The 115343-nt window shown below is 46.1% G+C and carries 89 protein-coding genes, 3 tRNA genes and 1 pseudogene (2 of these 93 running past the window's edge); 40 read left to right on the top strand and 53 right to left on the bottom strand.

The window, feature by feature from the left end; translation table 11 throughout:
- The 6 genes from ACTJJS_RS00925 to ACTJJS_RS00900 form a co-directional block, all read right to left on the bottom strand.
- On the bottom strand, positions 1–100 hold the start of the coding sequence (locus ACTJJS_RS00925) for a hypothetical protein (RefSeq protein ID WP_440662066.1). Its footprint begins 755 nt before the window's first position; the window shows 100 of its 855 coding nt (coding positions 1–100); the start codon lies at positions 98–100; its stop codon lies beyond the left edge, outside the window.
- Between the two features lie 18 nt (positions 101–118).
- Positions 119–664, bottom strand: a complete 546-nt coding sequence (locus tag ACTJJS_RS00920; RefSeq protein ID WP_168869742.1) for a heavy-metal-associated domain-containing protein — start codon at positions 662–664, stop codon at positions 119–121.
- A gap of 80 nt (positions 665–744) precedes the next feature.
- Positions 745–1140: an HYC_CC_PP family protein gene (locus ACTJJS_RS00915; protein WP_168869743.1), complete on the bottom strand. Its 396-nt coding sequence runs from the start codon at positions 1138–1140 to the stop codon at positions 745–747.
- Between the two features lie 84 nt (positions 1141–1224).
- Entirely contained in the window at positions 1225–2241 is a 1017-nt protein-coding gene (locus ACTJJS_RS00910; RefSeq protein WP_440662065.1) for a hypothetical protein, read from the bottom strand.
- A gap of 173 nt (positions 2242–2414) precedes the next feature.
- A complete protein-coding gene (locus ACTJJS_RS00905; RefSeq protein ID WP_440662064.1) occupies positions 2415–4373 on the bottom strand; it encodes a putative porin in 1959 nt (652 codons plus the stop codon).
- A gap of 39 nt (positions 4374–4412) precedes the next feature.
- On the bottom strand, positions 4413–5234 hold the full coding sequence (locus ACTJJS_RS00900; protein ID WP_168869746.1) for a purine-nucleoside phosphorylase: 822 nt from the start codon (positions 5232–5234) through the stop codon (positions 4413–4415).
- Positions 5235–5362: 128 nt separating this feature from the next.
- On the opposite strand from ACTJJS_RS00900, the gene sucC reads away from it, so the two are divergent.
- Entirely contained in the window at positions 5363–6574 is a 1212-nt protein-coding gene (gene sucC / locus ACTJJS_RS00895) for an ADP-forming succinate--CoA ligase subunit beta (protein WP_168869747.1), read from the top strand.
- Positions 6575–6644: 70 nt separating this feature from the next.
- Here sucC and ACTJJS_RS00890 read toward each other — a convergent pair whose 3' ends face one another.
- The 3 genes from ACTJJS_RS00890 to ACTJJS_RS00880 form a co-directional block, all read right to left on the bottom strand.
- On the bottom strand, positions 6645–7802 hold the full coding sequence (locus tag ACTJJS_RS00890) for a thioredoxin family protein (RefSeq protein WP_440662063.1): 1158 nt from the start codon (positions 7800–7802) through the stop codon (positions 6645–6647).
- 162 nt (positions 7803–7964) lie between these two features.
- The gene (locus ACTJJS_RS00885; RefSeq protein WP_440662062.1) at positions 7965–10367 is read right to left on the bottom strand and encodes a transglycosylase domain-containing protein; all 2403 of its coding nucleotides are present in this window, start codon (positions 10365–10367) and stop codon (positions 7965–7967) included.
- A 241-nt stretch (positions 10368–10608) separates the two neighbouring features.
- Positions 10609–13659 (bottom strand): tetratricopeptide repeat protein, encoded by a 3051-nt coding sequence (locus ACTJJS_RS00880; RefSeq protein ID WP_440662061.1) that lies wholly within the window; start codon positions 13657–13659, stop codon positions 10609–10611.
- A 270-nt stretch (positions 13660–13929) separates the two neighbouring features.
- Here ACTJJS_RS00880 and ACTJJS_RS00875 point away from each other — a divergent pair, with 270 nt between their 5' ends.
- From ACTJJS_RS00875 to ACTJJS_RS00855, 5 genes are all read left to right on the top strand, one after another.
- Positions 13930–14262: a hypothetical protein gene (locus tag ACTJJS_RS00875; protein WP_246496591.1), complete on the top strand. Its 333-nt coding sequence runs from the start codon at positions 13930–13932 to the stop codon at positions 14260–14262.
- Positions 14263–14419: 157 nt separating this feature from the next.
- Positions 14420–14839: a bactofilin family protein gene (locus ACTJJS_RS00870; protein WP_168869752.1), complete on the top strand. Its 420-nt coding sequence runs from the start codon at positions 14420–14422 to the stop codon at positions 14837–14839.
- A 16-nt stretch (positions 14840–14855) separates the two neighbouring features.
- Positions 14856–15029: an AtpZ/AtpI family protein gene (locus ACTJJS_RS00865; protein ID WP_168869753.1), complete on the top strand. Its 174-nt coding sequence runs from the start codon at positions 14856–14858 to the stop codon at positions 15027–15029.
- 77 nt (positions 15030–15106) lie between these two features.
- Complete coding sequence (locus tag ACTJJS_RS00860) at positions 15107–15415, top strand: hypothetical protein (protein ID WP_440662060.1); 309 nt, start codon at positions 15107–15109, stop codon at positions 15413–15415.
- 6 nt (positions 15416–15421) lie between these two features.
- Entirely contained in the window at positions 15422–16042 is a 621-nt protein-coding gene (locus tag ACTJJS_RS00855; RefSeq protein ID WP_440662059.1) for a SprT-like domain-containing protein, read from the top strand.
- Between the two features lie 3 nt (positions 16043–16045).
- Here ACTJJS_RS00855 and ACTJJS_RS00850 read toward each other — a convergent pair whose 3' ends face one another.
- The 3 genes from ACTJJS_RS00850 to ACTJJS_RS00840 all read right to left on the bottom strand — a co-directional run bounded on the left by ACTJJS_RS00850 (position 16046) and on the right by ACTJJS_RS00840 (position 20777).
- Positions 16046–16975, bottom strand: a complete 930-nt coding sequence (locus ACTJJS_RS00850) for a M20/M25/M40 family metallo-hydrolase (RefSeq protein ID WP_440662058.1) — start codon at positions 16973–16975, stop codon at positions 16046–16048.
- Positions 16976–17048: 73 nt separating this feature from the next.
- A complete protein-coding gene (gene yidC / locus ACTJJS_RS00845) occupies positions 17049–18893 on the bottom strand; it encodes a membrane protein insertase YidC (protein ID WP_440662057.1) in 1845 nt (614 codons plus the stop codon).
- Positions 18894–19124: 231 nt separating this feature from the next.
- Positions 19125–20777: a CTP synthase gene (locus ACTJJS_RS00840; protein WP_168869758.1), complete on the bottom strand. Its 1653-nt coding sequence runs from the start codon at positions 20775–20777 to the stop codon at positions 19125–19127.
- 338 nt (positions 20778–21115) lie between these two features.
- Between ACTJJS_RS00840 and ACTJJS_RS00835 the strand changes: the two genes are divergently transcribed.
- The gene (locus tag ACTJJS_RS00835) at positions 21116–21637 is read left to right on the top strand and encodes an acyl-CoA thioesterase (protein WP_168869759.1); all 522 of its coding nucleotides are present in this window, start codon (positions 21116–21118) and stop codon (positions 21635–21637) included.
- A gap of 112 nt (positions 21638–21749) precedes the next feature.
- Here the strand turns inward: ACTJJS_RS00835 and ACTJJS_RS00830 are convergent, their stop codons facing one another.
- On the bottom strand, positions 21750–22400 hold the full coding sequence (locus tag ACTJJS_RS00830) for an HD domain-containing protein (protein WP_440662056.1): 651 nt from the start codon (positions 22398–22400) through the stop codon (positions 21750–21752).
- Positions 22401–22453: 53 nt separating this feature from the next.
- Here ACTJJS_RS00830 and ACTJJS_RS00825 point away from each other — a divergent pair, with 53 nt between their 5' ends.
- Positions 22454–22795, top strand: coding sequence for a DUF488 domain-containing protein (locus ACTJJS_RS00825; RefSeq protein WP_440662055.1), 342 nt, complete (start codon positions 22454–22456; stop codon positions 22793–22795).
- Here the strand turns inward: ACTJJS_RS00825 and ACTJJS_RS00820 are convergent, their stop codons facing one another.
- The 3 genes from ACTJJS_RS00820 to ACTJJS_RS00810 are packed head-to-tail and all read right to left on the bottom strand — an operon-like array spanning position 22796 to position 26303.
- Entirely contained in the window at positions 22796–23386 is a 591-nt protein-coding gene (locus ACTJJS_RS00820; RefSeq protein WP_440662053.1) for a precorrin-2 dehydrogenase/sirohydrochlorin ferrochelatase family protein, read from the bottom strand. It abuts the gene before it with no gap.
- Positions 23387–24163 carry a uroporphyrinogen-III C-methyltransferase gene (gene cobA, locus ACTJJS_RS00815; RefSeq protein WP_168869763.1) on the bottom strand — a complete coding sequence of 259 codons (777 nt, stop codon included), beginning with the start codon at positions 24161–24163 and terminating at the stop codon, positions 23387–23389.
- A 28-nt stretch (positions 24164–24191) separates the two neighbouring features.
- Positions 24192–26303, bottom strand: a complete 2112-nt coding sequence (locus ACTJJS_RS00810; protein ID WP_440662051.1) for a nitrite reductase — start codon at positions 26301–26303, stop codon at positions 24192–24194.
- A 538-nt stretch (positions 26304–26841) separates the two neighbouring features.
- Here ACTJJS_RS00810 and ACTJJS_RS00805 point away from each other — a divergent pair.
- From ACTJJS_RS00805 to ACTJJS_RS00790, 4 genes are all read left to right on the top strand, one after another.
- Positions 26842–27042: a hypothetical protein gene (locus ACTJJS_RS00805; RefSeq protein WP_440662050.1), complete on the top strand. Its 201-nt coding sequence runs from the start codon at positions 26842–26844 to the stop codon at positions 27040–27042.
- Positions 27043–27167: 125 nt separating this feature from the next.
- Positions 27168–27830: a hexitol phosphatase HxpB gene (gene hxpB / locus ACTJJS_RS00800; protein ID WP_168869766.1), complete on the top strand. Its 663-nt coding sequence runs from the start codon at positions 27168–27170 to the stop codon at positions 27828–27830.
- A 26-nt stretch (positions 27831–27856) separates the two neighbouring features.
- A complete protein-coding gene (locus ACTJJS_RS00795; RefSeq protein WP_440662049.1) occupies positions 27857–28618 on the top strand; it encodes a cyclase family protein in 762 nt (253 codons plus the stop codon).
- 139 nt (positions 28619–28757) lie between these two features.
- A complete protein-coding gene (locus ACTJJS_RS00790) occupies positions 28758–30212 on the top strand; it encodes a T9SS type A sorting domain-containing protein (RefSeq protein WP_440662048.1) in 1455 nt (484 codons plus the stop codon).
- Positions 30213–30271: 59 nt separating this feature from the next.
- Here the strand turns inward: ACTJJS_RS00790 and rpsA are convergent, their stop codons facing one another.
- Positions 30272–32167, bottom strand: coding sequence for a 30S ribosomal protein S1 (gene rpsA, locus ACTJJS_RS00785; protein WP_168869769.1), 1896 nt, complete (start codon positions 32165–32167; stop codon positions 30272–30274).
- Positions 32168–32514: 347 nt separating this feature from the next.
- Here rpsA and ACTJJS_RS00780 point away from each other — a divergent pair, with 347 nt between their 5' ends.
- Together ACTJJS_RS00780 and ACTJJS_RS00775 are read left to right on the top strand one after the other, a co-directional pair.
- Positions 32515–33381, top strand: coding sequence for a rhomboid family intramembrane serine protease (locus ACTJJS_RS00780; protein ID WP_343745271.1), 867 nt, complete (start codon positions 32515–32517; stop codon positions 33379–33381).
- Between the two features lie 34 nt (positions 33382–33415).
- Positions 33416–34639: a 4-hydroxy-3-methylbut-2-enyl diphosphate reductase gene (locus ACTJJS_RS00775; RefSeq protein WP_440662047.1), complete on the top strand. Its 1224-nt coding sequence runs from the start codon at positions 33416–33418 to the stop codon at positions 34637–34639.
- Positions 34640–34950: 311 nt separating this feature from the next.
- On the opposite strand, the gene ACTJJS_RS00770 is transcribed toward ACTJJS_RS00775, so the two are convergent.
- From ACTJJS_RS00770 to ACTJJS_RS00740, 7 genes are all read right to left on the bottom strand, one after another.
- Positions 34951–35718, bottom strand: coding sequence for a LytR/AlgR family response regulator transcription factor (locus tag ACTJJS_RS00770; protein ID WP_168869772.1), 768 nt, complete (start codon positions 35716–35718; stop codon positions 34951–34953).
- Between the two features lie 50 nt (positions 35719–35768).
- The gene (locus ACTJJS_RS00765; protein ID WP_440662045.1) at positions 35769–37718 is read right to left on the bottom strand and encodes a tetratricopeptide repeat-containing sensor histidine kinase; all 1950 of its coding nucleotides are present in this window, start codon (positions 37716–37718) and stop codon (positions 35769–35771) included.
- Positions 37719–38355: 637 nt separating this feature from the next.
- Positions 38356–39045, bottom strand: coding sequence for a (d)CMP kinase (gene cmk / locus ACTJJS_RS00760; RefSeq protein WP_440662044.1), 690 nt, complete (start codon positions 39043–39045; stop codon positions 38356–38358).
- A gap of 75 nt (positions 39046–39120) precedes the next feature.
- The gene (locus ACTJJS_RS00755) at positions 39121–40704 is read right to left on the bottom strand and encodes a T9SS type A sorting domain-containing protein (protein ID WP_440662043.1); all 1584 of its coding nucleotides are present in this window, start codon (positions 40702–40704) and stop codon (positions 39121–39123) included.
- 8 nt (positions 40705–40712) lie between these two features.
- Positions 40713–42725, bottom strand: coding sequence for a hypothetical protein (locus ACTJJS_RS00750; RefSeq protein WP_440662042.1), 2013 nt, complete (start codon positions 42723–42725; stop codon positions 40713–40715).
- Between the two features lie 98 nt (positions 42726–42823).
- Entirely contained in the window at positions 42824–44491 is a 1668-nt protein-coding gene (locus ACTJJS_RS00745) for a hypothetical protein (protein WP_440662041.1), read from the bottom strand.
- A gap of 858 nt (positions 44492–45349) precedes the next feature.
- Positions 45350–47884 (bottom strand): ATP-dependent Clp protease ATP-binding subunit, encoded by a 2535-nt coding sequence (locus ACTJJS_RS00740; RefSeq protein WP_343745276.1) that lies wholly within the window; start codon positions 47882–47884, stop codon positions 45350–45352.
- Between the two features lie 305 nt (positions 47885–48189).
- Between ACTJJS_RS00740 and ACTJJS_RS00735 the strand changes: the two genes are divergently transcribed.
- Together ACTJJS_RS00735 and ACTJJS_RS00730 are read left to right on the top strand one after the other, a co-directional pair.
- Positions 48190–48564 carry an STAS domain-containing protein gene (locus ACTJJS_RS00735; RefSeq protein WP_168869778.1) on the top strand — a complete coding sequence of 125 codons (375 nt, stop codon included), beginning with the start codon at positions 48190–48192 and terminating at the stop codon, positions 48562–48564.
- 77 nt (positions 48565–48641) lie between these two features.
- Positions 48642–49550 carry a ribonuclease Z gene (locus ACTJJS_RS00730; protein WP_168869779.1) on the top strand — a complete coding sequence of 303 codons (909 nt, stop codon included), beginning with the start codon at positions 48642–48644 and terminating at the stop codon, positions 49548–49550.
- A gap of 106 nt (positions 49551–49656) precedes the next feature.
- Here ACTJJS_RS00730 and dapA read toward each other — a convergent pair whose 3' ends face one another.
- Positions 49657–50532, bottom strand: a complete 876-nt coding sequence (gene dapA / locus ACTJJS_RS00725; RefSeq protein ID WP_440662038.1) for a 4-hydroxy-tetrahydrodipicolinate synthase — start codon at positions 50530–50532, stop codon at positions 49657–49659.
- A gap of 81 nt (positions 50533–50613) precedes the next feature.
- Positions 50614–51567, bottom strand: coding sequence for an acetyl-CoA carboxylase carboxyltransferase subunit alpha (locus ACTJJS_RS00720; RefSeq protein WP_168869781.1), 954 nt, complete (start codon positions 51565–51567; stop codon positions 50614–50616).
- Positions 51568–51739: 172 nt separating this feature from the next.
- On the opposite strand from ACTJJS_RS00720, the gene ACTJJS_RS00715 reads away from it, so the two are divergent.
- The 8 genes from ACTJJS_RS00715 to ACTJJS_RS00680 all read left to right on the top strand — a co-directional run bounded on the left by ACTJJS_RS00715 (position 51740) and on the right by ACTJJS_RS00680 (position 62957).
- A tRNA-Asp gene (locus ACTJJS_RS00715) sits at positions 51740–51813 on the top strand.
- A gap of 58 nt (positions 51814–51871) precedes the next feature.
- Positions 51872–51954 (top strand) — tRNA-Tyr (locus ACTJJS_RS00710).
- A 767-nt stretch (positions 51955–52721) separates the two neighbouring features.
- Positions 52722–56006, top strand: coding sequence for an RHS repeat domain-containing protein (locus tag ACTJJS_RS00705; protein ID WP_440662036.1), 3285 nt, complete (start codon positions 52722–52724; stop codon positions 56004–56006).
- A gap of 108 nt (positions 56007–56114) precedes the next feature.
- On the top strand, positions 56115–56669 hold the full coding sequence (locus tag ACTJJS_RS00700) for an RNA polymerase sigma-70 factor (protein ID WP_440662035.1): 555 nt from the start codon (positions 56115–56117) through the stop codon (positions 56667–56669).
- 83 nt (positions 56670–56752) lie between these two features.
- Positions 56753–57760 (top strand): FecR family protein, encoded by a 1008-nt coding sequence (locus ACTJJS_RS00695; protein ID WP_440662033.1) that lies wholly within the window; start codon positions 56753–56755, stop codon positions 57758–57760.
- A gap of 108 nt (positions 57761–57868) precedes the next feature.
- Positions 57869–61333, top strand: a complete 3465-nt coding sequence (locus tag ACTJJS_RS00690; RefSeq protein WP_440662032.1) for a carboxypeptidase regulatory-like domain-containing protein — start codon at positions 57869–57871, stop codon at positions 61331–61333.
- A gap of 22 nt (positions 61334–61355) precedes the next feature.
- A complete protein-coding gene (locus ACTJJS_RS00685; protein ID WP_440662031.1) occupies positions 61356–62141 on the top strand; it encodes a hypothetical protein in 786 nt (261 codons plus the stop codon).
- Between the two features lie 12 nt (positions 62142–62153).
- Positions 62154–62957 (top strand): hypothetical protein, encoded by an 804-nt coding sequence (locus tag ACTJJS_RS00680; protein WP_440662029.1) that lies wholly within the window; start codon positions 62154–62156, stop codon positions 62955–62957.
- A 78-nt stretch (positions 62958–63035) separates the two neighbouring features.
- On the opposite strand, the gene ACTJJS_RS00675 is transcribed toward ACTJJS_RS00680, so the two are convergent.
- The 4 genes from ACTJJS_RS00675 to ACTJJS_RS00660 all read right to left on the bottom strand — a co-directional run bounded on the left by ACTJJS_RS00675 (position 63036) and on the right by ACTJJS_RS00660 (position 66161).
- Positions 63036–63863: a hypothetical protein gene (locus tag ACTJJS_RS00675; RefSeq protein ID WP_168869788.1), complete on the bottom strand. Its 828-nt coding sequence runs from the start codon at positions 63861–63863 to the stop codon at positions 63036–63038.
- Between the two features lie 163 nt (positions 63864–64026).
- A complete protein-coding gene (locus tag ACTJJS_RS00670; protein WP_440662028.1) occupies positions 64027–64620 on the bottom strand; it encodes a hypothetical protein in 594 nt (197 codons plus the stop codon).
- Entirely contained in the window at positions 64613–65059 is a 447-nt protein-coding gene (locus ACTJJS_RS00665; RefSeq protein ID WP_440662026.1) for a DMP19 family protein, read from the bottom strand. Before ACTJJS_RS00665 ends, ACTJJS_RS00670 begins: the two co-directional genes overlap by 8 nt.
- Positions 65052–66161: a hypothetical protein gene (locus ACTJJS_RS00660; RefSeq protein WP_440662025.1), complete on the bottom strand. Its 1110-nt coding sequence runs from the start codon at positions 66159–66161 to the stop codon at positions 65052–65054. Before ACTJJS_RS00660 ends, ACTJJS_RS00665 begins: the two co-directional genes overlap by 8 nt.
- 196 nt (positions 66162–66357) lie before the next feature.
- On the opposite strand from ACTJJS_RS00660, the gene ACTJJS_RS00655 reads away from it, so the two are divergent.
- Positions 66358–66915, top strand: coding sequence for a carboxymuconolactone decarboxylase family protein (locus tag ACTJJS_RS00655; RefSeq protein WP_440662024.1), 558 nt, complete (start codon positions 66358–66360; stop codon positions 66913–66915).
- A gap of 90 nt (positions 66916–67005) precedes the next feature.
- Here the strand turns inward: ACTJJS_RS00655 and ACTJJS_RS00650 are convergent, their stop codons facing one another.
- Positions 67006–67356, bottom strand: a complete 351-nt coding sequence (locus tag ACTJJS_RS00650) for a hypothetical protein (RefSeq protein WP_168869793.1) — start codon at positions 67354–67356, stop codon at positions 67006–67008.
- Positions 67357–67535: 179 nt separating this feature from the next.
- On the opposite strand from ACTJJS_RS00650, the gene ACTJJS_RS00645 reads away from it, so the two are divergent.
- Positions 67536–68126 carry a hypothetical protein gene (locus tag ACTJJS_RS00645; protein ID WP_440662022.1) on the top strand — a complete coding sequence of 197 codons (591 nt, stop codon included), beginning with the start codon at positions 67536–67538 and terminating at the stop codon, positions 68124–68126.
- Positions 68127–68278: 152 nt separating this feature from the next.
- On the opposite strand, the gene ACTJJS_RS00640 is transcribed toward ACTJJS_RS00645, so the two are convergent.
- The 7 genes from ACTJJS_RS00640 to ACTJJS_RS00610 all read right to left on the bottom strand — a co-directional run bounded on the left by ACTJJS_RS00640 (position 68279) and on the right by ACTJJS_RS00610 (position 77337).
- Complete coding sequence (locus tag ACTJJS_RS00640; protein ID WP_440662021.1) at positions 68279–69112, bottom strand: endonuclease/exonuclease/phosphatase family protein; 834 nt, start codon at positions 69110–69112, stop codon at positions 68279–68281.
- A 9-nt stretch (positions 69113–69121) separates the two neighbouring features.
- Complete coding sequence (locus ACTJJS_RS00635; protein ID WP_440662020.1) at positions 69122–70087, bottom strand: BT_3987 domain-containing protein; 966 nt, start codon at positions 70085–70087, stop codon at positions 69122–69124.
- 32 nt (positions 70088–70119) lie between these two features.
- Positions 70120–71925 (bottom strand): RagB/SusD family nutrient uptake outer membrane protein, encoded by a 1806-nt coding sequence (locus ACTJJS_RS00630; RefSeq protein ID WP_440662018.1) that lies wholly within the window; start codon positions 71923–71925, stop codon positions 70120–70122.
- Between the two features lie 30 nt (positions 71926–71955).
- Positions 71956–75303, bottom strand: coding sequence for a SusC/RagA family TonB-linked outer membrane protein (locus tag ACTJJS_RS00625; protein ID WP_440662017.1), 3348 nt, complete (start codon positions 75301–75303; stop codon positions 71956–71958).
- A gap of 49 nt (positions 75304–75352) precedes the next feature.
- Positions 75353–76306: a FecR family protein gene (locus ACTJJS_RS00620; RefSeq protein WP_440662016.1), complete on the bottom strand. Its 954-nt coding sequence runs from the start codon at positions 76304–76306 to the stop codon at positions 75353–75355.
- Between the two features lie 67 nt (positions 76307–76373).
- On the bottom strand, positions 76374–76955 hold the full coding sequence (locus tag ACTJJS_RS00615; protein ID WP_440662015.1) for an RNA polymerase sigma-70 factor: 582 nt from the start codon (positions 76953–76955) through the stop codon (positions 76374–76376).
- Between the two features lie 118 nt (positions 76956–77073).
- Positions 77074–77337: a UBP-type zinc finger domain-containing protein gene (locus ACTJJS_RS00610; RefSeq protein ID WP_168869801.1), complete on the bottom strand. Its 264-nt coding sequence runs from the start codon at positions 77335–77337 to the stop codon at positions 77074–77076.
- 98 nt (positions 77338–77435) lie between these two features.
- Between ACTJJS_RS00610 and nfi the strand changes: the two genes are divergently transcribed.
- Both nfi and ACTJJS_RS00600 read left to right on the top strand, forming a co-directional pair.
- The gene (gene nfi / locus ACTJJS_RS00605) at positions 77436–78125 is read left to right on the top strand and encodes a deoxyribonuclease V (RefSeq protein WP_440662014.1); all 690 of its coding nucleotides are present in this window, start codon (positions 77436–77438) and stop codon (positions 78123–78125) included.
- A 111-nt stretch (positions 78126–78236) separates the two neighbouring features.
- Positions 78237–78310: transfer RNA gene (locus ACTJJS_RS00600), tRNA-Asp, on the top strand.
- A 748-nt stretch (positions 78311–79058) separates the two neighbouring features.
- On the opposite strand, the pseudogene ACTJJS_RS00595 reads toward ACTJJS_RS00600, so the two are convergent.
- The 3 genes and pseudogenes from ACTJJS_RS00595 to ACTJJS_RS00585 all read right to left on the bottom strand — a co-directional run.
- Positions 79059–79883: pseudogene (locus ACTJJS_RS00595) on the bottom strand (recombinase family protein); the annotation flags it as partial.
- A gap of 783 nt (positions 79884–80666) precedes the next feature.
- Entirely contained in the window at positions 80667–81791 is a 1125-nt protein-coding gene (locus tag ACTJJS_RS00590) for a HEPN domain-containing protein (RefSeq protein ID WP_440662013.1), read from the bottom strand.
- Positions 81792–81811: 20 nt separating this feature from the next.
- Positions 81812–82177, bottom strand: a complete 366-nt coding sequence (locus ACTJJS_RS00585; protein WP_440662011.1) for a hypothetical protein — start codon at positions 82175–82177, stop codon at positions 81812–81814.
- Positions 82178–82606: 429 nt separating this feature from the next.
- On the opposite strand from ACTJJS_RS00585, the gene ACTJJS_RS00580 reads away from it, so the two are divergent.
- The 6 genes from ACTJJS_RS00580 to ACTJJS_RS00555 all read left to right on the top strand — a co-directional run bounded on the left by ACTJJS_RS00580 (position 82607) and on the right by ACTJJS_RS00555 (position 91848).
- Positions 82607–82816: a helix-turn-helix domain-containing protein gene (locus ACTJJS_RS00580; protein ID WP_440662010.1), complete on the top strand. Its 210-nt coding sequence runs from the start codon at positions 82607–82609 to the stop codon at positions 82814–82816.
- Between the two features lie 78 nt (positions 82817–82894).
- Positions 82895–84697: a type I restriction-modification system subunit M gene (locus ACTJJS_RS00575; RefSeq protein ID WP_440662009.1), complete on the top strand. Its 1803-nt coding sequence runs from the start codon at positions 82895–82897 to the stop codon at positions 84695–84697.
- On the top strand, positions 84694–86010 hold the full coding sequence (locus ACTJJS_RS00570; RefSeq protein ID WP_440662007.1) for a restriction endonuclease subunit S: 1317 nt from the start codon (positions 84694–84696) through the stop codon (positions 86008–86010). Before ACTJJS_RS00575 ends, ACTJJS_RS00570 begins: the two co-directional genes overlap by 4 nt.
- 21 nt (positions 86011–86031) lie before the next feature.
- The gene (locus ACTJJS_RS00565) at positions 86032–87057 is read left to right on the top strand and encodes a hypothetical protein (RefSeq protein WP_440662006.1); all 1026 of its coding nucleotides are present in this window, start codon (positions 86032–86034) and stop codon (positions 87055–87057) included.
- Positions 87054–90029 (top strand): type I restriction endonuclease subunit R, encoded by a 2976-nt coding sequence (locus ACTJJS_RS00560; protein ID WP_440662005.1) that lies wholly within the window; start codon positions 87054–87056, stop codon positions 90027–90029. The genes ACTJJS_RS00565 and ACTJJS_RS00560 overlap by 4 nt, the downstream gene beginning before the upstream one ends.
- A 148-nt stretch (positions 90030–90177) precedes the next feature.
- Complete coding sequence (locus ACTJJS_RS00555; protein WP_440662004.1) at positions 90178–91848, top strand: GmrSD restriction endonuclease domain-containing protein; 1671 nt, start codon at positions 90178–90180, stop codon at positions 91846–91848.
- Positions 91849–92382: 534 nt separating this feature from the next.
- Here ACTJJS_RS00555 and ACTJJS_RS00550 read toward each other — a convergent pair.
- Positions 92383–93903 (bottom strand): Fic family protein, encoded by a 1521-nt coding sequence (locus ACTJJS_RS00550; protein WP_440662003.1) that lies wholly within the window; start codon positions 93901–93903, stop codon positions 92383–92385.
- Positions 93904–95164: 1261 nt separating this feature from the next.
- A complete protein-coding gene (locus ACTJJS_RS00545) occupies positions 95165–95566 on the bottom strand; it encodes a hypothetical protein (protein ID WP_440662002.1) in 402 nt (133 codons plus the stop codon).
- 375 nt (positions 95567–95941) lie between these two features.
- On the opposite strand from ACTJJS_RS00545, the gene ACTJJS_RS00540 reads away from it, so the two are divergent.
- Positions 95942–97711: an ATP-binding response regulator gene (locus ACTJJS_RS00540; protein WP_440662000.1), complete on the top strand. Its 1770-nt coding sequence runs from the start codon at positions 95942–95944 to the stop codon at positions 97709–97711.
- Positions 97712–97736: 25 nt separating this feature from the next.
- Here the strand turns inward: ACTJJS_RS00540 and ACTJJS_RS00535 are convergent, their stop codons facing one another.
- A complete protein-coding gene (locus ACTJJS_RS00535; RefSeq protein ID WP_440661999.1) occupies positions 97737–98864 on the bottom strand; it encodes a terpene synthase family protein in 1128 nt (375 codons plus the stop codon).
- A gap of 556 nt (positions 98865–99420) precedes the next feature.
- Between ACTJJS_RS00535 and ACTJJS_RS00530 the strand changes: the two genes are divergently transcribed.
- Complete coding sequence (locus ACTJJS_RS00530; protein ID WP_440661998.1) at positions 99421–101040, top strand: T9SS type A sorting domain-containing protein; 1620 nt, start codon at positions 99421–99423, stop codon at positions 101038–101040.
- A gap of 102 nt (positions 101041–101142) precedes the next feature.
- Here the strand turns inward: ACTJJS_RS00530 and ACTJJS_RS00525 are convergent, their stop codons facing one another.
- The 6 genes from ACTJJS_RS00525 to ACTJJS_RS00500 form a co-directional block, all read right to left on the bottom strand.
- On the bottom strand, positions 101143–101889 hold the full coding sequence (locus tag ACTJJS_RS00525; protein WP_440661997.1) for a hypothetical protein: 747 nt from the start codon (positions 101887–101889) through the stop codon (positions 101143–101145).
- A 154-nt stretch (positions 101890–102043) separates the two neighbouring features.
- Positions 102044–103036 carry a DUF4407 domain-containing protein gene (locus ACTJJS_RS00520; protein WP_440661996.1) on the bottom strand — a complete coding sequence of 331 codons (993 nt, stop codon included), beginning with the start codon at positions 103034–103036 and terminating at the stop codon, positions 102044–102046.
- A gap of 11 nt (positions 103037–103047) precedes the next feature.
- The gene (locus ACTJJS_RS00515) at positions 103048–103611 is read right to left on the bottom strand and encodes a hypothetical protein (protein ID WP_440661994.1); all 564 of its coding nucleotides are present in this window, start codon (positions 103609–103611) and stop codon (positions 103048–103050) included.
- A 793-nt stretch (positions 103612–104404) separates the two neighbouring features.
- Positions 104405–105070: a response regulator gene (locus ACTJJS_RS00510; protein ID WP_168869810.1), complete on the bottom strand. Its 666-nt coding sequence runs from the start codon at positions 105068–105070 to the stop codon at positions 104405–104407.
- Between the two features lie 5 nt (positions 105071–105075).
- Complete coding sequence (locus ACTJJS_RS00505) at positions 105076–106722, bottom strand: tetratricopeptide repeat protein (RefSeq protein WP_440661993.1); 1647 nt, start codon at positions 106720–106722, stop codon at positions 105076–105078.
- Positions 106723–106824: 102 nt separating this feature from the next.
- Entirely contained in the window at positions 106825–106977 is a 153-nt protein-coding gene (locus ACTJJS_RS00500) for a hypothetical protein (RefSeq protein WP_168869812.1), read from the bottom strand.
- A gap of 362 nt (positions 106978–107339) precedes the next feature.
- On the opposite strand from ACTJJS_RS00500, the gene ACTJJS_RS00495 reads away from it, so the two are divergent.
- Both ACTJJS_RS00495 and ACTJJS_RS00490 read left to right on the top strand, forming a co-directional pair.
- Positions 107340–108338, top strand: coding sequence for a hypothetical protein (locus ACTJJS_RS00495; protein WP_440661992.1), 999 nt, complete (start codon positions 107340–107342; stop codon positions 108336–108338).
- A 194-nt stretch (positions 108339–108532) separates the two neighbouring features.
- Positions 108533–109348, top strand: coding sequence for an alpha/beta fold hydrolase (locus ACTJJS_RS00490; protein ID WP_440661991.1), 816 nt, complete (start codon positions 108533–108535; stop codon positions 109346–109348).
- A gap of 18 nt (positions 109349–109366) precedes the next feature.
- Here the strand turns inward: ACTJJS_RS00490 and ACTJJS_RS00485 are convergent, their stop codons facing one another.
- Entirely contained in the window at positions 109367–110317 is a 951-nt protein-coding gene (locus ACTJJS_RS00485; protein ID WP_440661990.1) for a helix-turn-helix domain-containing protein, read from the bottom strand.
- Between the two features lie 87 nt (positions 110318–110404).
- Here ACTJJS_RS00485 and ACTJJS_RS00480 point away from each other — a divergent pair, with 87 nt between their 5' ends.
- Both ACTJJS_RS00480 and ACTJJS_RS00475 read left to right on the top strand, forming a co-directional pair.
- Positions 110405–111331 (top strand): NADP-dependent oxidoreductase, encoded by a 927-nt coding sequence (locus ACTJJS_RS00480; RefSeq protein ID WP_440661988.1) that lies wholly within the window; start codon positions 110405–110407, stop codon positions 111329–111331.
- Positions 111332–111342: 11 nt separating this feature from the next.
- On the top strand, positions 111343–112545 hold the full coding sequence (locus ACTJJS_RS00475; protein WP_440661987.1) for an MFS transporter: 1203 nt from the start codon (positions 111343–111345) through the stop codon (positions 112543–112545).
- A 16-nt stretch (positions 112546–112561) separates the two neighbouring features.
- Here ACTJJS_RS00475 and ACTJJS_RS00470 read toward each other — a convergent pair whose 3' ends face one another.
- The gene (locus tag ACTJJS_RS00470; RefSeq protein ID WP_440661986.1) at positions 112562–113926 is read right to left on the bottom strand and encodes a DUF4236 domain-containing protein; all 1365 of its coding nucleotides are present in this window, start codon (positions 113924–113926) and stop codon (positions 112562–112564) included.
- Positions 113927–114409: 483 nt separating this feature from the next.
- Positions 114410–115343 carry the 3' portion of an endo alpha-1,4 polygalactosaminidase gene (locus ACTJJS_RS00465; protein WP_440661985.1) on the bottom strand. 95 nt of this gene lie beyond the right edge of the window, so the window shows 934 of its 1029 coding nt (coding positions 96–1029); its start codon lies beyond the right edge, outside the window — the gene reads right to left on this strand; its stop codon occupies positions 114410–114412.

The raw sequence follows: 115343 nt of genomic DNA, 5'->3' as shown, positions 1-115343 counted from the left end.
CCATATTGCTGGCCGGCTCTGTGTTAACGTATAATTCCTGTGCTGTTGTTACCTGGCTGAAAGCAAAGAACGCCACAGCCATCATTAAAAATTTGCGCATATACTGAAGCCGTAAGGATTAAATAGTGACGTGATAAATCCTTTTGGAAGCTTTGGCATCGTGCGGTGTACAGCAGTCGGCCATCACTCCTGTCTTATAGCAGGACATGCTGGTTTCAGTGGCGTATTTTTTAAACTGTTTGGCAGAAACAAAATCTTTATCGATGACAGTAATGTCTTTATCACCGTTCAGCACCTGGTCCTTCACATGCATAAAGTGCAGCGTGCTGCCTGCAAAAGGCACGTGGGTGTCGTTTTGCACCTTTACGTCGCTGAAGCTGGCAGTCACGACCAGTTTACCTACGGAAAAACCGGCATCTTCCACTTTCTGTTTGATGGCGTCGATATTGACCGCTGCGTCCGGTTTGAAATGCAGGATAAAAGTCGTGTTGTCAAGGTCTGTATCTATTTTGTCCACAAACGGTAATGTCTGGAGCGATTCCAGGGTAGCGCGTGAACACATGGCACAGGTGAGGCCGGAAGCCTGCAGACTGGCTTTTTTATATTGCGCCTGGGCGCCAAAGGAGATACCAAATGCGAGTAAAAGAATGGATAATATTTTCATGATCTGATGTTTATAAATTAAAGAATACAGCAATACATACAGCCTTCCGCGCAGCGGAAAGCAGTAACAGGAAGCTGTTATCAGATCAGAAAAACACAGTTACGGAGGAAAACGGGCGTAGCAGCGCCTATATCAGGCGGATCGTGCGGATAGCTGCTTTGTGCCAGCTGTAGGGACAACAAGGAAGGAGTGTCCAGGATTTTTACCGGCAGTTGTAAGTCAACCGTTACCGGCGCATCCTGCTGCAGTGCTTTGGCCGCCTGATGGGAGGTGGTCACCTTGCAGAATTTCACCTCGTTTTTACAGCAGTCCATACTTTTTACCGGCCGGCCGCATTTCTTGCACTGGTCCTCATCAGGGACGTTCTGCAATTTTACGGACGCCAGTTTGCCCATGCAATAATGCACGTTTACCGTGAACCCGCTGGTTAACAGCGTGTACAGGACAGCAAAAAATATGGCAAAAAAACGTTTCATGTCAAGTACAAAAGTACTACAATAAATTGTTTTTTATGACAGACAAGGTGAGTTTCCGGATGCGCCGGTTATTTTAACATTCAGTTAGCGTTTTTTGCTTTTTTGTTTTCCGGGAGATGCCTGCCCTTTTTCCAGCTGCTCCACCCTTGCTTTTAAGGCTTTGTTCTCTGCCCGCGCCTCAATCATATGCAAGGTGAGCTCCTCTATTTTTTGCAGCAGTAACCGGTTCATTTCCCCTAAATCCTGCCCGTTTTGCGCTACCTGTTGCGCAGAAGGTATGCCCGGCAGGTGGCGGTTGGCGTTGATAAAAGCAGCGGTACTGTCAAGTGAAGGGAGTTTATAATCAGGATGGAACACGTAATCCGGCCAGTCGGCAGCGTTTTGGGTTACTTTTACTCTTTTAGCATATACATCACCAGCGACAGACAACAGTGCAGTAGGATTAAAAGTACCAATGCCGACTTTTCCTTCTTTTACGCCAATAGTTCCCCAGGTCCCGCCTAATACATATTTTGTGGACACTCCATTTTCACCGTCAGTATTCAGCGTTACGGCAGCTGTACTTCCCTGATAAACATCTACAGCTCTCAGATAGATGCCGGATATTTTTGCAACAGCAGACCCAACGCCGTCACAACCGACAATTCGGCCATCAATTCTCCAATATAAATTCGCGCCCTGCGCATTTGTTCCTGCCGCTACTGCCTGGGCAATAGTAGTCGGTATCTGCACGGCATAAAAGGTACCTTCGTAGATAGCCCCCCAGGACCTGCCAATATCAAACTGATGGCCAGGCCTATGCGCCCAGGGAAACCAAAAACGGAATTGCATATTGCCACAGCTCATATTATCCGCCATTCTAACTAATACATAGTACTGTCTTACATATCCGGCCTTCACCGGGTTGGAAAATATATGATCTATCGGCATGTAATACCCTTTGGTAATATTTTGCCAGGAATCACCACCGTTCAGCCAGGCGGCGCCTTCTTCATTTCCAAAAATCTGCACCATTCCCTGTTCTACAGGTTCGTTTTGCGCGTAAATAGTGCTTGCAAAGGCGCATTGCAGCAGCAGGGCGACAAGGATAAAACGTTTCATAGTATAAGATGTTAATATTTATTTGGACGATTAGGCTAACCGCGGAACGCAATTACCGACAGGGCACATTCCATAAATATAGGTTACGGGTTAAAACAGCTATCAATATAGGGTATTTATCTGCATCTTGTATCTTAAAAGAGACACAAGATGCAGCATGATGAATTGCCTGATTAGTTAATAAACCACCAACGCAGTCCCAGTCTGAAATCAAAGTTATTGTAAGGGTACAGCGGGGCGGAATGGTTGTTCTGTGTGAAGAACACGTTCAGGTTTTCTGCACGCACAAACGCGGAGAAAGACTTGATACGGAAATGCGCAAACGCAGCAATGTCCGGCGCATTGTATTTCACGCTGGTCGTGTTTTGGTAAACAAACTGTCCGAGCAACGGCGAGTAGTCGTCAGCGTTATAGGAGGTATTGTAGCGGAATTCCAGCCCTGTCATCAGGTTGAGGTTCCGGTACAACAATTTCTCGAAAGCAAAGCGGTGACGTGTCCAGACAGCTGGCACGTTGAGTGGACCTTCGCCATGGCGCTGCTGGAAAGCCACTTCCGCATACCAGGAGAACGGGCGGATGGTGAATTTCTTGCTAAACACCACCTGTAACAGGTTGAACAGGTTGGGTGACTGCGCGCTGTGGAAATAATCCTTGAAGTATGTGTAGTTGGTAAACAGGAAATAGTTCACTGCCAGGCCGTACTTCAGTTTGGGGTTTTCGGCCGCAAACTGTAGCTGTGTGGTATTTTCCTTGGCAGTAGTACTGTTGTACCACGTATCCCTGTTACTGTTGAAAAACTTGTATACGTAAGATGGTTCCCGGTTCACGTTGCTGACAGACAACTTCACGTCGCCCAGCAGGTCATTGATATGTCGTCGCAAACTACCGTAAATACTGTAATCCCCGATATTCTGTCCCACTACGTAAAACTCGCCACGGGCAGAGAAGTCCCATTGCTTATTGCGGGTTTTGTTGCGGTATTCCCCGTGCAGCGCAAGATTGGTGAAATTGATGTCTGCATCGAGAAAGGTGCCGGTAATGCTTTCAAAGCGGGCGCCGAGATTAATAAAGTGGCCCAGGTTGCCCAGTACCGGGAACTGTATCAGCGACAGGTCATTGGAGATTGTTTTCCACTGGTGTTTGGCCTGGATGGTATCACCGGCCCTGATGAAGTCAAACCCATAATGCCGGGTGTAGAAAAAAGTATCCTGACTATTGTCGATGAACTGGTAGTTGTTGTTCTGGAAGTTAAACGTGTACTGCACCCGGAAAATAGGCCGGTAGCGGTAATAGTCTGTTGAGTCGTTGATGTGAAGGGTATCTCCGCGGCCCCAGTCGTACTGTTGCTGGATCAGCAGCCCGGTTTCCTGGTACTGCGATTTTACGGGAATTTTGGTACCGAAGAAGGCATATTGGGTCACTTCCTGGTTACCAAGGTTTACATCAATGCTCTGGCGGTTTCTGTAGTCTTTATTCGCCAGGAAGGTATCGCTTTTGATGCCGCCGTTTTCACCCCCATTGAGTTTGTTGTAGTAAAAGCTGAGATAAGTATTGGCCCGCTTGTTCTTACTCTGGTAACGGGCGGTGAGCCGGTAGGTATCGTGGTTGGTGGTTTGCGTGCGGTAGTAGCCGGGCGCGTTCACCTTGCGGTAGTCGAAGGCGAAGTTAAAACGGTCCGTACGGTTCTGGGTGTGGGTTACGCCAATCACCTGTTCCTGCTTGCTGCCTACGAGGTAGTTCAGTTCGGAATAAGGGCGGTTGGTATTATAAAACCTGGCATTGGCGTGGTTGAAGCCATAGATATCGTACGCATGAAAACCGGCGTCAAATCCGGGTTTCATCAGCGGTGTAAAGATGATATTACGGGCAGCCGAACCACTGTTGCCCAGCGTCATATAGTTGGCCGGCACTTTCAGGAAGTCGATATTGAAATCCGCCACAGACGAGTCGATGGTAAAATCCGTCGGCTCACCGAGGTAACGGTAAGTCAATGTAAGCGTGTCCGGCTCTTCGTGGTGGTGCATCGTGTCTCGCTGCATTTTACTGGAGCCGCTGCCACCGCCCGTATTGCCGAACCGGCTGGTATTGAACTGTGCCATTAAGGAATGACTACCTGCCAACAGCAGGACCATGATAATAAGAAATTGCCTCATCCGAAAATGACAAAACGTTTATAGTTGCCGGATTAATTCACTAAAGATAAGCGTTAGCTTGGGTTCTGCCGCATGGGCCGCTTCCAGTACTTCCTCATGGGTGATCACATTTTCTTCCTCACGGATGCCGATATCGGTGATAACGCTCATGGCAAAGACTTTCAGGCCGGCATGTGCCGCTACGATCACTTCCGGTACTGTACTCATACCTACGGCATCTCCGCCGATGATGTGCATATATTTATATTCCGCCCTGGTTTCGAAAGTAGGGCCCTGTACGCCTACATATACGCCGGTATGCAGGTCAATATTGTTGGCTGCAGCTATCTGAAACGCTGACAGGATCAGTTCTTTGGAATAGGGTTCGCTCATGTCAGGGAAACGGGGGCCCAGTGTATTCTCATTACGGCCACGCAGCGGGTGCTCCGGCTGCAGGTTGATATGGTCCCTGATGATCATCAGGTCACCCACCTTAAAGTCTGCGTTCATACCGCCGGCAGCGTTGGAAATGAACAGGGTATGAATGCCCAGTTCCTTCATCACCCTTACCGGAAAAGTGACCTGTTTCATGGAAAACCCTTCATAATAGTGGAATCTGCCGGCCATTGCCACAATAGGCCTGCCCTGCATATATCCCAGTATCAGCTTCCCGGAATGCCCTTCCACCGTAGATTCGGGGAAATGGGGAATATCACGATAAGATATTTCGATGCTTTGTTCTATTTCACCGGTCAGGTTACCCAGCCCGCTTCCCAATATCACCCCGGCCACAGGCGTCTCCTGCCAGTGTTTTCTGATATAATCCCCAGCTTCTTTAATCTGGTCCGTTAATTCACTCATCTGTTTATGCATTAATTAAAAGTCGGATTTAAAAAACAAACCCGCGCAAAGTTATTTTTTAATTCACAAATGAATGCGGTTTTATATTTAAATCATAATGACCTATTTTAGCGGCAAATTTTATTGCGATGAATTTACACGAGTACCAGGCTAAAGAACTGTTGAAAAAATATAATGTACCGGTTCAGGAAGGCATTCCGGTAGAAACACCGGAAGCAGCGGCCGAAGCTTACAAGCAACTGAAGGTGCAGTATGGTAATGAGTTTGCAGTGGTTAAAGCGCAAATTCACGCTGGTGGACGCGGTAAAGGTAAAATCCGTGGAACTGAGCAGAGAGGTGTGGCTGTAGGAAAAAATGCGGAAGATGTGAAAACCATTGCGGGCAACATCCTGGGTGGCACACTGGTAACCATACAGACCGGCGAAGCAGGCAAACTGGTAAACAAAGTACTGGTAGCACAGGACGTTTATTACCCTGGCCCTAATCCGGTAAAGGAATTTTACCTGTCTATCCTCCTGGACCGCGCTAAAGGCCAGAATGTGATCATGTATTCTACTGAAGGCGGTATGGATATCGAAGAAGTAGCGCACAGTACTCCTGAAAAAATATACAAAGAATGGGTAAAGCCCAACATGGCCCTGCAACCATTCCAGGCCCGTAATATCGCTTTCAACTTCGGTTTGAGCGGCGAAGCGTTCAAAAACATGGTGAAATTTGTTACCAACCTGTACAACGCTTACGTAGGACTGGATTGCAGCATGCTGGAAATCAACCCGTTATTTAAAACCAGCGACGAGAAAATCATTGCCGTTGACGCCAAAGTAAACCTGGACGACAACGCCCTGATGCGTCACCCTGACCTGGAAGCCCTCCGCGACATCACCGAAGAAGATCCAACCGAAGTGGAAGCTGGTAAATACAACCTGAACTTCGTGAAACTGGACGGTAACGTAGGTTGCATGGTTAACGGCGCCGGTCTGGCCATGGCTACCATGGACATGATTAAACTGAGCGGCGGTGATCCGGCCAACTTCCTGGACGTAGGTGGTACTGCCAACGCGCAAACTGTTGAAGCAGGCTTCCGCATCATCCTGAAAGACCCTAAAGTAAAAGCTATCCTGATCAACATCTTCGGTGGTATCGTTCGTTGCGACAGGGTTGCCCAGGGTGTTATCGACGCCTACAAATCCATCGGCAACATCAACGTCCCGATCATTGTACGCTTACAGGGTACCAACGCCAAAGAAGCAAAAGAACTGATCGAAGCCAGCGGCCTGAAAGTACAGTCTGCGACCCTCCTCAGTGAAGCTGCTGACCTGGTGAACAAAGCACTGAACTAATCATTGGATTATCAAATATTGAAAAAGCGGAGATCAGCTGATCTCCGCTTTTTTTTCGATTTTTCGGGCCTTAACTGCCCAAATTCTTCAATTCGGCTTCCTCTTTCGCCGTATCATCCCCCCAGGATTTCTTTTTATCAATCACCCAGCCCAGGAACTTCCTGGCCTGCGCCTGGTCTACTCCCCTGCTCATCCGCACAAGTCCTTGCAGGTTTTCCAGACTGGCATCGGCAGTCACCACCGCATCTGCCCATTTCAGGTACTGCGCTTTTAGGGCAGCATCTTTGGCTAACTCCGCTCCCAGATAAAATTGCATATACCGCACCCTGTTTTCGTTGCGGTCCGGATGCGCTGTGGCAAATTCGAGAAATGCCCTGACATCTTTGCATTTTTTATAGAGGTAGTTTTCTGCGTAATACATCTGCACATAGTTCCAATCCTCCGGGCGGTATACGGCCTGCTGCTTTTGCAGGAAGGCGTCAAATGCGGCTTTGTCCAGGGTGGCTGGCAGCGCAGCTATGTCCTGCTTCAGCAGTTTGTCCATGATATTGATGTTCAGATCTTCACCGAAACGGTCCAGGTAAGCGCCCCGGTTCTTCAGGTAAAATGTGCGGTAATCATCCGGCAGTACAGCAGCCATCTGCATTACCTTAAAGGTGGATTCGGCCAGCTTGTCTTTTTGTTTGGCCAGATACCCCGCAATCTCGTCTTTATCTCCGCCTTTGTAATTCTTGTCCCACATGGCCCTGTAGAAAGCGGGGTCTTTGGAGGAGAAGCTGTTGCCAAAACCGGCCAGTGTTTTACCGGCTTTGTAACGGACAATATTGTTTTTCAGAAAGGCCATGAACCTGTCAGGCTCCTGGTAACCGGAGCTTCTGTCCAGCAACTGGCCGTCACCGGAAATAACCAGGTAAGTGGGAAAGCCGCGCATAAAATACTTGCGGCACATCTCCATCCCAAATTCTTCCTTGAACACGTCATAACCGGTACAGATAAAATTTTCTTCCATGTACTTTTTTACTTCCGGCCGTGGAAAAACTTTTACTTCCATGTCTTTACAGGCATGGCAACCTTCAAAATAGGTGTCGATAAAAATAGGTTTGTGTTCTTTTCTGGCCCTGTTGGTGAGCTCTTTCCAGGTGCCTTTAATGAATTGGGTACTGTCCTGTGCTACGGCCATAACAGGCAATAACGCAGCTACCAGCAATGCTTTGGTTAGCTTTTGCATACGCTTTTTTAATGGTTTGGTTGTTGGTTGGTTGGTTTGGTTTTCTAAGACCGCAATAGTAAGTAATATCCCTGTAATCCTATAGGATATTGGATAGACGGCAATTCAGGGCGATGATATAAAAAACGAAGGGCTGACCTTTATGGTCAGCCCCTGTTATGATTAACTATCTTTTTTAGGAGGATATACTGCTTTGGGTGTGACAGGTGTTCCCTTGTCTTTATTATCTTCTTTAGGCTTTGGCGTTACCGGTTTCTCCTCTTTGGGCCTGGTGGTTTCCTGCGCCGGCTTATCAGCCCCTGGTGAGTACATGTCTTCCTCATTGGTCTGGTAGTCGGATTCGGAACCGTTGCCGATATCTTCCGCTTCTGCACCGGGTTTCACGTTGGTGTCAAAGTTGGAGTAGGTTTCATCCGTCATATTGGCCGGTACCGGGAATTTATCACTGCTGGTAACTTTCAGTGTATTATCGGCAAATACTTTCTGCATGAAATAGGCCCAGATAGGCAGACCTGTATTGGCGCCCTGACCTATACCGGTGGTGGCAAAGTGGATAAAGTTGTTTTCGCAACCTACCCAGGCGCCTGCCAGCAGTTTAGGGGTGTAACCAATAAACCAGCCGTCGGTGTTATCGTTAGTGGTACCGGTTTTACCGGCCATTTCACCCTGCATTTTATAAGTGCCGCGCATACGGGCGCCGGTGCCGCCGGGCTGCAATACGCCCTCCATCATCTTCACCATGGTGTATGCTTCCTTCTCGCTGATCACCTCACGTTTCACCGGGGCAAAAGTTTCAAGGATATTACCGTAACGGTCTTCTATACGGGTGATATAGATCGGTTTGGTATTGATACCTCTGGCCGGGAACATGGTGTAGGCCTGCAACATCTCGTACAGGGATATTTCAGATACCCCGAGCGCGATGGATGGATAAGGTTCTATTTTGCTGGTGAAACCAATTTTGTTCTGTGCAAAGTCTGCAAAGGCTTTGGCGCCAATCTGTTTAATCAGATAGGCAGACACCAGGTTGAGAGATCTGGCCAATGCACCTGCCATAGAGATACTGCCGCCTACGCTGCCTTCAGAGTTGCGGGTCAGTGTCCAGTTGCCGATAGTGATCGGTTCGTTGGGCAGCATGGTATTGGGCGACATACCGTTCATGATCGCAAAGCAATACAGGAACGGCTTAAAGGTAGAGCCAACCTGACGGCGGGTTTTAGCTACGTGGTCATTTTTAAAGTAGCGGAAATCCGGACCGCCTACCCAGGCTTTTACCTCACCGCTTTCAGGGTCCATGGCCATGAAGCCGGCCTGTAACACCGCACGCATGTATTTAATGGAATCCAGCGGCGTCATCACGGTATCAATCTCGTTCAGGTCCGGTTCTGTAAAGCTTTTCCAGGCAAACACCTTCATTTTGGTCGGGGTGTTGAAGGACTTGGTAATATCTTCATCAGAAGCCTCCGCTTCTTTCATGTTACGGTAGCGGTCAGATTCTTTCGTGTATTTATCGAGGTACTGCGGCCATTTTTTCCACACGTTGCCTGTTTTCACGTCGTTTTGGTTAGACAGGTATTTCTGCAGGGTTTGCAGGTGACGGGACACCGCCTCTTCGGCATACAACTGCATACGTGGGTTGATGGTAGTATAGATCTTGAGGCCGTCACGGTAAAGGTTATACGGCGTGCCGTCTGCTTTTTTATGGTCTTTACACCAAGCTTTCACCTCATCACGCAGCACTTCACGGAAATAAGGCGCCAGTCCTTTGTTGTGATCTATTTTATTATAGTGTAATACAATAGGCTTGCTTTTAGCAGCGGCAGCTTCTGCTGGGGTGATAAAATTGGCATCCACCATGTTGTCTATCACCGTATTACGGCGGGCCAGGGCCAGCTGCGGGTTACGACGGGGATTGTAGAGGGTGTTGCCTTTCAGCATGCCCACCAGTATCGCCGCTTCCTCGATGGAAAGGTGACCGGCATCTTTACTGAAGAAAGTACGGGCGCCGTTTTCAATACCATATACGTTATCACCGAAAGCGACCGTGTTCAGGTACAGTGTCAGGATTTCCTGTTTGGTGAAGTTTCTTTCCAGTTTCACGGCGATGATCCACTCCTGCAGTTTCTGGAACGCCCTGCTAACGGGATTGGTGGCACGCTGTTTACCCAGGTTATCTGTTTGCAGGTTGAGTGCCAGCTGCTGGGTGATGGTGCTGGAACCGCGCTTTTTACCGATCAGCAGGTAAAAAGGGATGGCCATAGTGCCTTTGGCATCGATACCGGAGTTCTGATAAAAGCGGGTTTCTTCCGTAGCGATCAGGGCATTGATCACATTTTTGGAGATCTCATTGAAGTCGCTGCTGGAGCGGTCAACCTGATAATATTTGCCCAATATGGTCCCGTCATCAGCTATTACTTCGGAAGCCAGCGCGGCGCGCGGGTTTTCCAGTTCCTCCATGGAGGGCATATTGCCGATGACCCTGAAGTTGATCAGTAAGATTAAAAGAACGAACAGTGCTAAAATACCAAACGCTACACGCCACAATATTTTCACCGATTTTTTCATGCGCTATATTAATTTGTTTTGCGGCGTACGCCGAGTTTTTTGGACAGTTGCTATCGTTGGCTGTTAAAATAAATATTTAATAAACAGCCTCTAACAGCAATAAACAGGCCTGTTTACTAACAGTTTGACCCACAAATCTATTAAATATTTGCAGATTTAATGATGCCGGCCGGTATTGCTGCCGGATTTAACATTCCCTTATCCGGCGCAAGCCCCTGAGTTTGCTGTAAAAGACTTGCTATTATTGTGTTACATAATTGTCCGAAAAAAACTTCCTGTAACCGATGAGGTCTTTCGTGCTGTTAAGCAATATGAAATTATCTCTTGATATGACAAAAAAGGAATAATCGGCAGGCCTTATCCGCGGGATAATGCTGACAGCGGCTTCTTCCCGGATTTCATCGAAATAGTTCAGGGCTTTGTCTTCATTCGCGAATATTCTGAATATCAGCATGGTTTCGGAAGGAGACAACACAAAACTGCCCACTTCGATTTTATCGGTAGCATGTTTGGAGGCATTGTAACGGGTGAACTGGTTCAGCCCTTCGTCCATCAATTCTTTGGAGACACGCTGAAACGCCAGCACGACGAAGTGCGGGTTGTCTGCCGACAGTTTGTAAGGTGTTATCGGCTTGGGCGGCGGCGGCGGCGCTACCGTAGCGATAGGCGCAGTAGGCACATTACCGGCTATCTGATTAGAGACGTGGGCAGAATCTGCCAGGGCTGCCGGTGTTTTGGCGCCATTGATCCTGTCTACCAGCACCGGTTGCGGGTTCTGCCAGGGATATTTCATGGAAATATTTTCATCCAGCAGCGGGCCGCCATTATTATCTTTCCTTATTTCCAGTTTAGCGAGATAGTTTACCAGTTCGTTCCGATGATCGAGCGCGTCCAGCAGGGCTTGTGTTTGCTGATGGATACCTTCGTCGCCGGGGTATTTGTTCATCACCGCCAGCACGGCTTTACGGGAAGCCTGGGTGCTGTCCACGCCAATGAGGGTGTCCTGCTTAACGATAGCCATAGCTTCCAGCAGGTCAAACTTGCCCTGCATGAAGTTAACGCCATAGGTGCTGTCAGCGCGGTGTTTGATAGCCAGCGCACCGGCCACGTCTCCGCTGCGGAAAGCCGTATAGGCGGAATCGTAAGTGGCGCTGATAGTCTTTTTCCGGGCCAGGTCCGTATCGCGGTTGCCGCCGGAGCGGATGATATCCGCATAGTTGGTATTACCGTACTGCTTCAGGATGATATCTTTTAAGCGGGCCACATCAGCAGCGTGGTTCAGTTTACCATGCCATACGTATAGGGAGTAGAGTATCTCCGGTTTACGCGGGTGGTCCGGATATTTGAGCAGCAGCGAGTCGTAGGTTTCTATCGCCAGCGGATAGTTTTCCAGTTTATCGTAATACAGTTTGCCTAGTTCAAAACGGGCGTCCTGGTCCAGTTTATGGGAGTTGGCCAGTTTCTCCGGCGTCAGCGGCAGCCCTTGTGCCAGGCGTTCGCCGGTAATGCTGTCTGGTGGCAGGTTTTCCGGTGTGGCAGCGGCAGTGGCGCCGTCGGTGCTCATTTGTACCGGAGCATCGTTGTTATTGGCCACATGGAGATTGCCGGCCTGGCTGCGGCGCCAGTTATCGGCCACCTGACGGCTGCCCCAGCGGCGTTTGAACTCGGAGTAACCGGTCGATTTGCTGGCAGGATTATAGAAATACCAGTCCCCTTTTTCTTCTTTGGGGCTGTAGGCGCCGTTGTTGTTCATCCCGAAGGCCGGGTTGTCATACGAATTGGCGCCCTGCATGGCATCGTTCTTTTTCTTTTCCGCAGCGGCTGTTTTAAGGGTGGCCGCCATTTTAGCAAGGAAAATATTACGGTCGGATTCCGGCATGGCAGCAATTCGTTGCAGGCTGTCTTCCCGCTGAATTACAGCACGTTTGGCAGCTACGTCGGCAAGGACTGTTTTGCGTACATTGACAGTGGCCGCATCCACGAAGTCGGGCGTCATGGTGCCGGCGGTGCTGTCGTAATATTTTTTGGCGTCCAGGTACTGGCGCTGATCATAGTAGATATCGGCGATGGCCTTGTAGGTGAGCGTGCGCTGCACCATATTGTCACCACCGGCTTTGAGTGATTTCTGCAGGTAACCGAGGGCAGCTTCCGCATCTGCGGGATATGCGAGGGTGCCCATGGTGTAGAGGATGGCGTCCCGGAAGCGGCTAAAGCGCTCTTTCTTCAGCATGTGGCGCAGACCTTCCTGGCTGCGCGCCAGCCCGCCTTCTTTTTTTGCGTTGATTTTAGCGATCTGGAGACGGGCCTGAAAGTCCATCATAGGGTCCGGCCTGGACGCGATCACATCGCGGAACTTGTCCATGGCCGAATCGGCGTGGTGCTGTTGCAGGTACAGTTGACCGAGGATAAAATGCATCCTGGCCCTGGCCACCCTGTCGTGGCTTTTATCGATGGCTACTTTCAGCGGTTCAATCGTTTCGGGGTAACGGCCCTGGATATAGTTGCTGTAGGCCCTCACTTCCGCCAGGCCGCCATCGAGGCGGGCCGGAAAGTAAGGATCGGTGCTCAGGATGTTGAGCAGCGCCTGTACTTCATCATATTCTTTCTGTTCCAGCAGGGTTTTGGCACGCCAGAGGAAGGCATCGTTACGGGCGGACACGTGTTTGAAGCGGCCGAGGATACCTTTCCGTTTTTCGCGGGTGGCAATGGAAATATGATCATTTTCACTGGCGCCCACAACGGTTTTGTATTCGTCTTTTTTCTTGGGCGCGAAAGTGAGGTTGATATATTGAAAGGTTTTATTGGCATTTTCCAGATCGCCTTCATAGAAGTAGGCGCGCCCCATTAGCAGGAAACAGTCATCGATCCATTTTCCGCGGGGGTCGTGCAACTGGATGGCCATATTGGTTTTTTCGATCACGGAGTCCAGTTCGGTTTTGCTGAATCCCTGACTTTGCAGGCTGGTAGGGTAAAATGGCAGCAGTACATTATAATTGTCCTGCCCGTCACGGCTGACGGTTTTCACCACCTTGTCCAGCTTTACCCGGGCATGGAAGTAATAGTTATAGCGGGTCGCCAGGTTCTGAAAGAACCTGCGTTTGAGAGTCCAGTGTTTTTTTTCCAGCATCACTTCGGAAGGTGGCCGCCTGTCCTGTATGCGTGGCTCTTTTGGTTTGAAGAGCGGCTTGTTGAGTAGCGGCTTTTGGGACTGACTTTGAGGGTCCTGTTGTCGTGGCTGCTGCTGCTGCGCCTGGTTGCGGGGCTTGATTTGAGCCAAAACCGCCGGAGCCATGCACAACAAAAAAATTAATACCGGATAATGACGTAGCGATTTATAGCGATTCATGGATGCCAGGGTGTATAGGCTGTATATATAACTGTAAGTTTGAAAAAATATTTTAAAGATAGGATAAAATAGTGGATTGATTGGTGGGATTGATTAACTTTAGCCGCCTGAAAACGAATAAATCTCTATAAGCACACCAAAAAAATGGCCAAGAAGGGGAAAAAAAACAACAGACGAAACCTTGAAAAACTCAGTCATAAATACCGTTTGGTGATTATGAATGATGACACCTATGAAGAAGTGACCTCCTTCAAACTGTCCAGAATGAGTGTTTATATAGCTTTGAGCACCCTGTTTGTATTACTGGTAGCCATTACTGTGGCCACAGTAGTATTTACGCCATTACGTTATTATATCCCGGGCTATGGAGACCTGAAACAACGCAAGGAGTTCATCCACCTGAAAATGCGGGCGGATTCATTGGAAACAGCCATTAATCAACGGGATCTCTACCTGAAAAACATCAAACAGGTGATCAACGGGGAATTTACCGGCAAACTGGATACCACCATGTTAAAAGTGCCGAAAGTAGACAACAGCACGTATTAAAATTAGAAATTTTGCCATTTGGGAATTTTGTTATTTGATTGATTGTGATTGATTGTTCAGAATAGCCATGTCCATATCTCTGCCCAATAACCAAATAATCAAATAACAAAATATTTAAATATATTTACATTATTAAAGCTGAAAAACCTGAAAACCTATGTTTAATAACAAATCAAACTCTAAGGGTGATAGCAAGAACCTGTTACCCACGTCGACTATTAACATTATAGGCAGCGGCACTTCTATCCAGGGCGATATCGTATGTGAAGGAGATATCCGGATAGACGGCCAGGTAAACGGGCTGGTGTCCACCAAAGCTAAAATCGTGGTCGGTCCGGAAGGCGACATCACCGGCGACCTGGTATGTCAGAGCGCAGACATCCTCGGTAAAGTGACCGGTATCATCAAAGTGGAAGAGCTGTTGTTCCTGAAAGGGAATGCACTCGTAAAGGGAGATGTGTATACTGCTCATTTCGAAATGGAGCCTACAGCCAAGTTCAACGGCCGTTGCTACATGGACGACCAGCAGCCAGAAACGCAGAAACATGGAAAATCCGTCCTCCAGGAAGCCGAATAAACGTAATAATCCGGTCATGCGCTATGCCGGACTGGCGTTTCAAATGATGACCACATTGGGGTTGGGAGTGTTTGCGGGGTACAAGCTGGACCAGAAAATGGGCTGGCGGTTCCCCCTGTTCCTGATCATTTTTTCTTTATTGGCTTTAGCCATACTTTTGTGGCAAATTATAAAAGACACCCGTCGGTAATGAGCGATAGATTTTTAATCAGATTATTTTCGATTTTTGGCGTTCTAAACGGCCTGATAATATTTTTCAAACCCAGATTGCTGGAAACCGGCATACACTTTTATGTGCTGCTGGCCGGCAATCTGGCTATGGCACTTATCACACTGGCCTCCTACCTGATGAGCCGCAAAGGGCTCGCCTCTGCCAACCACAATGCCTTCATCCGCGCTGTATACGGTTCCACACTCAGCAAACTGATGCTGTGCGTAATTGGTATTGCCATTTATGTGCTCGTTTACCGGCCCGACGTCAGTAAAGTGACCATCTTTTTGCTATTGTCCTTGTACCTGTTGTACACCGTATTTGAAACATGGAGCCTCTTCCGGCTTACCAGGCTTAAAAAGTAATTGGCTGTGAAAAAAGAGGCGCCCCTGCATGCATTAGCGTCCTATTTGCCCGAAGGCACCTTTGACCAGGTGATGGAGTTTTTACAAGTATATAAAGTCCATCTCACCATCACCCGGGAAAGGCAAAGCATACTGGGTGACTACCGTCACCCCGATGGAAACGGAAAAGGACACCGGATCAGCATCAACGGATCGCTGAACAGGTATTCTTTTCTTATTACCTTACTGCATGAAATCGCTCACCTTACCACCTTTAATAAATACGCCAACCGGGTACCAGCACATGGCAAGGAATGGAAACAGGAGTTTTCTGACATTCTCCGCGGCTTTGTAGGCAAAGGATACCTGCCCCATGATGTGGAACTGGCCGTACGCCAGAGTATGACCAACCCCGCGGCCAGCAGCTGTGCCGACGAAAACCTGATGCGTGTGCTCCGCAATTACGACGACCGCAAAGACACGCACTTCCTTGTAGAACAGCTCCCCCTGCATCAACTCTTCAAAACCAAAGACGGCCGCATCTTCCGCAAAGGGGAAAGAATAAGAAAACGCTACCGCTGTGAAGAGGTAGCGTCTAAACGTATTTATCTGTTCAGTCCTGTCTACGAAGTAGAAGTGCTGAACTAGTCCTTATTTTTCTCCCACATAATGTAATTCCGGGAAAGCCATGGCTTTATTGATCAGCTGAATGCCCAGCTGCAAAATACCCGCTTCGGACGCTGCCTGCAATTTAGGCGCGTCGTCTGTGGGCTTGTGGTAATCATCATGCCCGCCAGTGTGGAAAAACAGTACCGGCACTTTACTGATATAGAAGTTATGATGATCGGACGCACCCTTTCCGGCTGCATCAGTGAAATATTTTATGCCGGGTTGCTGCACATCTTTAAACACTTCCGGCCATTCCTGTGCGCTGCCATAACCACCAATACCGATACCTCTTTCCGGATTGTAGCGGCCTATCATGTCCATATTCAGCATGAAATGTACTTTGTCCAGCGGCATCAGCGGATGTGCGGTATAATATTTCGACCCCTGCAGTCCCAGCTCCTCACCCCCGAAAGCGATGAACAGGAAATTAAATGGCTCTTTACCGGCGTTTTTCACATAATGCCGGGCCAGTTCCAACAGTCCGGCCACACCGGACGCATTGTCATCGGCGCCATTGTGTATCTGGCCGATCGGATATTTGCCATCGAAAAGACCGGCGGTGCCCAGATGGTCATAGTGTGCGCCGATGATAATCGTACGGGCGGCACCGTTATCGAGGAAAGCCACTACGTTACGGCTCGGGATGTTTTTGTGCGCGTTGCGGTCAAAGGTAAAATCCTGGAAATAGCTGCCGCCGTTGGCGGGTTTCAGTCCCAGTTTCTTAAACTGCCGGGCCACATAACGGCTGGCGGTACGGCTTCCTTTTTCGGCAGTGCCTCTGCCCTTCAGTTTATCGGAAGCGAGATAATTCACGGTTTCCTGTATACGGCGGGCATCAGGGATGGTGTCCTGTGCATAGGCGGCTGACATTCCTCCTGCCAGCATCATCATCAATAACAAGCTTTTCTTCATATACTATCAGTTGAAAAAAGCCCCCAGCGGAGGGCTGGGGGCTTTACTATTTATTTGGATAATTATCTGCTGCTTATTTTTTGCGCTGTTGCATATCCTGCTGGCGACGCTGAACTTCTTCCAGCTTTTCCTGCCATTTGGATTTGGAAACAGGCTTTTTCTTGTTCTCCTGGATCTGTGCGTGGATCTTGTCGTGGTTGATGACAAAAGTCTGGAGCACCCATTGCAGCAGGATGCTGATCACGTTGGACAGGAAGTAGTAGAAGGTAAGCGCGGCAGCCAGGCGGTTGAAGATACCCAACAGCATGATAGGCATGATGTAAGGCATGTACTTCATCACCGGATTGCTCTGATCGGTCATACCACGGTTATAAAAGGCCAGGATCAGGCTCGTGATGGTCATCAGGATGGTGAACAGGCTCACGTGGTTGCCATAGAAAGGCACGTTGAACGGCAGGTTCAGGATAGAGTCGTAAGTAGACAAGTCTTTTGCCCACAGGAAGCTTTCCTGACGCAGCTCAATGGAAGACGGGAAGAAGCTGTACATGGCCACCAGGATCGGCAGCTGCAGCAGGGCTGGTAAACAGCCGCCCAGTGGGTTCACACCGGCGCTCTTGAACAGTTTCATCTGGTCCATACCGAAAGCCTGCTGGTCATCGCCGTGTTTGGCGCGCAGCTCATCGATTTCCGGTTTCAGCACTTTCATCTTGGCCTGAGACACATAGCTCTGGTAAGTGAAAGGCGCAATCAGCAAACGAATGAAGATAGTGAGCAGGATGATGATCACACCATAGTTACCGATAAATCCGCTGAGGAAGTTAAACACCGGGATGATGATCCATTTGTTCACATATTTTACGAAGGCGAAAATACCGGAGCCCAGCGGAATGATTTTTTCCAGGCCCAGATCAAAAGACTTCAGTGTTTTGTAGTGGTTAGGGCCATAGTAGATATCAATCGGGAAAGAGAAATCGTTGGCGCGGTTGTAAGGGATCGTGAGGGAGGTGAAGGCCTGTCCCACGATATTGCCGCTCTGTGGCACTTTGGTGTTCACGTCTGCCGCGTCGAAGCTGCCGCTTTTAGCGATCAGGGTGGTATTGAAGAACTGTTGCTTTACGCTGATCCATTTCAGTTTGTTGTCCAGTTTTTCGTGGCTGGTACGTTGCAGCGTGAAATAGTCATGTTTATCGTTGGCAAACATGTAGTGCACCTGGTTGTTGAGGCGCTCGTTCTCCATGTCATGCTCCTGTTTGTCGTTCTGGCTGTTCCATTGCAGGGTCAGGTAGTTCTGATTGCCTGGCAGGATGTTCTGGAAACCGACAGCATGCACATTATAATTAACGATGTAGCTGCCAGGTTTAATACCATACACAAATTCCAGGTATACCGCAGGATTGGAAGTATTCAGGCGATAGCTGATGGACTGTCCGCCGTCTGCCAGTTTCTGTACCGGGCCGGCAGTGAAAAACAGGTCAGCGCTGTTCAGCACTTTAGTGGCGCTGGCAGGTACTTCTACAGAGAGACGGTTAAAAGATCCCTGTGCCAGCATTAATGGTCCGCCTTCAGAAGTCTTGAATTTTTTCAGCTGAACGCTGATTGGCTGACCACCTTTATTAGAGAAGGTAATTTTAACATCATCGTTTTCCATCACTGTTGTCTGCACCGGCGCTACCGCAGCGGTGGCAAAAAGACCAAATTCGCCGGCCAGTTGAGCCTGGTGGGCTGAATCCAGTGTTCCTCCGTTAGCAGTGGCCATCAGTGAATCGGCAACAGGCGCTTTAGGCTTGTTCAGATTTGCAATGGAATCCTGCCGGGCTTTCTCCCTGGCGATGGTTCCCTGTTGTTTCTGGTTATAGAAAATATATCCTACCAGTAAAACACCTAACAGTAAAAACCCAATAACCGAATTTCTATCCATGAAATGCAATTAAAAATTTAGGCAGCAAAGGTAAGCAGGATTTATCATTTGAGCACCCCTTTTTAGGTGAAAGGCCTGTTAAACAGGTGAAACCCATGTTGGGCCCGGCTAAAATAGCGGCCACTCCTGATTTTCCGATTATTTATATATTTAAAATGCAGCGAATATGGCTGCCTGGCCTATCCGCTGCATTTTAAATTTTATACATTATACAATTATTGTATCTGAAGATTACTGGGCGATTTTTTCTTCTGCCACCTTCGTTTTACCGTTTTTATTTTCCGCGTATTGTTTAGCGGCTTTAATAAACGACACGAAGAGCGGTGCAGGGCTTTCCACGGTGCTTTTCAGCTCGGGGTGGAACTGGGAGCCCACAAAGAACGGATGTCCCGGGATTTCGATCATTTCCACGAGACCGCTTTCCGGGTTTTTACCGGAAGGGATCATACCGGCTTTTTCGATCTGCTCCAGGTATTCGTTGTTGAACTCATAGCGGTGACGGTGTCTTTCGCTGATGGTAGTAGCGCCGCCATAAATTTCAGAAGCCCTGGAACCCGGCGTGAGGTCGCAGGTATAAGCGCCCAGGCGCATGGTACCACCTTTGGCGGTCACTTTTTTCTGTTCTTCCATCAGGTTGATCACCGGATGGGAAGTGTCGGGGTTCATTTCCACGGAGTGCGCGTCTTTCCAGCCGAGCACGTTGCGGGAGAATTCCACCACGCTCATCTGCATACCAAGGCAGATACCAAAGAAAGGCAGGTTGTTTTCACGGGCATACTGAATAGCCACAATTTTACCTTCGATGCCGCGGTGACCGAAGCCCGGCGCTACCAGCAGACCATCGAGGTTTTTCAGCTTTTCGCACACATTTTCCTGTGTAATATGCTCAGAGTGAATATTCTGTACAATTACCTTGCACTCGTTGAGTGAACCGGCATGTATAAATGATTCGAGAATAGATTTGTAAGCATCCTGCAGCTCTACGTATTTACCGATCAGACCGATGGTCACTTTGGATTTCGGATATTTGAGCTTGTCCAGGAATTCACGCCATTTGGTGAGCTCAGGCTCTTTTTCCACAGGCAGGTTCAGTCTTTTCAGTACTGAAACGTCCAGTTTTTCGCGCATCATTTCCAGTGGCACTTCGTAGATGGTCGGTACGTCATTCGCTTCAATCACCGCATCTACCTGTACGTTACAGAACAGGGCGATTTTCTTTTTCAGATCGCGGTACATCGGCTCTTCCGTACGGCAAACGATGATGTCCGGATGAACGCCATATTCGCTCAACAGGCGCACTGAGTGCTGAGTAGGTTTGGTTTTGAGTTCCTTCGCTGCGCGCAGGTAAGGAATAAGGGTGAGGTGTACCACCAGGCAGTCTTCTTCGCCCAGTTCCCATTGCAGCTGACGTACAGCCTCAATATAAGGGAGCGATTCAATATCGCCCACGGTACCGCCCAGCTCAGTTATCACGATATCATATTTGCCGTCTTTGCCCAACAGGAGGATACGACGTTTGATTTCATCAGTGATGTGCGGGATCACCTGTACGGTTTTGCCCAGGTAGGCGCCTTCTCTTTCCTTGTTGATAACAGTCTGATAAATACGGCCGGTGGTAACGTTGTTGGCCTGGGACGTAGGCGTGTTCAGGAAACGCTCATAGTGTCCGAGGTCCAGATCGGTTTCCGCGCCATCTTCTGTTACGTAACATTCCCCGTGCTCATAAGGGTTTAACGTTCCCGGATCCACGTTGATATATGGATCGAACTTCTGAATAGTCACTCTAAAGCCGCGCGCCTGCAAGAGTTTTGCCAGCGAAGCAGCTATAATTCCTTTACCCAAAGAGGAAGTAACACCTCCCGTAACGAAGATATATTTTGCCATAAAAACTAAAATTCAGCTAAAAATACTTGACCTAAATGGGGGAAGTGCCAGATTGCGTTTGGTGTTATACCTGTCAAGTAAACTACTTCCGGAGGTCATGCAAAGTTACACAAATTTGCTTCGCTCCCAAGTTTTTTACGCAGTGGCTTTATTTGTTTGTTAATTTTTGCGGGTTTCTCTTCAGCTCTTATCATTGAACCACAGTGGGTTTTAAAGAATTTTCAAGTGAGCGAAATTATTTGTTAAAAACCTGCATTGACACCTGCTGTTATTACAGAGACTTTCGTTCCTAACAAATAGAAACTGTAAATTTGCGTCCGAAATACATAAATAAAAAGATGACTTTAACGCCTAAGAGAGCGCAGGACTCGCTCATACAGATGACGGAACTCGTTCTGCCCAACGATACCAATACTTTCGGCAACCTCATGGGAGGCCGCCTGATGTACTGGATGGACATTGCTGCCGCACTGGCCTGTATGAAACACTGCAGCGCCCCTGTGGTCACCGCCTCCGTAGATAATATTTCTTTCGAGAATCCCATTAAACTGGGCAATGTGGTACATATAGAAGCCAAAGTAAGCCGCGCCTTCAATACTTCCATGGAAGTACACATGCGCGTGTGGGGAGAAGACCCGGTACAACAATACCGCTACAAATCCAATGAAGCTTTTATGACATTTGTAGCCCTTGACCCTAATGGTAACTCCCGCCCCGTTCCCGGCATTATCACCGACACGGAAGAGGAAAAAAGATTATATGACGGCGCCCTCCGCCGCCGCCAGCTCCGCCTTATCCTGGGCGGTAAAATGAAACCAGAGGACGCAGACGAACTGAAAGCGCTGTTCTTCGATAAATAATTTCATCCCAGGGCTTAAGCCCTGGGCTACATTTATTGTTCGATGGCGTGTATTGTTGATTAATCTGTTATTTTCTGCCGTCTTTGCTGTCTTTAATATATAACTGTCATTCTCAGAAGCCGGTCTCTTTATAAAACTGCTCCAGGAACATTTCCATAAACTGATGCCGCTCCGCCGCCATGGCTTTGCCCGTATGGGTGTTCATCCGGTCTTTCAGCAACAACAGTTTTTCGTAGAAGTGATTAATGGTAGGTGCTGTGTTGGTTTTATATTCCTCTCTCGTCATCACCATATTAGGTTTCACGGTTGGGTCATAAATGGCGCGGTTCTTAAATCCGCCGTAGTTGAAGGCCCTGGCGATGCCAACGGCGCCGATGGCGTCCAGCCGGTCAGCATCCTGTACCACGCTTAGTTCCGGGGAACGGAAAACATTGTCATTGTGACCGCCTTTGAATGAAATATACCGGATGATGTTTTCCACATGAACGATGACCTCCTCGGACAATCCCTGCGATATCATGAAGGCACGTGCGCGGGCGGGGCCAATGGTCTCATCGCCGTTATGGAACTTGGAATCCGCAATATCGTGCAACAACGCCCCCAGCTCCACTACCAGCATGTCGGCGGTTTCATGGGCGGCAATCTGCCGGGACAATTGCCATACCCTGTAAATATGCCACCAGTCGTGGCCTCCTTCCGCTCCTTCCAGCGATGCCTTCACATAGGCTACGGTAGCATCAATGATTTCCTGATTATTTTGCATAACGGTAAAGATAATACGTAAAACTTTTCCCGCCATCCGGCCGTTATCAGGATATGATACAGATTAAACGCGTATATGAAGATTTTTCCGAAAGCGACGGATACCGGATCCTGGTAGACCGCCTGTGGCCGCGGGGACTGTCCAAAGATAAAGCCCATGTGGACGAGTGGTTGAAAGACATAGCGCCGAGCGAGGCCCTGCGGAAATGGTTTCATCATGAGGACGGGAAATTTGCGGAGTTCCGTATCCGTTATCTGGCAGAGCTGAAAGAGAAAAAGGATTTGCTGGAGGATATCCGGCAGCGGGCCAAACATCACCGGGTAACATTATTGTATGGGGCTAAAGATACGGTCCACAACCAGGCGCAGGTACTGCTGGAAGTGCTGAAGGGTTAATCAGGCATTTTCGTTTTCCGGTTTCACCAGCACCTCCGTGATATTGTTCAGCTGTTTTACTTTGGCGGCGAAGTCGCCTTTCAGCTTGTCACGGATGATATGTAATTTATTTAATACTTCATCAAGGGCATCGGGGATGGCCTCCTGCAGTACCTGTTTGAGCCGTTTGGCCACGGTGGGCGATTTGCCGTTGGTGGAGATGGCAATCTTCAGGTTCCCTTTCTGGACAATAGATCCCAGGTAGAAGTCACACAGCTCCGGTGTATCTGCCACATTGATCAGTACTTTGGCTCCTTTCGCTTTTTCCCAGACGGTATAATTTAATGTTTTGTCGTTTGTGGCGGCGATGACCAGATCTTTTCCCAGCAGGTCCCCGCAGGAGAAAGGTTTGCGGATAAGCTCCACATTGGGATAGTGCCGGGCGATGTCTTGCAGTTCAGGCAGAAAGTCCAGCGATACGATGGTGATATTGCTTTCTGCGCAGTTTTGCAGGATGGCATTTGCTTTCTCCAGCCCAATATGGCCACCGCCTACCACGAGGACGTGGAGGCGGTTGAGCTTAAAAAAAACCGGAAATAACTGATTTTCCATTTATACAGCGATTTTGAGTTCTTCGGCTACTTTAGACTGTAGGGTGGCAAAATCTTCATGAAATCGTACTACCTCCCCTACCACTATGATAGCCGGATTGCATAACTGTTGCGCAGCTGCAATCTCCTGCAGGTCGGCCACGCGGCCCATACCGATTTGCTGGTTGGGCAGTGTTCCGTTCTGGATAATAGCGGCGGGGGTATCGCCTCTGCCACTGTTGGCAAAGATGCCGGCAATTTCCGCCAGTTTGCTCATGCCCATGAGAATTACCACGGTGGTGTTGGCCTGGATAGCGTATTCCAGGTCGCGGGAGAGGTTGCCATTGCGGGTATTGCCGGTGATCACCCAGAAGCCTTCGCTGACATTGCGGGCTGTTACCGGGATTTTATTGACACCCGGGACAGAAATAGCACTGGAGATGCCCGGTACTACTTCTGCCGTGATGCCAAATTGTTGGGCAAATGCTATTTCCTCCTGACCGCGGCCAAACACGAAAGAGTCGCCGCCTTTGAGCCTTACCACGCTGCCGTAGCTGAGCGCATATTTTACAATCATGCGGTTGATTTCATCCTGGGAATACACATGCATGCCAGCACGTTTTCCGACAAAGCGGCGGAGGCAACCGGCAGGAGCGTAATCCAGCAGTTCGTTGCTGGAGAGGGCATCGTAGAGGATCACCTTCGCTTCCTGAATAGCTTTCATTCCTTTCACGGTAATCAGTTCCGGATCGCCGGGACCAGCGCCTACCAATGTGAGTTTCGGTTGTATCTGTTGCATGATGTGTAGTATTAAAAGATGATCAAAATTATGCCTGCGCCGGTTCAGCGGATTTCTGCCGGTAAGCCTGGGCTGCATTATAAAAAGACAGTGCCTGCTGGAAGTAGGTTTTAGCGAAATTTTCCGTAGGCTCGTTACCGTTAATCTGCAGCACCAGTGTTTTGAAATCAGTTTCAAAGCTGAATTTGCCAGTGTCCACGAAGTTTTTATCGAAATCGTTGATGATGCCGATCTGGGTATTGCCGCTTACACCTTCACCGAGCAGCAGCGCTTTGGCGCCCTGTACGAAGGAAGAGTAAGCATGGTAGATACCATCTGCATAAGCGCCTTTACTGATGGCAATATTGGCGAGCTCGATTTTTTCTTCCGCTTCCAGCAACAGCGTAGCTACCAGGTCGATAATAACACCGGCGCACTCACCTACACCAATAGCGGTGGCGTAGTCTTCCGCCTGGCCCCAGTCGATATAATCTGCAGGGGTGATGGTGCTGAGATCAGCCAGTGGTTTCAGCAGTTCGTAGAAATATTTTTCACCCTGACGGTCATAATATTCATTGAACAGTTCCTTTTCCGTGCCGTTGATTTCGTAGTCGTGCAGGAGGCTGCGCAATACGTCCGGACCACGGCGGCTGGGCACTTTAATAACCTTGTCGGCTACACGTCCTACGCCGTCGCCAACGATACCGCCGCCCAGCAGTACCTGGAGGGCTGGCAATACTTTACCACCGCTCTTCATGGAAGAGCCATGGAAGCCAATGCTGGCGATACCATGCTGGCCGCAGGAATTCATACAGCCGCTGATTTTTATTTTGATGTCTTTGTTGTAGATCAGGTCGGGGAATTCATCGGTGATAACGGACTCCAGTACTTTAGCGATGCCTGTGCTGTTGGAGATACCGAGGTTGCAGGTATCGGTGCCGGGGCAGGCGGTGATGTCCGCGATGCTGTCGAACCCTGGTTCAGCGAAGCCGGCTGCTTCCAGTGCGCTGTACACGTAAGGCAGGTGTTCCGGTAAGATGAATTTCAGCAGCAGGCCCTGATTGGCGGTCACCCTTACATCGTCAGCAATGACCGGGCGCAGCGCTTCTATCAGTTGACGGCTGACAGCAGAGCCGATATTGCCCAGGGTGATTTTCACATAAGCGCCGTAGTAACCTTTTTGTTTTTGTTCAAACACGTTGGTCTTTCTCCACGCTTCGTATTTCGCCTGGTTTTTTATTTCGTAAGCTGGTATTTCGCCGATTACCGGCGGTGTGGTCTGAGGCCATGCGTCTGCATCTACCGGCACGCTTTTCACTTTCACCGCTTTGTATTCCTCTTTGACGAGGCGCTCGAATTCCTCCATGCCTATTTTCTGGATGAGGAATTTCATGCGGGCTTTGTTGCGGCTGGTCCTTTCGCCGTAGCGGTCGAACACGCGCAATACGTTTTCGATATAGGGAATGAGCAGGTCTGTTTCCAGGAACTCATATACCGGTTTGGCCAGAAAGGGCTGTGCGCCCAGGCCGCCGCCTACCAATACTTTGAAGCCACGCACTTCTTTGCCATCGATGATTTTCACTTTGGGGATCATGCCGAAGTCGTGCATGAAAGCCCAGGCAGTATCTTTTTCAGAAGAGGAAAAAGCTATTTTTATTTTACGGCCCATTTCCTGGCTGACAGGGTTACGCAGGAAATAGCGGAACGTAGCGTCAGCATAGGGAGTAATATCAAATGGTTCTTCCGGGTCTATGCCGGCCCGGTCGGAAGCTGTAATGTTACGGACGGTGTTACCGCAGGCTTCGCGGATGGTGATTTCGTCCTGCTCCAGGGTATGCCACAACTCGGGTGTTCTGTCGAGGCTTACGTAGTGTATCTGCACATCCTGGCGGGTGGTCAGGTGCAGGTTGCTGGTAGCATATTCGTCGGATACTTCTGTGATGCGTTTCCATTGTTGCAGGGTCATTTTGCCGTAGGGCAATTTGATGCGCACCATTTGCACACCGGGCTGACGCTGACCATACACCCCTCTCGCCAGGCGAAGGCTACGGAATTTCTCGTCCGTGATAGCCCCTTCGCGGAACAGGCGGATCTTCTTCTCCAGGTCGATGATATCCTGCTGTACTATGGGATTTTCAAGTTCTGTTCTGAAGCTTTGCATATAACGTATTTTCAGGTGGTGGTAAAAATCGCTGGTATTGGTTGTAAAAAAGCCTCCGCTGTAGGCGGAGGCTGTCGTATAACTGAGATTAGTATTATTAACTTATCTGTGTTGCATACTACACGCGTTCCGCTGCTGCTGCCATGCAACAACAATTATAGTGGCCCTTCATCACCTTCCGTATTCTATTACCCATATTCCCTATAATTTTAGTAGAGTAATACAAAGATAGAAATGCCACCCGTCTTTCCAAAAATTTTTTTGAGGGGAAATATCCGGACGAAAATGCATTCAAATCGACCAAATCAGTTTTTATTCGTTCATAATCAATAAGATAGATTTAATAATTTTCTCACCCCTCATAACCTCCGCTTATCTCGGATAACATTTTGTTATGGGGAAAAGCTGCGGGGGACGGTGATTCTGACGGTAGTACCGGTGTGTAGGACCAGACACAGGTACACATTAAAATAAATCACTATTTTTACTATGCCATTAAATGGCCGTTCCCTTATTATTCATTTTAACCCTGTCACCTATGAAAGAAATCAGAAAATCAGCACCCCGAAGAGTGGCTATTGGTTACATACTGGCCGTCCTGCCACTACTGCTTTTCATCTTTGTGTTCCTGTTCATTAACGCCACAGCCGGCACCACCTGGCGACAGCTGGCGCCGGTCTTTGCACAGGTATTAACAGCGGTGTCAGTTGGACTGGCAGGCGTGGCGGCGCAATGGTAAAAGCCATTTTCCCTTATGCAAAACCGGTTATCCTGCCGTCTTTTATTGATAAATGTCTCCTTGCGCCGCAAGAATTCAGCGGAGGTCATCTTCCCGTTATTATCTTTGCGGCGTAAAATGGCATTATGATCAATACGGTAATATTCGATATGGACGGCCTCCTGGTAGATTCAGAGCCACTGTGGGGTATCGCGATGAGAGAAGTGTTTGCAACAGTAGGCGTCAACCTCTCCGCTGAGCTGACGCACAAAACCACCGGGCTTCGTACCCGTGAGGTGGTCAGCTACTGGCACAGCTATTTCAAATGGGAAGGTAAAAGCACCGAACAGGTGACCAACGAAATCATCGACAGCGTGACCGCTAAAATCATCGCGGAAGGCAAGGCGATGGAAGGGCTTCAGTATATCCTGGATTTTTTCAAAGCGAAAGACTTTAAAATGGGCCTGGCCTCTTCTTCCCCCCTGCGGCTGATTGAAGCGGTACTTGCACATTTACATATACGTGATTCTTTTCAGGCGGTATACTCCGCAGAATTTGAAGACTACGGCAAACCCCATCCGGCGGTATACCTGGCCTGCGCCAAAGCACTCAACAGCGATCCGCTGGACTGCATCGCTTTTGAAGACTCCGTTACCGGTATGACAGCCGCCAAAGCCGCGCGCATGACCACCGTAGTGGTACCTGAGCCGCATAACCGCCACGACCCGCGTTATGCGCTGGCCAATATGCAGCTGGATTCCCTGCTGGACTTCAATGATCAGCGGTTGTCCCTGCTCATGCAACACTAATCTGTTCATCATATCAACCCCTGGTTATGAAAATCATTGACCTGTCGAAGACAATCGAATACAATAAACAGGACCCCTGGTTTATGCGTATCCGCATCAAACACAAGGCCCACCGGCAAAGCCGTTCGCTGATCCGTTTTTTCCTCGGCCTGCCGGCAAAACTGTTCCCCAAAGGTTTTGAAGGCTGGGCAGACGATAAGATCGTAAGCATGGGCGTACATGCCGCTACGCATATTGATGCCCCTTGGCATTATGCGCCGCAGGTAAACGGTCAGCCTGCCAAAACCATCGACCAGATACCACTGGAATGGTGTTACGGCGACGGCGTAGTGATCAACATGACACACAAGGCGGATTTTGAGGAGATAACGCTGGCGGATATACGGGAAAACCTGCAAGAGACAGGTGCAGTGATTCAACCAGGCACCATCGTTTTGATCTATACAGGCCGCGACCAGTACATTGGCACCCGTGAATACCCGATGCGGGGCACCGGCATGAGCGCGGAAGCCACTCATTGGCTGATAGACCAGGGCGTGAAAGTAATGGGTATTGACCAGTGGGGATTTGATCTTCCGCTGAAATATATGGTGCAGAAAGCCAAAGCAGAAGGGAAGGACGATTATTTCTGGCAGGCCCACCTGGTAGGCCGGCAGAAAGAATACTGCCATATGGAGCAGTTGGTGAACCTCGGCGCATTGCCACCACACGGCTTTAAAGTGGCGGTTTTTCCACTGAAGATCAAAGGCGCCAGTGCCGCACCTGCGCGGGTAGTGGCCATGATTTGATTATCAAAATAAGCTTATCTTTATTATACCTGAATTAGTTGGAGTCCGCATGTTCCCTCACATGCCGGTGCTGTAGTCCCCTTTCCCAAAACCTCCCTCGTCAGATAACCAAAATAACCCAATTATGTGTCATTTCTACATGAAACAAGAATTCTTAAAACGGGTACTGTTTGCCCTGATATTACTTCTCAGCCGGTTTTCCCTGTCAGCACAGGATACTTTATATGCCACTTCGCAGTTGACAAATTCGAACGGGCTATGCCTTACCTGCAGGGTGCAGGACAGAAATAACGCTGTCAATGGTAACCGTAATGATTATACGACTTTATTGCTGGGCACCAGTCTCCTGGGCGCTCAAATTTCACAAACGCTGATTTTTCCATCGTTACAGACAGACCCCAATGCGGAAATCACCATTGAAATAGCCAATAATGACGGGCTTTCTATTAACCTGCTGGGTTCAGTAGCCGTTGTTACCGCGTCTCCCGGCAGTTTTAATAATGACCGGTACATTATAGCTGATGACGACTTTGAACACGTCCCTAATTCCAACCGGCTCATCTACACATTCAGGGCAGCGAAGCCTTTTGACCGGGTCACGGTACAGTTGAATGCCGGGCTGCTGGCTTTAGGCAGCGGGCTGAAGGTGTATGGCGCCTATACGACTGTCCGGTCACTCTCCAACTGTATCGAAGCTCCGCCTGATGTGTATGCCTATTACCCGTTGGACAGCACTGTAAAGGACCTGGGGCCCCGCCGGCTCCATGGCATTACCGGCAATATGACCTACACCACAGGCGGTCTGTGCGATCTGGCAGCCATTGACAGTCTTTCCGGCGGAAAACAATTCCTGGTGCCTGAATTCAGCCTGGCAGATTCGGCAGTGGCTTTTTCGGTTTGGGTAAAAACGCTGCCGGGCCAACAGGGAGGAATTTCATTTGCAACAAACAAATATACCTTTGAGATATCCCCCGACAACGCCACATTCAAATACCAGCTTGATTTGATAGGAGAAATTCTGGCCGTACCGCCGAAAGTTTCAGCACAGCTTTATTCAGATACAGGCTATATACATGTTTTAGCTAACTACGGGAACCGGCAGCTGAGCATCTATGTTGACGGCAATTGGGCGGCCAGCTTTGACGATATGCCGTACTACGTGCTTACTTCCGGGATCACCGCAGGACCGGCCGTTTTCCGCATAAAAAACATGATAGCAGATGAATTGACCATCTATAACCGTGAGCTGAGCCTGGAAGAAATCCAAAAGCTGGCAGGGCGCCAGGATGATTCAGTAATGAGGAAACCTTCAGCAGCAGCCACGCTAATCCCAACCGGACAACTGTCTTCCGGTAAAAATATACTGACAGTAGCGCCTAACCCTATTTCCGGCACGTTCCGCATAAACGGTGATATTCCGATAGAGAACAGCATGCTGGTATTAACAGACCTGTCGGGCAGGGAGGTGTTCAGGACTTTTCCTGCTTCGGCAACATTAACATTGCCGGCAAATGTGTCATCTGGCGTGTATGTACTGCGATTGCAGACAAAAGAAGGAAAGATATACAGTACTAAAGTGGTTGTTCACCACTAGGCACAAAAAAGAGGCTGTCCTTGCGGGACAGCCTCTTTCATTATTTGCCAAAACGGATCTTATTGTGCGCTTTTTTCTTCGCCACCTTCAGATTGTTTCAGTTTTTCTCTCAGTTCAGCCAGTGCACCCAGGTCACCTAAAGTAGCTTTTTCTACTTTGCCCTGAATGTTTTTCACTGCTTTACGGGTTTTGTCAGCTTCAGCTCTTTTCTCTTTCACAACAGCTTCTTTTTCTTCAGCCTGTGCTTTTTCCCATACTCTGGTGTGAGAAACCAGGATACGTTTTTCGCTGCGATCGAATTCGATGATCATGAATTCTTTCACGTCTTCAACGTTGATTGGTTTTTCGTCTTCTGTTCTCAGGTGACGGGCAGGAGCGTAAGCTTCCAGGCCGTATTGCAGTTGAACAGTAGCACCTTTCTCATCTTTCTTCACAACTGTACCTTCGTGAACAGAGTTGATCGGGAAGATAGTTTCGAAAGTGTTCCATGGATCTTCTTCGATCTGTTTGTGACCGAGGCTGAGTTTGCGGTTTTCTTTGTCAATACCCAGGATCACTACATCTATTTCGTTACCTACTTTAGTGTATTCAGATGGGTGGTTGAAACGTTTGATCCAGCTCAGGTCAGAGATGTGGATCATGCCACCGATACCAGTTTCCAGTTCAACGAACACGCCGTAAGGAGTGATGTTTTTAACGATGCCTTTGTGACGGCTGTCAACCGGGAATTTAGTTTCGATAGTAGACCATGGGTCTTCTGTCAGTTGTTTGATAGACAGAGACATTTTACGTTCTTCTTTGCTCAGGGTAACTACCACTGCTTCGTATTCTTCGCCTAATTTGAAGAATTCCTTAGCGTTGATAGGAGTAGAAGCCCAGGAGATTTCAGAAACGTGTACCAGACCTTCTACGCCCGGCATGATTTCCAGGAACGCACCGTAGTCTTCGATGTTAACCACTTTACCTTTAACTTTAGCACCTTCGGTGATAGTAGCTGGTAAAGTATCCCACGGATGCGGAGTGAGTTGTTTGTAGCCCAGGCTTATGCGACGTTTTTCGTCGTCGAAGTCCAGTACAACCACGTTGATTTTCTGGTCCATCTGGAGCACTTCGCTCGGATGGGAGATACGGCCCCAGGAGATGTCTGTGATGTACAGCAGACCGTCCAGACCGCCCAGGTCGATGAACGCACCAAAGTCGGTGATATTCTTGATGGTACCTTCCAATACCTGGCCTTTTTCCAGTTTGGAGATGATATCCACTCTTTGTTGTTCGATATCGCTTTCGATCAGCGCTTTGTGGGAAACTACGGCGTTGCGGATGGTTTCGTTTACTTTCACCACTTTGAACTCCATGGTTTTGCCTACAAACTGGTCGTAGTCGGTAACCGGTTTCACGTCGATCTGAGAACCTGGCAGGAATGTTTCCATACCGTAAACGTCCACGATCAAGCCGCCTTTGGTTTTGCTGGTAACAGTACCAGTAACCACTTCGCCTGTTTTGTAAACTTCCACGATTTTTTCCCATGCACGTTTCTGGCGAGCCTGTTTACGGCTCAGGTGCAGGTTACCGTCGCGGTCTTCTTTTTCCACTACCAACACTTCCACTTCGTCACCGATTTTCAGACCCGGTAAGTCACGGAATTCGTTCAGGGAGATCAGGCCGTCGGATTTGAAGCCGATGTTGATCACCACGTCAGTGTTGGTAATACCTACTACAGTACCGCTCAGCAGGGTGTTTTCTTCAAACACTTTGAAGGTGCTGTCATAAGTCTGGTCGTACTTTTCTTTCTCTTCTTTGCTGTAGGAAGAAACGTTACGTTTGTCCACGCTCCAATCGAAATCGTCGTGGGCAGTTGCTACTACAGGAGCCTTTTTTGTCGCAGTTTCTGCCGCAGCTGCCTGCGGAGCCTGTTGCTCTGCGTTTTGTTCGTTAATAATGTTGTTTTCGCTCATAAAAAATGAAAATTTAAATCCGGAATACCCGGACTCCCTGTTTTATGGGACGGCAAAAATACGAAAAATTACCCTTTTAACCTCATTTTTCCGGAAGAAATCCCCTCTCCCGTCCCTCATTTAACGTTCTTTTCGGATATTTTTTAATCATATTTGAATTTATAATACTACAAAGGCAGGATTCCGTTTATTTTTTACCAGCCGTTGTCAACCAGAATAGCGAAAATTTGTTATTTATTCAGTGTCCAATTGATAATTATCTGCAGTAAAAAAAGTTAAATTTCATCAACTGAAAATCTGCCCTGTAAAGGGTTTTAAATCCCGGATTTTTATTTTAATTTGTGTATATGAACGGGACCTCATTTCAATCGGATATTCGCTTCTGGCTCAGACAAGGCAACACGGTCAATCATTTGCTTATCTGGAACATTGTCATTTTTATCGGGATCAACCTGTTGTATCTCATTTCTCCCAATACCGCATTTGCATGGACATTTGACCAGCTGACGCTTCACTCCCTGCCCGGCACTTTTATCAGGAAACCCTGGGGACTGATCACCTACATGTTTACCCATGTAGAGATCTTTCACGTCTTCTTTAATATGCTGAACCTTTACTGGTTCGGAAATCTTTTCCGTAGTTTTTTAGGCAATAAACGCGTGCTGCCACTTTACCTCATGGGTGGTATCACCGGAGCGGCGTTGTATATGTTGTCCTACAACCTCCTGTTCCCTGGCATGCCTTCCACCATGATCGGCGCTTCCGCCTCGGTGATGTGCATGCTGGTGGCCTGCGCCACCCTGATGCCCAATTATGAGATCGGGCTGTTGTTTTTTGGCAACGTCAGGCTGAAATGGCTGGCCCTCGCCGTGATCGTACTGGGTGTCATCTCCATCCCGCGGGGCAACCTCGGCGGCATTATCGCCCACATGGGCGGCGCTCTTTTCGGCTTCGTCTATATCCGTGCGCTGCAAAGTGGCACAGACCTCTGCAAACCACTGATCTGGCTCTTCGACGCTGAAACCCGGCGGGAAAACAAACGGGTACAGGCCAGGACCAAACCCAAAAAGTCACCGCTGAAAGTGGTGAAAAAACCAGACGACAACAACCAGTTACGGCTGGACCAGCTGCTCGACAAAATCAATGAAAAAGGCTATAACAGCCTCAGCGCGGAAGAAAAAGCCTGGTTGGACAAAGTGAGCAAAGAAAACTGATTACCTTTGCCTTTCAATTTTCGCCCTTTTAAGCATGAAAACTTTTAATGTTCCGGTCATATATCGCAGTCCGCTGATCAGCGCCATCAAAAACCAACGCAAACAGCAGGACCGCATGAAAAAGGACTTCACGCCCACCACGCTTGATTTTGGTCCGTTGAAAATATTGCTTGCCCGTCACTTCGGCTTTTGCTACGGCGTGGAAAACGCGATCGAAATCGCTTTTAAAACGGTAGATGAGAACCCGGACAAGCGCATATTCCTTCTTAGTGAAATGATCCACAACCCGCATGTCAACAATGACCTGCTGGAACGCGGCGTACGGTTTATCATGGACACCGCCGGCAATCAGCTGGTGCCCTGGGAAACCCTGCAGTCCGACGACATCGTGATCATTCCTGCTTTCGGCACCACCATCGAAACAGAAAACAAACTCTCCTCCCTTGGCATTGAACCGCTGAAATACAATACCACCTGCCCTTTTGTAGAGAGAGTATGGAACAAGGCGGAACAAATCGGCAAAAAAGCCTATACCGTGATCGTTCACGGCAAGCCCAAACACGAGGAAACAAGGGCCACCTTCTCCCACAGCCAGTCCAATACCCCTACCGTGGTGGTAAAAGACATGGCTGAAACAGAGAAACTGGCACGTTACATCACCGGCGAAACACCGGCCGAAACCTTCTATGAGGAATTCAAAGGCCAGTATTCACCAGGCTTTGACGTTAACAAAGACCTGCAACGGGTGGGTGTGGTGAACCAAACCACCATGCTGGCCACTGAAACGCAGGCCATCGCTGATTATATCCGCCAGGTGATCGTAGCCCATTACGGCCTCACAGAGGCCAATACAGGCGAACGTTTTGCCGATACCCGCGACACGCTCTGTTATGCCACCAATGACAACCAAACCGCCGTTATCGGTATGCTGGAAGAACCAGCAGACCTGGCGATCGTGGTAGGCGGCTATAACAGCTCCAATACCTCCCACCTGGTGGAACTGTGTGAAGAGAAGCTGCCTACTTACTTTATCAGCGCACCAGAGCAAATGCACCATGCCAATAAAATTGACCATTGGGATTTCCATCAAAAGAAGGAAATCCACAGTGATACTTTTTTACCTGAAAAATCACAGGTGACTATCCTGCTGACGAGTGGCGCATCCTGCCCTGATGCTTTAGTGGAAGGCGTCATCCGCCGGTTATTATCTTTTTACGGACTGGAGCACAAAGCAGATGAACTGGCTATAGTTGACTAATAAAGGTCATCTGTAACAAGATTATTCAGAAAGTTTTTATAACAAAAAAGACACCAGAAGGTGTCTTTTTTCTTTGGGGCTAATCACGCTAGTAATGCAGAGAATAAAATTTATATATAGCGCTAAAATTGAAATCGTAATTCAAAAATAAATCTTCCTGAAAACGCATACAACAGCCATTTATTATCTGGTAGTTTATTGACCATAAGTGGCATAAAAAAGCCTAAAATCGGAAAGCATTTTTTGCCGGAAACGGAAAGCAATCGTTTTCCATAAAAGCCGCACCCCTACCGGACATGCGCCTTGCCTGGTTAAAACTGCATGGCCCGTTTCAGAAAATCCGCCTTGCGGCGCCTGGACACTTCTACCTGCGCACCATCGCTCATCAGCGCAAAGCCCCCCTCTCCCTGGATATATGACTGCATCTGTTGCAGGTTGATCAGATGTGAATTATGTACCCGGAAGAAATCCACGTCTGCCAGCAGTTCTTCAAACTCCTTCAACGGCCGGGACACCATCAGGTTCTTTTTATCTGTAAAGAAAATACGGGTGTAATTGCCGGTAGACTCACAGCGGACGATGTTCTGTACAGGCATAAACACCAGTCCGTTGATGGTAGGCAGGGCAATTTTTTTATGTGACTGCTGCAGCGTTTTCATGTTTTGCAGGAACACGTCCATCGGCGAAAGACTGTTGGTGTCTTTCTGGCGTTGTTGCTGTTTTTCCCTGCATCTGTCGAGGGCATCCTGCAACTCCTTTACACTGAAGGGTTTGAGGAGATAATCCAGCGCATTGAATTTAATGGCCTTGAGGGCGTACTGTTCATAGGCAGTAGTAAAGATGACGTCAAACCCGATTTTTTCAAACTGTTTCAGTAATTCAAACCCGTTCTGGTGAGGCATTTCCACATCCAGAAACACAAGATCGGGGTGAAGTTCATCCACCAGTTCTTTTGCTTCCTTTACTCCTTTGGCTGATCCAATCACTTCTACACCCGGGCACTTCCTGACTAACATGGTTTGCAAGGCATCAATACAATGTTGCTCATCATCTACGATGATAGCTCTTATGTCGCTCATGCTGTGGTAGGTTTAGCGGTACGGCAACCGGCCGTCCGTTTTTATTTATGCTAAAATATGAATTCGGCCGGTAAAATAATAGTCACCATGGTACCAGCCGGCTGCCCGGCGGTATCTTCCAGGTCCGTGACCATTACTCTTGCTTCCTTATTATTGATTTTCCGGATAAGATCGATCCTTCCTTCGGTTACTTTCATGCCGACGGAGTTATGCCCCTTTCCTTTCTTCTCCTTTATTTCCATCGCTTTCTGACGGCCGATGCCGTTGTCAGTGATGGTACATACCAGGCTTCTGTCTTTCAATACGATATCGATATCGAGCCTGCCCTTGTCATCGTGTTTATGCACCAGCCCGTGCCAGATGGCATTTTCCACATATGGTTGCAGGATCATGGGCGGTATAAGCACCTCCTCGTCGTTGATATCAGTGCCGATGCGGATATTATATTCAAAGATGCCATTACAGCGAAGGGATTCCAGATCGAGATAAAGCCGCAGGGATTCCAGTTCCTTGTTGAGCGTTACAAACGTATGCTGCGTATTATCGAGGATCAGGCGCATCAGGCGGGAGAACTTGGTGAGGTAGTCAGAGGCCTCTTCCTGATTATTGCTCCAGATATACCGGTGTATGGAGCTAAGGGAGTTAAAGATAAAATGCGGGTTCATCTGGGAGCGCAATGATTTCAGTTCCAGCTGGAGGGTTTGTTTGTTGGCTTCCAGGTTACGGTGGCGGATGTAGAAAAAACCGCCTATGATGGCCATGAGCAGAAAGCCTGCCAACGCGAATATGAACACCACGTTCCGTTTGGTCTTGAGCTCGCCCAGGGTTTTGTCGTGTTCCAATGTTTTGATCTGATTGTCTTTCCTGTCCACCTCGTAGATTGCCTGCATCTGTTTCAACGCCATGGCAGATTTTTCGTTGAGGATGCTGTCTTTATACAACAGGGACTTGTCGGCCGCGTCCAGTGAGCGCCGGAAGTCGCCACTGGCCTTGTAGTCTGCCGCCAGTGCCTTATAGGCTTCCATCAGCATGGATTTGAAGTTCCAGAAGATGCTCAGGTCTATGGCCTGTTGCATGTACTTACGGGCTTCGTCGTGTTTATTTTGCGCACTGAGAAGTTTGCCGATATTGAGATAACTCTCAGCCACGTGGACTTTATCATCTACCTTATCATTTACCACGAGGGCTTTTTGTAGAAATTCCATCGCGGTGGCGTAGTCCTTTTTCTCTTTATAGGCGGTACCGAGCGCGTTATAACATATAGCCATTCCCGTAGGATTGTCTATTTTCTGGTTGACTGCCAGGGAGCGGTGGTAATATTGAATGGCGAGGTCCAGTTTGTGCTGTCCCTGATAGGCATAGCCCAAGTTACCCAGGTTGATGGCCACGCCAAGGTCATTATGGCTTTCCGTTTCCAGTTTCAGTGCCCGGTCGAAATGGCGGACAGCGTCTTCATAGTTTTCCGCTGTCAGCTGGATATTGCCGATGCTGTTGGTGGCCACGCAGATATTGCGGGTATCGTTGATTTTCTCCGCCAGTTGCAGAGCGCGGAGGTGATAATCGAAGGCTTGTTGCAGTTTATCCTGACGGCGGCAGTCTACCCCGGTGTTATTGAACGACAGGCACATCATCAGGGTATCGTTGGCATCTTCCGCGTATTTGATGGCTTTTTCGTGGTAATCTTCCGCCACGAGGTATTGGGATTTGTTTCTTTTGGCCGTGCCCAGTTCATTATACAGGAGGGCGAGGCTGCGGGCGGAGCGCAGTTTATGGGCCAGTGGGAGGGCATCCTGCCAGAACTGGTTTTCTGACCGATGGTTATCGAAATAGCGGCCGTATTGTTTACCGGCAGTGATCAGCGCTGACACCTTGGCGGTATCGTTGGGTAGTTTCCGGATAGAGTCCAGCGTGTGGTACATCCGCAGGGAGTCCTGCGCATCAGCGGCCCAACCGGCTCCTATGAGGAGCAAGCCTAAAAAACACAGTATTTTAATAGACATGAGCTGAACAGTGTGACCACACAATTTAAGAAGAATTACGAATTACAAACGACGAATTACTGATTACGGTTCATTTCAGGGACAAATTCCTGAAGAAGCTGTCACCAGGTGCTTTTTTAAAAAGCGAAAGGGCGAAAGAATTCGCCCCTTCTTCCTATTAACCGAATACACCTACTGAAAATATGGAACGGCCATGGCAAGCCACGCCATCCCACATTTCTCTTTATGCCAGACAGGATGCAAAAAGCCGTGCCGGGCGGAATTTATTTATAGTTAAGTTCAATAATCGGTTAATAGCAAAGGTTTTGTGGATATAGTTTACAAATAAGACTTCATAAAGACAGTTATATCTTTTACGCTTCAGCGATCACAGTTTCAATGGTTGTCTTACTGCATGTTTATGCGGACAGGCATCAGCCGGTCGCAAAAACATTGCCCACATTCAATACCCTGGCAATATTTCAGGTCAGATAAGGTCAAAGCATGGAAAACCCTGTCAGTTGGCGACATAGTTTTGCATACAAATAAACAGCAGGAAATTCTTCAGGATGTGGAAAATTATTGGGATAGTCCGCTGGTGGTTAGGCAGGGACATGGCAAATGTATAAAAAGACTTTTAATAAAAGAAAATAATATTTCATGAAGTGTGGGCCAATGTGGCGTCTTCCACCCATTGCATGACGAGGTCCATCTGGTCTTCCCGGCTTAACTGGCTGTTATCCAGTATTATAGCATCATCAGCTTTACGCAGCGGGCTGATTTCGCGGTTAGCATCGATATAATCTCTCAGTTCCAGATTTTCTTTTACTTCTTCTATGGAGATGTTTTTATTTTTCTCGTAGAGTTCTCTGAAGCGGCGTTCTACCCGGATAGCGATATCCGCGGTCATGAAGATTTTAAGTTCAGCATGTGGGAATACGACGGTCCCGATATCCCGGCCATCCATGACGATACCTTTGCGGGCACCCATTTTTTTCTGCTGGGCAACGGCGAAATCGCGCACTTCTTTCACGGCGGCCACTTCACTTACTTTTTCCGCCACGAGCATTTCGCGGATCAGGTGTTCCACATTTTCTCCGTTGAGGTGCATTTCGCTGACACCGGATTTGGGATTGTATTCAAACTCGAGGTGTATGTCTGCCAGGGCAGCCACGACGGCCTGCTGGGAAGCCCAGTCCACGCGGTTTTGCAGAAAATAAAGTGTGATCGCACGATACATGGCGCCACTGTCTATATAGACATAGTCCAGCTTCTTAGCCAGTTGTTTTGCCAACGTACTTTTGCCACAAGAAGAGTAGCCATCTATCGTGATGATGATTTTTTTCAACCTTATTTATTTAAAACCGCCTACAGAGATAACCCCACAAAATTGAGGGAATTATGCGAAAAAAGCAAAACAAACCTACGGTATCACCATCACCTTGCAGGTGTAGGCTACTTTCTGGGTGTCTTTATGATAAAGCACCATGAAGTAGGTACCGGCAGGCAGGTCGCTCACGCTCAGGTCATTATCCTGGCGTACGTCATACTCGCGCATCACCTGGCTCCAGGTATCGCGGAGCTGCATCATCAGCGGGCCTCTTATGCCACGGATACGCACTTTGAACTTGCCATTGTTCGGATTGGGGAATACATCGATCTGTACAAACGGTGGTACAGCGCGGATTTCGGAATATACTTCCTTGCCGTTGCGGGAAACGGCTTTGATACGGTAGTAGGTCCAGCCATCGTAGTCGTTGAGGTCCTGCATTGTATAGCTCAGCGGCACGCTGCTATTGCCATTGAGCGCTTTGGTAGGCACCGTGGCTATACGGGAAAACGTTTCTTCCCTTTCGTAGCGGCGTTCCACTTCAAACAGCAGGTTGTTGACTTCACGGCTGGTGGTCCAGTCGAGCTGCACCATAAGCGGTGCTATGCGATAGGCTTCGAAACTAAGGAAAATAGCAGGTTTAGATTTGCTGATCAGGGTTGTTTTGGCAAAATATTCGTTGTTCCCCAGGCCGGTGAAAACGCGCATATGCATCGTCGCCGGCGTAGCGAGGCCGTTAGTGGTGAGTGTACCGGGTTTGGGCAGGGTGGCCAGGTAAGGCACCTGGTCCCATACGCCGCCGGTGAAGCGGGTAATATAGCTGCTGTCGCGTGCAGCGGTATAGGCCGGCAGTTCATCCGCATCCATGTGTTGCAGGATCACAGTGGCTTCGCCGCCTGAGCCGGCGCGGGTGATCTGCCAGGTTTTGTTGACAAAGCTGTCCGGATAGGCGCGGCCGCTGATAGCGAGGCTGTACACGCTGTCATAGGCACGCACGCTGAACATGTCCATTGCGCCGTCCAGCAGGATGGCCGCCGGCGAATAGTTGTTGATGGTCGTTCCCACGGGGAAAACGACTTTATTGGCCGCATCCGTGACGCCTGCACGGTAGAGCGCGCCGCCAGCCACACCGGCGCCATTCACGACAAAACGCTGGTCACTGTACCCTGTGATGGTACCGGGATTATTTTCACCGACGAGGAGGTTCCAGCCATTGAGGAAAATATGCCCGTCTGTAAAATGCAGGTTGTTCCTGATTTTAAGATCGCTGAAATCATCAAGGAGCAGGCCGGCGCTGTTATTGATTTCGAGATTGGGGAAACTGCATCCCTGTTTGGTGGCGAGGCTGTAATTACCGAATACCAGCTGCCTTCCTACGTTGCCATACAGCGGGTTCTGGCCCATGAAGAGGAATTTGCCGCCGGTACCGGAGCGGCCATCGGCACTTTCATCGGGCAGCGTAGCAGCGTTGCCGTTAGTCCATTTTTTACTGAGGAAATACAGGGTAGCCGAAGGATTGGAGCCCAGGATACCGTTGTTGGTAAGGTCTGAAAAAACACCTGAGTTACCGGAAAGCCATACGGAAGCGCCATCAGGGATGAAGACACCCTGTTGCGCTGTTGCCGGCAAAATATATCCCAGCAGAAATATGGCGATGACGAGTAGCTGTTTTCTCAAAATAAGATTTATTGAATGACGGTGACGTTGAATTTGGTGTTGTTGCTCAGCGTATAGTTACCACCTCCTCCATTCGCAATGCATATCCTGACCTGGGTGGCGGAATTGACCCTTGCCCAACCGATAGACACGGCAACGTTTGTTCCGGTCATATCTGCCACAGGGCTAACGAGGACAGTTGCATCAGTAGTCATTGCTGGTGTTCCTGCCGGTACCGTAATATTCAGGATAGTTTGCCTCGCCGAAGCAACTGTTGTATTACCTCCGGTATAGGTCATCTGGAATTTAAACATCCCTGTCAGCACATTTCCACTTGCACCCAATTTAAAATCACCATTTACATCCAGGGCAGCCTGTGGATTGCTGGTGTTGATCCCTAATTCCTTATTGGTATTATCCCAGAAAAGGTTACCAGCATCCTGTGCTACTTCGGAAGTAGCGTCACTGGTACGATAACCAAACAGCAGGCCGCCGGGAGTAAAGGAGTTATCGCCGTAGGTTGTCACCATTTTGTACCATGGATTGGCAGGAGGGCCGGCATTTGCGCTCAACGGCTTCTGGCTGCCCTGCCATTCACGGATGGCCATCGTGTTTTTATCAAAATAGAGATGAGTAGTGTAGCTGCCTGACCTGAAAGCCAGCACGCTCCAGGCAAATGCACTGGTACCGCCGGGGCCATATTGTACCGTGCCGGCGTTCACCGGATCTGACGGGGACGGGCCTTGCCAGATTTTCATACGATAACGTTCATCGGGGGCGTCAGCATTACGGATATCCCTGGTCGCCAGGGTACCGTAAGAAGCGCCACCAGTAATATCTTCAGCTGGGGTATACATTTGGGTGGTGGCGTTCCATTTCAATACATCGCCATCGTTTGGAGCGGTAGTAGCGACGGGGTTATTCTGGATTTTATTAGCGTTCCAGATGTTTTTGGCGCTGTCCACGCTGATCTGCCAAGACCTGTCGGCGGAGAGGTCCTGTTCTCCGGCGGCACCGAAGTTAATGACACCGGAGCCCGCCACCAGTTTTATTTTGCGAGTGAGATAGGCATGTTGTGTAACGATCACGTCGCCGGCGGCATTCAGTGACAGCACTTTAGTATTAGCGGCGCCGGGGGTAACAGCAGCCAGGCTGTTTAATGTAAGCTTGCCCATCAACAGTTGATTTCCCGACATTGTTGAGTTGCCACCTACCTGCAGGTTCCCTCCTATACTTCCATCTCCACCGATATTAAATGTGGCGCCTGTTTGCAAAGCAGCATTGTTGTTGATGAAGTTGCCGGTAACCCCAGTTGGTGCTTTAGGTTCCCACTGTGTACCGTTGAACGTCAGTACCTGGTTGACAGTAGGCGCAGTAGTGGACACCGCTACGGACGACAGTTTATTGGCGTTCCAGATAGCCGATCCATTGTCAGCGTCAATGGTAAAAGAAGGATTGGTGTTCAGGTTTTGGGTAGCCGTGGTAGTGGCTTTCATGCCAGTGCCTGCAGTCAGTGTGAGCTGAGTAGCTTTGGGCAGATAAAAGGATGCATAGTCACCTGCCGCTGGTGCAATATTTCCCACAGCATCCGGGGTGCGGGCGTTGAAAGTCAGCACACCGGTATTACTGATAACGCCGGCAGCACTGATATTGATACCATTACCGGCGGAGAAGGCGCTTCTTGCCCTGGCCTGCGTAAAATACAGGTTGGTAGTGCCTTCAGGAACGTTGTCCGTTGTGATGGACGAGAAGTCCGCCAGTTTTTTCCATGCTCCATTTGCTTTGATATAAAGACATTTTTCTCCCGGGTCTGTTACATACACAAACATACCGTCGTTGGCGTTGAACAAAGCTCCGCCGGTGCTGATGGCACTTTTGGGCACCCTGTTCAGCAGCAGCCCCTGGTTGTCACTGTTGAGTTCCAGCAACGCTTCTTTTTTGATCAGTGTTGGCTGAAGCCCCAGTTTCATTTGTTGTGCAGTGGCCCGGGCAGAAAAAAGGAATCCCAGACCCAGTACGGGTAAATATCTTAAAACAGTCATCTTCATAAATTAATTGCATGGAAGTTGGCAGGACCGGCAAAAGGCAGATAACGGTCAGGACTATACGCATATAAACGTATACCCCTGACCGTTATTTCCTATTTTCTGATGATGAACCAGTTGGCTCCGTCAGATTGCAGGGTTACGAAAGTCCAGTCATTATAAATAAAGTAGTCTGTACCGTCTTCGATGTGTTCAGCAGCGGAGGCTGTCAGGATTTGCAGGGAATTGGTCAATGTTCCACCAATTTTTTTGATGGTAACGATCCGTCCTTTTCTGGGACCTGCTGGGAGCAATGTTACAGTGAGATTGCCGCTGGTGCAGTTCATGAGGATGGTGTTATCATTATCCGTCATCACGTAACTAGCGTTCTGATTGGTGATGTTGAGCGACATAGAACCGGCTACCTGGAGGGTAGAGTTAGCAGTCGCTGTTGTATCGCCTACGATTACTTTCGTGCGAACAGCCATGTCATCGTTGAACTTTTTAGCACCTTTGAAAGTCTGACCGATATTGGTTACCAGACCTCTGTCGGCCACGAGGGAAGCAGAAGGAACGTGGAGGGTGAGCGTATTGGCAGCAGCGTCTTCGGCATAGTGTACATCCGGACCGTCGGTGCCGTTTGCAAATGTTCTGAAAGCAGCAGTTGGCAATGTCTTTTTAATTACTTCGCCGCCGGTTCCCAGCATCAGCACGTCCGTATTGGCGTCTGTACCGGTAGCTACGCTGCCGAGGGTCACTTTACCTTTCAGTTCGGTGGTTGTGCCTACCTGTAAGGATTTACCGATTACCGCGTCATCTTTCAGGCTGGAAGTACCGTTAACGGTCAGGCCAGCGCTGATAGTGCCGCCATTTTCCACGGTGATGCTGCCTTTGAAGGTTTTATTACCGCCGATGTTCTGGGCAGTGGCTGTCAGCGCACCGGGATTGGTTTCGTCAGCTGCGTGGAGAGACAGGTATGGAGTACCCAGCGCGTCCGGGCTGATGCTCAGGCCAGACCCTGTGGAAGTAGGATTGAAGGTACCTATTACCAGAGCTTTCGCAGCTTTGTCGAGGCGGTCCCAGTCAGCTTTGGAAAGGAGACCGACTGTTTTGGTACCATCCTGGGTAACGATTGTCAGTTTATGATCATTGCCGGTAGAGTTAAAAGAATAATCTGTGCCACCTGCAGTGGAGAGTGTCTGATTAGCGCCTGTGAGACCATTGATAGAGTTGATCGCAGAGGTGAAGGCTGTCTCGCTGATTTTACGGGAAGATACTTTTCCGCTGGTTGGGTCTACCAACAGCACGTCTACACCGGCAGTCACCACGTCCAGTTTTTTCAGGAAGGCATAACCGTTGTCGATGATCAGACCTTCTACGCCCTGGCCTTTTAATACCAATGGCACGCTGCCTGCGTTGGTACCGATGAAGTTCCCGGCTACAGCGTCGTTACCGGTCAGTTTCCAGTTGGCTGTTGCGTCTTTATCATTCGCCATTTTCTCCCAGGCACCGTTTCTTCTGATGTAGAGGCCTCTTTGGGTAACGTCAGTAGATTCGAGATAAACGATCATCCCATCCGGAGGAGTCAGTGCATCGATAGCAGTGAAAGAGGTCAGACGTGGAAGCAAGAGACCTTGTCTGTCAGATTCCAGTTCCAGTACGGAAGATTTGTTGATCTTGGTTGGCTGATTACCTACTTTAAGCTGAGCGTAGGTATCTGCTGCCAACAAGGTAAGGCTTCCCAGTAAAACACCGCGGAATGCGACTTGTAAAGATTTAGTCATTGGTATAAGGATAAATAGTTAAAATGATCTTCCAGCAGGCCGCGCATGGGAGCGGACTTGATTATTTTACGTGTGTTCGGTTATAAGGAAGTCAGAATAAAGATATAGGCAATTTTATAATATGTATAAGAGTCGGATGTATATCTAATTCTCATACAAAAAATAATAGAGGTCAATATTATTTCATGTGACAAAGGTATGTATTATGATTTTTTCAAAAATGACATTATTATGCTATATTTTATATTTTAATAATATTTTTTATACCTTCTTTTTGTGCGTGGCGGAGGCTTTGACATCGATTCCAAAAGCCAGTGGGGACACGGGAAAGCGTGTACAGGCCGTTAACTTATCTTGAAAAAGAGGTGAGTTAACATTTTCATGTGAGAAAGGGGCGATTGCGGCAAGGGATTTCACAGTCTGTATCGGGGTCGAGGGAACAGAATTGAGTAAAAACGGGGAAAATGAGGCAAAAAGGTGAAAAACGGAACGAAGAGATAACGAGGCAGGTAGATTTAGGAAGGCTAAATTGAAGAAAAACAAGCAAATGAGACAAAAGAGAAAAACGGAGCAAAAGGTTGAAGTGAGGATGAGGAAGAAGGGGTTGGAAAGATTTGGTGGGGCCAGGTATGAATGAGGATCAAAATTGAAGAAAAAGGCTAAAAAGGAGGCAAAAAGGAGAAAATGAGGCAAAGAGGTGGGAAAGGATGAGAGGTGATAGTAAAAGGCTGGCTGATTTATGAAATGGGATTGAGGAGGCAAAGCGGTGGGCATATAAGCATGGTTAATCACAAGGAATAAAAAACGGCCGCCTTTTACAGGCGGCCGTTTGTAGATAATTTATATGCGTTGTTCTACTTACGCTTCAGATTTTTCTGATTTGCTTTTAGAAGAGTTGTTCTTCAGGGTGAACACCAGTTTCTGGTTTTCCTTGTCGAGGTCAGCGACGAGGATATCACCATCATGGATGTTCATATTGAGGATTTCTTCTGCCAGCGGGTCTTCCAGGTATTTCTGGATGGCCCTGTGGAGTGGTCTTGCGCCGAACTGCTGGTCGTAGCCCTTGTCTGCCAGGAAGCCTTTTGCCTCGTCTGTCAGTTCCAGGCTGAAGCCCAGGTTATTGAGGCGTTTGAGCACGCTCTTCATGGTGATATCGATGATGGTATAGATGTGTTCTTTGCTCAGGGAGTTAAAGATGATCACATCATCGATTCTGTTCAGGAATTCCGGAGAGAAAGTCCGTTTCAGTGCTTTTTCGATCACTGATTTGGTGTTTTCATCTTCGCTCATTGCCTTGGCAGAGGTGGTGAAACCTACGCCGGCACCGAAGTCTTTCAACTGGCGGGCGCCGATGTTGGAGGTCATGATGATGAGGGTGTTTTTGAAGTCCACCTTACGGCCGAGGCCATCGGTGAGGATACCGTCATCAAGTACCTGCAACAGGAGGTTATAGATATCCGGGTGTGCTTTTTCGATTTCATCGAGCAGGATCACGGAGTAAGGTTTGCGGCGTACTTTTTCAGTCAGCTGACCACCTTCTTCGTAACCTACATATCCCGGAGGCGCTCCAATGAGGCGGCTTACAGAGAATTTCTCCATGTATTCGCTCATATCGATACGGATGAGGGCTTCATCGGAGTCGAACATGTAGCGGGCCAGGGATTTGGCCAGTTCGGTTTTACCTACGCCGGTTGGGCCGAGGAAGATAAAGGTACCGATTGGTTTTTTCGGGTCTTTCAGGCCTACGCGGTTACGCTGGATGGCTTTAGTGACTTTGCTGATAGCATCGTCTTGTCCCACCACGGCGCCTTTGAGGTCTTCGCCCATGCGGCGGAGTTTCTCAGTTTCAGCCTGTACCATCCTTTTAACAGGGATGCCGGTCATCATGCTCACTACTTCGGCGATGGCTTCTTCATCGATCGGGTAGCGTTTATGCTTCACTTCTTCTTCCCACATGGCTTTAGCGCGTTCCAGGTCTTCACCCAGTTTCTTTTCAGTATCGCGCAGTGCAGCGGCTTCTTCGAAGCGTTGGCTTTTAACGACTTTATTTTTCTCCTGTTTGATATCTTCTATCTGTTTTTCCAGATCGAGGATATTCTGCGGCACATTGATGTTTTTCAGGTGAACGCGGGCGCCGACTTCATCGAGCACGTCGATGGCCTTGTCGGGCAGCAGACGGTCGGTCATGTAGCGGTCGCTCAGTTTCACGCAGGCATCGATAGCAGCGTCGGAGTAGCTCACGTTATGGTATTCTTCATAACGGGGCTTGATGTTGTTGAGGATCTGTATGGTTTCGTCCACGCTGGGTGGTTCTACCATTACTTTCTGGAAACGGCGGTCCAGTGCGCCGTCTTTTTCGATATACATGCGGTATTCGTCCAGGGTGGAAGCGCCGATGCATTGGAGCTCGCCTCTTGCGAGGGCGGGCTTAAAGATGTTGGAGGCGTCCAGTGAGCCGGAAGCGCCGCCGGCGCCTACGATGGTATGAATTTCATCGATGAACAGGATCACGTCCCTATTCTTTTCGAGTTCGTTCATGATAGCTTTCATCCTTTCCTCGAACTGGCCACGGTATTTGGTACCGGCTACCAGAGCAGCGAGGTCGAGGCTTACCACGCGTTTGTCGAACAGTACGCGGGACACTTTACGCTGCACGATGCGCAGTGCGAGGCCTTCCACGATGGCTGTTTTACCCACGCCGGGTTCACCGATCAGGATGGGATTGTTCTTTTTACGGCGGGACAGGATCTGTGACACACGTTCAATTTCCTGTTCGCGGCCAACTATCGGGTCCAGGCTGCCGCTTTCAGCGAGCTTGGTGATGTCCCGGCCAAAGTTATCCAGTACGGGTGTCTTGGATTTGGTGTTGGTCTGTTTGGCTTTCGATGCAAAACTCTTCCGTTCGTCTTCAAACTCCTCTTCACCCGGATCATCGAATTCGGATTTAGGGTCGGCAGATTTTACAAAGCCCAGTTCGTTTTTAAAAGTATCGTAATCCACGTCAAATTGTTGTAAGATTTGAGTACAAACGTTTTCCTTGTTCTTGAGTATGGAAAGCATGAGGTGTTCGGTTTCCACGGTGGCGCTTTTCAGCGCTTTCGCTTCCAGTACCGTTACCCGGATGACTTTCTCAGCCTGTCTGGTGAGGGGTAGACTGTTAATATTGGCAATATTTTTTCCAGTCTTATCTTTAACAGCTAATTCTACTTCTTTACGTAATTCGTATAGGTCTACGTTTAAAGCCTGCAGAATCTTTACGGCCGTGCCTTCGCCTTCCCGGATAATACCTAACAGCAGGTGTTCAGTACCGATGAAATCATTCCCCAGGCGTAAAGCTTCCTCTCTGCTGAACGAAATGATCTCCTTAACTTGCGGTGAAAAATTCTGGTCCATTGTGAGAATATTAAATGATCAAAAACCCTTACGGGGGCTTGCTTATACAATAATAACGAATAATTCTGAACTTAGATTATCACGCTATTTACTTTAGATGAAGTTATTCCTTTTTTGAACTCAAACAACTTACACTTTAATAGTATAAGATTTATTTTTGTGTTGAAAGCGGGGATAGCGTCAAAATTATTTACGAGGAAAAAGCGGCTTTTGTTTTTGATCTCCTTTTTATTTTAGTTTTTATAGGCTGGGTTTCCCTCTTTAAATTGATTTTTTAACTAAATGTATAAAACAACGTCCAACGCATGAAATTCAAAATTGATACCAAAGAAAAAATTGTTGTTTTTTGTCCTGAAGAACCTGCTTTGGATGCTAATTTGTCAGCCGATCTGATTTCCACGCTGGATTCCCTGCCGGAGCTGGAGACCCGCAATCTTATACTGGACCTGACATTGGTCGAAAAAAACGACCTTGCGGGCATGCAAGCCATTTTAACAGTATACCAAAACATGTATGACAAAGGCCGTTCCTGTGCGCTTACCGGCGTTAACAGTGCTTTAACAAAAGAACTGAAAGCCGAAGGTGGTGATATGCTGAATATTGCTCCCACGATGGCTGAAGCCATCGACCTAGTGATGATGGAAGAACTGGAGAGAGAGCTCCTGAACGGACTGGATTGATAAAAAGCGGTCCTGTTTCCGCCTGTAGCCGTCAAAAATGGTTAGGGCCAGAAGCAGACAGCGAAACGTTTCACAATATGTTTGCAGTAACAATATTAGGTAATAACTCTGCTATCCCCACGCTGGACAGGCACCCCACCGCACAGATCGTTACCTGTGATGAACAGTTGCTGCTGGTGGATTGTGGCGAAGGTACCCAACTTCGCATCGCACAATACCGCATCAAACGCAGCAAAATCAGGTATATTTTCATCAGTCACCTGCATGGCGACCATTATTTCGGGCTGATTGGCCTGTTGAACACCCTGAACCTGATGGGGCGGACAGAGCCCCTCAGCGTATATGCGCCACCGGAGCTGGAGCCTATTATCCAGCTGCAGCTGGACTGCTCCGGCACACAGTTGCATTATGAGTTGTCTTTTGTGCCGCTGCAACCGGGTTACAGCGGTATCATCCTGGAAGACAAAGAACTGACTGTCAGCTGTTTTCCCACGCAGCACCGGATTTCCTGTTTCGGTTTTTCTTTTACCATGCAGAAAAAGAAGCGGAAACTGATCCCTGAGCAGGCCAAGGCTTACGAGATACCTGCCGCCTACTATGGAAAACTACAGGAGGGCGCAGATTATACGCGAAAAGACGGCACCGTTGTCAAAAACGACTGGGTGACGTTGCCACCTGTTAAAGGCAAGCGGTATGTATACTGCGCCGACACTATATACGATCCTGAACTTCTCCCCTGGCTGAGAGAGGCAGACCTGGTGTATCATGAAACCACCTATCTGCATGACCTGGAGACCCGTGCAGCGGAGCGTTACCACAGCACCACCGTGCAGGCCGCCTCCCTTGCCGCCGCTGCGGACGCCAAAAGGTTGCTGATAGGCCATTTTTCTTCAAAATACACCGATTTGCAGCCTTTCCTGGAAGAAACGAGGCCTGTATTTGCGGCCACGGATATTGCCGAAGAGGGCGTTACTTACTACGTATAATCAATTACGAATTACGAATTGAGGGCTTTCATATGGAAAGGTTAGTTAATAACCGCTCTATAAGAAAGCCCTCAATTCGTAATTCGTAATTACTAATTCGTAATTATTAGTATTGTTTCAGGTATTCACCAATCTGACGATAAAGTGCGTCAGTAGCGGGAACTACCGGCAGTCTGAAATAATTGCCGATAATACCGGCATGGCTCAGGAAAGCCTTGATGCCTGCAGGATTGTTTTCGGAGAACATCAGGTCAAAGCCCTGCATCATCTTGTAGTGCAGTGCGCGGGCAGCGGGGAAGTTATTCTCCAGTGCTGTTTTTACCAATGCTGAGAAGTCTTTCGCGAAATAGTTGGCCGCAACGGAGATAACACCGTCCATGCCACAGCCCAGCTGGGCCAGCGCCAGGGCGTCGTCACCGCTGATCACGAGGAAATCTTTCGGTTTATCGCGGATGATCTGCATGCACTGCTGCATATCGCCGGACGCTTCTTTCATGGCCACAATATTTTCCACTTCATGCGCGAGGCGCAGTGTAGTTTCCGCAGTCATGTTGCGACCGGTACGGCCGGGCACATTATAGAGGATAATGGGCTTGGGAGAAGCAGCAGCGATGGTTTTATAGTGCAGGTAGATACCTTCCTGTGTAGGTTTGCTGTAGTAAGGCGCTACGCTGAGGATAGCGGCAGCCTCGTCCAGCGGGCATTTTTCCAGTCTTTTTACAACATCACGGGTATTATAATCGCCGATGCCGACCACTACCGGCACCCGCTTCGACACCTTTTCGAAAGTGAATTTCATCAAATCCAGCTTTTCATCTGCAGAAAGCGTGGGCGTTTCGCCGGTGGTACCTAATGTTACCACATAGTCTACGCCACCCTCAATTACATAGTTGATGAGGTTTTCCAAAGCATTCCAGTCTATGCTTTCATCTGCTTTAAAGGGTGTTACTAAAGCCACCCCGGTGCCTTTTAACTGTTCCATGTGTGTTTTTACGGGAAAAAATAAAAATTAGAATTCCGAAGGCCGAAATTCTAATTTTTTATTGTGATCTCTAAATTTTTTTTAGTGTTCTTCGTAAAAGCCCATGCGGGAGAACTTATCGATCCGTTGCTCGATGCGTACATCGGGGTCGATTTTCTTCAGTTCTGCCAGTGTTTCCTTGATTTTAGTTTTCAGGATGGAAGCCATTTCGTCCGGGTTTACGTGTGCGCCGCCCAGTGGTTCACGGACAAGGCCGTCTACCAGGCCGAACTGGCTCATGTAATCGGAAGTAAGTTTCAGTTCTTCCGCTGCTTTTTCCTTGAAGTTCCAGCTACGCCAGAGAATGGTGGAGCAGTTTTCCGGAGAGATCACTGTATACCAGCTGTTTTCGAGCATCAGCACGCGGTCGCCGATGCCGATGCCGAGCGCGCCACCAGAGGCGCCTTCGCCGATGATGATGCAGATAACCGGCACACGGAGCTTTACCATTTCAAAGAGGTTGCGGGCGATGGCCTCTGCCTGGCCTCTTTCTTCCGCTTCCAGGCCCGGATAAGCGCCGGGAGTATCGATGAGGGTAACAATGGGCTTGTTGAATCTTTCCGCCAGTTTCATGAGGCGGAGCGCTTTACGGTAGCCTTCCGGGTTGGCCATCCCAAAATTCCTGAGCTGGCGCATTTTAGTGTTCACCCCTTTCTGCTGACCGATAAACATCACGGTTTCTCCATCCAGGTCAGCAAAGCCACCTACCATGGCTTTGTCGTCTCTCACATTCCGGTCGCCGTGCAGTTCCATAAAATTGGTGCACATTTTTTCGATATACGCCAAAGTATAGGGCCTATCCGGATGGCGGCTGAGCTGTACGCGCTGCCAGGCGGTGAGGTGGGTGTAGATGCTGAGACGGGTGTCTTCAATTTTCTGCTCGTATTCCTTCACAGTAGCAGAAACATCCACCCCGGACTTTTCACCATTCTCCTTCAGCTTAGCCAGCTGCTCATATAAATCCGCGATAGGTTTTTCGAAATCCAGGAATTGCATAAATAGTTTAATTGGTTAAAGATCGGGTGTAAAGATAGTGCTGAAAATTTTTTTTAAAAAAGATTTGCTTAATTGGAATCTTTGTTGCTATCTTTGCAATCCCAAAACGGAACAACACAACGTCTTGGGACACAGAAAGATAGCTGGTAAAACAGCACATTTTTTTGGGAAAGGATTGGTAGTTCAGTCGGTTAGAATGCCGCCCTGTCACGGCGGAGGTCGCGGGTTCGAGTCCCGTCCAGTCCGCAAGGATTAAAAGGAACAGACACAAGTCTGTTCCTTTTTCTTTTCTCTTTTCAATATCGGGCAGGTTCCAGAGCGGCCAAATGGGGCGGACTGTAAATCCGCTGTCTTTCGACTTCATAGGTTCGAATCCTATCCTGCCCACGCTAAAAAGCCTTCTGACGCAAGTTCAGGAGGCTTTTTCCATTTTACGGCCGTTTGCAGCTTACATCCCTCCCACTACTGCAAATTCCTTTGTTTCCCGGGTGATAATTGAAAGCCGCAGGTATTAATTGTTCAAATGCGTTCTCTCATTTATCAATAATTAATATCTGCAAACATGAAAAAACAAACGAAAATTATTCTGTGTATCCTTTCAGTTACCTTGATCGGGTTCTGCCTGTATCATTTCCTTGGGTAAACCATATTAATCGTACATCATGAAAGAAAGTATCAATGTATGGGGCATTAGGGAATATGAAGGCGATGGCGTCAGCTGTCCCATTATTCCCGCAAACCTGCCATGGTATAAAAAGGTAGCGCTTACCTTTTTCAGGTTTGGCATATGCCCCGCTTGTATTGTTATGAGCCTGGGTTATAGTGTTCGGAGAACCTTCAGGGGTAAAAACAGTGTATAAACGGCCGATTTCACACCCCCCACCATCCGGAGGAATAGTGGATAACTATTCCTCTTTTTATTTTTTCAAATAAAGTACCGCCATTTCGTGCGGCCAGCAACGTTACACGGGAACATATAAATTCAAAAAAATTCAGAAGATATATTATATTAGTAACGCCAAAAAAGAGGTCAACCAAAATTTTCTGTACGGTGGCACTGACCAACCACCAGTATAATGTTCGGAATGCCTTTACCCACGGGCATTTTTTAAATGCAAAACATGAATTGTTAATAATCCTTATACTGCTTTTTTATGAAGAACTATGTAAATTGGTTTGTTAGGCCACTCGCCGTTTCTTTCATCCTGTTGTATCTTGCTTTTATCCTTCCCGTAGCGGTATCGGGACAGGATCCTAACGGCAATTCTACATTTAACGTGATTGCGCCCTCTCCCACTGCCGCGGCTATGGATAAATTTGCATTGGTGCCTGTAGGTTACTATACCGGTGTTCCCAATATCAGCATACCGGTTTTTACGTATACCATTCCCCGTTTGAACTATCATTTGGCTATTGATATGAGCTACCATGCAGGCGGCATCAAAGTAGACGAGATGCCTTCGAATGTAGGCATTGGCTGGTCATTAGGGGCAGGTGGGTCTGTCAACCGCAGTGCAGTAGGCCTTCCGGATGACTATCCTTCCGTTGGCTTTATGTACGCGCCTCCTTTTAACCAAACCAAACAGATGCTGGAGAGGTATTCTTTTGGCCAGGAAGACAGTGAGCCGGATGTCTTTACTTTCAACTTCAATGGCGTTTCCGGAAAATTTTATATCGGGAAAAGAAAAAACAATGTCAATCAAATTATGCTGGCTACCCGGTCGGGCGTGAGGATAGAACTGTTGCGCAGTGGTCTTCCCGCAAACGACAGCCCTATAGACGGCTTTATCATTACAAATACCGACGGTGTAAAATATGTCTTCGATGTGAAAGAAACAACAGCTGCACGTTATACCAACCTTGGCGATGTGACCTACACCTCTGCCTGGCATCTCTCTAAAGTGGTCCTGCCGACACCGGGTATGAGCATTCTTTATGAATATGAAGGATATCATTCAGTATATACTACCGGTATCTCCCAAACCCGGGAATATCTCCTGAAATTCAATATACCCGGAGACAATCCGGCGGAGAACTTCAGGACATCAACTAGTAGCGTTGATATATACGGTAAAAGGATTTCCAGGATAATATTGCCGGGAAACAGGGATGTCCGGTTTAAATATGGAAATGCCAGGACAGACCTTCCCGGAGACCAGCAGCTGGACAGCATCATCTATGACACGCGTAACCAAAGAGGTGTGAAACTTAATTACGACTATTCTGTCGGCAACAGGCTAACCCTTACCAGCGTACAGGAATTTGCAGGCAGCCAACAGAAACCAGCCCACGTCTTTACCTATAATCCAGGTTTACCCGCCAGATTATCCTATAGCCAGGACCACTGGGGATACCATAATGGGAAAAACAATGTAACCCTGATACCAAAGCTGGAAGACTTTGAAAAATATATATTCGCTAACACGGGTACAGGAACGCCTCCTGCCAATTCATTACTGGCCGGCGACCGGAGCGTTGACTCGACCGCAGCGCTGGCAGGATTACTTAACAAAATAACCTATCCCACAGGAGGGACCACCACCTTCGAATATGAGCCTAACCGGGTATCTGACACTATTATGCGCCGATACTACCGGAGCAAGACAGAATCTACTTTCCTGAATGGATATGAAACAACCCGAAGCAAAGTATTCTCTCTTTATAATGACAGACAGCCAGGAACGATTGATTTCACCTTTTACTTTCGCGACTATCCCTATGGGCTGGACACACGTTTTGCGTTTGCGTTTAATATCAAAAGTCTGGATGGAACCAAAACTTACGCCTCTGCCACGTTTGGCTATAGTGATAATAATGGGAAGACCGTGGTCCGCAGCAACTTACTGAGCATGCCAGCCGGACAATACCAGATCGTATGGAGCTCCACCTATACAGATCCGCTGGACAATCCGTTCACCTTCTCTTTAAAATGGAATGAGATCGTACCGGATTCCATGATAATACCCAGCTTTCTCACCGGCGGATGCAGAATAAGAAAAATCGAGGTCAGAGATGGTTTTACCAATGTTATACAGTCACGCAGCTTCAGGTATGTTCAGGAAGATGGCATTACCTCTTCAGGGGCAATGGGAAAGCTTCCCGTTTATGATCGTATCTATGATACCAGAAAATACAAAATTACAGATGTAGGAGGCCAGCCTGTTAAAAATTTAAGTACTGCCACCTACTTCACCAGGGCTAGCAGCCCCACCCAGGCTATGCTGTATACATCCGGTAGTCCGATTGGTTACCAAAGAGTAGAAGAAATACTTCCCAATGGAAAAAACGTGTACAAATACTCATCTTTCAAAGATTCACGATCTAATGCAGAGAATCTGTTCCCTAACCCTCCCGCCTATCTGAAAGACTGGGAACTGGGGCTGCAGAAAGAAATGTATGCATATGACACCAACGGTAAACTGGTAAAAAAGGTCCTTTCCTACTATCAAACTCCCGCCATGGCCAGCGAGCCGGGCATATTGGATGCGCTCAAAGCAGCGCAGGACAAATTCGCGTACGACGATGGCAGAGATCCTTCCGGTGAAACATTTGTATATATGGAGTACCCTACTCCCATGGGATGTGCGTTACAAGACAGTATCGTCCAGACAGTTTACACGTCCACAGGAGATTCCATCGTTAACCGGACCCATTACACTTACGAGTCTTTCGACAGCTTCCGGCATTATCAGCCCTTATCCATTGCAGAAGAGATCAGCGACGGATGGAAAAAATCCTATTTCGCGTATCCTACGGATTATACTGCCGGCACAGCTTTCATCGACAGCATGGTCAATAAAAATATTCTAATCCTGCCGGTCGAACAAGTGAGTACAAAGAACAATAGAATCACGTCGGGCAGCGCCACACATTACAACCCGGCAAATCCAGGCATGCCTGCTCAAACATACCGGCTGGAAACAGACCAGGGCATTCCCTATGCCAGCTTCAAATTTTCCAATCAGTTACCTGGCGTACTTCCGGCAGGCAACAAATCCGCTTTTGTAAAAGACAGCCGCTATCAACCGGAAAACACGGTGACTACCGGAGACGCCGGCAGCATCCTTTCAGTCCAGAAAAACAACGATATTCCCGTATCCTATCTGTGGGGATATCAACAGCAATTCCCTGTAGCCCGCATTACCGGCGCCACCTATACGCAGGCAGCTTCGCTGGTGGACCTGAACGTGCTGAACAATCCCGCCAGTGATCAACAGCTCAGGAGTGAACTAAACAAACTGAGAACAGGTCTGAACAACGCTACGGTCAGCACGTACACCTATGACCCATTACTGGGAGCAACAAGTGAGACAGATCCTTCGGGTAAAACTGTTTATTACGAATATGACACATTTGGCCGTCTGAAACTTATCAAAGACATAGATGGTAAAATTGTAAAGCAGTTCGACTACCAATACCAGGTCCCTGCTGCCCAATAGCAACACGGGGCATGCCTCTCATAACAATATCGTCAGGCATGCCCCGTTTTTCTTAATACTCCCTTAATACAAATTCTTTTTCTTTGCAGTCAACAGCACGATAACAATATGCCTCATGAGGACATTTCAGGCCCGATAGACCGCTGGCTGCAGGGAGATGATACCGCTTTTGAAGCGGTATTTCATTATTACCGCCAAAGGCTACTGCGTTACACTTTCCGCTATCTCAAAAACGAGACGGATGCCGAAGACCTCACCACAGACATACTGGTCAAAGTCTGGCAGTGCCGGCAGTCCGTCACTAACCCCGCCACTTTTGAAAACTACCTGTTTACCATTGCCCGCAACCGTGTTATCAAAGCATGGCAGAAAAAGGTAGACCACCTGTTTTCCCTTGATGCAGGAAGAGAAGCCACCGATCCGGCCACAGCCAATGACCCTGTGCTGTACGGAGAACTGATGCGTCATTACCAGGAAAGCCTTGCCGGCCTTCCCGAGCAACGGCGCCGGATATTCCTGTTGCACCGGGAACAAAACCTCACTTACAAGGAAATCGCCCAACAGTTGAACATCTCCCCAAAAACAGTGGAAAACCAGATCTCCGCCACATTAAAACAATTACGCACACAACTCGCCCAACATCTGGCCTCCATCATTTTATAGCCAGTGTTAATAAATTGTTACGCCATAGGGGAATATTAACGCGGAGGGATATACGCAGGTAAAAGCATTAAACACCTGTCTGTATGCAGCAGCAACCCGTAGACAAAACACTTATCAGGATATATATAAATGACCGGTGTACCCAGGAACAACTGGCCGCGATCCGGCAGTACCTGCACCATCCCGCCTATGAGGAAAGCCTTCAGGAATGGCTGTTGCAGGACTGGCAGCAAGTCTCCGGCGAAACATACGCACCTGAAACTGATGCAGACAAAAAGTACAAGGAATACCTTGCTTTGGTAAAACCGTCAATGCCTGTAAAACAGTTACCACGTGTCCGTTGGTGGAAACTTGCTGCAGCGGCGGCATTCGCAGGCATTATTCTACTCACTGGCCGGTACTGGCAGCAAAACCAACAACAACGGGCTTTACGGGAACAGCAATGGGTACAGTTGCATAATGAAGCCGGCAAAAGGACCAGCATTATACTGCCCGACAGTTCGCAGGTATACCTGGACGCCGCCAGCAGCCTGCGATACAACAAGAACTACGGCGTCACCAACCGGAAAATCATTCTTGAAGGAGAAGCATACTTCATTGTAAAACATGGTGGCAGGCATCCTTTCAGCGTTCAAACGAATAACCTTACCACCGTTGATATTGGCACCGCTTTCAACATCCGTTACCGTAACACGGAGCCTTCCATCAAAGTGGCGGTTGCCGAAGGAGCCGTCAATGTTATAGATCAGGAGCAGCCCGCAGCAGGCAACATAGCCTCGTTGACCCAAAGGCAGCTGTTAGTCTTCGACACCGGCACTCATCACGCCACCGTACACACGCTGCCCGATACAGAGCGCATAGGTGCCTGGCGGCATGGCATACTGGCATTCCGCAAACAATCCCTGAAAGAAGTGGCGGCCGAGCTGGAACGGTACTATGGCATCAGCATCCGTTTTGCCAGACCGGAACTTGCCGACGGCATCATCACCACCACCCTTCATCAGGCCACGGCAGGGGAAGCACTGGACATTGTAGCCATGACAGCCGGTGTAACCATAAAAAAGTCCGGTCAAACCGTATTGATACAATAAAAAATCCGCTCCTGCTGACAGAAGCGGAAATAAACATGCGCCATGAAAGCCGCCGGGGACGGGAATCCAAAGGCGGCCATTTCCATAACACAAACAACAATTAAAAGTATGAAAAAAATCCGAACGGGGCATTTGAGCATGCTGCCCCGAAAAGCATTCAGTACTCTTTTACTGGGATGCCTGCTGGTATTGAACGTTGCGTTATCAGCACAAGATGCCGGCAAAAAAATATCCGTGCGATTCAGGAACACCCCGTTACGGGAAGCCTGCACCCAGCTTGAACAACAAACAGGCTTCAGTTTCTCCTATTCCGAAAACTCCCTGTCAGCCTATGGCAAAAATGTTACACTCTCCTTATCAGATGCAGCGTTGACAAGTGTACTGACAAGCATCTTCGACAAAAGCCCGATCACTTATACCATCAAAGGTAAACTGATCTTCCTCGTTCCGGACCCTGCTTACAAAGCCGCCTCCGACCCTGCCAAAAAAGTGCCCGGGCGCGTGACCGGCAAAGTGATTGACGAAGGAAACGGCGACCCACTGCCGGACGTCACCATCCGTATTGGAGACAAAGGCACGACCAGCGCAAAAGACGGGTCATTCAGCGTCGTCCTGCCCCAAGGAACCTATCAGGCTGAAGTATCCTCTATCGGCTATGTTTCCAAGCTGATCACCGACATAGATGTAAAAGACGCAACCGCCTTCGACGTAAACATTACCCTCAAAAGAGAGAAAAAAACACTGGCCGGCGTAGTAGTCACCTCTTCTGTAAAAAAAGAAACTATCAATGCTCTCTATGCCCGTCAGAAGAACGAAGCCGGCATCATCAACGGCATCAGCAGGGAACAGATTGCGGCATTGCCTGACAAAAACGTGGGCGAAACCCTGAAACGGATTTCCGGTATCAGCACCAACGACAACCGGCGTGTAGTCGTACGCGGTATCGCCGAGCGGTACAATCTTGCCATGATGGACGGCGCCATCCTGCCCAGCACCGACGTGCAGGTACGCGATTTCGAATTTGACATCATCCCCAGTAACCTGATTGATAATGTGATCGTATCCAAAACCTCGACACCAGACATGAGCTTTGGCTTTGGTGGCGGCCTCATACAGGTGAACACGTTCGCCATTCCGCATCAGAACTTTACCACCATCGGCATCGGCGGGAAATACACAGCAGGCAGCACCGGGAAAGAATTCCTGGGCTATGGCCGTGGCAATAAAGACTACCTGGGCTTTGACGACGGCAGCAGAGAACATTTCCCGGACGACCTGCTGACCTTCAACAACCAAAATTATAACCCCAAAAATCCCAATGCCCCGCCAACACCGGGCGTTGCACAGATAACACCGGCGATGATCGCCGAACAAAACAAAAGAATAGGCGGACTGGAAAGAATGGGCACCAGGACCTACAGGGCGGCGCCTGGCCAGAATTACCAGTTCAGCCTTGGCCGCAGCTATCAGCTGAAACAACATCGTTTTGGTTTTGTAGGCTCCATTAGCTATCGCAATGAACAGTCTATTGATGATATCTCCCACTTTGAGCGGGGCGACTGGGAGAAAATTGGCGCACCCGCCTATGATGCCGTCACCGGTGATCAGCTACAGCCTACCACTTCCAAACACTATAATTTTAACACCACCTGGGGCGCCTTGCTCAACATGGGCTGGAGCACCAAAAACCATAAAATCACAGTACGTAACTTCTATTCCCGGGTGTTCAACAACCAGTTTTCCCGCCTTGTAGGTTGGGGTAACGAGATTGGCTATGAAGATGCTCCTGCTGTCAGGGAATACGACCGCCCAAAATTTATCGACCTGCTGCAAAACCGCATCGGTGGCGAGCATACGCTGGGGGCTTTTCAGTTTGACTGGAACGTGGCCCGCAACAAGCTCACCAACCTGGAAAAAGACGCGGTGGAAGCGTGGCTGGTGCCTACCCGTACGCTCAACAACACCACGCACAATGTTATGCCCAGCGGCGTTACCAACCCGGGCAACGGCACCTTCAACAGAGCACAGTATTTATATGAAGAAACCAACAAAATAGCGGAAGCTGCCCTGAGCTATCATTTCAAAACACTGGGACAAAAACAAACCATCAAAGCCGGTTACCAGTTTATGGAACGCCAGGGATTATACGACTGGATGGTTTTACCTATTGGCTCTGTAGAACCGCAGGGCAGCGCCTATCCTTTTGTGCCGGTACAGGAATGGACCAGGTACCTGGCATTCAATGATCCGTTGAAAGACCTGATGTATTATCCCGCTTCGTTCTCCCGTAACAGTTATGAAGGGAAAAATACCAACCAGGCAGTTTATGGCATGATGGACAACCGTATTACCAACTGGTTGCGCCTGGTATGGGGAATCAGGGCAGAGTATTATCAATACGAAAGGCTGAAAAACGGCTCCAACGACCTCACTATCGCCACGATGATAGAACAGGGAGAAAAGCTTAAATATGTTGATCCGGAAAGCGGCAAGATCGTCTCTCCTTTCGCCGATCCTACCTCAGAAGAAAAAAAGTGGCGTTACCTTCCTTCTGCCAGTCTCACCGCCACACCGATAAAAGACTTCAACATCAGGGCAGCCTACGCGCAATCAGTAGTAAGGCCCGCACTGATCGAGAACTCCCGCATGATCCGCTATGACCCAGGAATAGGCGCCTACCGTCGCAATGAAGGCGTGTTGTCTACCCTGATAGACCACTACGATCTGCGCCTGGAATGGTATCCTCAGCCTGGTGAAGTCATCTCCGCAGGCTTCTTTTATAAGTATTTCGATAAACCGGTAGAGATATACCGCATGCAGCCGGATGCCACCATGAGGGTATACGTGACCACCCAAAACTCTGAATGGGCCAAGGTGAAAGGCTGGGAATTTGACATCCGTAAACGGCTTGGGTTTATGAACCCCGGCTGGAAATGGCTGAACAATATCTTCGTGAGCGGCAACCTTACGCTTCAAAGTTCTGAAGTACAGTCCAGCATCTTCCAGGGGAAAGGTCTTTCGGAAGATAAATATGGTGTTCGGTATGAATACCGCACCAAAACGCTGCAGAAAGAAAAGCGCCCATTGTACGGCCAGGTACCGGTATTGTACAATATCGGCGTTCAATATGCCGGTAATCGTTTAGGCGCCAACGTGGCCTTCAACCACATGGGCTATAAAACCTTTACCGCCGGCATGACACCTAATATCGTGGAATACGAACGGCCACGCGACCAGGTAGACGCGCAACTGAGCTACGCCTTCCTGAAAGACAAAAAGCTGAACGTAAAACTGAATATCAGCAACATCACCAACAGCGCTTACCGTTTTTACATCAACAGCACCGACACCTATAAATATCAGGACAAATGGAACGGCCTTTCCCTGTCACAAATACCGGCCACAGAATGGAGCGACATCTATGAATGGAAAGAAGGTTTCTCGCAGAAATATGAAGAAGGTCATTATGAAACATCGGCAGATGGAAAAACCAAAACCAGGATCGGAGATAAAGACACCTTCATTCGCAAAGTAGGAACATCTTTCAGTCTGTCGCTCTCCTATACATTCTAACGATCATTCCAAAAGAAGAAAAATGAAACACACAAAAATATTTACACTGCTGGCAGGCGTCGTTTTGCTGACAACAGCGGCCTGTAACAAAAAAGCGGACTTCCTCTTTAAAGGCGGCATGCTGCCAGTCACCATCAAAGGATACAACGGCGGCAGCGAAGACCTGGAAGTAAAAGTGGACACCTTTAAATTCAAATACAATTTGAACAGTGGCAACTTTAACCAAAGCGAGGCCTATACCTTCCCGGACAACCAGCATACCGTAAAACTGACCATCTCCGGAAAAGAAACAGGGAAAATCATACTGGAAAAAGAATTAAAAAAAGACGAAGGTCCTGCCGTTATCAGCTTTTTTTACATGAACGGACAGGTCATGAACATGCCACAGAAACAGCCCAAAGAAGACGGCAAAATCAAAATATCCTACCTGTTCACGCCTACCCTGACCCATTACAGTGAACCGGTAGATATCGTACTGGGGAAATATTATTTCACTCCAAAAGTGTTCGAAGAAATCACCCGCATTAAAAATGTAAAGCCAAACGAATTCAGTGAAACGGTGACGTTATCAACTTTTTCCACCACTGGCCAGCAATACAACGGGCAGAATACCGCTGTGCTGTTCAAAGCCTATATTTATAAAGCCGGTACCAACGAGTTTTACACACAGGGTACAGTGTACAGCTGGCATCCCACATCATCCAGCGCACCTACGCCTGCCGCCTCCAGCCCGTCTTCCACCATCTATATTTTCAGTGAAAGCGAGACCGGCAATAGCATAAGATTTAACAAAAATCTGGAATTATAAAAACAACGATTCATGAAGTCTTTACCCAAATATATTATCAACACCGTGATCTTCTTATGCAGCATTTTTTTCTTCGCCTGCAACAAAGAAGACCTACAGGCAAAAAAGATCATGCATGTAGTCATTAACGGTTATAACGGCAGCGATCATGCATGGCAGGTATCTATTGACACCACTCAATACGACGTGTCTTCCATACACGGAAAATTTATCGTCAAACCGACGTCAATGATTTCCTTTAATGCCGTATATACATCCCCGTTAAATCACCAGGGCATCCAGACGCTGACCATTACCGACACGGCCACCAAAGCGGTTATTTTCAGTCAACCGCTGCCCTCCAGCGGCACTAAAGCCAATTTCAATGTCGTTTATTTAGATGGTAAAGCGCTGGCGATAAATCCTCCCTCCGCCGACGCTGCCACTAACAAACTGGGATTCTACGTCCGCTATACCAATAATGACGAGCCTTTCGACATTTTCCTCTATCGGAAAGACGCCACCACAGACAAAGAGTATAAAGTATACATCGCCCAAAATATAAAACCCAATACCTGGGTATATGCAGACTATCTCCCTTCTCCTGATTTTGATACCAAAAACAAACTGGATGCCGCCACCATTTATTTTACCAAAGCCGGTACGACAGACCAGTGGGCTTTTGGGGACGATGAAGAGAGCAGCAAAGTCGCCGCCTTTGGCATGAACCTGCCACTTACCGGAGAAAAAGGCCTGGTTCAGCCGTATTTCCTGATCCATAACCCGATCCAGTTGGAAGCGACCCGTTTGTATTTTTATCCTGACAGGACCTGGTAAATAGATGTAGCAGTGATAGCGCTGGAAGAGTTAAAATAAAAAAGCGGCTGCTTTAAGGCAGCCGCTTTTTGTATAGCTTTATTTCTGGAAAAACAATTTTTTAGGAGCTTCTGCAGTGAGTTCACAACGAAGGGTGGCTCCATTGCCGACCAGCTTCGTGATTTCCCCGGCGCCTTCCACAACGGCACAAACGCTAAAGTGTTCATCCTCTATCCTGGAAACGATGATCTTTCCCACAGTTTTCTTACGGGTAATTTTTTTACCGTCCACATTTACTTCTACGGATTCGTAGACTTTAAATTCGTCGCCTTCGCGGAGATCTACTGCTTTACCTGCTGACAACAGCACTTTCACTGCGTCGCCATAAGCATTTTTCTCTTCTACGGAAGCGATGGTGGCCATCAGTCTGAAGTTGTCCTTAACGAATTTGTCGAGGCGCGGGCGGGTACCGGCCAGCGCATCGTGGAAACCGTTCTTTCCCTTGCCGGTATTGGAGAAGTTGCCAGCAGCCACCAGTTCACCGGAATTCACATCCAGCACTTTCACATTAAAGATGACTTCCGTCTGTTGGGTCACAGAATTACCGAATACCGGCAGTTTGGCTTGTTTCTGGTCTTCCATTACGCTCACTACATTACCGACCAGCAGATATTGGGCTTTCAGCTCTTTCATAGCCTCCAGCTGTGCACTTTCCGTTGGCTGGGATTTTATTTCGTTCATTTCACCACGCTCCACAAAATCAAAGCGTTTGGCACGCAGGAAGGCGTCTTCCACGGTATTCCGAATAGCAGCCTGTTGACCGGTACTGTCAGTTCCTTTGAAAAAAATTCCGATGAGCGGTTTAGTTTGACCGAAAGCGCAGGAAGCCAGCAGCAGAGCTGCAGCCGTAAATAAATTCTTCTTCATACTCCTATGGGCCCGGCGGCTTTATGAGCATCCGGATTGTTTGTTGGCTATAAGTTTTTCAGATCCAAATTTAGGTGAAAAACGTATAACCTATCCGGTTATTATGCTATAAAGGGGTGTTATCGGGCATACAAGAAAATTTTAACACGCCTTTAAGAAGCTACTACTGTTTTGCAGTAACAGCCGGCATTTTATATTCCGCTACCGCCTTGACCAGCTTCATTTTGTCTGCTTTCAGTTTTTGCAGGAATGGCTCGATACCGTTACCATAGGCGCGTTGGCTGGCGCATAGCAGCAAAATTCCAGGTTGGGCAGGGTTGGCATTGCGCTCATACCGGTATACATTTCTTTCCACGATCAGTAATTGCTTGCCATCAGCGGAACTTTGGCTGATCAGGAAATCCAGGATGTACTGCTGGTCTTTTTCGTACACGTTATAGTTCACCAGGGGATTGGTAGCTTTCAGTTTCTTCAGCTCCTCCACTTTTTGACCGGCCAGGTCGGCGGGCCGGAAATCTCCCTTCAGGAAGTCAATGGTAACCAGGGAATTAAACTTCTCCAGGGTTTCTCCGGGGACCAGGTACTCCTGCTTGTAGTAGTTGTTATTGGGATGTGCAGACCAGGCCAGCCGATAAGCTGCATTATTCAATTGCAGCGGTCCTGGTATATTCAGGTAGTCGTCGACTTTAGCCTGGGCCATGGCGCAGGCAGCTCCCAGCGCCAGGAGCAGGCTTAAAAATATTGATTTGTTACGCATCTTGTTTCAAATAATAGTTATAACCTAATAATTGGATATCATCCGGGTTTTCCCAGTACAGTTCATCCAGTTCGTTGAGCCGTTGCTGTTGTTCTTCATTCAGGTATTCGTCCATGTATTTGGGGATGTCCCACAGCTCCGTAATTCTCTCATCATTTTTCAGCACAGCGATTGTTTTTTCATATTCTGTGATGATCGCCAGGCTTTGAGCTGCGCCCAGCCTGGTCAGTATCTGCTGTGTCTTTTCAAAATTTTCGTAGCCCCAGTTGCAGAAGTACTGCAGGAAGCCGCCGTTATACATATCCGCTTCCAGCCGCCATATCCGTACCACTTCCTGTTCTCTTTCCGGGAGCTGTTCCAGTTTGCCACCATGCTGATCGAAGAGCCGGCCGGTCACTTCAAAAGAATAGTCTTCAAAAGCCTGTCTTTGTTCATCCATTTGTTGTTATTGTTCTGTTGATGATAAACAATGTTTTTTGTTCTTTGGGTTTGTCTGATCTGGGATAGATAATGACAGCCAGCGCATTTTCCCGGGTTTTATTCAGGCCGGAAAGGATTAGTTTTCCGTCTGTCGGGATGCTGATCACTTCACCGCTGAGCAGGTTTTTATATCCCTGTATCCCTTTACTATAAAACAATTCCACCAGTTGATGATCACGGAGCACCATCCAGCCGTTGCCAAATTCTGTATTAAAACGAATAGCGAAGGTACGGGGGCCAATGCAGGCCGCGGGCCAGGTATTAAAAACCGGGTCGCCCAGGTTAAACAGTTCTTGGGAGACCGCTGCTCCGGCGGTATCTACCAGCAGGAGGGCCAGCAGGCCGTTTTCATCAGCAGCCAGCAGGCAGGAGGTGCCTTCAAAAGAGCAGGTGACGATCTCCCGGGCGTAATGTCTTCCCAGGTCCAGCTCGCGCCGTTTTATCTCCTCTCCTTTTTCGTTGACTTGCCGGTGTACCCACATTTCATCCACCTTCTTCAGCAGATGGATTTCATTGTCCGCGATATACACTTTGTTATGTGCTGGCGGTGCTATTTTGATATTGTTTTTCTTTTTGATCACCCCGTCTTTAAAGACGATGGTGAGCATTTTGTCCGGTTTCGCAGACGACCACTGGTCATTGTCATAAAAAACTGCGGTATCCTTTACCACATTGATGAATTTACCGGTAAAAGGGCGGTTCCCTTTCGGCATTTCTGTTTGTTCCCGGCTAAAAACAGGTATGCTTATTTCCAGTTCTTTGTCCGGGTGATAGGGAACAACAGACACAAAAGCTTCTCCCGACGGGCTGGTAAACAGTGTCGGCAGTATGCCGTCTTCCTCCTCATAACTGTTGATAACGGCGCCGTCGGCATCCATCAGGGTATATACTGTCTTATAGGAACGGCTGTTATAAACATAGTTGGCCATGAGCGTCTGTTCGGCATAGGTGATGTTATCGTGGTGTGTTACGCCTGTGGCGGCCGTCAGTCGCGTGACTACTGCTCCCGCGGTACGGGTGGTTTCAATCTGAAATGGTTCTACGGTGATGTTATTGTTCATTCAGGGTAAGGTTAATTCCATCAGACATACCAATGGGGGTTACCAAATATATTTTAAATACTGACAATCAATCCTTGCATTTATAAGAAGGAAAGGTACAAATTTTTTTTTCGTCCGATGTCCTATCCGGGGAAGTTCAGTTGATATAAGGGTATAACATTCAAAAACAATCTATCACCCGATAAAAATTATAATTATGGACACTTTTCTCGCCCCCGTAGAGCAACCTAAAAGCCTGATGATGAAACTGGCTTATTATTTTACCCGTAAGCAGTTCGGTAAAGTGCTGGCTCCGTTGAAAGTACACGCTGTAAGGCTGCCAGTAGCTTTCGGCATGTTCTATGGCAAAGTGAACAAACTGGACAAAAAACTGACCTTAAGCAATGAAACAGCCCTGCTAGTACGGCAACAGGTAGCGCGGCTGAACATCTGCCTCTTCTGCATGGACATCGCACGATGGGAAGTTATCCGCTCTTCCATGGACAGCGCCAAATTCGACGCACTTCCCGACTACGCCACCAGCAACCTGTTCACCCCCGCAGAAAAAGCGCTGCTAGATTACACAACAGAGCTTACACAGCATAAAAAAGTAAACCCGGACACATTCTCCCGCATGGCCATGTTTTACAACGAAACACAGATCTGTGAAGTGGTATGGCTGATTGCCAGCGAACACCTGTATAACATGACCAACATCGGGCTGAACATACATTCTGATATGCTGTGCGATATGCGCCGGAGGTCCCAGGGCTGAAGCCCCGGGCTACGTTTTGAGCTCATGAAAGGATATTGTTTCTTACAAAGCAATATAATTTTATGGAGATGCTATCAGCGATTGAATATCTTAAGATTGCATAAAGAGTTCCCCGCAGAGGAATTTCTTTTGCAGCATCTCCAGCTCTGCCACGCGGCCGCGGACCAGGTCTTCGTATTCCCTCGAAGCCGTTTTGAAAAACAGTGGATTGGTGACAATACCGATGAGCTGATCGAGACCGGAAGTAAAGAACAGCATCACTGGTATGGGCATCAGGCCACTGTCTTTGTAGTCATGGATGACGGCGGTGAGCAACCGCAGGAACTCCTGATAGGCGTGATCATCCCATTCGGCTTCCATCCTTACTTTAAAGGAAAAGTCCTCGTCGGAATCAATATATTCCAGGTATTTTTTCAGTGATTCTTTCATAATTGTATGCATGGTGGAGGTTCATCGAATCTTTCCCTGCTACTTCCGTGCCGGCTTTTCCGGGCCGCCTTCCACGAAGGAAGATATGGTTATGGGGCCTGGACGTTCTGTTGGTAAGGATTCATAGCAGTGGGGATAGTGATTATTTACTAAATTAGCGATTTTTAGATCTATATAATAATCGTATCCCTATGCCTGTTATAGATGCCGACAAGTACAGTAGCGCCCCGGGTTATCAGCTGGTTTACGAGCTTGAATCCCACAAGGCTTCCGCAAAGGACATGAACGTTATCATCCGAAGCACCTCGGAACCCTCTCTGCATACACACATGATAAAAATCAAGCCGGAAGGTTATACCTTCCGCACCTACCAGGGCTGGCGGGTGGCATTTCTCTGTTATGTCGCCATGGTGGCAGGAGTTGTGGCGCGAAGCAAAATGGGAACCATCTATGTCCCGTTTGTCGTAGCGTTGATCATAATACTAGGGCTGCTGATCATCTTTAAGTTCAAATGGACGTCTTCCCGCCTTACGACAGTCATTACCGTAGATCCCAAAGGCATCACCACAAATGGGACGCTTTATCTGTGGAAAGACCTGTCCAATTCTTTTATTGTACAGCGGATCAAGCACAAATCGTCATGGACATACCTTGTGCTGGTTGCACCTGACCAGTGGTATAAATACATTAAAATAGAAGATCATTCCTTAAACGGCGTCTTCAGGTTACCGACAGCCATAGCGCATTTCAGCAGTCTCGCCGAGAGGAATACCCATTGCTAAAGCAGACCAACAGGGTATTACAATGGATAAAGCATTCTATTCGACGATTACCTACTTCAGGAATAATTATCCATCACAAGAACACTTAAAACACGACGGCCGTTCCCCTTTCGGGAACAGCCGTCGTGGCATTCATCCTTTATCGTCTTTCGTTAATTTATACTGATCGTAGCCACCACCACACAATGGTCGGACGCATATACGTTTTTATCCGCTATATATCCTGGCAATGGTTGATAGGTGCTTACTGAGAAACCTCCATTCGGTGTCGTCATAATATAATCGATCGTGCGGTCCGGCTTGTTGGAAGGGAATGTAAGCGGGCATTGCTGCGTGCAGCCCAGGTTCATAAAACTGCGGATAATGTTCATCGTTTGGGAAGTGGGCACCGCGTTAAGATCACCGGCCATGATCAGTGGCAGGTCAAGGGCGGCTACTATTTTCTTCAGTTCCACTGCCTGTACCAGCCGGTTTTCTTCCTGTGACAGGTGGTCCAGGTGTGTGGAGGCGAAATAAAAGTCTTTTCCTTCTTTATTGACTTTGATCATAGCGACAGACCGGAATTCTCCACTCACATTGGGGTCTATGGGGAGCGCATAACGTTTGCTTTCTTTGATGGGCAGCCGCGACAGCACTGCATCACCATATTGTCCGCCGCTGACATCAATGGCCTTGGTAAAGAACCATTCCATGCCGGTAAGGGCAGCCAGTTCTTTTGCCTGATGGACAGTAATGCCGGTACGGTTGGTGAACACATCTACTTCCTGTAAAGCCACCAGGTCCGGCTGCTGCTCATTGATGACCTTGGCCAGCAGGGACAGATCGGCCGGTGCGCCGGTACTGGCACGCGCGCCGTAGATGTTATAAGTCATCACCTTCAATCGGATTTTCTCTTTCACAGGCGCCGGCGGACCTTCTTTTTTACCGTCTGATTTACTACACGCACAGAGTAACAGCAGCAGGCTTATTACAAGATATCTGGACATATATACAGGTTAAAAGGCATTCAGTTCAGCAATGTTTGTCAGATAGGTGTCCCCCTGGCTGGTATTGATCGTGAGCCGGAAGAAGCGTGCCTGCCGGGCATAAGCCAGGAAAATAGTATTGAGCTTGTTATTATCCAGCGTGAATGTTTCCGTATAGTCCCATACGTTACCGTCCAGGCTGGTTTCCACCACGATGTTTTTCGGGTTGCCCGTAGCTTTTACTTCACCGGTAGTTTTATCTGTGCGGCCGGTGAGTGCGAGGCCATGCAGCTTTTGCGCAGTCTGCATATCGATGGTGATAGTATGCGGCGGACCGGGTTTGGCGGCCTTCCACTGGGTAGTCCAGAAGGTATCACCATCGCCATCCAGCGCGTGAATAGCGTGCCCGTTCGTAGCGCCTTCACCGGTAGGCTCTTCGGAAGAGAAGCCTGTTATTTTCCAGGCCGCGCGATCGAACAGTGAAAACGGGTTGCTGGTATATTTGGCATTGATAAGGAAATAGGTGGTACGTAACCGATCATTGACTTTAGCGTCGGTAGTAATGCTGACCGGCAGCAGGTAGTTGCCTACGCCGTCCAGTTTATCGAAGCGTACGCGCAGCTTCAGCGGGGGCGTATTGTATTTACCGGCGGGGATGACCGAGCCGGATTGCTCCAGCTCGTAGCTCCCCTCAGGCAGTACGGGATAATTAGTGTAGTTGCTGGCGTTGAATTTATCCACCAGAGAAGCCTCTACTTTAAATTGCACCCGGATGTCCGATGCGGGGGAATGCGGGCCACCATAGCAGGCGCCATAGATAATGGAATCGCTGGCGGCGGTACGGTTAAAGCTATACGTAGCCGGACTGTTCACCGCCTGCGGCATGTACACAACCGCGATGCTGTCCGGGATATTACGAAGCAGGTCGCTGTCACGGCTACAGCTGGCGAGCATCAGCAAAGCCATTCCGCAGGCCGTTCCTATTTTCATTTTCATAATGTCAGTCATTTAAAGATCAATAAAATTGTTTACCAGCCCGGGTTCTGTACCAGGTTACGGTCGCGGTCCATTTCTGACTGCGGAATAGGGAACAGATAATAGCTTTTGAGGAAGACCCTTCTTTCAAAAACAGTACGTTGATAAAACACGAGGTCTGTCAGTTTCGTACCGGCGTCTACATTCATACCGTAAAAGTTGCCTCCGTCTGTCTGTTCTGCAATTTTCCAGCGGCGGGTATCAAAATAACGCAGGCTTTCCAGCGCCAGCTCTACCCTCCTCTCATGACGGATCTTAGCCCGCATTTCGCTCTGGCCAAGGCCCGGCGTTACTTCCGGAAGACCGGCACGGTTACGGATTTCATTGAGGTATTTGGCGATGTCCGGATCACCGGGAGCATATTCATTTAACGCCTCTGCGTAGTTGAGCAATATTTCCGCATAACGTACCAGTATAAACGGCCGGGCGATATACTGGGAAATTCTCGGGTTGCTGTTGGGGTGGATATTTTTACGGGCGATATAACCGGTGCGGGGGAAATCCCAGGAACCTTTTTTACCGGTATTCCCTGTAAAGAACGTTTCTATCACCTTATTGCCTTCGCTGGTGTTGATCCACAGGCTGCCGTTGTAACTAACGTTCACGTAGAAACGCGGTTCACGGTTGACATACATATTGTAAGTACCAGCAGTGGTGTATTTGGTGGCCGCGGTAGAAAAGCCTGTCTCCATGTAACCGGAACCGGTTTCGCGGATACCTTTGCCGTTCTGCATTTCAAACTCGTCAACCAGTTGCTGGGTCACCGCTACGGCAGCATAGCCATTGGCCAGCCGTGGGCTGGTAGATCTTTCCCAGTCCTTTAAGTTGTTGGTGGTACGGGCGAAGATCACTTCACTATTCCACGGATCGAGGAACACATCGCGGCAGGAAAGGTAGGGATCGTATTTTCCGGTAGCGTCGTTTTTGCGGTACAGGGAGAAATTGAAACCGGTAATCACATCTCTTGCCGCGTCAGCAGCACGTTTCCATTTTTCCTTGTCGAAGGTGGAGCTGATCAGCTGTTTACCATCTATGTTAGAGAAACCGGCGTAGTCGGTATTTCCGTTGAACTGCGGACTGGCAGCCAGCAGGAGCACACGGCTTTTTATGGCCTTGCAGGTGGCGGCGGTAGCGCGGCCATAATCGGCATCGGCTTGTTCGGTGAAGTGTTTGGGCAGCTTCGTGGCAGCGAGGTCCAGTTCCGATACGATGTAGTTCACACATTCATCGTAGCTGCTACGGGGTTTCTGCATTTCCGCGTCGGAAGGTTCCAGGTCACCGGCAATAGGTGTATCGCCAAGCAGGATCACCGGGCCATACTGGCGCAACAGGCCATAGTAAAAGAAGGCGCGCAGGAAGCGGGCTTCCGCCTTGTATTTGTCAATCAGGTCCTGGCCATTGGGCAGCTCCTTTATCTCTTTGTTTTCATCAATATGTTGCATAAAATACGACGCGGAGCGGATACCACGGTAGTATTTGGCCCAGGTGTCCATATAACCGGAAGCGGCGCTCCAGTTGCCCAGGTTGATGGGATAGGTATCATAACCAGAACCCGGCCGGTCATAGGTGATGTCTGCATCATCGGAGCAGCCTTCCCATGGGGAGGTATTGCGATATGCTTCGTTGGGTATGGTAGAATAGATATTGGCCAGGTATTCTTCCGAATAGCGCCTGCGGGCAAACACCTGTTCGATGGTGATGCGGTCGTCGGGGACCTGGTTAAGAAAGTCCTTGTTACAGGCTGTCGTCAGGAACGAGGTACTTACCAATACGAGGTAAGCGAGTCTTTTTATTTTCATCCGAAGAAGATTGTTGTTGTTAGCTAATCATCAGAAATTCACGGCTACGCCGACAGTATAGGATTTGGTGCTGGAATAGGCAGCTCCCCTGCCGTTACCCACTTCCACGTCCCACATTTTGAAGGGAGAGAAAGTGAGCAGGTTAACACCCTGCAGGAATATATTGGACGATTTAAAGCCGATCCTTTTCATAAGGCGTTGAGGCAGGCTATAGCTCAGCTGCAACGTTTTCAGACGGAGGTAATCGCTGCGTTTTACCCACCAGGAGCTGGCCGCATAGTTATCGTTCAGCGAGCCGGCCATCAGGCGCGGATAAAATGCATCCTGGCGGGGGTTCTCTTCCGTCCAGCGATCGGTGATATTGCTGAAGAGGTTACCTCTCGCCAGGCCTTGCTGGAACGGCATAGTGCCTTCGCCGCTGAGGAGCACGTCCACATGTGCGGCGCCCTGGAACAACGCAGAGAGGCTGACAGATTTGTATCCCAGCGTAAACCCGAATCCGTAGATGATTTCAGGGACATCGCCATAACCGATAGGCACCTGGTCGTAGGAGTCAATTACGCCGTCTCCGTTGATGTCCTTGTACCTGATATCACCGGCGCGTACATCACCCGGCTGACGAGGAGAATTGCGCACCTGTTCATCACTTTCAAAGAGACCGAGAGCAACGTAACCGAAGCGCTGGTCTACCTTGTGGCCTTTTCTTTCCAGCCATGGGTATTTCCATGCGGGATCGTCGTTTTCTATGACTTCGTTTTTATTATAGGTGAAATTGCCCAGCAATTGCACGGAGAGATCACCGAAGCGGCGGTTGTAGGTCACCGATGCGTCGATGCCTTTGTTATCGATAATGCCTACGTTACCAAAAGGAGCGTTGATCATACCGATGTAACCTGGCAGGGACTTGCGGCGCAGGAAGATACCGCTGCGGTATTCCCTGAAGAGGTCCACCTGCAAGGCGAGGCTTTCATCCAGCACTTGTATATCAAAACCGAGGTTTGTCTTTTTAGAAGTCTCCCATTGTACGTCCACCGCATATTCTCCGATTTCCTTACCCGTGTACTTCTGGTCCATGTTTTTACCAAAATAGTAATCCCCTGTGCTGGCCACTGTAGCCAGGTAAGCGAACCTTCTGCCATCGATGTTGCTATTACCAACAAGACCATGTGAGAACCGGACTTTAAACAGTTGTACGTAATCTTTAACAGGTTTAAAAAACTGTTCTTCCGATACTACCCATCCCAGGCCGGCAGATGGAAAGAAGCCGTAGCGTTTGTCCGGGTAGAAGTTTTCAGCGCCATTATACCCGAAGTTCAGTTCTGCGAAATATTTGTTGCTGAAGCCGTAGGTAAATCTGCCTGCCAGTCCCTGGAAGCGGTATGGCAATGATGTTTCCAGGTTGGTAGCATATGTATTGGCCTTGTCGCTGTTGTTATAAAGCAGCATACCCGACACGTCGTGCTTACCGAAGCTGCGGTTATAGTTTACCGCCAGTTCATTATAAAAGGAGCGTTCTCCCTGATTGGATTTGTCGTAGGCGAGAAATTCCGTACCGATGGCTGTCTGTTCAAACATCAGTTTACCGTCTGCATCCCGGCCGGTGGCATACCAGGTGTCCGGTGTTTTCGTATAGCGGTTGCTGGTATAGTTATAGGCATCAAACGAAAACATACCGGTAACAGACAACCCTTTCGTGATAAAGGGCAGCTCCTGCGTCAGGCGCAGGTTAGAGTACAGCTGGCTTCTCCACTGGTTGGCATAACCGCTTTGCGTAAGCGATGCCCAGGGGTTTTTCAGTCCGCCGCCGCGCAGATCGGCCACTTTGCCGTCAGGGTAGCGGGTGGGTATCTGTACAGAAGTCAGGTAATAGGCATCCGCAAAAATATCACTCACGCCGGTGGCCGGCAGATTAACGTTATTCAGATAACCCTGAATGCCCAGTTTGACGGTGGTAGTTTTTGACGGGGTGAGTGTAATATTGGACGTTACATTATATCGTTTGGAATAGATGGAAGAGTTGTATTTGGAAAGGCCATCCACATTGTAAAGGCCCAGTTCATCATAGTAGCCGAGGCCGATGTAATAGACGGCTTTCTCGGAACCGCCACTGATATTGGCATTGGCGTTTCTTACCTTGCCATGATCGCGGAACAGTTCCTTGAACCAGTCCACATTGGGATAGAGGTAGGGGTCACTGCCGTCGCGTGTTTTCTGAATCGCTTCATCTGTATAAATCGGTGCGCTACCACGTGTCTTCAGGGCTTCGTTGGACAGCTGCATGTAAGTAGGGCCATCAGCAAAAGAGGGCAGTTTGGTAAACTGCGTGAAGCCTTCCGTATAACGGATATTGTAAGACGGTCTTCCTGCTTTACCTGCTTTAGTGGTGATCAGTATAACGCCGTTGGCCCCACGAACACCGTAGACAGCTGTGGCAGAAGCGTCTTTCAGCACAGAAAAACTTTCGATGTCTTCCGGGTCCACATTGGCGATATTCCGGGGTACGCCATCCACGAGGGTGAGCGGAGCGCTGAGGCCTTTCGTGAAAGTGGAGATACCGCGGATATAGATATTGGCGTCGTTGTAACCCAGTTCACTGCTGCGTTGTACCGATACCATGCCGGCAATACGGCCACCGAGGGAGTTAGTGAGGTTAGACACCGGTTGTTTGAGGTCTTTGGGGGAGATGGTGGCCTGCGCGCCTACGAGGCTGATTTTTTTCTGTTCCCCGTAGCCTACCACCACTACTTCTTCCAGCGAAGAAGAAGCGGGCCGCAGGACAACATTGATTTTATCCTTTCCTGCCACCGGTATTTCCTGCCTACGGTAACTGAGGAGGCTGAACACGAGTATGGCATCATCGGGCACGGATAGGATATACCGGCCGTTTACGTCCGTACCGGTGCCGATGCGGCCGTCTTTCACAGACACGGTCACTCCCACCATAGCCTCCCCGGTAGAATCCAGAACAATACCTGTGATTTCCCGTTTTGGGGCGTCCACGCCCGGATGCACCTGAGAAGGTTTATTTTTTACAGCCACAGAAATAGTTGTACCGGATGTTTTGAACTGGAGGCCTGTTTGTTTGTCTAATTCCTCCAGCAGTTGTGATACGGGGATGTTCTTGTGTTGAAGGGAAACCCTGGCAGCGAAAGCTTCCAGGGTTTTATCAAAAAGAAAGCGGAAGGGAGTCTGTTTTTCCACGATGCGGAATACTTCCACCACCGTAGCTTGTTTGACCGTAATATTGACCGTTTGGTTGTCCGGCCCGGGAGCCTGCGCCCTCAGCGTTGTTGCAGGCATTACCGCCAGCAGCAGGCACAGAAAGTTTAGCATGACCTTTCCTGTAAGGCCACGGATAGTGGATAAAGATAGTTTCATACCTTAAATTTTGTAATCGTCGTATAGGAGTGACAGTTAGATCCGGTTATTATTTTTCACGGATTTTGATGACTTGCCCCTCTTGTTGGTATTGGAGGTTGTATACAAAACAGATGGATTCCAGTGTAGCCGTTAACGAAGTATTGGTTTGTATGCCGGACAGTACATGTTGGCCGATGCCGGGTGACAGCAGCATTATCTTGACGCTGTACCATCTTTCCAGGATGGCGGTCACCTGTTGCAGCGTAAGGTTGTTCATATCGATGATGCCTTTCTGCCAGTTGCTCATCTGTTGCGGATCGGCGGCGATGCTGACGAAAGTGGCCGCAGCATCATAAGTCACCTGGTCACCTTTTACCATGACAAGTGATTTGCCTTCCGGGGACGACACCTGTATTTTACCCGATACTACGCCCAGCTGTTGTGTTTCGCCGGGGTATGCCCGGATGTTAAAGGATGTTCCCAGCACGCGGGTGCTGAGTGCGCCGGAGCGGACCACAAAAGGTTTGTTTTCGTTTTGCTTTACATCGAAATAGGCTTCTCCTTCCAGGAACACTTCCCGGATGGTGTCCGGCGATGACGCATACCGGATAGCAGAGCGGGCATTGAGCACAACGGTCGTACTATCAGGCAGGGTTATACGTTTTATTTCGCCGTCTTTCGTGGCGGCCGTCAACAGCGCAGACTGGCGATGCCCCATACGGGGCAGCAGCCGGTGCAATGTCAGCAGCAGGGTGATGACAGCAGCGTAGGGCAATGACTTACGGAGATAGTGTTTCAGCGGGCGTAACCTATTGGCGGGCATAGCCTGCATCACTTTCTCCTTCAGTGCGGACGGCAACGCCTCCTCCTGACTTTGCTGCCATTCTGCATAAGGCAGCAGGTCGTCTAATGCCGGTTGTTCCGTCATTTGCAGGAAACGCCGCAGTTCTTCCGCAGTAGCGGTATGTTCCTGTATTTTCCGGATCAGTTCCTGCATGTCCGAGGCATCGTACTTCGTCATATTTAACTGGCTCTTTCCCTTATATACACGAAAAAAGAAGGGACTACTTAGTGAAGTGAAATAAATTTTATTGGATCAACAGTAACACGATTAATATATAGGCATCTTTTAATTCTGTGCGGATTATTTTCAGGCTGCTGTGGATATGGGCTTCCACCGTGCGTACGGAGATGCCCAGTTTATCCGCTATTTCGCGGTGTGAGAGGCCTTCTTCGCGGCTCATGCGGAAAACGGCGCGTTGTTTTTCTCCCAGTTTTTCCAATACCTGTTGATACTGATTGAACAGCTCGTTATAATCCATCCGTTGGCGGATATGGTCATCCTGTTGCGGTAGTGCCTCTTCAGGCGCGATAGTGGCCAGTTGGCGCGTGGCTTTGTTGCGGATGAAATTCAGGATATGATTGCGTGCGATGGTGAAAAGCAATACCTGCACATCAGCTGTCAGGTCGATTTTCTCCCGGAAACGCCACAGCTTCAGGAAGATGTCCAGCAGCAGTTCTTCCGCATCTTCTTCATTGCCCACTTTCTTTTTACAGTACGCGAGCACCTTCGGCCCGAGCAGATCGAGCAGGGAGCGCAATGCGTCTTCCTCCCCGTGGCGGAGGCGTTGCAACAGTTTTGGCGAAATCAGATTGGTTGTATTGTCCATGACGGAGACAAAATTAACATGCTATTATTAACACAAGGTTACGCCGCGGCTATCGTATCGTGGATCATCATTGTTCATCCGGTGGAATTTGTATCCGTCAATATTAATAAAAATTTATTCAGTATTCTGCAAAAACTCCGTCTTTATAGCACCAGAGCCATTGCTCTCCCGGTTCAGCCGAAGAGATGACCGGATGGTCCGTCTGGTGGAAATGCTGTGTCATATGCCTGGCGGGGGAGTCATCGCAGCAGAGGGTGGCGCCACAGGTCTGGCAGGTACGCAGGTGTACCCAGGTACCATCATGTTTGACGCATTCTTCACAGACGTAGTTTTTTGCTGTCTTAATTTCGGTGATGGCTTTCAGATGAGAACAGAGTGTCATAATGAGATCATTTATGCTGGTAGAAAAATATGCCTGGTGACACGATATGGTATTCAAATATACAAATAGTTAATATTGCAGCTAAAACTGAACTGTACATGATCACACCTGCCGAAGCTATCACCCTCCAGGAACAGTTGAGGGCGCAAGTCATCACCACCGATGTGCTTCCTCATCCTATACGGACCATTGCCGGTACTGACGTAGAGTACGACAAGTCCACCAACCTCATCGCCGGCAGCGTGGTGGTCATGGATTACAATACCCTGGCTGTACTGGCCGTCGCCTCGCACTGTATGGAAGTGACCTTTCCTTATATCCCCGGGCTTTTTTCTTTCCGGGAGATGCCACCACTGCTGGAAGCTTACCATCAGCTGCAGGTGGAGCCCGACCTCATTATCTGCGACGGGCAGGGACTGGCGCATCAACGTCGCTTCGGACTGGCCTGCCATTTCGGGGTGACGCTCAACAAACCCGTGATAGGCTGCGGCAAAACACGCCTGTGCGGCGAGTACCACAACCTGGGCGAAACACGTGGCAGCATCGCTCCACTGATAGCCGAGGACGACCAGGCACTGATCGGCAACGCCCTGCGTACCCGGGACGGTATTAATCCGGTATTTGTCTCTACAGGACACAAGGTCAGTCTGGCCACCGCCACTGATATCGTTCTGAAAATGGCCACCCAATACCGGCTGCCGGAAACGACCCGGCTGGCAGACCACTATGCGCGGCTGGCATTGCTGGCTTACAAATCAGGCTCAAAAGAGCCACCAGCAGGCATTTAAATATTTATTTATGAAATTTTGAATAATTATTTGGTTGATTGAAATAAATATTTCTATATTTGCAACCCCAAACGGGGCCAACGGTTTGGCTGAAAAGCAGAACCACGGCGAGGATTGGTAGTTCAGTCGGTTAGAATGCCGCCCTGTCACGGCGGAGGTCGCGGGTTCGAGTCCCGTCCAGTCCGCAAAAAGGGACAAATCATCGTCAGTATGATTTGTCCCTTTTTCGTTTTCGGGCGAATTGCCCGACAGGCGGGCGATGCGCGAGAATATTTCATTTACTTTTCCGGTTCGAAGTGCCTCATTTTTGCGATCATAGACGATTCCTTCTGGAAATATGAGTTTTTGCAGTTTCTCTTTCACACCAGCATCACTGGAATGCCACACCACAGGCAGTTTAGAAGAAAGTGATAGTGCATATTGAATAGCTTCTTCTGGGTTCGAAATGCTCAGCCTACATTTATCTAATTGGGTGGCTATATTTTCGCGTTCCTTAATATAACGTGGATAAAACTTATCAAAAGTTTCCTGGGTCATCTCCTTTAGCACATAACGGCTTTCTTCCAGGCTATCTATCTTTTTATCCATTTCCCTTAACTGGCTGGTTAGAATGTCTTGTTGTTCCAGGTTACCCTTGTTCATTTCGTTATATTCAGTGATAAGTACTGATTTGAATGACTCTATTAGCTCTTCTTGTACACAATACCGGTTTAATAGCCCCTCAAACAGTTCATGCATTCGTTTAGCGCTTTTATTGCACTTACAACCGTCAGTACGGCATTTATAGTACCATAGTCCTTTGGCTTTTACAACATACCCTGTAAATGGCTGGTGGCACGTATCACATTTGATAAATACCTTTAGTGGTAGCGCACTATCTTCTTTTTTGTGTGGTACACCATAACCAACAGAACCCGTATGAATATTATTTACCTTTAAAAAAATTTCCCGGCTAACCATCCTTTCATGCTCGCCTTCGACTATTTTCCCTTCTAACAGTCCATGATTGATAATACCACAATAAAAGGGCCTCTTAAAGATTTTGGTAAGTTGTTGCTTGTACATCTTAACACCCATCGCTTTTAGTTTCAAGATTATTTCCTCATTTTTCATCCCTTCGGATTTCCAGATAAAAGCCTTTCGTAACTTCTTCCCGACTTCATTCACAACGATCTTTCGTTGTCCGTTTGTTCTTACAATATCATACCCTTGCGGAGGCTTACTTACCCAAATGCCTTTATCAAATTTCTCCTTCATACCAGCCATTGCCCTTTGCTTACGAAGCTGATTATCGTATTGGCTGAATATAAAGTGAATACTCTGCTGTAATACGCCACTCGGATTAGATGTATCTGCTGGCTGAGTAACCGCAAATACAGTGATGCCATATTTATCCCGTAACTCTTCCGCCAGTTTTATAGCCGCACCACCAGTCCTGGAAAAGCGATCGAGGGTATAAACCAGCACATGACTTACTTTTCCCTTATGTTTCTTAATAAATTCCAGCATTCTCATAAATTCCTTGCGACCATCTGTCTTAGCACTTTCATAGGTACCTCCGAAATAACCTATAATAGTAAGATTACTCCGTTGTGCATAATCTTCGATAGCTTTCCGCTGAACATCGAGGCTTAGATTATGATCAGCCTGTTCTTTGCTGGATACACGTGTATAAACAATTGCAGCCTGGTCGGTTATTTGGGGCGCCTTTTTCTTTGAATAGTTACCAAACTGGGCAAAAACATTTAAACTACTCATGCAGCTCGTTTTTTAGGCGTTAGGAGTAAGTTGACAATTTTCGTATTATTAGCTTCTGGCATTTGCAATGATAACAGAATCCTCGCAAATACGTGAAGTGATTCTATAATTTGAGAATCTTGTTTATGCCCCAAGTCTACTAACATCATGTTATGAGTATCCATAGTAGATGAAGACTCTGGCGATGCAGGAGATGTGGTGACGTTTGTTGATACTTCGGAGATATTCCCATTATCCATAACGATGAACTTATATTAGGCTAATCATATTCATTGTATTTACTTGGAGTATTGCGTTAAACAAGACTACTTAGTCCCAATAACATGCTTTCACATCAGTGTTGCTTTATGTGGAGTTGTACCCAATAATACTGAACAGGGAACACCTACCTGCAGAAACGATAACTTTAAAAACTGATCCTTCAGTGATGCGAAATACCATTATAGCCATAGCATTCATTTTTTCAACTCTTTTGATGAATGTTTGTCACTACAAAAATACTAGTACACATAAAGCTACTTTTCCACTTTTGTTCAAATTTGATCGATTGGGACAGTTTTTTTCCAAAATTGCTCAAATTAGATAGATTTTAGGCATGATATACAATAGCGTAATCACGACAAGGACGAGACAATCTGCATAAGTACCGATTTAATTTCTATTTAAAAATCATTGACTACCAATTGCCGATATTTAAAAATGTTTGCCGTCTATTTGATTTTAGGTTAATATTGTATCATTCAGGAATGATATATTGATCATGTGGATTTAATCAGAGGTATCTCAAGAATTTTCTGCCAACAGACAAAAACTATTCAGTCTTTCTTCGAGTACTTTAAGCGCAGTCGATTGAAATAAAGTAATACGATCCAATAAAATATTCAAATCCTTATCATTTATCACATAATCATTTCTATAACGAGTGTGGGTATACGCCTTATTCAGTAGTAATAATAGCTCGCGCTCCTTATCCGTATTTTGTGGAAAAATTTCATTGAGCTCTGTTGTAAGACGCAGACTATATCGCAACATTCTGGATAAATTATGCCCATAAGGATAATAGGAAATTAGAGAGATTAGTAAAGCTCGCAAGGTATGCTCGGTTGCTTGATGTAGAGAATGGGCTGCTAAATTATTTTCGTTATTACGCATATAATATTTCGCACCTCCCAGATAAGATTCAGCTTTCCTAAATTCATCATGAAAATGTGAGCGTGCCTTTTCAATAATACCGAAGGGATTTTTTATAACAGGTATGGTCGATACTGATGTCTCCTTTTCATAAGTAAGATTAGTAGATTTGCAAATCATTGAGTAGAAAATGTGGCCTTCATCCAATAGCTTAATTAACTCAGCTTCTTTTATGAATGAAACAATGACTGATCCCAACTTAGCACAAGCCGATTCAATCAGGGTTTTAATCTCTTCATACGGTAAGGATTCGGCTGGTAATACTACCAGATAATCGTGTAATACCATTTCTTTATCAGCGTCAAGACTAGCACTTACCAAGAATAGCCTTACCGGTTCCGCAATCTTCACAATGAGATCAATAATTTTTTGTTCCGGAGTTTTCTCTTTACTATTTAATATCTGCTGAAGATCTGTACGATCCTCAAACTGGAGCTTTCTACGCTGCATATACTGGTTGTTAATAATATGCGCCGCCTCTACAAGTTTTCCAATTTTCTCATGATATAAAACCAGTGTACACTTCTCCTTTTTGCTAAGATGACTATTAAAACTACCGGTTATCGTAGCTTTAAAGAATTCCCAATGTAGTTCACGGATATACGGCAAATGGTCGAAATCAAATAACTCATAAATAACCAGATAAGGATTAGCAATTTCTTCGTTGCTAAGATTTTGGGCATATAATTCTGTTTCGGGATATTTTCTCCTGATCATGTTAAGTAAGTTTGAAGGGGTTACAGTTTTTCTAATACTGAAAATGGTTCTTTGCAAGGAAGAATATCCTTTAATAATTGGATGCGTTCATCAAACCCATGTTGTCTGAGGTATAAGAGTGTGTGACGGAGACTGGTTTTGTAAATAAGAATACCTATACTCCTTTCTTGGAAGGACCGAGCCTTTTGTTGCCGCAGCTCAACAAAAACATCGACCGTAATTTTCTCAATTTGACAAGTAGCCCTTAGCTCAGACAAGCGAGCAATAGCGACAAATACTCGTTCCTGATAGATATCCACAAAGTCCTCAAATGCTCTGAGATTACCTGGAATGATTACTATATTTTTCTCTATGGGGAAAAGGTTGTCGTTAGTCTTACAATTCATAGCAGTGTGTTAAGTGTTGGAGAAATAAGAAAACTGCTTGTAAGGACTAAACAGAGGAGTGCAACAAAAAGAGACGTGGGTTAGTCCTTACCGTCTCCGAGGGCTACGACACCCTGAACCGAATAAGAACGCCCACGTCTATGACGCGAGCGATTTACCTTATTTCCCGGGTTCTTTGAAGGTCGTAGTTTCGGAGACCGAGAATTAAAGCAAACACGCTTAATATTTAAGTGTTTGCAATATATTATATAGTTATGAAGTATTTAAACACATTCTTATTTAAAATTAAATGGTAAGAATTTCATTAAAAAAGTATAGAAAATCAATACAATTATAATGAAAATCCATCATAATTACAAACAAGAAGTCATTTTTTCTAAACTTATTTATATTTCCTCTATAAAAATGTATAGAAAATCATAACAATCAATGACAAAGCTTGGTGAATATCTAATTCAGAAATCAGTTAATAAGTCAGAGGTGGCGCGTAAAACTGGTATTAGCAAGGCGAGGCTAAGTGAATTAACACTCAAAGAATCAGCAAAACTGAGAGTTGAAGAATTATATTTAATAGCGTTGGCTATTGATGTAGAACCATGCGATATGCTGGAATTTATTTGTAGCCATTTGAGAAACTAATTTATAATATAACCCATATAAAACAATTAAAATACAATATTCCCGAACTCCAAATTGATGGTAGGATAAAAATACAAAATGAAGAACTTTAAAGAAAAAGCAGACCTTATTTGGCGGGTAGCCGATCTACTCAGAGGTGACTACAAGCAATCAGATTATGGCAAAGTAATTTTGCCGATGACCGTACTCAGACGATTGGATTGTGTACTGGAACCCACCAAAGATAAAGTATTAAAATACCTTCCTAAAGTTGAGTCTTTAAAAGAAAGTGCCAAGGATATTGCACTCAATAAAATTGCAGGATATAATTTCCATAATAGAAGTCAGTTCAATTTTAAAAAGTTGATTGCTGACTCTGACAATATAGCTGTCAATTTGCGAAACTATATCAATGGTTTCTCTTCGAGTGCAAGGGAAATAATTGAATATTTCAATTTTGATGATCAAATCGATCGAATGGATGATCCCAAAGCGGATATTCTTTTCCAGGTGGTGAAATCATTCCAGCAAATTGACCTATTAGATATGGATTCCATGGAAATGGGGTATGCTTTTGAGGAATTGATTCGCAAATTTTCAGAACAATCCAACGAAACAGCCGGAGAGCACTTTACACCCCGCGAAGTAATTCGTTTGATGGTAAATGTCCTCTTCATTGAAGATAAGAATATTCTTACCCAAGAAGGCATAGTAAAAACATTATACGATCCCGCATGTGGAACTGGTGGCATGTTATCTATTGGAGAACAGTATGTAAAAGAACTAAACCCTAAAGCAGAATTGAAAGTATTTGGTCAGGAGATCAATCCTGAATCATATGCTATCTGCAAATCTGATATGCTTATCAAGGGGCAGAATCCTAGTAATATCAAGTTTGGAAACACTTTTACAATTGATGGCTTACCAGATGAAAAATTCGATTACATGCTTTCCAATCCTCCGTTTGGAGTAGATTGGAAAAAAGCAGAGAAAATCATAAAGGGAGAAGCGGACGGAAAAGGAATGAGCGGACGTTTTGGTGCCGGAGTACCAAGAATTAATGATGGGTCATTGCTATTTCTTCAGCACATGATATCCAAGATGAAAGGTAGTGGCTCACGTATTGGCATTGTTTTTAATGGTTCTCCATTATTCTCTGGTACTGCAGACAGTGGCGAGAGCAATATCCGTAGGTGGATTATTGAAAATGATTGGTTAGAAGCAGTTATTGCACTTCCTGATCAGTTATTTTATAATACTGGTATCAGTACTTATATTTGGATAGTAACTAATCATAAGAGCAAGGAACGAAAGGGAAAAGTGCAATTGATCAATGCTACTGGAACAAAGGACGATGAACTAATAAAAGAAGGAAAACTGAGTACAAATCGTTTTTGGGAAAAAATGGATAGAAGCCTTGGAAATAAGCGGAAAAAAATCGCCGAAAATGGTAACACTAAAGGAATAGGTTTCATAACCCAATTATATGGCGATTTCAAAGAAAATGAGTTCTGCAAAATTTACACCAATGATTTTTTTGCATATTGGCGTATAACCGTTGAACAGCCATTAAAAGAGAATGGCAAGATTGTCAAAGATAAAAACAAGCAACCTAAACCCGACTCTTCCCTTCGAGACTATGAAAATATACCATTCCTGAAAAAAGATAAAAATGGAAATCTAATATCTCAAACTATAGAAGATTACTTCAAAATAGAAGTTCTTCCACATCTTCCAGAAGCCTGGATTGATCACAGTAAAACTAAGGTAGGATATGAAATAAATTTTGCTAAGTATTTCTATGAGTTCAAACCTTTGCGATCATTGGCTGAGATTAAAGCTAACATTTTAGCATTAGAGAACAAGACATTGGAGATCGAAAAAAACATACTTGAATCATGAGAAAATATGATAGCTATAAAGATTCTGAGATTGAGTGGATTGGGGAAATTCCAGAACATTGGAATGCTAAGAAAATTAAATATCGCTTCACGGTAAAAGCCCGTGTAGGGTGGAAAGGCCTGAAGTCTGATGAGTTTCTGACTGAAGGATATGCATATTTAGTAACTGGTTCCGATTTCAAAAATGATAAAGTAAATTGGGCTGAATGCTATCATATTGATAAAGAAAGATATATTGAGGACCCATATATCCAATTAGAAAATGACGATCTGTTAATTACTAAAGACGGAACAATTGGGAAACTTGCTGTTGTAAAAGACCTTGATAAACCAGCTTGCCTTAATAGCGGAATTTTTGTAGTGCGCGCAAAAAAAGACGATTTGACTACAGGTTATCTCTTTTGGGTTTTAAAATCAGAAATATTCACAAGATTTAATAAGTATACCTCATATGGATCAACAATTCAGCATCTCTATCAAAATGTTTTCATTGAGTTTTCATTACCTTTTCCAAATCTTTCTGAGCAAGCCAGCATCGTTAATTATTTAGTTTACAAGACGGCTGAAATTGAAACTCTAATTGATCACAAGAAACGGCTACTCGAATTATTTGAAGATGAAAAAACAGCCATTATCAACCAAGCTGTAACAAAGGGAATTGATCCCAATGTACGCACGAAAGATAGTGGTATTGAATGGTTAGGGAAAATCCCAGAACATTGGGAATTAAGCAGGATGAAAAATATTTGTAGCGTAAGACAGGGACTTCAGATCCCGATTGAGGATAGACTTTTAGTCAAAGTAGATAACTCTCTAGAATATATAACAATCAGGTCTATTAATAACACTGAAACCACCAAAGAATATATCAAGGACCCATCTTCCAATGTGGTTTGTACAAAAGATGACATCTTAATGGCCAGAACCGGTGCTACAGGCGAACCAATTATCAATGTTGAAGGTGTTTTCCATAATAATTTTTTTCTAGTTGATTATGACCGTACTCAAGTAGATCGGATGTTCTTATATTATTTTCTAAAAAGCAGCCGCATAAAAGAATATCTGTTATTAGTAGCAGGAACTACAACAATCCCTGACTTGAATCATGGGGCATTTTATAACACCCCCTTTTTAAAATTCGAAATCAAAGAACAACAATCTATTGTTCATCAAATAGAGTCCGAATGCAGAGAAATTGATAAAAAAATAGCCAAAACTCAGAAACTGATAGACCTCTTAACCGAGTATCGTACAACATTAATTACCGAAGTCGTAACTGGAAGAATACAAGTTAATAATTCAAATTTGCAATAGCTCCATTATAAAACATCCACAATGACCCTTTGTACTGCTTATATACGGCAAGCCAATGATACAGAAGAATTAATCTTTGCTACGGATAGTTGCTTAACCGGCGGAGAAAAATGGAAACACGGAATCAAATTATTTAAACTCCCCAAAAGGGATTGCTTATTATGCTTTGCAGGAAGTACAGGAAGAGCTTATCCACTAGTACTAAACCTTGTTTCTTCAATCCATTTGGATAAAAATCTACAATCTCCAGATGCCAGTCTTGAAGATGTATTAGATTATTTATCCAACTTGTTTACCGATCTAACAACAAAAATTATTTCGGAGATTCATGGAGAGGACATTCATGTATTAAGAAGTGGGGTGCAGTTTTTATTCGGAGGTTGGGATTGGCAAAAAGGGCCGACGGGAGCGTTTAGGGTTTGGAAGCTATTCTATTCACGAGATATTGAAGGATTCATTTTTGACGAACTAACCAATAACGGCTCCAAAAAAAGATTCTATGCGTTTTTAGGTGATCCCAGTGAAATGGAAGAAGAAGCTAAAAAGCGATACAAAGATCTTCTATATGACAGAGACAAACAGGATGACCCCATAGATATGGAACCATTGATGATACTCAGAGATATGGTAACCCAAGGTGTTAACCGAGCTATTGATGGTAGTTTGCAAATTGCTAAGGTGTACAAATCAAACAGATCTGAGTTTTTCGGTATTTACTGGCAATCGAGTAAAGGAAAGCCATGTTTTCAAGGTAGAGAGTATAAGGAGATAAATAAGCCTCTTGTCAGATACTTTGATCCCGACACCTTTGAAATTATAGAATCTGATTTACCAAATACCCTTACTAATATTGCGGAAGAGCTCTACCTTGACAATTTTCAATTCGTGCGAGAATGTTATGATGAAACGGGATATTTAAAAGGTAATCTGTCAGATAAATCAAAACATACTTTAAGATTAATTCTTAAGGAGGTAGCATACAGACAATTTTTAGTACAGCAAGAGAAAAACCTACAAAATTCATCTACAAATGATGACATATCATGAGTATTACAACTGAAAATAAATTTGAAGAAGCTTTAGTGCAGTCACTTACTAATGGGGGCTATACACTAGGTGACGCCAGCAGTTATAATACTGAATTAGGTATGTTTAAGCAAGAAGTAATTGACTTTTTGAAAGCATCACAACCTAAGCGCTGGGAAAAGATTTTTACTATTCATGGAGCTGATACTGAGAATCGGGTAATTCAAAGGCTTTACAAAGAATTGGATCTAAGAGGCAACTTAGATGTTATACGTAATGGCTTCGTTGACTATGGTGTTCGTTTTCAAATGGCTTTCTTCCAACCAGCCTCTGGATTGAATCCTGATGCTGTAATCCTTTATAATAAGAACAGTCTTAAAGTATATCGCCAGGTCTACTATAGTGACAAAGTGAAGAACTCTGTCGATGTTGTCATATCGTTAAATGGACTTCCTGTTGCTACATTAGAGGTAAAAAATCAGTTTACGGGACAGGATGTAAGTAATGCAATAAAACAGTACAATACAACCCGAGATAATCGGGACTTGCTATTTACATTTAAGAAAAGAAGCTTGGTACATTTTGCAGTTGATCAGGATGAAATATTCATGACTACTAAATTGGATGGTAACAAAACCTTTTGGCTACCGTTTAATAAAGGATATAATGGTGGAAAAGGCAATCCTATCAATCCAAGCGGATACCGTACAGCCTATCTATGGGAAATCATTTTACAGAAAGATAGCTGGATGGAAATCCTTCAACGCTTCATCCATTTACAAATAGAAGAAGTTGAAGTTGATGGAAGAATCTTCAGAAAAGAAAAACTAATTTTTCCCAGATATCACCAATTAGACGCTATACGTAAAATAAGTATCGATGTCGTTAAAAATGGAATTGGTAAGAACTATTTAATCCAACATTCTGCTGGTTCTGGAAAAAGTAACTCCATTGCGTGGCTCGCTTACCGCTTATCAAGTTTACACAATCAAGCCGATGAACGAATATTTGACTCCGTAATAGTGGTAACAGATAGAAATGTATTGGATCAACAACTACAGAATACAATTTATCAATTTGAGCATAAAGCAGGGGTAGTTCGAAAAATTGATAAAGACAGCTCGCAACTAGCTACCGCATTGGGGTATGGTACTACCATTATTATTACCACATTGCAAAAATTCCCATTTGTTGTGGATAAAGTGGGAGAATTACCTGAAAGAAAATATGCTGTCATCATTGATGAAGCTCATAGTTCTCAAGGTGGTGAGGCTACTAAAAAAATGAAAGAAATACTCGCAGCTAAATCCTTAGAAAAAGCTGAGGAAGAAGAAAACATAGACGACTATACGGGGGATGACTTCATCAGAGAACAAGTAGAACGCTCAGCAACTTCAAGGGGGCAGCAACCCAATATTTCATTTTTCGCATTTACTGCTACTCCAAAATACAAAACGTTAAAGATTTTCGGAGATAAGGATGTTGACGAAAATCCTAAACCTTTTCACCTTTATTCAATGCGCCAAGCTATTGAAGAAGGATTCATTCTTGATGTGTTACAGAATTACACAACTTATGAACTATATTTTAAGCTAACAAAGGAAATTGAAGAAGATCCACAAATCAACAAAAAGAAAGCAGCCAAAGCCATAGGTAAATACGTATCACTCCATCCGTATAACCTTTCGCAGAAAACAGAAATTATTATAGAGCATTTTCGAGATATCGTTTCTAAAAAAATTGGTGGTAAAGCTAAAGCAATGCTTGCCTGCGGCTCACGCCTACATGCTAAACGCTATTTTAAAGAATTCGAGCACTATATCAAAGATAAAGGGTATGATAAAGAATTAAAGATTTTAGTCGCTTTTTCAGGCAAAGTAATAGACGATGATGCCCCAGATGGAGTTTCTGAACCACAATTAACGGGGTACGGAGAGAAGGAATTGCCGGAAGTATTTGGTAAAGACGACTATAAAATTCTAATAGTTGCCGATAAATATCAAACTGGTTTTGATCAGCCACTATTACAGACAATGTATATAGATAAAAAACTATCAGGAGTAAAAGCTGTGCAAACCCTTTCCAGGTTGAATCGTATCTATCCCGGCAAAGAAGATACTTTTGTCTTAGATTTCGTTAATGACCGCCAAACCATTTTAGATTCTTTTCAACCTTATTATGAAGTAACGACCGTGGAGGATGAAACTGAAGTAAATCATCTGTATGATCTTAAAACTAGGTTAGATCAGTTTCAGGTATATTGGGAATCAGATATCGAAGACTTTGCGCAGGTATACTTTAATCCGGTAACTAATTTCAAAGATCAAAAACGTCTTTATGCATATACAGATTCAGCAGTCGATCGTTATAGGGCGTTAACAGAAGATAAACAAGAAGAATTTAAAAAGGGACTACGTTCCTGGACAAACTTATACGCATTTCTCTCTCAGATCATGCCATTTATTGACACTGAGTTTGAGAAATTCTATGCCTATTCCCGATTACTTCAGACAAGGCTTCCAAAGAGGGACCTTTCGGAATCATTAAAGTTCGATAATGAAATTGCACTTGAATACTATCGTTTACAAAAGATCAAGGAGGGAGCTATTGAATTAGTAAAAGGAGAAACGGGCAAACTTAGCGGTACTGCTGAAGCGGGATTAAAAAGGCTCAAAGAAGAAGAGGCTTTGCTTTCCGAAATCATTTCCATTCTTAACGATCGTTTTGGGACAGAATTTGAAGAAGCTGACAAACTTTTCTTTGACCAGATTGAGGCAGAGTTAATGGAAGATACGACCCTACAAACTCAAGCTAAAGTAAATAAATTGGATACTTTCAAATTTGCTTTTAATGACAAATTCATAGATAAATTGATTGGGCGCATGGATCAGAATCAAGAAATTTTTGAAAAAATACTTGAAGACAAAGTATTTGGGGATTTAGTGAAAGAGTTAATGATGAAAAAAATTTATAAAAAACTGAATGAGTTATAAAAACTAATATTTTGAATCGAGAATTTTGCGATTTTATACTAATTACATAGAAATAGATCAATAAATGGAATAAGATTCGATAGAAAATTACGCCTAAAATGTTCTTTTTTAATCGAAATTGCTTACTTAAACAACCTCATGTTCAAATATGGCAACCCTCGACAATGGAGATAAAAATTTCGCTCAACTCGTTACCGAAATTACTATTGGCCAAGTTAAAATCCCTCAATTCCAGCGTAAATTTGTTTGGGATGTAAAAGCATCAGCAAAGCTATTGGATAGCATTGTAAAAGGATATCCTATTGGTACATTTATTTACTGGCGTACTGATGAAGAATTACGTTCCGTTCGCGATCTTGGCAACTTATCCTTACCTCCACAAACCGCAGGCGAATTTGTCAATTATGTTTTGGATGGTCAACAGCGCATAACTTCATTTTATGCTGCAGTTAAAGGAGTACTAATTCAACGTGATAATAAATTAGAAAACTATTCAAATATTTATATTGATCTGCAAGCTTCAGAAGAAGCTGATATTGTTACAACTGATATTACAGGAAGGGATGAAGGCACTTATATCCGCTTATCCAAGCTTATGGAAGGAGACTTCACTTATCTTGCATCTTTTCCTGTGGATAAGCAAATAAAACTTAACGAATACAAGAAAATATTTGAGGGTTATAGTTTTCGAGGGGTCAATCTTAAGAATGCAACAATAGACGTCGCTACAGAAGTGTTTACCCGACTAAATGTTGGTGGAAAAGAGCTGACACTCTTTGAGATTATGGTTGCCAAAACCTATGATGCAACTCGTTCGTTTGACCTATCCGAGAAATATGAAGAACTTATGAATGAATTACGTCTGGTAGGTTATGATACAATCTCTTCGGCGACAATATTACAGGTGGTAGCTATTTTGCTTAAAAAAGATGCAACCCGTAAACAAATATTGCGTTTAGGAAAGAAAGAATTTATAGATATGTGGCCACGAGCCGTATTCTGCATTAAGTCTTCGGTTGATTTTTTCCGAAGCTATGGTGTGCCAGTTTCTCGTCTTCTTCCTTATAATGCACTGATCGTTCCATTTAGCTATTTCTTCTTTCTTCACCCCGATAATCCAGCTGGGTATATGATTCAAAGGCTGGAAGATTTTTTCTGGCGTTGTTCATTAGGCTTCCGTTATTCCAGCTCTGTTGAAGGAAAGCTGTCCCAAGATATAGAAAAAATAGACACGATCCTTTCTGATCAAACACCTGCCTATGAGTGGAGTATTGATATAACTCCAGAAGGCATAAAAAAGGCAGGATCTTTTAGTACTGGTAGGAGTTACATTAAAGCAATACTTTGCCTTTACACTATGCACAAGCCTAAGTCGTTTAACAATCACTTAGATGTGCAAATTGATAACAATTGGCTCAAAGTTTCAAACAGCAAGAATTATCATCATTTCTTTCCCAAAGCGTGGATGAAGAAAAATAGCCCTCAAACTAATGACGAAATGGTTAATCATATCCTGAATATTACAATTGTAGATGATTATCTCAACAAGCGCCAGATAAAAGCAAAAGCCCCATCTGAGTATATCGGAAGTTTCGCTATTGATAATTTAAGGATTAAGGAAAGTTTAATGACTCATCTAATCGGCGATATTATTGAATTTGGTATTATCAACGATGACTATGAGACATTTTTCACCAAAAGAGCAGAAATGGTCAGTAAAGAATTATGTAATAAAATAATTGATCAGGCTACTGGTAATCAGCAACAAGAAATTCCAATAGAAGAGGAAGAAGATATAATCTTAGAAAATCACGATTAAGTATAAATTGAGATAGTCCCGATTAGGTATTTATGAGGCTGTAAATTAAACTGTGTCAAAAGGTTAAAAAAATATAGACCTTTAACACAGTTTTCTTATGAGTAAAGCAACTTTTGATTACGATTAGCTATAAAATTTGGTAATTGATTGAAACTGAAAATATGATAAGAACGCTAAACTATTCCATATTACGATCCATTACCACTATGGTACCCTATTTCTGATTTAAGGATCTTGAAGAAATTCTCCATTACGGCATTATCCCAGTAATTACCCTTTCTAATCATACTCTGTTGTACAGGTTTACCTTTTAGCAGATCTCTGAATTCATGACTGGCATACTACACACCTCTGTCTGAGTGAGAAACCATATTTGGAGCCACTGATCTATTTCTGATAGCCATATTCCAGGCTGTGACCACAGTCTCTCTGGCTGTCATACTTGTGCTCATTGACCATCCAACAATCTCCGATTAATCAAGTGAGTTTACTCATTCTATTAAGCATAAATGATTGTTTGTCTGTCCCGATTGTTTATTCTGGACTGTTGTCAGTTTCATCCGGGAAATATATTATTTTATAGGCTTCCTGCATGAACTCAATTTCTTCATCAGTCAGCTTTGAAAATTCAGCCCGCCTTTTTTTTGCCAGCACCCCTTTATTCTGGTGGAGATATTTGAGCATTTGTGTAATCATCTTGTCAGGCATATCAACAATGTCTTGTATCGCTTTCTTGGCCTCATCAAATCGTAGAATAAAAGACAATTCTTCAGGCATTTCTTCCTCTATCGTCTCATGAATCGCCCTTACAAGATATAAGCATTGATCTGTCAAATCAGGGTACCTGAAATAGCCTTCAATATCTGCTTCGTTTGTTATCGTCAGTTCTCCATGCCCATCTCTTGAATATTTAATCCTGTTCATTAAGCGCGTGGAGTATTTTTCTAGCGTAGTATCATATTCTTTCTTATGATTGAGCATGTGTGCCGATACTGGTATGATGATACCGGCAGGTACAATTTTTCCATGGGTTAGTAAGTCATGGATCAAAAAACGGTGTATCCGCCCATTGCCATCATCAAAAGGATGGATAAAGACGAAGCCAAATGATAAAATACCACAACGTACCTCCGCCGGAACGCTTTGAGTTTTTAATGCGACTTTTTTTAGGCCTTCCATTACGCCAGTCACCATTGAAGGCGGTGGACAGATATAGTGAATGTACTCTTCTCCCAAAGAAATAGACTCGCCGACATAATTTTGGAAATCCCGGAAGGATTTTACCCCGAACCGTGAATCGACAATAGCATTTTGTAATTGTACTAATCTCTCCTCGGATAGCATATCTATATCACTCTCTGCACCAGCCTGCTTCAGCAAAGTCACAAATTTCTGCGTGCGGTCGGCAGAGGGCTTCTCCTTTTCTATTTCATAGGAAGACCTGGTTTCCTTAGTATATAAATAGTTTATGGCCCTAGTAAATATATCATCGGGGAAACTCTTCTTTAGTTCTGCTATTTTTAAGGATAAGTCCTCTTTAAGTAACTCTTTTAATTCGGGTGTCTTCCGCACAACAGGGCAATACATTGAGCCGCCAAGCAGATTGTCATTGATCCTCCAACGGGCATTTTTTTTGATGTCGCCTGTCACATACTTCTCTGTATCGAGGAGGTCTATATAATTACCCCCGATTTGTTTGGTCACAGCAAGCGTACGCCCAGTAAGCCATTCATACAAGTATCCGATTTTACGGGGTAGTTTTCCGGCCGGAGAAATCTCAATAAATTCCAGTATTTCTTCCTCCGGAATCCGCTTTAATACTGCCTGGATAAAATCTAAATTGAAATCATCATACTTCAGATAGAATTCCATGTGCTCTAGCGGATTTGTCGGATCTCTGACATCATACTTTGCCACGAAATCACGCTCAATGTTTCCTTTGGATGTCACACGTACATCGGTACCTCCTGAAATATAAGAGGCATGTGTCATGGTATAATTCACCAAATTGAAACGATCCTTCAGCCACTGACCGCCGACTGCTCTAGGCTCCATATGTTAATAATTTTATATTAGTAGTCTTCCCGACTCATAAGTGATCTTGGGAAAAACAGATAATAAATGACCTATTTCATGTAAGATAGATAAAGTATTGGAAAAATTGATAAAAAAGACAAGTATTGGAGAGAAATAGATAATCGATGCTGTGATTATTGAGTCAACCCTGCATAGAAAGCACATTTTTTGAGAAAAAACGAATAATTGGCGGGAAAATCTGATAGGATATATCCTTTTCTGAAGAGAAACGGATAGTGATACCCCGAATAAAAAGGCCATTTTCATAGGAAAAACTGATAGTCGAAACAAAATACAGATAAGTTGCGCCCACTTATTGGAAAAACTGATACCCAAACCTTGTATAAAAGGCCTGCATCTGGAGAAAAAACAGATAACCGGCAGGAATATCGAATAATATGAGTCCCATTTCAGGAAAAACTTATAATGATAGCCCGTTTTTGGAACCCACATCAAGGTGAAAACCTGAAAACTGACAGGAAAAATAGGCAACAAGGCCTCTTTTAAGGATCAGAATTAGTCGGTGACTTACCCATATTCACAAAAATTGATACAAAAAACGATACCGACGTGAAAACAGAGCCCACAAGGTCGAGCACGCTTGAGCGGCCTTGTGCTATCCGCCATATATTTTTTGATGACTTTTAACTAAGCCAAGGCCCCCTCCCGGGCTGGCCGCGGTGGGCTGGAAGATAGCCTTTCCTGCCGGCGGCCTGATTTTATTCAGGAGCCAATGCCCATGGTTGCGCGTTGCGACCGCAAGTTCCGCTTCTTCGCAAGGCTTCCGGTAGAAATTTGTGGTCAGTCTGTCTGTGCACCGTAGCGTCGCAACTGCTGGTAGCCGATAATATCTTAACGCAAGGTCATCGTTATAAGAAGGGACCTAATGCCATTTGTGTCCAAAGTCACACTGGAAAAAAATGCTCTTAAAACGCTGGCTGCCATAAGTGCAGGCTACACCCTAGAGGGGAATTATTTTATTTAACCAATAAAGGTTTGAATTTTAGATAAATCATCTAAAAACAGGTTCGAAACTTGTCCCCTCCACCCCGCAAAAAGGGACAAATCATCAGAAGGTGGTTTGTCCCTTTTGCATTTTAGCTGTATTACTTGACTGGCGTGGCAATTAGCATAATATGTCATTCACTGCTCTTCTTCTTCATCTCATCTCATAGCTACTCATAAGAAAGTGTATGCTTTGGTCAAAGACCTTACATAAAATTATCTCATTGGGTCAGCATCATAGCTGATTATTTTTAATAAAAAGCTGCAGCCTTTCCAGCTCCTGACTGATAATGGGAGAAGCACCTTCCGTCTGGATTCTCGCCTGCTCTGTGAGATGTTTAACATGGTCCCAGTCATACGTATTTACACGGTGTCTTATCTCTCGCATAATCTCGGCAATATGAGACAGCCCAACATAATTATAGGTAGAAATGTGGGCGTGAGCTAACAGATCAATTTTAGAGACATCTTTGTCCGAAACGGCATCTTCCAGTTCTGCTAATTTCAGCTGTATAGAGTCAACATAATTCTCGAACACAACCAGTGCATAACACTCGTTCTGTTCATATGTCAGGTAAAGTGAGGAATCGAGCCTTGTATCGAATTCAAATCTGGGCTGATAGAGGGCGTCACTCATTCTTTGGTTAATTTTGCAGGTTAGTAGTATTTATTGGGTAGGGGGATATTTTAGGAGCTATCCAGGTTATAATAAAACGAATATGATCATCTCCCGGAATATACTAAGATAAGAAATCTAATCTTGAAGTACGAAATGAAAAACACAAGCGATAAACGTAACGGAGAAGCCGTTAACATTTAATTTATCATTGTAACAAAGAATATTGTTATCTTCCATTATATAACAATATATTAACAAATCCTACAGCACACATGGCATTATAAATCAATATCTCACAAGAGATTTGAGTACTAGGAAACTTTACATCAGACACTGTGGTGGATACTTTCTCAAAATAATCAGAAGTTATGACCCTTAGTAAATTCCTACAACATGAATGTTAGACTTAACACCAAAAAAAAATTTATTCGTTTTAAGAATAGAACCACCAGGTTTGTATCTACAATTAGAAATATAGGCACCACAGGTATCGAAGATCAGGATAAAGTGAAGAGAATAAAGCTCACTAACGCTATTGGTGCATCAATAGCCTTCATGATATTATCAATTGCCCCAATCGGCGTTATATTTACCAAGAACGTAGTGATAGCAATTGCAGCCGGGGTCGATATACTGTTTACACTCTCAGTCCTCGTATTAAACCACTATAAAAAACATTTGACCGCGAGTCTGGTAATCTATTTCTCTCAATGTCTGGCTGTGATAGCGTTCGGTATTATATTAGGAGGGCTGATACAGTTGCAATGCGTAATAGTATTTTTAATTTCAATTCTCTATCTGTTATTTAAAGAAAAGAGCCTTAGAATAGTTTGTTTAATATCAGCAATTCTCACCCTGGTAATTTTACAAACAATCTACTATTTAAATTCAGTCGTGCTGCAACCACTAGGACTAGATACTGCTTACATTATTCAGTCTTTGGCGTTAGTGGGCTTGTTGGTTCTAATTCTGGTTATTAGCAGACCATATGTGCAAAGCCATGACAACAACCCGGAACTGGAACGGGCTAATCAGTTTATAAAAGTTTTTACCTATAAAATTGCTCATGAGTTGAGAAATGAGCTTAATCAAATCAACTTAGCGTCTTATTTAATAAAAAAAGAAGCAGCTGCAAATAAGCAACTGGAAAACATCAGCAATTTAATAGGCATACTCAGAAATTCATCTAATGAAACAAAAAACATTGTGAACAATGTCCTTAGTATGGCTAAAATCGAATCAGGTCAAATAGATGCTGTTGTATTATCACATTTCCAGACCGCTTCATTCTTTGAAAAATTTATCACCGCTTATAAACTGTTAGCCAGGGGAAAAGGAATTCAGGTAAAATTATTTATTGATGAAAAAATGCCTGCAGTAATCATTGGCGATCCACTCAAAATAGGCGAGATAGTCAATAACCTAATGGGAAACGCAATAAAATATTCCCATAAGTACAGTACTGTATATTTGAAAATTGCTGCGAATGAAAAAACATACCAGATTGAGGTCATCAATAAAGGGAAAATGATTCCCAAAGAAAAAATTGACCAAATATTTGATCCATTCATAACATTTAAAGGCAACAGGCAAACGGAAGGAACTGGATTAGGGCTTTCGCTTGTTAAAAATATTGCGGAAACATTGAATGGAAAAGTGGCAGTGACAAATCCAATGCCGGAGCATACAAAATTCTCTGTCATATTACCTCTTTTGGCAGGTACACAGGAGGAAATTAAAGAGGAGGAGGAGGAAGACATGGATATTTTTGATTTTCCACACAACATCTTAATTGCGGATGATGAGGATATGAATTGTCTCCTCTTATCCAAAGTCCTGGAAGATCTTGGCTGTATAGTAAAAACTACTTCAAATGGACAAGAGGCGTTAAATGCAATAGAGAAAAAATTACCCGACTTAATTATTCTGGACAGCGCCATGCCTGTATTAAATGGAGAAGAGACTTTAAACAAATTAAAACAAGATAGCAGAACTAAGGACATTCCAGTGGTAATCGCCACAGGAGATGCTTTCGCAGAAAAACAGGCCAAATTAATTGCAGCCGGAGCTTCAGCAATCATGTCAAAACCAATTGTGATTAAGGACCTCGCAAAGGTATTAACACAACATTTAAAACATCACTGTGACGATCAACTAAAATAGATACTGGTGTAATGGCATTTAATTCCTATACAGCTTGTGCCACTGCACCAGGCAATCCGGTTTCCACGAAAATTGAAGCCGGGCGTTTATATCGTTTCGTATAAACCTGCCACAGCCAGCTGGCTTGAATGCATTTTTCAATACCTTTTACGTAGGAGGTAAGGGCATCATTTTTTGATCCATCACTCCCGGCTAAATCATGCAGCTGTTTTTTAATTTTATCGATTAAATCCAATAATTCAATCATCATTTCCTGAACAATTTTTGCTGACTTAACTATTACATCCGTCAAGGAACACATAGGGTCATTCAAGGCAACTATCATCAAGAGGTTCGCATCCGTTGAATTATCAACAACCTCCTTTTCGAACGAGAAAAGATCATTTGACAGACATCCAAAAGCAGCAGTTAAAAAGTTAATCCTCTGCAGATAGTTATCAATCCCTAAATCTGAGCACCAGTCCGCATCCAGGAAGTTACCGGATGCATACTCAATGAGCATTACAATATGGTGCATACCGGAAGTATGGCAACGCAATTCAATATACTCATCAATGGATGGTACATACCCTTGTGCATCGGAGTTGCCATCCCTATGAGTAACATCAATATGATAACAATAAAGGTGGAGGAACTTTTCAAACCATGGCAAAGGGGAGGTACCTTTCATGAATTTAAGAATTTCAATGTTGGCCTTTTCAACCGATGTTACATTATGCGGTAGCAGAAGATCCAAATCAACATTTGACATTCTTTTCATCAATTCCCTCGCTTCGGTTTGTTTGTCCGAATTTAGATGGCGGAAAAGATCGCGACCAACAATGTCATTGAGATAATAGTCTATAGCATTGTTTTCAACCATAGAAACCAATCTGTCGAACTGGGCGTCGGGATATAGGAAAAGTTCACAGGTTATATAGTGCTTCGCCTGCTCAATCCAGATGCCGTGTTCCTCACAGAATTGTTGTGCTATCTTAATGATAGTTTCACTTTGGGGATGAGGGTTTAAGGCTTGACAGTAGTCTTTTAGCGTAAAACTGTCGAAATTAAGAAGGTCAGCGATAGAAAACATTGTACCATTGGCAATAAGCTCACGGTACTGCGCCTGAATCTGCCCCAATTTCAGGGCAGTCAGAGATACATTTCTTTTCATAGATGTTATTTTTTTAATGTGTATAAAAATAGAATGCCATGCTATGAGTTGGTAGTCGGACGGACAGTCAGGTCCAAGCTAGGAGCTATATTTTTTGCATTCGATTGTTTGTGGCATTATTGAGGCATTATGATGGCAAATTGAGGTTCCAATCAGTAATTTCAATTACTCATCATTAATATCGCTATGAATATTATTTGATACAAGATAGCTAAAATGGACAAATTTTGTCTGTGGGAAAAATCGAATTTCTGTTAATCCTCTTTCAGTAAGCAGACTTAATGTAAGTTATTTGACTGCGAAATAAATGGCAGTGACCATCATGATCTAATTTTCGTCTTCTCGTAATTAGAGATTCCCCTTGGATACGGACGTAACAGCATTCAGCATAATCTTTTCCTAACAACATCTAATCAAGATCCTAAAAAAAGGGAAAACTGCAGCCTGGTGTCGATCCAACGTACATAATTTTAAAAACAAGAAATCAACAACACCAAACCTATAGCTTAGCCATCATCATTGCCGAACCCCTTTTTATAATAATTAACCTATCCCCATGCATAATTTCTACGTTGCACCCAAAAAAATACTTACCTTCTGTAGTATCGTATTGCTTAACATCCTGGCAATATCATCCAGCGCGCTCGGGCAGAAAACATATGCCAATAGTCAAACCAATCAGGTAAATGGCCTGTGCTTGCTCTGTGGAGTAAACAATCCGAATAACCCCGTCAATAACAGCAACCTTGAAGACTACTCCACTTTTATTATCAATGTGGGGCTCTTGGGTGTAAGTGTTGAGCAAACACTCATTTTCCCAACTGCGAGCGCTGCAGGTTGCGATTCTCTTATTATTGGCATCGGCAGTGGAAATCCGGTATTGTCTGCCAATTTATTCGGAGGAGTGACGGTGGAAACTTACAATGGCAGTACTTCCAACAATGATTCTCATGTTGTGGATTCGAGCGTATTACAGCTCCTGCAGTGTAATAGCCGCGGAGAAGTACTACTGCGGCCACAGCACCAATTTGACAGGGTTAAGATCAGATTAAGCAGCAGCCTTGTTGGATTGTTAAACAATTTCCGGCTTTACTATGCATACCGGAAAAACAGTGTAGACAACCCGATTTATTATCCGCCTGAAGGAATGGTGTGTGGCGCGCCATTTATACCAATACTGAATCATCAGCCAAATATGAACTATAATGTAAGAGTTGTCTATACCGCATTTTCCAATTTGATATTAGATACCTCCTACACAGTAATAAACAGAGATTCTGTGCAACTGCCCTATTATACAAACTTCGCCGGTTCACAGGGAGATATTTATATACAGGCCGTCAATAACATAACCGGATGCAAATCTGATTCTGTTCATCATGCATATTTTGCAGGAAGTACGTCTTCTTTACCCAGGGTCGATATTGACAGCGTTCATATCTGCAAAGGTGACAGCGCTACCCTCCATGCCGTCCAGGTGGTCCCTAATGCGCTATACTCCATTATCTGGTATAGTGCTCCTACCGGAGGAACACGGCTACATACAGGCCCTGATTATACGGTAAGTCCTGCCACTACCACCACGTATTATGTTACGGCCAAAGGTTCCTGTGAATATCCCCAACGTATCCCGGTAAAGGTAACAGTCACTCCCCGCACACCACCTACGCTTGCCCGTGATACATTACGCATGAGAGTGAATACCAATGATACACTGGTGGCCATCGCTCCGCAGGGAGCTACATTCACCTGGTACGCTACGGCTACAGGTGGTTCCCCGCTCTTTAACGGCAGTGCTTTTCCCGTTCATCCGGTCACGTTGGATACTTTGTACTATTATGTGGAATCACTGCTCGATGGTTGTGTTAGCAGCAGCCGTACCCAAGCCGTAGTCATTGTCAGCAATCAGTTTTCGATGACCAGCAAAACAGAACTTCCTTCTGAACTAAAACTGCATCCCAATCCAACCACAGGAGAAATAAAATTTCAATACAACAGGGATCTGGCCGGCAGCACGATTATCCTAAACAACATGAACGGCGTGCCGGTTTATCAGCATATAATGAAGACAAATATCGTGAAAGTGCCGGATCATATACCGGCAGGCATCTATCTCATAAAAATCAACACTATGACAGGGAAGATTCTGACAGGGAAAATTATAATACAAAAGTAGTCCGGGTTATAACTTTTTCTACGAAAAAAGGGATAAACCATCAGAAGATGATTTATCCCTTTTGCATTTCCAGAACCAGGTTAAAAAGTCATATAACTCGTCCTACCGAAGTCCTTTAGCGTAAACTATTAGTTTCAGTGTTTCAATTTTACTTTTCTCCAGTTCTAGTTTTGTTTTAAATGATTCACCTTCATAAACAAACGCCTCCTTTCCCTTAATAGCCGCCAAAAGGCCGCCAGGAATATAGACATCTATAGCTCTAAACGTCTTTTTTGTTACCTGGACAAACCTTTCGATTGCTTGTCTTTCTTCTGCACTATTATTTATATTAAGTACCAAACTTAGCGTCTCCACATAATTTTCATTTTCACTTTCCAAATAATAGGCAAGATTGTTATTCATGCCATTCTGCACAGAAGGTTCCCCAAATCTGTAATAATCAGTTATGCTCATGTAACCTATTTCATCTCGTTTCCATTCATGCAACCAACCAATACCACTTTCCGAAAGCCTGGAACGCATGAGGCTGATATCGTTAAATAGCATAAGCTTTCTTCTTGTGCTTACCGGCTTCGGCACAGCGCCTGGTTCAATAAGATATCGGGTTTGTACCCAGCCAATGTGGGAATTTTCCAGCCAGACGGGATCAACAACTCTTATTTTTGACCATTGCCCACTTACTTCATCAATCACTACCCTTACACTCTTATCCACTTCCGCATATTGAATTTTATGCAAAACTTCGGTGGCTTTTTTATTTACTATTTTCTCAAACTGTTCTCCCGGGCCAGACCTTAAAATAATCTCATCTGTGGTAAGCGTATACACTGTTCCGTCGGTAGTATCCACACCGGACGAATGACTGCTACACGCAGCATGTATGACAGTACAAACGGCAAGTATTATATAACCATGACGTATAAACGAGTATAACCCTTTCATAATATTTTTTTTGAGGTAAACAACCTAATAAGATTCCATAACGCGTATGTATCCAAACTTTTCACTCAAACTTTTTCCCAAGCGCATCCAACCGCCGCATCTGCAGGTTCATATGGTGCAACACCACTTTCTCATAGTCATTCCCCCTGTCGCCCATCTTACTAAACAAGACCAGCAGTTCTATAAACAGGAAAAAGAGAATCCACAGGAACCAGAAACCCAATGCAACATACGATGCGGACAACAGCTGCTTCATGATCGTCAACTCATCCAGGAACCCGGTGCTGGCTTTCATCTCTTTTTCAAGGGCAGGCCTGATATGTAGCAGTTCATTCTCTTTTTGGGCTTTCTGTTGCCTCATGGCCCCTATGGTAGAGTCAAGAGGCAACAGCAATGCTATTTTGGGATTGGGCAACGGCGTAGACGCGACAGTAATATCATTTACCGTCTTCCAAGTGGTGGTGTCCCTGCCGGTAGCGGTGACTGTCTGCACCGGCACCCGCCTCGTTGCTGTTTGCGTGGTGGTGGCAGTTGTCGTTGGGTGTTTAGTAATATCTTCGATGTAGTTATTTCTTTCCTGTTCTTTTTTACTGATCGTGGTGTCCAAGGTGGCAATCTGCTTTCTTAGCTCTTCTGTTTTTGAGGGTAATATCCTGTCTACTTTTCCCGATATATAAGAGATCTTCTCGATCTCAATGTCTTTCTCGAACAATATCTGATCGATGATCACAGCACCCAGAATGGACATCATAAAAGCCAGGCAACCTCTGAAAATCAGCAATAGCTTGCCCGGATTGATGGATAACACGATTTGTTTTTCAACCTGTATAATGATGATGGTCGCAAGCATGCCCGCCAACAGGCAACCCGGCAAAGACAGCGACAGGTAACGATGCGCAAAAGTAAATCCAATAAAAAACCACAGAATACAAACAATCAGCATAGCTGCCGTATACTTCTTTACGGATTTAAAAGCAGCTTCGCTACAGTTTCGCAGGATATTATAGTTGTATCCTGTCATGAAGCAGCCAAAACGGACCCATAGATGTTTCATAACGCCTGATTTTAAAATTTATTCAGCATGATATGACTTGAAATGGCAGCCAGTCCATTCCTAAAGCCACGTGTATAGCTAATAATGATGCTATGCCCGACGCCCTCGTTCAGCTTCGCCTGCGCTTCGATTTCTTTGACCTGGATGATATGGCTTTCTGCTATTTCCTTCTTAACGATCAACTCCTCTACTGTATCTACCATACCGCTTCTGCTCCTGCTGGATATATGAAAATTGATCTGCCGGATAAAATCTTCGTAAAATGTTTTCACCTTTCGTATAGCCCTTTCCAGGTCATTCTTCAACGCTGTCACGTTTTGGTCCAGGTGGGTGGCGTCAGGATTTATCAACGCATCATTATATCCCTTGGACTCATAATTTTTGTCGAGAAATTCGTATAAAACATGTATTCCGCCGATGAGCGGCGTTGCAGTGTTCTCATCAGGATGTTCTTGTCCGGATGCATCTTTCTCGATGAAAGTACTTTCCGGAATGTCCGGAATCGCGTTTCCGGAGGCCATGGCATGCGTATGCCCATTTTGGCGTTTACGGTTGAAAATATCAAATAAGCTCATACCATTTTTATTAAATAGTGATTGTCGGCACCTTATATTTATTATGCCCTTTATGATGACAGGATTCACAAAGCGTGATAAGTAGATGACCGGGATAGTCCCATGGAAGGCGGAACTGTTGCTTGTTTTTTATGAAGTGATATTGCCGGTGGTGTACCTGTAAGTCTTTATCGCTATTGCAATGCACGCAGCGGTGGTTATCACGGTGCAGAATTTCCTTCCTTTTTGCCTTCCAGTCAGGGTGAAACAAAAGGGCACCGTAACTGCCATGGGATTTAACATTTAGCAGCCTTTCCTCCTGAGATCTTGCCGGAGGAGAATTTGCGGGTACATCCCTTTGAATATATCTCCTGTAAGACTGGTCTCCTTTAAACTGCAAATATTTATACGGTGGATCATTTGGAGTTGTCATAACAATATAAAATGGATTTTAAGGAAATGATTCGAATGCAGTCCACTCATCGCTCCCATTTACAAAGCGTTCTGTCTGCCATTGCCTCCTCAAGGGAAATACGAATGATCTGATGTTTACAATTGCTGAGCCCACGGCAGGTTGATTTATAATGATATCTTGTTGCGCTTCTGCTGTCGCAGACATATACCATTATTTGATTGCAGTGGACTTGGCTGATGAGCAGCCAGGCATATAGGAGTTTCATGACAGGGCGGATTCAGGGGAAAAGAATTGCTTCATAGTTTTTCTTTTAAGCTTATGAAACAAAAGTATATTCCGCCAACCTTCTTTTCTTACGGGAAACCGTAATGTGATGCTTTCTTCTAAATTTCAGCTGGCTTATATAGCGCCTATATCCTTGCAATACGCCACCAGTTGCTCGTTTTTGGTAAAGCCCAATACAGATTTCATCTGACTGAGTTTTTTTTCTATGCTGCTTAATCCTGATGGTGTGATTCCTTTACGCTGAAGATATACAGGGATGTCCTTCTGCAACATTCCCTGCGCCAGCAGTTTTATGATCGTGATATCAACATCGGAAAATGAGTAGGTGTTCTTTTTATCGACCAGCTGTCTGACATGACGCGGGAAATAACGCCTGCGACGGGCAATTTCATGGATGGCTTCTTTTAGTTCGCGGGCGTCATGGCGGGCTTTGCGCACAAAACCGTCGATTTCAAGGTTACTGTAAAGCTGATCAATGGCAGTAGGCCTGTTTTCTGCCGAAAAAACCAGGATATTCAGGTCTGGCTGTACTTTCCGGGCAGCGGCAATTAGGTCTATACCACCGGCCAATGCCTGCTTATGACCATCCGGTTCAAAATACAGATCTGTAATAAGCAGATCGAAAGAGCTGCCGGCATTCACCGCCTGCATGATCTTATTCAAAGCATCATCACAATAATAGGCGTATGCTATGTTGGTAATGGCCAGTTCTTCCAGCGTTTTCTGTACGGAAATATTGGCGCTCTCGTGATCTTCAGCAATAAGTACCTTTGTAATCATGTGAACTAAGCTATTGGGAAAGAAATATGAATTTTTAATCCTCTTTCGGGACGCTCAAATGTATATTTCCCGCTAATTTTTTTAATACGGTTTTCCGTATTCCTCCATCCGATCCCGTATGTAACTTGCGGAGAAATACCAACGCCATCATCGGTATAATGGATTTGGACCTGGTCGTTTTGATACTCGAACTTTATTAGTACGGAACTGGCCTGGCTATGTTTTTTCATATTGACCATCAATTCCTGCAGAACATGTTCCAATTCGTGTTGTGTTTGTGCATTGACGCGGTCCCAGAGCGCAGCACTGTTGCCAAAAATCAGCACCTTGATGCGTTCCGAGGCGAAGGACTCCAGCAAGTCCTCAATTTTATCATGAAAAGGCACCGTTGATGTGGTGGAGGGTTCGTAGGAGATGTCGCGGGACCGCTCATACAGCTCCTCAATCTTATCAATCAGCACCTCCTTGTCTAACGCCGGTTTGTATTCAAGGTCTGTCATGATGCGGTACAAGCCATTTGCCACCACGTCATGCACTTTCTGGGAGGTTTTAAGCTGATGCTCCTGTATCGCCTGCCGGGATGCAAACTCTATCTGTTGCCGGCGCCGGCGATACCGAACGACCAAAACAAACCCGGCGATAGTGAAGAACAGGATGGTTAGTGCCAACTGGGTTTTCCTTTGTGCATTATCCTTTTGCAGCTGGAGATTATCGGCTTTATTTTTCGCGGCTTCGTACCGGATTAAGGCAAATTGGTTCTTGGCTGCGTTCTTTGCCGTTTGGATACTGTCGGTCAGGTATTGGTAGCGGACAAAATAGGGTTTCAACAAATTAGCAGGACTAAGTGTAATAAGTTTTGACAGGGCTTCCACTTCGTCATCCGGGCTGTTCATTTCCCTCGCGGCATCGTATCTTTTGCCGGCATAATAAAGTGCTGAATCAGGTGCGGACAACGAGTAATAGTCCGACAAATGTGCGTAGCTGGCATTAAGTCCCCTGATGTCGTTTGAATCCCTGCGAATTTGCAATGCACGTTGCAGCTCTGGTCCTGCGGGATAAGTGGAATCTTTCAGCCATTTGGTTTTGGCGTAGTTGGAAAGTACCCGGGCATATTCCCTTTTCCGGCCCTTACTCTTTGCCAGCAGGGATTTGTATATGTCGATAGCCTGGTCATAGTCGCCCTTTTTTTGGTAAGTAAGCGCTATACCGTTTAAAGCAATGGTTTCATCACCTGTCTCATCTATATATTTAAGCGCTTTACGATAATAGTCGATAGCTGCTTCGTAGTTTTTAAGATCAAGACAGATATTGCCCAACTCATGATAATTTGAGCATAGGCATTCCTGGTCTTTCTTCTTGTGTTCATTGAGATAGGCAAGGGATTTCAACAGACTTTCCTGGCCACCATACTGGTCTCCCTCATATGCCTGGATGATTCCCATATAAGTGTAGGCCATGGCGATTTCCAGGCTGTCGGTGGCGGTCGTTGCCACGAGATTAAAATAATAGAAGGCGGAGTCGTTATTTTTATTGAAATATGATTCTCCTTTTTCCAACGTGGGTGCTGAAATGCGTTGCGGATGCCGCCGGTTGGATGTGCAGGCTAAAAGTCCAAACAGGAATATGGGCAGAATGACAGACGAGGGACGCACAAAGGGTTATTTCTCTTAAAAATATCAAATTTCTCCATTTTGAAGAATTATTATCAGGTATATAAAAAAAGTGAGGCAAGAAAATTCTTGCCTCACGGGTGATCAGGGAGTGTTGGGTTTCCTTGGAGGAATGGTCCCGGTTTCTCCGCCGGTATCGTCCAAAGTAGTGACCTGTTCGCCATTGTTAGGATGACTGTTATTGGAATGGGCAGGATTCAGGAATGCCAGGAATAGGCTTATTATGATATTAAACATTGTTTTAGTTTTTTGAATTGTTTGGGCAATAGGCTGCCGGTTGCCGGAGCCGCCGGCAGCGTGGTTTCGGGTCAGTGAAGAAGCGCTTCTTGCTTTTTGGGAAGGAGTGGGTGAGGATTACGGAAGCTGATGATCGCTTCCCAGGCCGGTAACCGGCTTCCGCTTTCTTTTCCCGGTGCGGATCGGGCCTGTACAGAAAACCTCTTAGCTAAGGAGGTGTTACCCGATTGCAAAACAAAGATAGATCGAGGTAAGTGGTTGATTTACAAACAATTCCAATAATTCCAGTAATTCCTGGCATTCCATTTATAATTCCGGGAATGCGGGTTTAATTCCGATTATTCAGTTTTATAATTTCATTTATGGCGACACTTTTTGTTGACTACCAGCAACTGGTCCGGCAGGCATACGAACGAAAAAGGGCAAACAATACCCTCCCCCTCGGCCTGATACACCTCACGCCCGGGAACCTCAAAGAAGAATGTGTAAAAAAATGCACCCAACAAGTAAATAAGCGGGATGAAAAGATCATCCGGGATTTCTGTGGAGACCTGAATGAGTCGAAAAGCTGCCACTTACTCATGCAGAAATGTGACACAGACAAGTTCAGGCCGCTGGTGAATTTTCTGAAAGGGAAATCTGAAAAGCCCGTTGAGAAGAACGTTGAGCTGCTGGCCTGGCTGATTGACTTTTCCGGCAGGCCATGGGAAATGGGGAAAACGGTTTCCGGAGATGACGACACGGATCACGGCCCGGCATTACAGGATGTCAGCCCGGCAACAAGAGATACGGTAATGGCAGCTGACACTCCGCTCAGGCTGGTAGCAACTGAAGACCATCTACCAACGGAAAATCCGGCCATTCCGGAAAATCCGGAAAATCCGGTAATTCCCGCCGGTGATCCTGGCGTAAAAGAGCGTAAAGATGTGGATGTGGGAACAGATGCTCAAAAAACAAGGGAGAAGTCTGTGAAAAAGCTGGCCGCCGCAATAATGTTATCGCTGGTAGTAGGTACCGGTGGCATGTGGTGGTGGAAGGAAAGCAATCCGATGCCCGGGTCGGGGGCATGCATGTACTGGCTCGAAGACCATTATGAGCCTATCGCCTGTAATAAGAAATTACCGAATACGACGATCATACCGGTGGATTCAATGAAGTTGAAATACTTCCGGAAGATAAACACCCCGGACACTATCACCTATCAGGCGGTAGGAAAAGTATGGTATTCTAAAATAAAAGGGAAAATGGAATACTATACGTTGGCGGGCGAACATCCGGTGATGTCCGGTTATCAGCTGAGGCCAATTACCCCCTACATAATCACGGTACATATCCTTTCGGGCGTGAGCGCCAAACAGTAATAAGGGAGGAGCATCCCCCCTTTTCTGCAGATGATCATTTTCGCCGGGATTACCCCCCAAAATTGTCGTTTCCACACAGTATCGAATACGGAAATGAATTACATCTTTGTACTGTCGATAAAAAATCAAACTAAATCTAATGCGTTATGCAAACGCTCCATGTTTTTAAATCAATACTCCTAATTACGATCATTATGTTTACCGCATCTCAATCCGACGGGCAACATGTCAAAGCCATTGAAAGTGGCTACGCTCCTGTCAACGGCATCAAAGTGTATTATGAAGTATATGGCGAAGGCAAACCTGTCATTCTACTCCATGGTGCTTATATGACCATCGATCTGAACTGGGGCCGGTTAATCCCGGAACTGTCAAAATCCCGGAAAGTAATTGCCGTTGAGCTCCAGGGACATGGGCATACGGAATTTTCAGACAGGCAATTATCGCTGGCCACCCTGGCAAGTGATGTGGCAGGCGTAATGGACTACCTGAAAATTGACAGTGCAGACATAGCAGGGTACAGCTTTGGCGGCAAAGTGGCCTATCAGTTTGCCATACAAAGCCCTAAACGGCTGAGAAAATTAGTCATCATTTCTGCTTCCTATAAAACCAGCGGCTGGCTGCCGGAAGTGACGAACGGGTTTAAAAATATGAAACCTGAGTTTTTCGCAAATACGCCTATGAAAACCGCCTACGACGCAGTAGCGCCGGATAAAACAAAATGGATACCCTTTTTGGAGCAAATGATTGCCTCCGCCAGAACACCGTTTGACCTGGGAGACGACAATATCTCGAAGATCACCGCGCCGGTATTAATCATTGCAGGCGACAATGACGGACTGGATAAAATAGAGCTGGTAAAAACATTCCAATTACTGGGAGGCGCTGTAACTACAGATCTGGGAGCAACACCGAAATCGCAACTGGCCATTATGCCCGGACAGGGGCATGTGAGCCTGATGAACGAGACGGCCATCATTTCAGCCTACCTGAACAATTTTTTGCAATAGCATACATAAAAGAAAACGCTATCGGGTAGCCGAAAACTTCTTCGGCTTCATCCCGATATGCGCTTCAAACACTCTTGTAAAATGGCTCAGGTTAGAAAAACCCAATCGATACCCAGCTTCTGAAACAGAAAGCCCTTCTTCTCTCAACAGTCGCACGGCTTCTTTCATTCTGTGTTGCTGGTAATGTTCAAAAATACTGTCGCCGAAAATTTGTTTGAACAGCGTCCTTAATTTAGTGGCGCTCATATTGGCTTCAATTGCCAGATCTTTCATTACAGGTGGCTCATCAATATTTTCAAGGATACGTTTCCTGATGTTATAAATGGCTTGCACATCTTTTCCTTTCAGGGGATGCAGCTGCGTCTCCTGCCTTTCTTCCAGCTTCATAAGCAGCATGCATATCAGCTCCTCTGCTTTAATTTTCCTGAAAACCCATTTAAATTGCTCATCTATCGCTTCGGAAACGATTTCATCAAGAATTTTCTGAATGCCCGGTGATATCAGCTGCTCAAATAACAGTGGCTGCGTATTCTGGGATAAACTCTGTAAAACCGGCGATTTTTGGGAGAGCGTAAATAGCGCTTCTAAATAGGGTGAAGTGACTTCAATATTAACGGAAGAAGTATCTTCCTGGATAGAAATCACTTCATCGGTATTAAACCGGCTGGTAGCTATCAGTACAGACGGGCTTTGTTTTGACGACAGGCCTGAATGGATATGTTGAAATTTGAAGAGTATCGTTTTGCCAGGGGTATTAATTTCGGGATTTTCGATGGTCACTTCCTCCTTCAGCTTATAGTCAAGAATAAGCATCCGGATATTCTCATTGAACACACAACCGGCAAAATATCCCTTCCCATAAGAGGCAGGAATGTCTACCCTTCCATTCTTCACCTTTGCGCCCCATAGTTTGGCCAACCGGAAAAAAACCGGTGGCGTCACATTGTTGCCAGATTTTACTTTTGTCATTTACGACTATTTTATAGCTAAATATAGCTATTTTATCCCTGATTAATGATTCAACTTTGCCCTATCGAATCATTAAATACAGTAGACATGAATACAAACATTCTGATGAAAGCTATGCAGTACCAGGTGTATGGCACACCAGCAGCCGTTCTCCAAACCGTTCACATTCCCAAACCCGAACCTTCAACGGGACAGGTACGCATAAAAGTCCGCGCTGCCAGTGTTAATCCATCTGACTGGAAACGTATGGAAGGGCAATACAGAGATTTTGAAGAAGTGGTTTTTCCATCCGGAGTTGGCGTGGAAGCGGCCGGCATCGTGGAAGCAATTGGAGCAGGGGTAGTTGATGTCCGTATAGGCGATACCGTTTTGGGCTATGGCAACAGTACAATGGCCGAATATGCCCTTTTATCACACTGGGTAAAAAAGCCCGAAGGCGTTCCTTTTGAAGTGGCAGGCGCTATTCCCGTTGTCTCAGAAACGGCATGGCGTTGCCTGGACGATTTAAATGCCGCTCCGGGCAGCACTATCCTGGTGAGTGGCGCCGCAGGTGGAATTGGTTCTGCAGTAGTGCAACTGGCGCGCAGACGGGGGCTACAGGTAATTGGCACCGCCAGTAGCGGCAACCAGGACTATCTGCGCACACTGGGTGCTATCCCCACCACTTACGGTGACGGCCTGAAAGACCGCGTAAAAGCACTTGCGCCCAACGGCATTGCCGGAGCGCTGGACATCGCCGGCTCAGGCATTATCCCTGAACTGATCGACATTGTGGATAATCCATCCAATGTGGTATCGGTGACCGACTTCTCTGCCGTAGCTCACGGAGCGCGCTTTTCAGCCGGCCCGCCAAGACATGTCCACCGGGTGCTCTCTGAAATTGCGGACCTGTATGCAAAAGGACAATACCAGCTGCATATACAGGCAGTCTTCCCGCTGGAAGAAACCGTCAAAGCCCTAACCATCAGTTCACAGAAACGGATGAGGGGAAAACTGGTCATCGTTATCAACTAATACCGCTACTCATGAAACCCAATAAAATACCTCTATACATCCTGCTGGCGATTGTTTTGTTAAACTCAATAGGATTTTCCATAGTGCTGCCGCTACTACCGTTTCTGGTTGGTAAATACCTACCCGGGCAACAGGTAGTAGTGGGCATGAGCACATTGTTGTCCATATATGCTGCCAGCACCTTTTTTGCCGCTCCCGTACTGGGCGCGTTAAGCGACCGGTACGGCCGGAAAATTATTCTGATCATCAGCCTGCTGGGATCGGCCGTAGGCTTTGTGCTGTTCGGTATTGGCGGGTCCCTGTGGGTCCTATTTCTTGGCCGCCTCATTGACGGGCTCACTGCCGGCAATATCAGCACCATATTCTCCTACATCTCAGACACAACAGACCCGAAAGAGCGTACGAAATGGTTTGGCTATGTAGGCTCTGTCATGGGGATCGGGAAGATCGGAGGACCGGCATTAGGTGGGCTGTTGGGCAGCATATCGATCGCACTGCCGTTTTATATTACGGCGTTTTTGATATTCGCTTCCGCATTGCTGGTCCATTTCCTACTGCCGGAATCACTCCCATCCCATAAAAGAACGCAGCATGTTTCACTCAACAGTTTTAATGTGTTTTCCCATTTCAACAACATTTTTAGCATGAAGGGCGTTGCAATACTGTTAGGCATAGGCATATTGTTCTATATGGGCCTGGGTATCTTCCAGTTCAATTTCACACTTTTCCTCAAAGACGTATACCTGTGGACGCCTACACTGATCGGCAGTTTACTGACGTTGGTCGGCGTTTGCGAAATTTTAGTCCGTGCGGTGCTGTTGCCTCATTTGCTGAAACGCTTCCCTCCAAAACAGATCGGCATATGGGGTCTGCTTTTGTTAGGTGCGGGTCTGGCATTGATCTTATCCGGCGTATATGTACACGCCGTGATATTGATTGCACTGGCGGTTATCTTTATTATCTCAGGAGAAGGACTATTTGAACCTACCTATACCGGGAGGCTTTCCGAAACTGCTGATGAAACACAACAGGGGAAACTGCAGGGCGTAAACCAAAGCCTGCAATCGCTCACCAACATATTGGTCCCCCTTGGCGGCGGGGTCATCTACTACTACAGTGCAGGGTGGTTGTATGCAACAGCTACCGCTTTTATTCTCTCGGCTATTTTTATTTATACCAGCAGACAGGCAGGCTCACGACTTTATCGCTTGTAAACCAGGCAGGGTCTTATCATTGATAACAAGCCCCCATCCTGTTTTGCAAGGCGCCTATTTTCAGCACGAAACCTGCAAAATCATCCATAGCGGACAGTTTAGAAGTAGCGATGATCTCGAAAAAACCTGTATCTGAGGTAAACGTATATTGCGAATAAAGACATACAGGGAGTTTACGGTTGTTATTAAAACGCCTGTCCGGCCCCCCGGATTTATTGACATATTGCCAGGTGTAGTCAATCACCCTCGCATCCCGCGGCAGCGGTTCTGATTCAATGAAATTGGTGTCATGCCCTGTAATACGCAGGTTCTTATAAAATACTGCGGCGAAAGTATTTCCGCGCTTAATCAACAGCCGTTCGGGTAAAAAATACAATTCCATATTATAGAGCGAGATACAGGGAATGGATACATTCGTAATAAAATAAGGGGCCGGCACTTTATTTTCAGACAGCCGTCGTACGCTTATCCGCCTGATGAGCTTACCAGCCCCGGCATTTCGTTTATAATCATTGGTAGCCTGAGCATTCAGATATTGCCAGATTTTTGAAGACTGTAAAAAAGTAATAAAGTGTTCCCTGAATTGCTGATACACCTGCTGGTATTTATCATCCATATCATAATGCAGTTCCATAGTAAACCTCTTTTTATCTACCTTTTTTAACCAGCGAACAAGCAACACAAAAACGACCACCCACAGCACAATTTCATATCCCAGATAGTTATTCACCAGGTACCGTTCCTCCTCTTTTACTTCTTTATAAGACAGATGGTTAATTTCAGCCAGGTCCCGGTTAACATATCCGGCAGAGTCGGATACTCCTACTTTGAGCCATTGTGGATTAGCGGTATCCAGCAATGTATATTTTTGATCATAGGCGGCCGTCTGGATAATCCTGGATTTTACATTGGGGGCCTGCCGGATATTAGCGCCATTAAATGCCTGTATCCTTACAAAAACGGTATCTGCCGCCGGCTGAACAATTCGTTCCCGCGTACCCCAGGATGTAAACAACAGGGCAATCAGTATCAGCAACATTGGCAACTTTATGCCTTTGGCATAGGACACCTGCGCACACTTGCGGTTCAACTCTGTAATGAATGCCTGCGAATCTGTGTCGGTCAGTTCTTCTACCGGTGCGGAAGCGATGTTATTATCTGCATTGCCCGATGATCTGTCAGCAACTGGCGAAGGCAAAGGAGCAGGCCCCGATATCTTTTGCCTGTAACTGATGCCGTAAGCACTCAGGCTCACGTATGTTCCCCGGGGCCCTGTGTTAATGCGGGCGCCTTTTACGCCCATTGAATAACTAATACCGCTTTTAGAAAAATTCATTCTAAACGGCCCGGCGCTGACAGATTTACGGAATGACCATCCCATAACAAATAATTTTTACGCTGATAAAAGGTTTGGTGAAAAAAACATGCACGATCCTTAAAATGGCGGAAGGAAAGGGTACTATCGTGAATGACATGGCAGCGAACAGATCTTACAGCCGTCTGATGCCAAAAAGATTTTCCGGGCCGCTCTGACAGCGTCCTGGCAGTTATAGAATTCTCCGATTAATATTCTGTATGGCGGCTCAGGAAGTACGCGACAGGTTTCATGATGAACTTCATGATTACCATGAGCCTGCTGCATTACGGATACATAGTATTTAGACTTCATAAAAGTCCATTGCGATTCCATTAACTTCATAAAACACCATTTATTATCATTGATTTCCGATCAAAATTAAATGATGAAAAACACCCTTTTTTACGGGAAACCGTGCTTAAATGCCGAAGATGACAGCGTCGCAAATAAAAAAGTGGCTAACTGACAACATATGCTGTCAGTTAGCCACTTAAGAAGATTCGGTTATTATTTGGACACGGGATTTTCCCAGTAGGAAGAAGCGTCTACCGGATCGAGATAGGTGCCGTCGAAACCGGCGTCGAGTATCTTTTGCGTATAGGAGTCTGCGTTACCATAGATATACGCCTTCCATTCAGGCATCCAGTAGCGAACGTAATAGTTGCCTTCCCATTCAGGGTCCAGTTCTGCCATCCAGGCCGGATGTTTGTCGTTCCATTCTGGTTTCCAGTACCAGCGGTAGTCTTCTGCCTGTCCCATGCTCATATAAGCCAGTACCAGGCGTTTGCCGCCATTCTTTTTCACTTTGAGAGAATTGATCTGCGCGGGGGTCCAGGTGATCTTTTTATCAGGCTGGAAAGCGTCAATTACCAACACATCATAGTTGGTCGCTTTCAGTTTGTTGAGATACTGGTCATCGGGAGAGATCAGGTAAAGGAAATTTTTGGCGTCTGCCAGCGTGTTGATGTTGTTGGCATTTTCATGGTTGGGCGCACCGGCCGGAATGGTTTGCAGCTGACGGCTGCCGGTGGCAAAGGAAATAAACCCGTTCGCTTCATTTTTCTGATAAGAAGCGGCTATCAGGGGTGCCTGGTCGCAATAGTCGGTGACAAGCACCGTCAGGTGATTGGCCGTAGCACGTTTACCAAATCTTACCCATTCTTTGGTAACAGCAGCAGGCGTAGTGGCATTGTCGTGATTCTCATAGCCGTAATACAGTTCTTCCCTGCCAATACCATTGAGGGCGTTAAGGTATTCAGGCACGATCGGGTCAGAAGTGTCGCCGGTGGTGGTCAACAGTTCCGTGCTGTTTTGCGCCACTACGATAAAGCCGGGTTTACGTGTCCGCGCCCAGCTGCTGATGTCCTGGATAAAGGTGCGTAATTCCTGCCCGTAGTTGATCTGTTCCGTACTGGCTTTGGGAGATGTTTTACTGACAGTT

Origin of the sequence: Chitinophaga sp. 22308 (assembly GCF_052045305.1) — a bacterium.
Lineage (GTDB): Bacteria > Bacteroidota > Bacteroidia > Chitinophagales > Chitinophagaceae > Chitinophaga > Chitinophaga varians_A.
This window is presented reverse-complemented; position numbering and strand designations above follow the sequence as displayed.

Coding starts and splice junctions, on each gene's coding strand:
- ACTJJS_RS00920 (WP_168869742.1), bottom strand. CDS start 664: ATGAAAATATTATCCATTCTTTTACTCGCATTTGGTATCTCCTTTGGC.
- ACTJJS_RS00915 (WP_168869743.1), bottom strand. CDS start 1,140: ATGAAACGTTTTTTTGCCATATTTTTTGCTGTCCTGTACACGCTGTTA.
- ACTJJS_RS00910 (WP_440662065.1), bottom strand. CDS start 2,241: ATGAAACGTTTTATCCTTGTCGCCCTGCTGCTGCAATGCGCCTTTGCA.
- ACTJJS_RS00905 (WP_440662064.1), bottom strand. CDS start 4,373: ATGGTCCTGCTGTTGGCAGGTAGTCATTCCTTAATGGCACAGTTCAAT.
- ACTJJS_RS00900 (WP_168869746.1), bottom strand. CDS start 5,234: ATGAGTGAATTAACGGACCAGATTAAAGAAGCTGGGGATTATATCAGA.
- sucC (WP_168869747.1), top strand. CDS start 5,363: ATGAATTTACACGAGTACCAGGCTAAAGAACTGTTGAAAAAATATAAT.
- ACTJJS_RS00890 (WP_440662063.1), bottom strand. CDS start 7,802: ATGCAAAAGCTAACCAAAGCATTGCTGGTAGCTGCGTTATTGCCTGTT.
- ACTJJS_RS00885 (WP_440662062.1), bottom strand. CDS start 10,367: ATGAAAAAATCGGTGAAAATATTGTGGCGTGTAGCGTTTGGTATTTTA.
- ACTJJS_RS00880 (WP_440662061.1), bottom strand. CDS start 13,659: ATGGCTCCGGCGGTTTTGGCTCAAATCAAGCCCCGCAACCAGGCGCAG.
- ACTJJS_RS00875 (WP_246496591.1), top strand. CDS start 13,930: ATGAATGATGACACCTATGAAGAAGTGACCTCCTTCAAACTGTCCAGA.
- ACTJJS_RS00870 (WP_168869752.1), top strand. CDS start 14,420: ATGTTTAATAACAAATCAAACTCTAAGGGTGATAGCAAGAACCTGTTA.
- ACTJJS_RS00865 (WP_168869753.1), top strand. CDS start 14,856: ATGCGCTATGCCGGACTGGCGTTTCAAATGATGACCACATTGGGGTTG.
- ACTJJS_RS00850 (WP_440662058.1), bottom strand. CDS start 16,975: ATGAAGAAAAGCTTGTTATTGATGATGATGCTGGCAGGAGGAATGTCA.
- yidC (WP_440662057.1), bottom strand. CDS start 18,893: ATGGATAGAAATTCGGTTATTGGGTTTTTACTGTTAGGTGTTTTACTG.
- ACTJJS_RS00840 (WP_168869758.1), bottom strand. CDS start 20,777: ATGGCAAAATATATCTTCGTTACGGGAGGTGTTACTTCCTCTTTGGGT.
- ACTJJS_RS00835 (WP_168869759.1), top strand. CDS start 21,116: ATGACTTTAACGCCTAAGAGAGCGCAGGACTCGCTCATACAGATGACG.
- ACTJJS_RS00830 (WP_440662056.1), bottom strand. CDS start 22,400: ATGCAAAATAATCAGGAAATCATTGATGCTACCGTAGCCTATGTGAAG.
- ACTJJS_RS00825 (WP_440662055.1), top strand. CDS start 22,454: ATGATACAGATTAAACGCGTATATGAAGATTTTTCCGAAAGCGACGGA.
- ACTJJS_RS00820 (WP_440662053.1), bottom strand. CDS start 23,386: ATGGAAAATCAGTTATTTCCGGTTTTTTTTAAGCTCAACCGCCTCCAC.
- cobA (WP_168869763.1), bottom strand. CDS start 24,163: ATGCAACAGATACAACCGAAACTCACATTGGTAGGCGCTGGTCCCGGC.
- ACTJJS_RS00810 (WP_440662051.1), bottom strand. CDS start 26,303: ATGCAAAGCTTCAGAACAGAACTTGAAAATCCCATAGTACAGCAGGAT.
- ACTJJS_RS00805 (WP_440662050.1), top strand. CDS start 26,842: ATGAAAGAAATCAGAAAATCAGCACCCCGAAGAGTGGCTATTGGTTAC.
- hxpB (WP_168869766.1), top strand. CDS start 27,168: ATGATCAATACGGTAATATTCGATATGGACGGCCTCCTGGTAGATTCA.
- ACTJJS_RS00795 (WP_440662049.1), top strand. CDS start 27,857: ATGAAAATCATTGACCTGTCGAAGACAATCGAATACAATAAACAGGAC.
- ACTJJS_RS00790 (WP_440662048.1), top strand. CDS start 28,758: ATGAAACAAGAATTCTTAAAACGGGTACTGTTTGCCCTGATATTACTT.
- rpsA (WP_168869769.1), bottom strand. CDS start 32,167: ATGAGCGAAAACAACATTATTAACGAACAAAACGCAGAGCAACAGGCT.
- ACTJJS_RS00780 (WP_343745271.1), top strand. CDS start 32,515: ATGAACGGGACCTCATTTCAATCGGATATTCGCTTCTGGCTCAGACAA.
- ACTJJS_RS00775 (WP_440662047.1), top strand. CDS start 33,416: ATGAAAACTTTTAATGTTCCGGTCATATATCGCAGTCCGCTGATCAGC.
- ACTJJS_RS00770 (WP_168869772.1), bottom strand. CDS start 35,718: ATGAGCGACATAAGAGCTATCATCGTAGATGATGAGCAACATTGTATT.
- ACTJJS_RS00765 (WP_440662045.1), bottom strand. CDS start 37,718: ATGTCTATTAAAATACTGTGTTTTTTAGGCTTGCTCCTCATAGGAGCC.
- ACTJJS_RS00750 (WP_440662042.1), bottom strand. CDS start 42,725: ATGACTGTTTTAAGATATTTACCCGTACTGGGTCTGGGATTCCTTTTT.
- ACTJJS_RS00745 (WP_440662041.1), bottom strand. CDS start 44,491: ATGACTAAATCTTTACAAGTCGCATTCCGCGGTGTTTTACTGGGAAGC.
- ACTJJS_RS00740 (WP_343745276.1), bottom strand. CDS start 47,884: ATGGACCAGAATTTTTCACCGCAAGTTAAGGAGATCATTTCGTTCAGC.
- ACTJJS_RS00735 (WP_168869778.1), top strand. CDS start 48,190: ATGAAATTCAAAATTGATACCAAAGAAAAAATTGTTGTTTTTTGTCCT.
- ACTJJS_RS00730 (WP_168869779.1), top strand. CDS start 48,642: ATGTTTGCAGTAACAATATTAGGTAATAACTCTGCTATCCCCACGCTG.
- dapA (WP_440662038.1), bottom strand. CDS start 50,532: ATGGAACAGTTAAAAGGCACCGGGGTGGCTTTAGTAACACCCTTTAAA.
- ACTJJS_RS00720 (WP_168869781.1), bottom strand. CDS start 51,567: ATGCAATTCCTGGATTTCGAAAAACCTATCGCGGATTTATATGAGCAG.
- ACTJJS_RS00705 (WP_440662036.1), top strand. CDS start 52,722: ATGAAGAACTATGTAAATTGGTTTGTTAGGCCACTCGCCGTTTCTTTC.
- ACTJJS_RS00700 (WP_440662035.1), top strand. CDS start 56,115: ATGCCTCATGAGGACATTTCAGGCCCGATAGACCGCTGGCTGCAGGGA.
- ACTJJS_RS00695 (WP_440662033.1), top strand. CDS start 56,753: ATGCAGCAGCAACCCGTAGACAAAACACTTATCAGGATATATATAAAT.
- ACTJJS_RS00690 (WP_440662032.1), top strand. CDS start 57,869: ATGAAAAAAATCCGAACGGGGCATTTGAGCATGCTGCCCCGAAAAGCA.
- ACTJJS_RS00685 (WP_440662031.1), top strand. CDS start 61,356: ATGAAACACACAAAAATATTTACACTGCTGGCAGGCGTCGTTTTGCTG.
- ACTJJS_RS00680 (WP_440662029.1), top strand. CDS start 62,154: ATGAAGTCTTTACCCAAATATATTATCAACACCGTGATCTTCTTATGC.
- ACTJJS_RS00675 (WP_168869788.1), bottom strand. CDS start 63,863: ATGAAGAAGAATTTATTTACGGCTGCAGCTCTGCTGCTGGCTTCCTGC.
- ACTJJS_RS00670 (WP_440662028.1), bottom strand. CDS start 64,620: ATGCGTAACAAATCAATATTTTTAAGCCTGCTCCTGGCGCTGGGAGCT.
- ACTJJS_RS00665 (WP_440662026.1), bottom strand. CDS start 65,059: ATGGATGAACAAAGACAGGCTTTTGAAGACTATTCTTTTGAAGTGACC.
- ACTJJS_RS00660 (WP_440662025.1), bottom strand. CDS start 66,161: ATGAACAATAACATCACCGTAGAACCATTTCAGATTGAAACCACCCGT.
- ACTJJS_RS00655 (WP_440662024.1), top strand. CDS start 66,358: ATGGACACTTTTCTCGCCCCCGTAGAGCAACCTAAAAGCCTGATGATG.
- ACTJJS_RS00650 (WP_168869793.1), bottom strand. CDS start 67,356: ATGCATACAATTATGAAAGAATCACTGAAAAAATACCTGGAATATATT.
- ACTJJS_RS00645 (WP_440662022.1), top strand. CDS start 67,536: ATGCCTGTTATAGATGCCGACAAGTACAGTAGCGCCCCGGGTTATCAG.
- ACTJJS_RS00640 (WP_440662021.1), bottom strand. CDS start 69,112: ATGTCCAGATATCTTGTAATAAGCCTGCTGCTGTTACTCTGTGCGTGT.
- ACTJJS_RS00635 (WP_440662020.1), bottom strand. CDS start 70,087: ATGAAAATGAAAATAGGAACGGCCTGCGGAATGGCTTTGCTGATGCTC.
- ACTJJS_RS00630 (WP_440662018.1), bottom strand. CDS start 71,925: ATGAAAATAAAAAGACTCGCTTACCTCGTATTGGTAAGTACCTCGTTC.
- ACTJJS_RS00625 (WP_440662017.1), bottom strand. CDS start 75,303: ATGAAACTATCTTTATCCACTATCCGTGGCCTTACAGGAAAGGTCATG.
- ACTJJS_RS00620 (WP_440662016.1), bottom strand. CDS start 76,306: ATGACGAAGTACGATGCCTCGGACATGCAGGAACTGATCCGGAAAATA.
- ACTJJS_RS00615 (WP_440662015.1), bottom strand. CDS start 76,955: ATGGACAATACAACCAATCTGATTTCGCCAAAACTGTTGCAACGCCTC.
- ACTJJS_RS00610 (WP_168869801.1), bottom strand. CDS start 77,337: ATGACACTCTGTTCTCATCTGAAAGCCATCACCGAAATTAAGACAGCA.
- nfi (WP_440662014.1), top strand. CDS start 77,436: ATGATCACACCTGCCGAAGCTATCACCCTCCAGGAACAGTTGAGGGCG.
- ACTJJS_RS00590 (WP_440662013.1), bottom strand. CDS start 81,791: ATGATCAGGAGAAAATATCCCGAAACAGAATTATATGCCCAAAATCTT.
- ACTJJS_RS00585 (WP_440662011.1), bottom strand. CDS start 82,177: ATGAATTGTAAGACTAACGACAACCTTTTCCCCATAGAGAAAAATATA.
- ACTJJS_RS00580 (WP_440662010.1), top strand. CDS start 82,607: ATGACAAAGCTTGGTGAATATCTAATTCAGAAATCAGTTAATAAGTCA.
- ACTJJS_RS00575 (WP_440662009.1), top strand. CDS start 82,895: ATGAAGAACTTTAAAGAAAAAGCAGACCTTATTTGGCGGGTAGCCGAT.
- ACTJJS_RS00570 (WP_440662007.1), top strand. CDS start 84,694: ATGAGAAAATATGATAGCTATAAAGATTCTGAGATTGAGTGGATTGGG.
- ACTJJS_RS00565 (WP_440662006.1), top strand. CDS start 86,032: ATGACCCTTTGTACTGCTTATATACGGCAAGCCAATGATACAGAAGAA.
- ACTJJS_RS00560 (WP_440662005.1), top strand. CDS start 87,054: ATGAGTATTACAACTGAAAATAAATTTGAAGAAGCTTTAGTGCAGTCA.
- ACTJJS_RS00555 (WP_440662004.1), top strand. CDS start 90,178: ATGGCAACCCTCGACAATGGAGATAAAAATTTCGCTCAACTCGTTACC.
- ACTJJS_RS00550 (WP_440662003.1), bottom strand. CDS start 93,903: ATGGAGCCTAGAGCAGTCGGCGGTCAGTGGCTGAAGGATCGTTTCAAT.
- ACTJJS_RS00545 (WP_440662002.1), bottom strand. CDS start 95,566: ATGAGTGACGCCCTCTATCAGCCCAGATTTGAATTCGATACAAGGCTC.
- ACTJJS_RS00540 (WP_440662000.1), top strand. CDS start 95,942: ATGAATGTTAGACTTAACACCAAAAAAAAATTTATTCGTTTTAAGAAT.
- ACTJJS_RS00535 (WP_440661999.1), bottom strand. CDS start 98,864: ATGAAAAGAAATGTATCTCTGACTGCCCTGAAATTGGGGCAGATTCAG.
- ACTJJS_RS00530 (WP_440661998.1), top strand. CDS start 99,421: ATGCATAATTTCTACGTTGCACCCAAAAAAATACTTACCTTCTGTAGT.
- ACTJJS_RS00520 (WP_440661996.1), bottom strand. CDS start 103,036: ATGAAACATCTATGGGTCCGTTTTGGCTGCTTCATGACAGGATACAAC.
- ACTJJS_RS00515 (WP_440661994.1), bottom strand. CDS start 103,611: ATGAGCTTATTTGATATTTTCAACCGTAAACGCCAAAATGGGCATACG.
- ACTJJS_RS00510 (WP_168869810.1), bottom strand. CDS start 105,070: ATGATTACAAAGGTACTTATTGCTGAAGATCACGAGAGCGCCAATATT.
- ACTJJS_RS00500 (WP_168869812.1), bottom strand. CDS start 106,977: ATGTTTAATATCATAATAAGCCTATTCCTGGCATTCCTGAATCCTGCC.
- ACTJJS_RS00495 (WP_440661992.1), top strand. CDS start 107,340: ATGGCGACACTTTTTGTTGACTACCAGCAACTGGTCCGGCAGGCATAC.
- ACTJJS_RS00490 (WP_440661991.1), top strand. CDS start 108,533: ATGTTTACCGCATCTCAATCCGACGGGCAACATGTCAAAGCCATTGAA.
- ACTJJS_RS00485 (WP_440661990.1), bottom strand. CDS start 110,317: ATGACAAAAGTAAAATCTGGCAACAATGTGACGCCACCGGTTTTTTTC.
- ACTJJS_RS00480 (WP_440661988.1), top strand. CDS start 110,405: ATGAATACAAACATTCTGATGAAAGCTATGCAGTACCAGGTGTATGGC.
- ACTJJS_RS00475 (WP_440661987.1), top strand. CDS start 111,343: ATGAAACCCAATAAAATACCTCTATACATCCTGCTGGCGATTGTTTTG.
- ACTJJS_RS00470 (WP_440661986.1), bottom strand. CDS start 113,926: ATGGGATGGTCATTCCGTAAATCTGTCAGCGCCGGGCCGTTTAGAATG.